Here is a 112,960-nt window from a genome sequence, read left to right as displayed (position 1 = left end):
GGCGTTGCAATCAGGCTACGATACTTTCCTACAGTGGTTGCGCGATGGCTTGTGCCCGTGGCAAAGCCTGCCGTCGGCGGCGCCGCCCGCCAACCACAACAACCATCACGCTTTGCCACTGGAGCAGCAGCGGGCCGGATACTGGCCGGTGCCCGCGGCGATGTGAAAATTCGGGAATTTTCCGTCGTTGCTTCAGGTAAAATTCCCTGTATGAGAATCCTTATCAGTAACGACGACGGCTACCTGGCGCCTGGCATCAATGCGCTGGCGGAAGCCCTGCAGCCTATCGCCGATATCGTGGTTGTGGCGCCTGACAGCAACCGCTCCGGCGCCTCCAATTCCCTGACGCTGGACCGGCCCCTGTCGGTGCATAAAGCGGCAAATGGTTTCTATTTTGTCAATGGCACGCCGACCGATTGCGTCCACGTGGCGCTGACCGGCCTGCTCGACGAGCTGCCCGACCTGGTGGTGTCCGGCATTAACAACGGGCCGAACATGGGCGACGACACGCTGTACTCCGGTACCGTGGCGGCGGCCACCGAGGGCTACCTGTTCGGCATCCCGGCTATTGCCTTCTCGCAAGGGGCCTACGGCTGGGCGCATGTCGATGATGCCGCCCGCGTGGCGCGCGACCTGGTGCAGCGCTATATGGAGCTGCTGGACCGCCCATACCTGCTGAACGTGAATATCCCCAATCTGCCGTATGAGCAGCTGGGCCCATTGACCCCGACCCGCCTGGGCCGCCGCCACCAGGCGGAACCCGTGGTCAAGGCGCTGGACCCGCGCGGGCGCGAAATTTACTGGATTGGCCCGCCAGGCGCCTGCAAGGACGCCGGGGAGGGCACCGATTTCCATGCACTCGCCAACGGGCGCGTGTCGCTGACGCCTTTGCAGATCGACCTGACGCACCGCCAACAACTCGATTCCCTGGCAAAGGCCCTTGCATGAGCGACAAGACCCGCACTTTCCCGCTGCCCCTGTCTTCCATTAACGACAAGAGCCCGGCAAAGAAGCCGGTCTACAACACGGTGGCCACGCCACAAACCGCGACCCAGAACGCGGCCCGCACGGCAGCCGCCAGCCCGGGCGGCTGGCGTCCGCCGCAGCCGGTGGCCTCGCCATCGCGCTCCCACACCTACGCCCAGGAACGCGCCCAGGTGCAGCTGGCGCCAGCCGCCGCGCCGCGCGCGCATGCGCTGGTGTCGGACGGGGTGCGCCGCGCCATGGTGCAGCGCGTGGCCAAACAGGGCGTCAGCGACCCGGTGGTGCTGGGCGCGCTGGACACCGTGCCGCGCCATATGTTCATGGATGAAGGCCTGGCGCCGCAGGCCTATATCGACGCCTCGCTGCCGATCGGCCACCACCAGACCATCTCCCAGCCTTACATCGTGGCGCGCATGATTGAGGTGATGCGCGCCGGCCAGGACCTGCACCGCGTGCTGGAAATCGGTACCGGCTGCGGCTACCAGGCGGCGGTGCTGGCCTGCGTGGCGCGCGAGGTCTATTCGATCGAGCGCATCAAGCCTTTGCACGAGCTGGCCAAGTCCAACCTGCGCCCGATGCGGGTGCCGAACCTCCGTTTGCACTACGGAGATGGTATGCTAGGCTTGCCGCAAGCGGCCCCCTTCGACGGCATCATCCTCGCCGCCGCAGGCCTGGAAGTGCCGCAGGCATTGCTGGAACAGCTGAATATCGGCGGCCGCCTGGTCGCCCCGGTCGGGGCCCGCACCCAGCACCTCGAACTGGTGACCCGTGTAAGCAAGAACGAGTGGGTGCGCCAGACGCTGGAAGACTGCCACTTTGTGCCGCTCCGCCCTGGCACCGTTTAACACTTTATTGAACAGAATGACGAAGAATTACTCCCTTTTCCTGATGGCGGCCGCGCTGGCCGTGCTGACCGCCTGCTCGACCCCGCCCAACAATGTGCCGGTCGAGGATCGTTCGGTGCCGCTGCCGGCCCCCACGCCAAAAGTGGCGCCGGTCGAGGAACCGAAAGACAAGGAGGGCTATCACACCGTCCGCAAGGGTGACACCCTGATCCGCATCGCCTTTGACCGCGGCCTGAATTACCGCGAGCTGGCGGCCTGGAACAACCTGTCCAACCCGGACGATATCAAGGTCGACCAGGTGCTGCGCCTGTCGCCGCCGGAAGGTGTGCAAATTACGGCGGTGCCGACGCCGCAGATCGAAAAGCCGGCGCCGGTGCCGCGCAAGACCGCGCCTAAAGGCGAAAAGCGCCCGTACTCGGAAACCGCGGTGGCGGAATTGCAGAAGCCTGAGGGCGACAAGCCTGAAAAGCCGGCCTTGGTGGCCAGTTTGGCGCCGGCGCCGGCCGCGCCGGCCGCCCCGCCGCCGGCGCCCGCCATGAGCGCCGAGGACCGCGAAGTGGCCTGGACCTGGCCGTCCGACGGCCGCGTGGTGGCCCAGTTCGACGAGGGCAAGAACAAGGGTATCGATATCGCCGGCCGCGCCGGACAACATGTGTTGGCCGCCAGCGCAGGAAAAGTGATGTATGCCGGTAGCGGCATCCGCGGATATGGTAATCTCGTCATTGTGAAGCACAATAACAGCCTGTTGTCGGCCTATGCCCACAACCGCTCCATCCTGGTCAAGGAGGGGCAGGACGTGAAGAGGGGCCAGGCAATTGCTGAAATGGGGGATTCCGATACCGACGCCGTCAAGCTGCACTTTGAGATAAGGCAGCAGGGCAAGCCGGTGGATCCGACAAAATTCCTGCCTAACCGCTAGATACCACCCATGACACGCTCGCCGAATGACCAGCTGGAAGACGACTCGATTCCGGAGGATTTTCCGGACGAGCCGATCGATGAAGGATCGATCGATTCCATGGAGTCGGACGGCGAGGTCGCGGTTGAAGGCGGCAGCGCCGTCCTCGAAACCGTCGACGAGCTGAAAAAGGTGCTGGCGGCGGAGCTCTCCACCGACACCACCCAGCACTACCTGAACCAGATCGGCACCCGTCCGCTGCTGACGGCGCCGCAGGAAGTCCACTTCGCCACCCTGGCCAAGCAGGGCGATTTCTCGGCGCGCCAGACCATGATCGAGCATAACCTGCGGCTCGTGGTCTCGATCGCCAAACACTACATCAACCGCGGCGTGGTCCTGCTCGACATGATCGAGGAGGGCAATATCGGCCTGATGCGCGCCATCGACAAGTTCGAGCCGGAGCGCGGCTTCCGCTTCTCGACCTACGCCACCTGGTGGATCCGCCAGAGCATTGAGCGCGCCATCATGAACCAGGCGCGCACGGTGCGCCTGCCGGTGCATATGGTGCGTGAACTGAACCAGATCCTGCGCGGCAAGTACCACCTGGAGGCGCAGCACCACAACGGCAAGGACGCCACGGCGGAGGATATCGCCGACCTGGTGGGGCGGCCGGTGGAGGAGGTGCAGGATATCCTGGCCTTGTCCGAACATGCCACCTCGCTCGACGCGCCGCTCGATAACGACCCCCAGTCTTCGCTGATGGATATGCTGCCCGGCGACTCCGAGGACTCGCCCGATGCGCGCGCCGAACACCACGAAATGACGGTGCTGGTGCGCGACTGGCTGACCAAGCTGCCGGACAAGCAGCGCATCGTGATCATGCGCCGTTTCGGGCTGGATAACGACGATCCGGCCACGCTGGAAACCCTGGCGGAAGAAATGGGCGTGACGCGCGAGCGGGTGCGCCAGATCCAGCAGGAAGCGCTGGTGAAGTTAAAGCGTGCCATGGCCGCACGCGGTGTGGTGCGCGACTCGCTGCTCTAGCGCTTCGCGGTCTGATATCATAGCGGGCTTTGGGCGCGCAACGCGCCGGCTGCAACCTTAATCGCTATGCAAGACACTATCGTTGAAATCAAATCCCTGGACATGGATGCCCGTGGCGTTGGCCACATCGAGAACGAAGACGGCTCGCCGGGCAAGGTAGTCTTCATCGAAGGCGCGCTGCCGGGTGAAAAAGTCAGCTTCGAGCTGCTGCGCAAGAAGAAGAACTGGGAGCAGGGCCGCATGACGGCGCTGCACAAGGAATCGTCCATGCGCGTGAAGCCGAAGTGCGAGCACTTCGAGATTTGCGGCGGCTGCTCCATGCAGCACCTGGAGGCTTCGGCCCAGGTGGCGATCAAGCAGCGCGTGCTGGAAGACAACCTGTGGCACCTGTCCAAGGTCAAGTCCGACACCATGATGCGCCCGATGTACGGCCCGACCTGGGGCTACCGCTACCGCGCGCGCCTGTCGTCGCGCTTTGTGGCCAAGAAGGGCACGGTGCTGGTCGGCTTCCACGAAAAGAAATCGGTGTTCGTGGCCGACATCCAGAGCTGCCAGATCCTGCCGAAGCACGTCTCCGACATGATGATGCCGCTGCGCGCCCTGATCCACTCGCTGACCATCTTCGACAAAGTGCCGCAGATCGAGCTGGCCGTGGGCGAAGACAATACCGTGCTGGTGATGCGCAATATGGTGCCGCTGGGCGAGGGCGACGAGGACAAGCTGAAGGCCTTCGCCGACCAGTACGGCATCCAGTGGTGGCTGCAGCCTAAGGGCCCGGACACCGCCTATCCTTTCTACCCGGCCGACAAGGAACTGTATTACACGCTGCCGGAATTCGGCATCAAGATGCCGTTCAAGCCGACCGACTTCACCCAGGTGAACCACCACATCAACCGCGTGCTGGTGCACAAGGCGTTGCGCCTGCTGGAAGTGCAGAAGGAAGACCGCGTGGCCGACCTGTTCTGCGGCCTGGGCAACTTCACCCTGCCGCTGGCAACCCAGGCGCGCGAAGTCGTGGGTATCGAAGGTTCGACCGCACTGACCGAGCGCGCGCTGGCCAATGCCAAGGTCAATGGCGTGGACGGCCACACCACTTTCCAGTGCCGCAACCTGTTCGAGATCACCAGGGACGACCTGATCGCCCTGGGCAAATTCGACCGCATGCTGATCGACCCGCCGCGCGATGGCGCCATGGCCCTGTCGCTGGCGCTGGCCGAACTGAAGGAATCGAATCCGGACTTGCTGCCGAAGCGCATCGTCTACGTTTCCTGCTCCCCGTCGACCCTGGCGCGCGACGCCGGCGTATTGGTGCACCGCGCCGGCTACCGCATGTCGCAGGCCGGCGTGATGAATATGTTCCCGCACACCTCCCACGTCGAATCGATGGCGGTGTTCGACCTCGTGTAAGTCGGGAGTAGCAACCACTTCGCAAATGACAACGCCGCCCAGAAGCTGGGCGGCGTTTGTCATTTACGGTCCCGCAATCAGTGCTGCTTGCGGCGTCGGATCAAGGCCAATGCGGCAAAGGCTACGCCGAACAGTGCCGGGCTGTAAGGCTCTGGCACCTCCGCGGCAGCTACGGCCGCGTTGGTTACGGTGAACTCGTAAGCAGCGTCCGCTGCCCACGAACTTTGATCGAGGTAGGACGTGACGCCTGCGAGAGTCGCCGTGCCACCCAGCCAGTAGCTGCCGTAATTGAAGCCGTCAGTGGTCGAATATGTATTGTCGTTGAGGGCGTTGACCAGGCTGCAGCAATAGGTGACCAGCAGCGAATAGTTGCCAGCGCCCAGGGTTTGGGTCAAGTGCGGGTTGAGGCTGTTCGAATCGTCATTGGTGATCAGGTGGCCGCCAGCGCTGTTGAACAGCGAAAACATCGCGTCGCCATAGCCACCGTTAAAGCTGAAATCGACGTCCGACGCTGCGTTGACGTGGAATTGGATGACATCGTAACCGTGCGCGTTAAAGTTGCCATTGATAACGGTGGCGCTGGCGCTACCAATGCTGACCGTTGCCAGGATGGCGAAGGCGGCGGCGATCTTTTTCAGGAAATACATGGACAAGCCTTTCAAGGTAAGTGAACGACTTGCTCATTAAGCAAAATGCGGGCCAGTTATCGCAAAGTGTTAAATGGGAAAATAAAACTTTTCAAAAATCAATAACTTGCAAATTCGAGAACTTTGATTTTCTCGCGGCATCATTGCCGCATGCTTAAGAGTTGTAATGTTTTCCGACATTGATCAATGGCAATAAAAAAGCCGGCGCATGCCGGCTTTTTTTGCTTGGAGCAGGGCGCTTATTCGCGGTCGCCGGCCAGGCCCAGCAGCGACAGCAGGCTGCTGAAGATGTTGTACACGTCCAGGTACAGGGCCAGGGTGGCGGTGACGTAGTTGGTTTCGCCGCCGTTCACGATCTGCTGCACGTCGTACAGGATGTAAGCGGAGAAAATGGCGATCACCAGTACCGAGATCACGATCGACAGCGCGCTCATGCCCAGGAAGATGTTGGCCACCGAGGCCAGCAGCAGCACGATCACGCCGGCGAACAGCCACTTGCCCATCATCGAGAAGTCGCGCTTGGTCACGGTGGCGTAGCTGGCCAGGGCCAGGAAGATGGTCGCCGTGCCGCCGAACGCGGTCATGATCAGGGTGCCGCCGTTGGCGAAGCCCAGGGTGCGGGTCAGCAGCGGGGTGAGCAGCAGGCCCATGAAGAAGGTGAAGCCCAGCAGCAGCGCGACGCCGACGCCGGAATTCTTGTTCTTCTCAATACCCCAGATGAAACCGAAAGCCACCGCCATGAACAGGATGAAGCCCATGAAGCCGCGCGGGATCGGCACGCCGAACATGACGCCAATGGCAGCGCCCAGCACCGTCGGGATCATCGACAGGGCCAGCAGCCAGTAAGTGTTGCGCAGTACGCGGTTGCGGATCTGCGCGTTGTCGGTTGCGACTGCACTACCGAAATGATGTACGTTTTGCATTTTTAAATGCCTCCTTTACTAAAAAGCATAGCATGTCGCCGACCGGGTGGGGACTTTCTCGCTTAGGAAATACTTAAAAACGCTTAGGGGAAGCCCTTAGTCGACCCAAGGGTAGGTTTGCTTGGGCATACAGGGTGAACTATGTTAAAATCGAAGGTTGATCGGGAATCTAAATTCTTGTTTTAAACCTTTCTTTTTATTGGAGTTTTTCATAATGGCAATCGAACGCACCCTGTCGATCATCAAACCAGACGCAGTAGCTAAGAACGTGATCGGCCAGATCTACAGCCGTTTCGAAGGCGCAGGCCTGAAAGTGATCGCTGCCCGCATGACCCAGCTGTCCCGCGCTGAAGCCGAAGGCTTCTACGCTGTGCACGCTGCACGTCCTTTCTTCAAGGACCTGGTTGACTTCATGATTTCCGGTCCTGTGATGATCCAGGTTCTGGAAGGCGAAGGCGCGATCCTGAAAAACCGCGACCTGATGGGCGCTACCGATCCGAAGAAGGCAGAAAAAGGCACCATCCGTGCTGACTTCGCTGACTCCATCGATGCTAACGCTGTGCACGGCTCCGACGCCGCTGAAACCGCTGCTGTGGAAATCGCCTACTTCTTCCCAGCACTGAACGTTTACTCCCGTTAATTTTTACTAACGGTAGTAGTGTAGTAGAGTAGTATTGCTTTTGCCTCGGGCCCCCGGTCCGGGGCAAAGCCGTTTTTGAAATTGAGTAAAAAAGCATGGAAACTTCCCTCACCAACCTGCTGGATTTCGATCCAGAGCAATTAGTCGCCTACTGCGCCGAGCTGGGGGAGAAGCCTTTCCGTGCCAAACAGCTGCAGCGCTGGATCCACCAGTTTGGTGCGTCCGACTTTGACAGCATGACCGACCTCGCCAAGTCCTTGCGCGAGAAGCTGAAGACGCGCGCCCACATCGTGGCGCCGGCCATCATCAGCGACAATACTTCCGCCGACGGCACCCGCAAATGGCTGGTGGACGTGGGTAATGGCAATGCCGTGGAAACCGTGTTCATCCCGGAAGAAAACCGCGGTACGCTGTGCATTTCGACCCAGGCCGGCTGCGCCGTGAACTGCCGTTTCTGCTCGACCGGCAAGCAGGGCTTCAACCGCAACCTGACCGTGGGCGAAATCATCGGTCAGCTGTGGATGGCTGAATTCGCGCTGCGCCAGACCAAGGGCATCGAGCCCGGCCCGAAAGGCGAACGCCAGATCACCAACGTGGTGATGATGGGCATGGGCGAGCCGCTGCTGAACTACGGCCCGACCGCCACCGCGCTCAAGCTGATGCTGGACGATAACGCCTACGGCCTGTCGCGCCGCCGCGTGACCCTGTCCACCTCGGGCGTGGTGCCGAATATCGACAAGCTGTCGCAAGACGTTCCGGTGGCGCTGGCGGTATCGCTGCACGCATCGAACGACAAGCTGCGCGACGAGTTGGTCCCGCTGAACAAGAAGTACCCGCTGCGGGAACTGCTGGCGGCGTGCAAGCGCTACCTGGAGTTCGCGCCGCGCGACTTCATCACCTTCGAGTACTGTATGCTCGATAACTACAACGACTCCGACGAGCACGCGCGCGAACTGATCGCGCTGGTGAACGATCCGGTGGTCGGTGTGAATTGCAAGTTCAACCTGATTCCTTTCAACCCCTTCCCGGAATCGGGCCTGCTGCGCTCCAAGAACCCGCGCATCAAGGCCTTCGCTGAAATTCTGATGAACGCGGGCATCGTAACCACCATCCGCAAGACGCGCGGCGATGATATCGACGCGGCTTGCGGCCAGTTGGCGGGCGAAGTGAAGGACCGCACCCGCGTGGCTGAACGGATGGAAAAGATGGCCGAGTACCAGAAGAAGTTCGGCGCCGATTTCGGCAAGATCGTGGAGATCCGTTCCTGATGATCGATTTCGCCCAGCGCCGCTTCAAGTGCCTGGCCGCGGTCGCGCTGGCCAGTATTTTGGCGGGCTGCGCGACGGGGCAAGCCCCCGGCGGCATGGAAGACCTGAAGACCGCGTCCGATATGACGGCAGCGCAAAAGCGCGCCGAAATCCGCTTGCAGCTGGCGGCCGGTTACTTCGAGCAGGGCAATTATCCGGTGGCGCTGGATGAAGTGAAGAAGGCGATTGCCGCCGACCCGCAAGGCGTCAGCGGCTACAGCCTGCGTGCCATCATCTACATGCGCATGAACGAGAAGGCGCTGGCGAACGACAGCTTCCTGCAGGCCCTGAAGCTGGCGCCGAACGATCCGGACCTGAACAATAATTACGGCTCCTTCCTGTGCCAGAACGAGCGCATCAAGGAATCGTTCAAGCATTTCGATGCCGCGCTGGGCAACCGCAATTACCAGTCGCCGGCCGGTGCTGCGAACAATGCCGGCAGCTGCGCGCTGAAGATCAAGGATTACGGGCTGGCCGAAAAGTACCTGCTGCGGGCTTTGGAGCTGGCGCCGGACGTGCCGGAAACGAACGTCGGCCTGGCCCGGGTGTACTATGCGCAGCGCAATTATCCGCGCGCGAGCATGTTCATCGCCCGTTTGGGCAGGGTGGCGAAACTAGACAACTTGCCGGCCGAGGTGCTGTGGCTGGCGATTAAGGTGCAGCACAAAATGGGCGACCAGGGTTCGGAGCAGGGCTTCGCGACCCAGTTGCGGCGTCATCACGCCGGGTCGCCGGAGTACGCTGCGTATCAACGTGGGGCGTTTGATGAGTGAGAACGGGGAACGAATGGATTCTGAGCAGGAACAGCCGACCAGCCAGCAGCATGCTTCTACGCCCGGGGCAGCACTGGCAGCGGCACGCGAGGCCATGGGCCTGAGCGTTGAACAGGTAGCAGACCAGCTGAAACTGGCGCCGCGCCAGGTGTTGGCGATTGAGCAGGGCAATTTCGACGCATTGCCGAACCGCGCGGTGACGCGTGGTTTCATCCGCGCTTACGCGAAGGCGATGCGGCTGGACCCGGCGCCGCTGGTGGCGATGGTGGAAGTGGAGGGGGCCGAGGGCCACGCCACGGCTACCGTGCGTCCGACCAAGGTGCAGGCGTCGTTCCAGGAGTCGCGCTTCCCGTCGCTGACGGAGCGTAATAACGGTAAGCCGATGGGCGCGATCGTGGCCGGTGTGGCTGTGGTGGCGCTGGTTGGCGTGGCGGCGGCCTGGCAGATGGGCGTGTTGGCGCCGCTGACCCTGGCGACCCGCGCCGGTGTTGACGCGCCGGCCGAAGCGCCTGCCACGGCGGAACCGTCGGCGTCGCTGACGGTGGCGCCGCCTGCCGCTGGCGCGCAGCCGGCCGAGGCGCCGCTGCAGACCCAGAATGTGCCGCTGATTTCGGTGCCGCCGCAGGCCGGCAGCAACCCTGCGCCGGCGACGGTGCCGGGTGCCGGTATCGCAGCCGACGCTGCTGCGGGCACTGCGCCGGCCAACCGTCCCGGTCTGACGACGGCGGCAGGCACGCAGCCAGCGGCCACCACGCAGGCTCCGGGCACCGCGCCGGCCAACCGTCCTGCGCCGACCACGGCAACCGGCACGCAGCCGGCAGCGACGACGCCAGCGGCGGGCGCCGCGCCAGCGAACCGTCCCGCGCCGACCATCGCGACAGGGGCGGCCGCCGCACCTGGTGCTGCGCAAGCGCCGGCCACCGCGCCAGGCCTGATCCCGGCCAAGCCGGCAGCAGGCGCGCCTGCTGCCGCCGCGACGCCAGCGGCAACGGGCAGCGATACACCTGCCGGCGCCCCATCGGTCGGCGCCGCAGGCGGCAAGCTGACCCTGACGGTGAAGGAAGACTCCTGGATCGAGATCCGCCGTCCAGGCCAGAGTGCATCGCTGATCGCCCGCCTGGTCAAGGCCGGCAGCACGGAAACGTTCAACGTGCGTGAGAAGGACTTGCTGATCGTCGGCAAGCCAGGCGGCGTCAGCGCCAACCTGGCCGGCGCCCAGCTGGATCTGCCGCAGGTCCCTGGCGGCACCATCTCCCGCGTAAATATCAAGTAAGAGTAGCCAAGCAATGTCTTCTTCGAACAACCCGATCCCTTCCGGACCACTGGCGCGCCGCGCCAGCCGCCGCGTGCTGATCCAGCACGGCGAGCGCAAGATCTGGGTCGGTGGCGACGCGCCGGTGGTAGTGCAGTCGATGACCAATACCGACACCGCCGACGCGGTGGCGACGGCGATCCAGATCAAGGAACTGGCGCGCGCCGGCTCCGAACTGGTACGCCTGACGGTGGACCGCCCTGAAGCGGCTGCCGCCGTGCCCTACATCCGCGACCAGCTGGACAAGATGGGTATCGACGTGCCGCTGGTGGGCGACTTCCACTACAACGGCCACACCCTGCTGACCGAGTACCCGGACTGCGCCGCCGCGCTGTCCAAGTACCGCATCAACCCCGGCAATGTGGGCAAGGGCGCCAAGCGCGACACGCAGTTCGCGCAAATGATCGAAGTCGCCGCCAAGCACGACAAGCCGGTGCGCATCGGCGTCAACTGGGGCTCGCTCGACCAGGCCCTGCTGGCCCGCATCATGGACGAAAACGCGGCCCGCGAAAATCCATGGACCGCGCAAGCCGTGATGTACGAGGCGCTGATCACCTCCGCCATCGAAAACGCGGTGCGCGCTGAAGAACTGGGCCTGGCCCGCGACAAGATCATCCTGTCCTGCAAAGTCTCCGGCGTGCAGGACCTGATCGCCGTCTACCGTGAACTGTCCAAGCGCTGCGACTACCCGCTGCACCTGGGCCTGACCGAAGCCGGCATGGGCAGCAAGGGCATTGTGGCGTCGACCGCCGCGCTGTCGGTGCTGCTGCAAGAGGGCATTGGCGACACCATCCGCATTTCGCTGACCCCGGAACCGGGCGGCGACCGCACCAAGGAAGTGGTGGTGGGCCAGGAAATCCTGCAGACCATGGGCCTGCGCAAATTCACCCCGATGGTGATTGCATGCCCGGGCTGCGGCCGCACCACGTCCACCGTGTTCCAGGAACTGGCGGACGACATCCAGACCTACCTGCGCGAGCAGATGCCGGAATGGAAAAAGACCTACCCGGGCGTAGAGGCGATGAACGTGGCCGTGATGGGCTGCATCGTCAACGGCCCGGGCGAATCGAAGCACGCCAATATCGGCATCAGCCTGCCGGGCACCGGTGAATCGCCGGCCGCTCCGGTCTTCGTCGACGGCCAGAAAGTAGCGACCCTGCGCGGCGATAACATCGTTGAAGAATTCCAGGCGATTGTGCTCGACTACGTTCAGAAAAATTACAGCAAAGCAGCTTAAAGAATCATGTCCAACAAAGCAGACAAAATCACAGCCATCAAGGGGATGAACGATCTCCTGCCGGCCGACGCCCACTTGTGGGAAATCTTCGAGAACACCGCGCAGTCCGTGGTGCAGAGCTACGGCTTCCAGCAGATCCGCACCCCGATCGTGGAAGAGACCCGCCTGTTCTCGCGCGCCATCGGCGCCGTGACCGATATCGTCGAGAAGGAAATGTATTCCTTCGAAGACTCCATGAACGGCGACAAGCTGACCCTGCGCCCGGAAGGCACCGCAGGCGTGGTGCGCGCCGTGCTGGAACACAACCTGGTGTACGAAGGCCCTAAGCGCCTGTGGTACAAGGGCCCGATGTTCCGCCACGAGCGTCCGCAGCGCGGCCGCTACCGCCAGTTCCACCAGTTCGGCGCGGAAGCCGTGGGCTTCACCGGCCCGGACGTGGACGCCGAAATGATCGCGATGTGCCGCCGCCTGTGGGATGACCTGGGCCTGGAAAACATCCGCCTCGAAATCAACTCCATCGGCGACGCCGAGGAGCGCGCACGCCACCGCGTCGACCTGATCGCCTACCTGGAGCAGCACCAGGAGCACCTGGACGCCGACGCCAAGCGCCGCCTGCACACCAACCCGCTGCGCATCCTGGACACCAAGAACCCGGACCTGCAAGCCATCGTCAACAGCGCACCGAAGCTGCTGGACTACCTGGGCGCGGAATCGCTGGCCCACTTCGAAGGCGTGAAGAAGATCCTGGACGCCAACGCGATCCAGTACACCGTCAACACCCGCCTGGTGCGCGGCATCGACTACTACAACCGCACCGTGTTCGAATGGGTCACCGACGAACTGGGCGCACAGGGCACCGTATGCGCCGGCGGCCGCTATGACCCGCTGATCGAAATGTTCGGCGGCAAGCCAACCCCGGCGGTCGGTTTCGCCATGGGCATCGAGCGCCTGATCGAACTGATGAAAGGCGCCGGCGACACCGCCGCGCCGCGCCAGTGCGACGTGTACCTGGTGCACCAGGGCGAAGCGGCCCAGATGCAAGCCTTCATCCTGGGCGAGCGCCTGCGCGATGCCGGCCTGGACGTGATCCTGCACTGCGCCGCGCTGACCGGCGCCGGCAGCTTCAAGTCGCAGATGAAAAAAGCCGACGGCTCCGGCGCAACCTTCGCAGTCATCATCGGCGAAGACGAAGTGGCCAATAACACTGCCGTCGTCAAGGCAATGCGCGCTGCGGAAGGCGAAGGCCAGCAGCAAACCGTTGCCTTCGAAGGCGTTGTCGATTACGTCGTGGACCAGATCACATGCGGAGACGATTGTGACCACGACCACGATCATCACCACCACCATTAATCAATAAAGATACAGGCAGACTGAAACATGGCATACGATCTCGAAGAACAAGAACAGCTTGCTACCCTCAAGGCGTGGTGGGCGAAGTACGGCAACGTTTCCACCTGGGTGGTGATCGCCGGCCTGGCCGCCTATTCGGGCTGGAACGGCTGGAACTACTACCAGCGCAACCAGGCGGCGCAAGCTTCCGTCCTGTTCGATGAACTGCAGACCGCCGTCACCGCCAAGGACAACACCAAGGTGCAGCGCGTAGCGGGCGACATCGAGAACAAATTCGGCAGTTCGTCCTACGCCGCGCTGGCAGGCCTGAGCGCCGCCAAGTCGGCCTTCGACGCCAACGACCTGAAGACCGCCAAGGCGCAGCTGGAATGGGTGGTTGCACACGGCAACGACGAGCAGAAGAACGTGGCCTCGATCCGCCTGGCAGGCGTGCTGCTGGACGAAAAAGCCTACGACGCTGCGCTGAAGGCGCTGGCCGGCGCAACCCTGCCGCAGTTCAAGAGCTCGGTGGAAGACCGCAAGGGCGACATCCTGGCCGCACAGAACAAGATGGAAGATGCGCGCAAAGCCTACCTGGCCGCGCTGGCAGCCGCCGACAAGAAGGCCCCAGGCCGCCAGCTGATCCAGCTGAAACTCGAATCCATCGGCGGCACCGCGCCGGAAGAGAAGGCATAAGCACATGCGAGCAACGCGTACCATCATTGCGCTGGGCGTACTGGCGCTGGCTGCTGGCTGCAGCACCATGAACAAGCTGAATCCGTTCGCCAAGGAAGACAAGTTCGCGCCAGCCAAGCTGGAAGAGATGAAGTCCGGCGTGCCGGCCCGCATCGTATGGAAGCACAGCACCGGCAAGGCCGGCGCCAATGTCTTCACCCCGGCACTGGCCGACAACAGCGTGTTCGTGGCCGACGCAGACGGCAATATCGAGCGCCTGGACGCCGCCAGCGGCAAGGTGCAGTGGCGCAGCAAGGTCAAGGGCGACCTGACCGCCGGCGTGGGCGTCAGCCCGGATGGCAAGCTGCTGGCTGTGGGCGGCGAGAAGGGCAAGCTGTTCGCCTTCGACGGCAGCGGCAAGGCGCTGTGGGAGGTGCAGGCTTCGAGCGAGATCCTGTCCGCTCCTGCGGTTGGCAACGACGTGGTCATCGTGCGCACCGGCGACAACAAGGTCACCGCCTATGACGCGGCCGACGGCAAGAAGCGCTGGTTCATCCAGCGCGTGACGCCGCCGCTGACGCTGCGCAATATGCCGGGCCTGGTGATCGCCAATGGCAATGTGTACTCCGCGCAGCCAGCCGGCCGCATCCTGGCCCTGGCGCTGAGCAACGGCGTGCCGCGCTTCGAAGTGCCGCTGTCCGAGCCGCGCGGCGCGACCGAGCTGGAACGCGTGTCCGATATCTCCGGCAGCCCGGTGGTGTTCGAGAGCGACCTGTGCGCCGTCAGCTTCCAGGGCAAGGTCGGCTGCATGGACCTGAACACCGGCGTTGCACGCTGGAGCAAGCCGACTTCGTCGGACGTGGGCGTGGGCGTCGACCAGCGCTTCGTGTTCGTGTCAGAAGAGAAGGGCGCTGTACAAGCCTTTGCCCGCGATGGCGGCGCATCGGTCTGGAAGAATGAGAAGCTGGCTTACCGCCGCTTGTCCACCCCGATTTCCTACGGCCGTTTTGTGGCGGTGGGCGATCTGGAGGGCTATGTGCACTTCCTGTCGCGGGAAGACGGCACGATTTTAGGTCGGATCGCCACCGACGGCAGCGCCATCAAGGCGGCGCCGGTGCTGGCGGGTTCGAATGTGATTTTCCAAACCCAGAATGGGACTGTGGCCGCTATCGCGGTCGAATAAAAATAATATGAAGCCGGTAATTGCACTTGTAGGTCGCCCGAACGTCGGGAAATCGACCTTATTCAATCGACTGACCCGCTCGCGCGATGCGCTGGTAGCGGACCTCCCTGGTTTGACGCGCGATCGTCACTATGGCGAGGGCCGCGTTGGCAATCGTCCGTTCCTGGTCATCGATACCGGCGGTTTTGAGCCGGTTGCCAAGGAAGGCATCATGTTCCAGATGGCGCTGCAGACCAAGCAGGCCGTGGCAGAAGCGGACGTGGTGGTGTTCCTGGTGGATGGCCGCCAGGGCATGACCCCGCACGACAAGACGATTACCGATTTCCTGCGCAAATCCGGCCGTCCGGTGCTGCTGGTGGTGAACAAGGCCGAAGGCATGCGCTATACCGCTGCCGTGTCGGACTTCTATGAGCTGGGCCTGGGCGATCCGTACGCGATCTCCGGCGCCCACGGCGACGGCGTGCACGACCTGGTGCAGGAAGCGCTGGACAAGGCCTTCGCTTCGCGTCCGGCCGACGAGGAAGAACTGCTGCCGCAGGACCGCGGCGTGAAGATCGCCCTGGTGGGCCGCCCGAACGTGGGCAAGTCGACCCTGATCAACACCCTGGTGGGCGAAGAGCGCGTGATCGCCTTCGACATGCCGGGCACCACCCGCGATTCGATCGAGATCCCGTTCGAGCGGGAGGGGCGCCAGTACACCCTGATCGACACCGCCGGCATCCGCCGCCGCGGCAAGGTGTTCGAAGCGATCGAGAAGTTCTCGGTGGTGAAGACGCTGCAGTCGATCTCGGAAGCCAACGTCGTGATCCTGATGCTCGATGCGCAGCAGGATATCTCCGAGCAGGACGCCCACATTGCGGGCTTCATCCTGGAATCGGGCCGCGCCCTGGTGGTGGCGGTCAACAAGTGGGACGGCCTGCAGTCGGACGACCGCGACCAGGTCAAGATGGATATGGACCGCAAGCTGGACTTCCTGTCCTTCGCCAATACCCACTTCATCTCGGCCCTGCGCGGCTCGGGCATCGGCCCGCTGATGAAGTCCGTGAACGGCGCCTATGCGGCGGCCACGGCCAACCTGCCGACGCCGAAGCTGACCCGCGCCCTGCAGGAAGCCATCGAGAAGCAGGAACCGAAGCGCAAGGGCGGCGTGCGTCCGAAGATGCGCTACGCCCACCAGGGCGGCCAGAACCCGCCGATCATCGTTATCCACGGCAATTCGCTGGATGCGGTGTCCGAACCGTATAAACGCTATCTGGAAAAGCATTTCCGTGATAGTTTCAAGCTTGTTGGCACTCCGCTGCGCATCGAGTTGCGTAACGGCAAGAACCCGTTTGACAAACGCGAAGGCTAAATAAGTCAAACTTAAGGTTTATCTCGCTGCAAGATTAAGAAAAACAAGGTACAGTAGCTTTGGAGCATCCCCAGCAGCACTTGAAAAGCAGGCGCAGCGTCTCCATTTCGTACACAACAACATAAAACGGAGCTGTTATGAGCAATAAAGGGCAATTGTTACAAGACCCATTCCTGAACGCGCTGCGCAAAGAGCACGTTCCAGTCTCGATCTACCTGGTAAACGGCATCAAGCTGCAGGGCCATATCGAGTCTTTCGACCAGTACGTGGTACTGCTGCGTAACACCGTGACCCAGATGGTGTACAAGCACGCTATTTCCACCGTGGTGCCTGCCCGCGCCGTCAACCTGAACATCGACAACTCCTCCGAGGCAGCGGAGTAAGCCCCTTCGTATGCGTGCAGCTTTAGTCGGGGTAGATTTCGGTCAGGGCGACTTTGCTGCCAGTATCGAGGAGTTGATGCTGCTGGCCCGCTCCGCGGGCGCAGATCCTGTCACCACCATCACCGGTAAGCGGTCGTCCCCGGATGCCGCGTATTTCGTCGGCAGCGGCAAGGCCGACGAAATCGGCCATGCGGTGCAGGACCACAAGCTCGAAATCGTCATCTTCAACCATGCGCTGTCCCCAGCCCAGCAGCGCAACCTGGAAAAACGCCTTCAATGCCGGGTGCTCGACCGCACCAGCCTGATTCTCGATATCTTTGCGCAGCGCGCGCAAAGCCACGAGGGTAAGGTGCAGGTCGAACTGGCCCAGTTGCAGCACCTGGCCACGCGCCTGGTGCGCGGCTGGACCCACCTTGAGCGCCAGAAGGGTGGTATCGGCCTGCGCGGCCCTGGTGAAACCCAGCTCGAAACCGACCGCCGACTGCTCGGCGAGCGCGTCAAGATGCTGCGCGCCAAACTGGCCAAGCTGCGCAAGCAGCATGAGACCCAGCGCCGTGCCCGTGGCCGCAGCCATACTTTCTCCGTGTCCCTGGTCGGCTATACCAACGCCGGCAAATCGACCCTGTTCAACACGCTTACCAAGGCCGGCGTCTACGTGGCGGACCAGTTGTTCGCCACGCTGGACACCACCTCGCGCCGCGTCTACATGGGCGAGGAGATCGGCAACATCGTGCTGTCTGACACGGTCGGCTTCGTGCGCGAACTGCCGCACCAGCTGGTGGCGGCATTCCGCGCCACGCTGGAAGAGACCATCCACGCCGATTTGCTGCTGCACGTGGTGGACGGCGCTTCGCCGACCCGTATGGAGCAGATCGAACAGGTCAACCTGGTGCTGCGCGAAATCGGCGCCGACCATATCCCCCAGATCCTGGTGTGGAACAAGATCGATGCGGCGGGCCTTGAGCCGGCGGTCGAACGTAATGAGTATGATAAGATTTCCCGCGTATTCATCAGCGCACGCACAGGCCAAGGTCTGGACCTGCTGCGCGATGCGATCTGTGAGGCAGCACGGGATGAGCAGGAAGCGCTGGCCAACCCCAAAGAGGAGCTGGCGGAAGACAGTATTCTCAACTTTACCCAAGTAGGATCTCACTAAGAAAAATATGCCTTTTTCCTCTCTCAAGAAAAGACTTGGCCTGAAGCTGTCCTTGAATGACCATAACTGGGGCAACGACAAGGACAACCGCAAGGCCCAGGAAGGCAAAAAGCCCGGCGAAGGACCGCCGGACCTCGATCAACTCTGGCGCGACTTCAACCAGCGCCTGAATGGCCTGTTCGGCGGCGGCAAGAACCGCGGTAGCGGCGGCAGCGGCGGTGGCGGCGGCGACATGAAGGGCGCCGGCATTACCTTCGGCGCGGTAGCTACGGTGGCGGCGCTGGTGTGGCTCGCTTCCGGCGCCTTCATCGTGCAGGAAGGCCAGACCGGTGTGGTGACCACGTTCGGCAAGTTCAGCCACGAGACGCCGGCCGGTTTCAACTGGCGCTGGCCGTACCCGTTCCAGAACAATGAAACCGTCAACGTCTCCACCGTGCGTACGGTCGAAGTGGGCTATCGCGGCAGCGCGAAGACCAAGATGGCTTCCGAAGCGCTGATGCTGACCGAGGACGAAAACATCATCGACATCCAGTTCGCCGTGCAGTACAAGGTGAAGAAGGCCTTCGACTGGCTGTATTCCAACCGCGACGCGGAGGATACGGTGCGCCAGGTCGCTGAAACGGCGATCCGCGAAGTGGTCGGCCGCAGCAAGATGGACTTCGTGCTGTATGAAGGGCGCGAGAAAGTGGCGAACGACACCCAGCAGCTGATGCAGGCGATCCTGGACCGCTACAAGTCCGGCGCCCAGGTCACCAATGTGACCATGCAGGGCGTGCAGCCGCCGGAGCAGGTGCAGGCCGCGTTTGACGACGCGGTGAAGGCCGGCCAGGACCGCGAACGCCAGAAGAACGAGGGCCAGGCTTATGCCAACGACATCGTGCCGAAAGCGCGCGGTGCGGCATTCCGCCTGATCCAGGAAGCCGAGGCCTACCGCGCCATGACGGTGCAGAATGCGACCGGTAACGCCGACCGCTTCAAGTCGGTGCTGGCCGAGTACCAGAAGGCCCCTGCCGTGACGCGCGACCGCATGTACCTGGACACCATGCAGCAGATCTTCTCCAACACCAGCAAGGTGATGGTGGATTCCAAGGCCGGCAGCAACCTGCTGTACCTGCCGCTGGATAAGCTGATCGCCCAGGTGGCTGCAACCGAGGCGCGCGCCGCCAGCGTGTCCGCACCGCCGCCGGCTGCCGTATTGCTGCCGGAACCGACTACTGAGCCGAACCGCCGTGATGGCCGTTCGCGTGATTCTTCCCGTGACCGGGAGAGCCGCTAATGAACCGCTTTGCAACTATCCTGATTACCGGCTTCATCGCCCTGATGCTGCTGTCCTCCACCGTGTTCGTGGTGGACCAGCGCAAGTACGCCATCGTGTTTGCGCTGGGTGAAGTGAAGCAGGTGATTTCCGAGCCTGGCCTGCACTTCAAGCTGCCGCCGCCGTTCCAGAACGTGGTGTACCTGGACAAGCGTATCCAGACCCTGGACCCGAAAGAGGCTGACCGCTTCATCACCGCCGAGAAGATGAACATCCTGGTGGATGCCTTCGTCAAATGGCGCGTGACCGAGCCGCGCCTGTATTTCGTGTCGTTCGGCGGCGACGAGAACCGCGCCGGCGACCGTATGCAGCAGATCGTGAAGGCGGCCCTGAACGATGAAATCACCAAGCGCACCGTGCGCGAAGTGATCTCCGGCCAGCGCGGCAAGGTGATGGAATCGATCCGCACCAAGGTGGTGGACGAGGCCAAGCAGATCGGCGTGGAAATCGTCGATGTGCGCCTGAAGCGCGTGGACTATGTTGAGCAGATCAACAACTCGGTCTACGAGCGTATGAAGGCCGAGCGCGTGCGCGTGGCCAACGAGGCGCGTTCCACCGGTTCCGCTGAATCGGAGCAGATCCGCGCCGACGCCGACAAGCAGCGCACCGTGATCCTGGCGGAAGCCTACCGCGAGGCGGAGAAGATCAAGGGTGAGGGCGATGCCAAGGCGTCCCAGATTTACGCCGAAGCGTTTGGCCGCAACCCGGAGTTCTACAAGTTCTACCGCTCGCTGGAAGCCTACCGCGCTTCCTTCAAGACCAAGGCTGATGTGATGCTGGTCGATCCGCAGTCGGACTTCTTCAAGTACTTCAAGAGCGCCGGTAGCGGGAAGTAAACGCTCCAGCAGGCAAAGCGCCGCATTGCGGCGCTTTTTTTTTAACTGCATTGCAGCAAATTCGCGTAAAATACGCGGTTTGGTTCTCCGGTTTTCGGGGCGCACCGTTGCGCCTGCATTGTTTATATTTCAATAGCACCAACCATGCCGAATTGGCTTTTGCCTGAATATATTGCCGACGTCTTGCCGTCCGAAGCACGCAAGATCGAGGAGTTGCGCCGCCTGATGCTGGATAATTTCCGGCTGTACGGCTACGAGCTGGTCATGCCGCCGATGCTGGAGTACGTGGAGTCGCTGATGACCGGCGCCGGCGCCGACACCGACCTGCGTACCTTCAAGCTAGTGGACCAGATTTCCGGCCGCATGCTGGGCCTGCGCGCCGATATGACCACCCAGGTGGCGCGTATCGACGCCCACCTGCTGAACCGCGCCACGGTGACGCGCCTGTGCTATGCCGGCTCGGTGCTGCATACGCGCCCGTCCGGCCTGCACGCCACGCGCGAGCCGTTCCAGATCGGCGCCGAGATTTACGGCCATGCCGGCTTGGAAGCGGACGCCGAGATCCAGGAGCTGGCGCTTGGTTCGCTGGCCCTGGCCGGTTTTACCGAGGTGCGCCTGGACCTGACGCATGTCGGCGTGCTGCACGCGATCCTGGAGCAGGATGCGGCGGCCAGGAAGGATTACGATGCCATCGTCGCGCTGCTGCGCGCGAAGGACGTGCCGGGCCTGCAGCAGCAGACCGCCAAGTACAATGAAACGACGCGCGCAGCGCTGCTGGCATTGCCAAGCCTGTACGGCGACGTGGAAGTATTGAAGCGCGCCCGCGAGGCGCTGCCGGCGCTGCCGGGCATCACCCACGCGCTGGCCGAACTGGCCGCGCTGGCGGCATCGGCCATCGGCCGCGCCGACGTGGCGATCGACCTGGCCGACCTGCGCGGCTACCAGTACGAGAGCGGCGCCATGTTCGCGCTGTACGTGCCGGGCCTGCCGAACGCGGTGGCGCGCGGCGGCCGCTACGACCACGTGGGCGAAGCATTCGGCCGCGCGCGTCCGGCCACCGGCTTCTCGCTGGACCTGCGCGAACTGGCGCGCCTGCTGCCGACCGCGGAGCGCAAGCATTCGATCCGCGCGCCGTGGGGCAATGCGCCGGAACTGAAAGAAAAAATCGCCGAGCTGCGCAAGTCCGGCGAAGTTGTGATCCAGTCGCTGCCGGGTCATAACGATGAACAGGACGAGTTCCAGTGCGACCGCGCGCTGGTGCTCGACGAAAGTGGTAGTAACTGGATTCTCAAAAACTTAGGTTAATTGTGATGTCAAACAAAACTGCAAAGAACGTTGTTGTTATCGGCACCCAGTGGGGCGATGAAGGCAAAGGCAAGATCGTCGACTGGCTGACCGAACACGCCCAGGGCGTGGTGCGCTTCCAGGGCGGCCACAACGCGGGCCACACCCTCGTGATCGGCGGCGTCAAGACCGCCCTGCAGCTGATCCCTTCGGGCATCATGCGCCCAGGCGTGGCCTGCTACATCGGCAACGGTGTGGTGCTGTCCGTGCCTGACGTGCTGCGCGAAATCGACAAGCTGGAAGCGGCCGGCGTGGAAGTGGCTTCCCGCCTGAAGATTTCCGAGGCTTGCCCGGTCATCCTGCCTTACCACACCGCTCTGGATGCAGCGCGTGAAGCAGCCCGCGGCGCCGCCAAGATCGGCACCACCGGCAAGGGCATCGGCCCTGCGTACGAAGACAAGGTTGCCCGCCGCGCGATCCGCGTAGCCGACCTACTGAACGCAGAGCGTTTCGCCGAGAAGCTGAAAGAGAACCTGGACTACCACAACTACGTCCTGGAAAACTACCTTAAAGCGCCGAAGATCGATTACCAGAAGACCCTGGACGATGCGCTGGCCTACGTGCCGCGCCTGCGCCCAATGGTGACCGACGTTTCCTCCGCCCTGTACGCGACGCATAAAGCTGGCGGCTCGCTGCTGTTCGAAGGCGCGCAAGGCTCGCTGCTGGACGTCGACCACGGCACCTACCCGTTCGTCACCTCGTCGAACTGCGTGGCTGGCAATGCCGCTGCAGGCGCCGGCGTCGGCCCTGGCATGCTGCACTACATCCTGGGCATCACCAAGGCCTACACCACCCGTGTTGGTTCCGGTCCGTTCCCATCGGAACTGCCGACCGATGCAGGCGTTGGCCACCACCTGTCGTCCGTGGGCCACGAGTTCGGTACCGTGACCGGCCGTGCCCGTCGTTGCGGCTGGTTCGACGCAGCGCTGCTGCGCCGCTCGGTACAGATCAACGGCGTGTCGGGCATGTGCCTGACCAAGCTGGACGTGCTGGACGGCCTGGAAACCCTGAAGATCTGCACCGGCTACACCATCAACGGCAAGCAGGTAGACATCTTCCCGGTCGGCGCTGAAGACGCGGCACTGTGCCAGCCGATCTACGAAGAAATGCCTGGCTGGACCGAGAGCACCGTCGGCGCCAAGTCGATGGAAGCGCTGCCGGCAGCGGCCCGCGCTTACATCAAGCGTATCGAAGAAGTGGTCGGCGTGCCGATCGACATGGTATCGACCGGTCCAGACCGCGAAGAGACCATCGTTCTGCGCCACCCGTTTGAATAATCAGAAAGAGTAAGAGCATGACCACTCCTGTATCCGACCAAAAGCACCTGTGGGTTAGCTGGGACGAGTACCACCGCCTGATCGAGCGCCTGGCGCTGAAGGTCCATGAATCGGGCTGGAAGTTCGACATGGTGCTGTGCCTGGCGCGCGGCGGCGTGCGTCCGGGCGACGTGTTCTCGCGCATCTTCGACGTGCCGCTGGCGATCCTGTCGACCAGCTCCTACCGCGAAGAAGCGGGCACCGTGCGCGGTGACCTGGACATCGCCAAGTACATGACCATGACCAAGGGCCCGCTGTCCGGCAAGATCCTGCTGGTCGACGACCTGGCTGATTCCGGTGTGACCCTGACCAAGGTGATGAAGCACCTGAAGGACAACTTCGAAGGCGTGACCGAAGTGAAATCGGCCGTGATCTGGACCAAGGGCTGCTCCGCATTCAAGCCTGACTACCAGATGGAAGAACTGCCGCACAACCCATGGATCCACCAGCCGTTCGAAGACTACGATGGCCTGCGCCCGCACCAGCTGGCGGCATGGATCAAGAAGGGCGAGACCGGCGCGTAATATCGCCAGGCCTCAAACAAAAAGCGGAAGGGTGCAAACCCTTCCGCTTTTTTTATTTCACGTCCAGCAGTTCGACGTCGAAGATCAGGTTGGAGTTCGGCGGAATCGGGCCGATGCCGCGGCTGCCATAGCCCAGCGCGGCCGGTACGATCAGGGTGCGCTTGCCGCCGACCTTCATGCCTTTCACGCCCTGGTCCCAGCCCGGAATGACTTGACCGGCGCCGAGCTCGAAGGTGAATGGGCTGCGGCCGACCGACGAATCGAACTGTGCGCCGCGCTGTTGCGCGGCATTGGGATCGTAAATCCAGCCGGCGTAGTTGACGACGACCTCGGCGCCATCGACGGCTTCTTTGCCGATGCCGGTGACGTTATCGATTTTTTGCAGCGGGAAGGCCGGCGCTTCGGTTGGCGCAGGCGCTTTGGCGCGCTCGCAGCCGGCAAGGGACAGGCTGAGGCTCGCGCCGATCAGGCAGCAGGAGAGCAGTCGCTTCATTGTTCTCTTTCCAATAAAAATGTGAATGATGCGCAGGGTAAGCGACTTGAGCTCCGCTAGCAATGGTGGAATGGCGACAAGGGGCCTACGCCTGGTGTACTGAATTCACCACAACTGAACAAAAAAATACCGATTAGTGAAAATCGGATACATTTCCGTGTGGAAACGACTATACAATTCTTGGCATCGTTTTGCTGTTGCAGGGATTGTCGATGTTTCCTTCGTTGTTGTTGCCATTGTTGTTAGCTTCTGGCGCCCAGGACCCGGGCGTGGCGGCGCCCAAGCCGCCGCTGCTACAGAAGCAGTGGGCTGAGAGGAAATTCGACGCCATCGACCGCAGCCTGCGTGAATGGTGCAGCGGCGACAGCGCAGGTTTCGAAGCGCAGTTCGACAGCTATTTCCGCACCGCCCAGGCGTGGGAGGCCGACCGCAATGCGCTGGCCCAATGGCGCCAGCAAACCCCCGATTCGCTGGCCGGCGCCATGGTGGAAGCGATCTACTGGCGCGCCTACGCATCGCAGCTGCGGCTGGGCGCCGTCGGCCAGCTGCCGAAGGAGGCGATGGACTTCTACCAGGAGCAGCTGGGACGCGGCAAAGCCAGCCTGCAGCAAGTCAAGGCGCAGGCCAATGCCTGCCCCTTGTGGCATAGCCTGAATATCAGCCTGCAGCTGGATGGCGCCAGCTCGCGCCATTCGGCGGCGCGCGCCTACCTCGATGCGGTGCTGGTGTTCCCGAACGACCCGCAGATCCACTACGCCATGTCGCGCGCCTACAGTCCGCGCCTGGGCGGCAGCGCCGTGCAGTTCGACCAGTTCGCGCGCCGCGCCGTGTTCTTCACCAAGTCGGTGGAAGGCGGCGCCATGTATGCGCGCCTGTACTGGCGCGAAGACGGCAATGGCAGCGAGGCGATCCAGTTCCGCGAGCAGCGCGGGCTGCCGGAATGGCGCATGGTCAAGGCGGGCTTTGAAGACCTGCTGCAGCGCCATCCGCAAGACCTGCGCGGCAAGAACAAGTTCGCCTCTTTTGCCTGCCGCGCCAACGACCGCGAGACCTACCTCAAGCTGCGCCAGGAGCTGGGCGAGCGCATCGTGCCTGAGATGTGGCCGGACGTGGCGGGCGTGGACGCCTGCGACCGCAAGCTGGGCAAGGGGAGTGCGGCAGCTTCTTCGCCGCCCCAGGCCGGTGGTGTAAACTTGCGCTCATGACCCAAGACTTCTTCCAAACCTTTATCCTGCTGATGCTGGTCACTGACCCATTTGGCAACGTTCCGATTTTTGCATCGGCCTTATCGACCGTTCCACCCAAGCGGCGTCCCAAGATCGTGGTGCGCGAATGCCTGATCGCGTTCGTGGTGCTGCTGGTGTTCATGTTCTTCGGCAGCCACTTCCTCAAGGCGCTTAGCCTGTCGGAAGCTTCGCTGCGTATTGCAGGCAGCGTGATCCTGCTGCTGATCGCGATCCGCATGGTGTTCCCTCACCCGGACGGCGTGCTGGGCAAGCAGGAGGGCGGCGAACCGTTCATCGTACCGCTGGCGATTCCGGCGCTGGCCGGTCCGTCCGCGCTGGCGACCGTGCTGCTGTTCTCGCGCGAGAGCGCGGGCGAGGTGATCGTGCACGTGGCCGCGCTGGCAGCCGTGGTGGTGGTTTGGCTGGCTGTTTTCCTGGGCGCCGAGCGCCTGCAAAAAGCGCTTGGTCCGCAAGTGATGATCGCCTTCGAACGCTTGATGGGTTTGATCCTGGCTGCGATGTCGATCGAAATGCTGTTGGGCGGTATCCGGGAGTTTATCAAGACACTATGAGGTGACCATGCATGTGCTGATCGTGTTGGGAATAGTAGTACTGCTGGTGGTGCTGTTCTACAAGGCGACCAACCAGTATGTGCAGCCGGTCGGTGCGGCGGCGCCGTCGCCTTCGATGGGCGGCAACGCGCCGCCGGTGCAGTTTGGCTGGGTGGTCAACGGCAAGCTGTTCGTGCAGGGCGCGTATGGCACCGTGCAGGAAATCACCAGCCCTTATGCGCAGCAGGCCATGGACCGCGCGGAGCGCAGCCTCGAAAAGAATGCCTGGAAAAAGGATACGGCCTTTGGCGTGGCGGCCTATGGCAATTACCGCGATTTCGAGCGCGGCGCCGATCCCATCCTGATTTCATCGGCGCGCTTTTGCGGCGCGGGCAAGTTGCTGTATTTTCAGTCCGACCAGGGCATGGGCGGGCTGTTTTCCTATGATGTGGCGAGCGGCCATGAGGAGCGCCTGCTGCACCGCCAGCAATTGCGCCTGGCGGACCTGAGCCTGTCGCCGTCGGGTGAAACCATCTACTGCACCGTGCAGGGGCGCGGAGGTGCGAGCCATATCGCCACCATGGGCGTAGCGGGCGACGGCTTGCGCGAACTGTCCGGCGGCGACACCATCGATTCGGCGCCGACGGCCGTGCCGGGCGAGGAGGGGCTGGTGATCTACCAGTCGGCCGGCATCGCGCGCGATCAGCAGGGCGGCTGGGCCGCTACCGGCCACGTCACCTTGCAGGAGTTGAATACCGCTACCGGGCGAGTGACGCCGGTGCTGGAAGACCCGCGCTACGATTTTCTTTCGCCGCGCGTGGCGGCTGATGGCGCCTTGTTCTTTATCCGCCGTCCCTACGAACCGCCGCAGTACAACGCGGGCAATGTGGTGCTGGATACGCTGCTGTTCCCATTCCGCTTGCTGCGCGCCGTTTTCCATTACTTGAATTTCTTCTCGCTGATGTACTCGCGCAAGCCGCTGACCGGCGCGGGCGGCGCGCCGATGCAGGCCGACCTCAAGAACATTGTCCTGCAGGGCAAGCGCATCGATGCCGAGCGTGCGCTGCGCAAGGAAGCCAGCATCGGCGGCATCCCATCGCTGGTGCCTTCGTCGTGGCAGCTGGTGCGGCGCACCCGCAGCGGCGCCGAAGCGGTGGTGGCCAGCAATGTGAGCTCCTTCGATATCACGCCGAACGGCACCATCGTCTACAGCAATGGCCGCGGCTTGTTCGCACTGGATGCGCAGGGCCGCTCAACGCTGGTATCGCAGGGCGACCTGGTCGGTACGGTGCTGGTGCACGATAAATGAATAAGCTAGTTCGAAAATAGCGCTTGGTTGGAAACATGTTGCCTTGATAATGGCGGCGTGGCACGATGTTAGTCCCACGACGCCAACTATTGAAGGAGCTGTTATGTCCCTGCGTATTAACGATACCGCACCAAATTTCAAAGCCCAGACCACCCAGGGCCCTATCGATTTCCACGAATGGATCGGCGACAAGTGGGCCGTGCTGTTCTCGCACCCGAAGGATTTCACCCCGGTCTGCACCACGGAGCTGGGCTATATGGCGAAGATCGAGCCGGAATTTACCAAGCGCAATACCAAAATCATCGGCCTGTCGATCGACCCGGTTGAGAACCACAGCAAGTGGGCCGCCGACATTGAGGAAACTCAAGGTGCTACGGTGAAATATCCGATGATCGGTGATACCGACCTGCAAGTCGCCAAGCTGTACAACATGCTGCCGGCGGAAGAGGCGGGCACTTCGGAAGGCCGCACCGCAGCCGCCAATGCCACCGTGCGTTCGGTGTTCGTCATCGGCCCGGACAAGAAGATCAAGCTGATGCTGACCTATCCGATGACCACCGGCCGTAACTTCGACGAAATCCTGCGCGTGCTGGATTCGATGCAGCTGACCGCCAAGCACCGCGTGGCGACGCCGGTCAACTGGAAGCATGGGGAAGACGTGATCATCGCCGGTTCGGTCAGCGATGAGGAAGCCAAGGGTATTTACCCGAACGGCTGGAAGGCGCCTAAGCCATACCTGCGTATCGTTAAGCAGCCTTCCTGATCAAGTCAGAGCGCGTCGGCCCCCGGCGCGCCAAACAGCTGTTCTTTGAGGTGGTGCAGTTGATCGCGCACCTGCGCCGCCTTCTCAAACTCCAGGTTCTTCGCGTGGTCAAGCATCAGCTTCTCGAGGCGCTTGATTTCCTTGCTGATCTGCTTCTCGCTCATTGCCTCATACTTCGCCGCTTCTTCCGCAACTTCCAGCTGCTCGCGTGCAGCCGCGCTGTAGACGCCATCGATCATGTCCTTGATGATTTTCTTCACCCCGCGCGGTACGATGCCCATCTTCTCGTTGTAGGCGATCTGCTTGGCCCGGCGGCGCTCGGTCTCGTCGATCGCACGCTTCATCGAATCGGTGATGTTGTCCGCATACAGGATCGCTACGCCGTTCAGGTTACGCGCCGCACGGCCGATGGTCTGGATCAGTGAGCGTTCCGAACGCAGGAAGCCTTCCTTGTCCGCATCCAGGATCGCCACCAGCGACACCTCAGGCAAGTCCAGGCCCTCGCGCAGCAGGTTGATCCCTACCAGCACGTCGAAGGTGCCGATACGCAGGTCGCGCAGGATCTCCACGCGCTCCACCGTATCCACGTCCGAGTGCAGGTAGCGCACCTTGATGCCATGGTCGCCCAGGTACTCGGTCAGCTGCTCCGCCATGCGCTTGGTCAGGGTGGTGACCAGCACGCGCTCGTTCTTCTCGATGCGGTCGTTGATTTCGCCCAACAGGTCGTCGACCTGGGTGCGGGCAGGGCGCACGATCACCTGCGGGTCGACCAGGCCGGTTGGACGCACCACCTGCTCGACCACCGCGCCGGCGTTCTTCTTCTCATACTCGGCCGGCGTGGCCGACACGAAGATGGTCTGCCGCATCTTGGACTCGAACTCCTCGAACTTCAGCGGCCGGTTATCCAGCGCCGACGGCAGGCGGAAACCGTAATCCACCAGGTTGGTCTTGCGCGAGCGGTCGCCGTTATACATGGCCGACAGCTGGCCCACCAGCACGTGCGACTCGTCGAGGAACATCAGCGCATCGCGCGGCAGGTAATCGACCAGCGTCGGCGGCGGTTCGCCGGGCTTGGCGCCGGACAGGTGGCGTGAATAGTTCTCGATGCCCTTGGTGAAGCCTACCTCGGACATCATCTCCAGGTCGAAGCGCGTGCGCTGTTCAAGGCGCTGCTCCTCAATCAGCTTGTTCTCGCGGCGGAAGAATTCCAGGCGCTCGCGCAGCTCCTCCTTGATGGTCTCGATCGCGCGCAGCACGGTGGCGCGCGGCGTCACATAGTGCGAGCCCGGATAGACGGTGAAGCGCGGGATCTTCTGTTTGACTTTGCCGGTCAGCGGGTCGAACAGCTGGATCGACTCCAGCTCATCGTCGAACATCTCCAGGCGCACCGCCAGGTCCGCGTGCTCCGCCGGGAAGATATCGATGGTATCGCCGCGCACGCGGAAGGTGCCGCGCCCAAAGTCCATCTCGTTGCGGGTGTACTGCATCTGGATCAGGCGCGCGATGATGTCGCGCTGCGAGACGCGGTCCTTGGCGCGCAAGGTCAGGATCATCTGGTGGTACTCGTTCGGGTTACCGATACCATAGATCGCCGACACGGTCGCCACGATCACCACATCGCGCCGCTCCATCAGCGACTTGGTGCAGGACAGGCGCATCTGCTCGATGTGCTCATTGATCGACGAGTCTTTTTCAATGAACAGGTCGCGCTGCGGCACGTACGCTTCCGGCTGGTAGTAATCGTAGTAGGACACGAAATACTCGACCGCATTCTCCGGGAAGAACTCACGGAATTCGGAATACAGCTGGGCCGCCAGAGTCTTGTTCGGCGCGAACACGATGGCCGGACGGCCCATGCGGGCGATCACATTGGCCATGGTGTAGGTCTTGCCCGAGCCGGTCACGCCCAGCAGGGTCTGGAACGACAAACCGTCCTCAATCCCCTCGCACAGGCCGTCGATCGCAGTAGGCTGGTCGCCGGCGGGAGGGAAGGGCTGGTGCAGGCGGTATGGCGAATCCGGGAAAGTAACGACAGTCGGTGCCGGAGCACCGGAATTTTGCGACTCAGACATGAATGCTGACCTTTGATAGAATATGCGATTGTCGGCGGCCCTGACCGGATTTTGTTCGGGTGCCGGCAAGAATCTGCATCGACCCGCTCCCAAACGTTACCAAATTAATCATGACGAACCCTTCCGTTTTCAGCGCCATCGAGATGGCCCCGCGCGACCCGATCCTCGGCATCACCGAAGCCTTTAATGCAGACACTAACCCAGCGAAGATTAACCTGGGCGTAGGCGTCTATTATGACGACAATGGCAAAGTGCCGCTGCTCAAGTGCGTGGAAAAGGCGGAAGCAATCCTGATTGAACAGCATGCCCCGCGTACCTACCTGCCGATCGAAGGCCTGGCAGCGTACGACAAGGCAGTACAAGAGCTGGTATTTGGTGCCGACAGCGCTGTAATTCAAGAGAAACGTGCGGTAACTGTGCAGGCACTGGGCGGTACCGGCGCGCTGAAGATCGGCGCCGACTTCCTGAAGCGTTTCGCTCCGGATTCCGAGGTCTACATCAGCAACCCTAGCTGGGAAAACCACCGCGCGCTGTTCGAAAGCGCCGGCTTCAAAGTCAACAACTACGCGTACTACGACGAAACCACCCATGGCGTGAACTTCCCAGCCATGCTGGCCGCCCTGAAGGCCATGCCGCGCGGCGCCATCGTCGTGCTGCACGCCTGCTGCCACAACCCGACCGGCGCTGACCTGACCCAGGCGCAGTGGGATGAAGTGATCGCCGCCGTTGTCGCGGGCGGCCTGGTGCCGTTCCTGGACATGGCTTACCAGGGCTTCGGCGCTGGCATCGCGGAAGATGGCGCCGTAGTACGCCGCTTCGCTGCCACCGGCGTGGCGCTGCTGGTGTCGAACTCCTTCTCCAAGTCGTTCTCGCTGTACGGCGAGCGCGTGGGCGCCCTGAGCGTGGTGGCTGCCTCCGCCGAAGAAGCATCGCGCCTGCTGTCGCAGCTGAAGCGCGTGGTCCGCACCAACTACTCCAACCCGCCAATCCACGGCGGTAAAGTCATTGCCACCGCGCTGTCCACCCCGGAACTGCGCCAGATGTGGGAAGACGAACTGGCCGGCATGCGCGTGCGTATCAAGGAAATGCGCGAAGCCTTCGTGCAGAAGCTGAAAGCCAAGGCCCCAGGCCACGACTTCGACTTCGTGCGTGAGCAGGTTGGCATGTTCTCGTACTCCGGACTGACCAAAGAGCAGGTGGCCAAGCTGCGCGAACAGTCCATCTACGCGGTGGACACCGGCCGTATCTGCGTGGCTGCACTGAACTCGAAGAATATCGATGTGGTAGTTGACGCCATCGCCAAGGTTCTGTAATATCTTGGTCTCTGATCGCAACGCGGTCAGAAATGATCCCTGATAGCTCAGTCGGTAGAGCGACGGACTGTTAATCCGCAGGTCCCTGGTTCGAGTCCAGGTCGGGGAGCCAGAACACAGAAAAGCCCAGCCTTGACCGGTTGGGCTTTTTGCTTTTGGGGCGCGCCAGCGGCAATAATTTGTGGTAACGTTCACCTTTTGGTGTGAAATCAAAACCATGAAAAATTCCTTGCTCCATTTGCTTTTGCTGGTTCCGATGACCGCCTTGGCTGCGCAACAGGCGCCTGAGGCCCGGGACGTGGTTGTCACGCAGCGGAATTTCATCGATTTCTCGTGGGCTGGCGCGTATAACGGCGAGCAGGGAATGGCACCGGTCGACACCACGATCTTCAACGTGGCTGACTATGGCGCCATTCCTGGCGATGCGCTGGACGATACGGATGCGATTCAGCGTGCCATCGACGCGGCCAGTGCGGCGCGCGGCGGTATCGTGCAGTTCGAGCCCGGCACATATTTGCTAAATAGCGGGCCGACGCCCAAGCGTTTGATCGTTTCGGCCAGCAAGGTGGTGCTGCGCGGCGCCTGGCGGGGGCAGACCCATTTCAAAATGGTTAATGCGCTTGCGCCGGCCGACCCAAAACAGTTGTGGGCTGCGCCGGCGCTTGTGACCTTCACGCCGGGCAAGGGGAAACCGGGTCCGTCGTCGGCACTGGCGGCGCCGGCGCGGATGGGCGATACTCGCCTGGTGCTGTCTTCCACTGCCGCCTTCCAGCCGGGTGATTTCGTCCGCATCGAGATGCAGAGCACGGCCGCAAACGCCTCTTATCTGGAAGGCAAAACCACGCGCCGTATCTGGAGCAAGATCAACACCCAGGGCGTCAAAGCATTGGAAACGCATGAAGTGGCCAGCGTCGACGGCGCCGTACTGCACCTCAAGACACCATTGACGACCGCCATTGACCTTCACTTCCCATGGACTGCGAGTAAAGTCGCGGTGCTGCGTAATGTTGGCTTCGAAAGTATCCGGGTTGAGGGGAGCTTTACCGAGCGCTTTGTTCATCACAAGAATGCTTATCACGACTCCGGCTTTTGCGGTGTCGAGCTAGACCAGACCGTGCATTCCTGGGTGCTGCGCAACCAGTTCGAGAACGTGACTCAGCCGGCTGTCATCCACGGCGGGGCGTCCAACACGATGATGCTGAACACCATTGCCGGCAATAGCGGTCACTTGAGCTTTGCCGCGACATTTTCCACATACAGCATGATCGGGCTGAATATTGACAACACGCCGGAAGGGCAGTGGCACGGTGTCGGCGCTTCACATCAATCGACCGGTTCCGTATTCTGGCGCAATGTGGCGCCGAATTCACGCGGCATCGATTCCCATGCCAACTTCCCGCGACACACGCTGTTTGATGCAATAGAGAGCCGTGGGATGTGGGGGCAGGGCGGAAACTATGCCGATTTACCCAACCATCTGTCTGGGCTGGTTATCTGGAATTTCCACCAAACCGGGCGGCTCGAACATCATGAGAGCCGTACGCTGGACTTATGGGAATTGCCTGAACCAGACACGAAGGAGTATGGCCCCTATACGGGGGTTAATCCGGTTTTGGTCGGCTATGTCGGGCCTTATTCTGAAGTGAACATGGCGAATATTGGACTGGTCGAAAGCATGGGCCGGCACGTTGCGCCCGAATCGCTCTACGAAGCGCAACTGGAGAAGCGGCTTGGCAAGGTGCCGGCCTGGCTGTTGACAGCCAAAAACGAATGGGCGGCTCTGCTCGAGGCCAGGCTGGGTCGGAGCAACCCGGCACTTGGGGGTGGTGGGCCGGCCATGTCACCGCGTGCACATTCCGATTGACGATGGATTCCGAAAAAGGAGTCCCGGGCATCGCTGAATTGCAGCTTTACCGGCCAGAGTGGATGATATCAATTGTAATTATGGCAATATTGAATTGAAATTCATGCGAATTCGCTAATATTCATCTTCCAAGTCTTGTATGAATGACTAAGAATACGGTCATTCGATTACTTCTTGGAAAGGTTTGTGATGAATTTTGGTGAAAGGCTCAAGCAGATCCGTGCGGGGCGCGGGCAGACTCAGCCCCAGTTCGCAGAGGTGCTGGGGATTGAGCAGTCTTATCTCTCAAAGCTGGAGAACGACAAATCGGTGCCTTCCGCCGAAATGTTCCTGACCATCGTGTCGGGCCTTGGCATGCAAGCGGCGGACTTTCTGAAGGAGATTGATAAGGAAGTCCTCGACACCACCCTTAACCACATTCCGGCGGTCAGCCAGTTCACGACCCAGACCGTGGCGGTGCAAGCCCATAACACCAAAGTCTGGATGTACGGATCCGGCGTGGCGTGGATTATCGGTTTTGCCCTGATGCTGGCGGCGAACGACGGCATTTTCTTCCCTAATAAGCTCTATAAATACGCCTCGCCCGGCGTAATACAGGCCGGGGAGCCCGAGAACATCTTCGAAACGCATGAAGACATCGTGGAGCTCCAGTGGCGGGCCAAGATCGTTTCGAGCGAAGAGGCCAATAAGCAGCGCGCGGAGTTCAAGGCTAAGCGCGAGCGCCCAGTAAAGGTGGAGACAACGGATAACCGCGGCGGTTCGTATGCGGAACCCGCAGACAACGGCCACCGCCGTTTTGAGCTGGTCAAGACCGAGCATATCAAGACTTCCGGCAACCGCATCCTGCAATTCCTCGGCGCCACCATTTTCGTGGCTGGCCTGGTCGGCGTGTTGACCGAATGGCGTCTGCGCCGCCTGAAAAACAAGCGCAACTAATCACCCCCTAAAAACCACAAAAGGAGATTCACATGTCCCAGATCCGTACCTTCCTGTCCGGCGCAACCACCATGGCCGCAGCCCTGGCCGCAGTTTTCGCACTGACTGCCGCCAAGACCGAACGCAAGGAAACCTTTGATGAAATTACCGTAGGACGGATCAACATCGTCGAGCCGGATGGCACCAAGCGCATCATCATTTCGAACAAGGCCCAGTTTCCGGGCGACTTCAAGGAGGGTAAGGAAGGCGCGCGCCCGGACCGCCGTGACTTCGCTGGCATGTTGTTCGTTAACGAGGAAGGCACCGAGAACGGTGGCCTGATCCAGAAGGGCAGCATGAACGCAGACGGCAAGATCTCGTCGGGCCTGTCGCTGACCTTCGACCGCTTCCGTCAGGACCAGGCGCTGCAGCTCCTCAGCACCGACAGCGCCACCCACCAGATGACGGCCATCAAGATCAACGACGTACCGCACTTCAAGGTCACGTCGATGGATGATGTGAGCCGTTTCGGCGAGGAGGCGCGCAAGCTTTCGGGCGCCGAGCGTGAGGCTTATTGGAAGAAGCTGTCCGAGGCGGGCCGACTGAGCGAGAACCGCATCTTCCTGGGTAATACGCGCGACAAGGGTTCGTCGCTGCAGTTGAAGGATGCCAAAGGCCGCGTGCGCATGATGCTGCTGGTTTCGGCCGAAGGCAAGGCTGAAATCCAGATGCTCGACGAGCAGGGCAAGGTCGTCAAGTCGATCGAGCCGACCGTGGCTAATTGATCTTTTGCAGCATGTCCCTGGCGTTGGCGTTGGAGGGATCCAGCTCCAGCGCGCGGCGGTAGGCGGCAGCGGCGCTGCCCTTATCGCCGGACAGCAGGAGCAGCTCGCCCAGCGAGTCGTACAAGTTGCCGTCCTGCGGGAACAGCGCGGTACTGCGTTTCAGGATGGCGATGCCGGTAGCAGCGCGGCCGGCGTCTGCGTACTGGTAGGCCAGGCGGTTCAGGCCATTGCCGTCCGCAGGCTTGCCGCTCTGCGCGAGCAGGGCATCAAAGCGGGCCAGGCCTGCCTGGTCGCCTGCATTGCGGATTTCAGTGGCCAGCAGATCGTGCAAGGCCGGCTTGGGCAGCGCTACGCGTTTGCCATACAGCGTATCGGTAAAGTCGCTGCGCATGCGGTAAATCTCGGGCCCCTTATTGCCATTGCCTTCGTTGAGGAAGATGACAACCAGCTTGCCTTCCTCCGGATAGCGCGTAACCAGGGTGCGGAAGCCATTGCCGTTGCCGCCGTGTTCGTGCACCAGGCGCGGTTTTCCCGCAATGGTGCGGGTGCCGATCAGCCAACCATAGCCGTATCCCAGGTCGCCCCAGACATCGTCGTTAATATAGGACGTAAACATCAGCTTCTTCGATTCCGGCTTGAGCAGGGCAGTGCCGGCCAGCGCGCGATCGAGCTTGAAGAAATCGCCGGTGGTGCTGACAACGCCGCCGCCCGCGCCGATATTCGGAATCCACAGCGGGGCGGCAGGCTGGTAGCCGCCCAGCGCCCGCACGTAGCCGGAAGCCTTGCGCGGAATGATGCGGTCCGGTGCGTCATATGCCGTTCGGTCCATGCCCCGCGGGCGCAGGACCATTTCGTCGAGCGCTGCACCGAATGGCTTGCCGGTCTGTTTTTCAATGACCCAGCCAAGCAGGGTGTAGTTGGAGCTGCTGTAGTGGCCCTGGCTGCCCGGTTCGAATTCCAGCGGGCGGTTCATGATGGCGAGGAAGTCTTCCTTGGGCACTTTCTCGCCCAGGCGCTTGGCCCAGAATCCCGGGAAGTTCGCGTAGTCCACAATGCCGGAAGTGTGGTTCAGCAGCTGGTGCAGTGTGACGCGCTTGCCGGTATCGGCGTTAAGCTCGGGCACGTACTTGCCAATCGGGTCGTCGAGCCGCAGCTTTCCTTGCTCCGCCAGCTGCATGATCATGGTGGCGGTGAACTGCTTGGTCAGCGAAGCGACGCGGAAGGCGGTATCGGTGCCGTGCGGGATGTTCCATTCGCGGTTGGCCAGGCCGAACGCGCGGTGGTAGACCACCTTGCCCTGGTCCGCCACCAGCACCGAGCCATCGAGCTGGCCGATCGCGTGGTAGGCCTTGGCGACGCGATCAAGGTCGGCAGCGCGGTCGGCTTTGGCAGGCAGGGCGCAGATCAGGAGGAGGGCGAAACCAATCTTCTTCATTATTAAAGGGCCTTGCGCAAGAGGGGCAGCGATGTTGTGGCGACAATAGCATATAGCCACTTTACATTTTTGCTTTTGCGACAGGATCAGTTATTCTGTGGATATTCCGGCTTTTTCGTAGCCTGGACGTTCATTTGCGGAGCAATTTTCATAATGATTACAAAAGAAGAGCGGGTTGTTTACGGTACTGAAGACCTGCTGACGACCTTGTGCACCTCGGTCACCCGCGTGCTGAATGTGGCATCGCAAAGCCGGATTACCTATTCGGCCATGGTCCAGCGCATCACCAAAGTGGGCCTGAAACCTGATATTGGCTGTTTCGTGCTGTTTGACGGCGGCTTTACCGGCCTGGTGGTGCTGAACTTCTCGGCTGAAGCGGCGATGGAGATTTACGAGCGCTACATGCTGAGCATGGGCATGCCGAAGTCGGAGCTGGCCAGTTCCTTCACCTCGGACGAGGTGGCGAACATCATGGGCGAGCTGATGAACCAGATCGTCGGCGATTTCACCGGCAAGGTGCGCGCCGAGCTGCACACCAATATCACCCAGAACCAGCCGAAGATGCTGGTGCTGAACAAGCAGGTCACGCTGAGTGTCGATACGCCGCTGGACCGTCCGGAAATGCGCCGCGTGTCCTTCTTCACCGAGCGTAACAATATCTTCTACCTCGAACTGGCGATCGACCGTACCGAGTTTATTAAATTGCACGATTTCGAGAAGTCGGAAGTTGTTGACGCCGATGCACTGCTGGAGCAGGAGCAAGCCTCCAAGCCGGCAGCCCAAGCCGAAGCCATTTCGTCGGATGACGCCGACGAGCTGCTGAAGTCGCTCGGCATGTAAGAAAAAGGGGTTTGCAAAAACCCGAGTGGCAGATATAATGTTGCCTCTTTTCCCTGATAGCTCAGTCGGTAGAGCGACGGACTGTTAATCCGCAGGTCCCTGGTTCGAGTCCAGGTCGGGGAGCCAGAACACAGAAGAGCCCAACCCTAACCGGTTGGGCTTTTTGCATTGCGAGGTGTGAAAATGGAAAACAACGAACAGCGTTACATGGTTCAGCAGAACAAAATCAATGAACCGGGCAAGCCGCCGGTGTTCGCGCGGGTCATGCGCAGTAAGGAGGGTGTCTTTGAAGGGGTCTCCTTCATCAAGAACAAGGACAAGGCTTCTGTCCTGACGATGGCGCAGGCGCAGGAAGCGGTGGCGTGGGCCGCCAAGAAAAAATCCGCCGCCCACGAATATGCCACTACGATCATCAGTCTTTGATAATGCCCTTCACGAGCAGGGTTTGAGCTGGTGTGGTGAGCTGGAGCAGGCGGTCGATGTTGGGATGGTTCCCAGGGTTGGCGCGGGCATCCTCGGTATGCTCGGCGTAGATTTTCAGGCCAAGTTCTGCCGCTTCCGGTGTAATGGCGCCGAAGGTCTCAGCTAGCCAGGAATAAACCCGTACAGACCCTGCCTGGCCAGGCCGATTCTCGATCCTGCCGACGGGAACTCCAGACTGGTCGATAAGTTCGATTGCTGCGATGGAGTCGGCAGCAGGGAGCATGGCCAGGTTGTTTGAAAATTCTTGGGCAAAGCTTGGTAATTGCATAAGTGCTCTTATAAGGCGTTGTCTAAAGACGTTATTATCGCCCAGTAAGGAGAAATATCATGGCGAAGAAGAAAGAGGAACTTGATCCGGAAACCCTGGAGTTAATCCAGTGGTGTATCGAAGTCGAGGGTTGGCTGGTCAAGGGTGGCGCTACCGTAAAAGAGGCCCAGGACCACATTGAAGAGCAGGTGGAATGGTTCACCGATTTGTTCTACGACGGGTTGACGCCGGAAGAGGCGGCGAAAGAAGCCTTGGCCTGAGCGCGTATTGTTACATTTGTGCCACGTGGTGATTTCACGTTGCGCAGCGGTCGTGTACGATCAGCGACTGTAGATTTCAAAAACAGTGCGCCATGGGAAGCAAAATATTGGCGATCGTCCTGCTCGCCATACTGCAGGCAATTGTCCCAGCCAACGCACAAAGCACCGTAACCGTTAAAGTGGCGCTGTCGGAAGCCTTGCCGCCAGCCAGCTACGCTGTGAATGGTGAGCCAAGTGGTTTGTTGAAGGATATGCTGGTGGAGCTGTTCCGCCATGTACCGGGCTATCGCCTGGAGTTCCGAACCTATCCCTGGGCGCGCGCGCAGCGTTTGGTGGAGTCGGGCCAGATGGACATGTTTGTCACATTCCCTTCCGCCAGCCGCAAGGCCTACGCGGCATTTTCACCGCACGCCATCTATACGCTGGACTATGGCAACCTGGTGTTCGACAGCCGTAGCAGCAAGGCTGCCAAGCTTGAGACGGCGCGCAGCTTTGAGGATTTGCGCGGGCTGACCTTTATCAGCCAGGAGGGTGTGTCCTGGGAAGATGAAAACGTTCCCGCCTATATCAAACGCTATATGGTGAACACGCCGCGCTCCATGTGGCATATGATTTTCCAGCGCAAGGCGGGCGACTTCTTCATCATGTCGGTGGAACATGCCATCTATATCGCCAACCGCTACGGCTATCGCGACCAGCTGCGTATGAAGAAAGTGGATTTCATCCCCAACAGCCTGGTCGAGTTCCATGTCGGCCTGCGCAAGAATCACCCGCAACAGGCAGCCTTGCTGCATGCGATCGATGCGGCGATGGTGCATCCCGAATTTGTGGCCAAAAGAAAAGCGATCGAGCGCAAGTATCGCGAGTTGGCCAAGGCAGTCCCCACAACTGACGCTTCCGGCTGAAAGGAATGACCATGCTGCTGTCACATGCTTTGATGCTGATGCTGGCTGCGGAAACTCCGCTTGCAGAGGACGCGCTCGAGCGCATCCAGGTGACAGGCAGCCGTATCAACCTGCGCCAGGAGCAGTTGGCGGGCGTGGGCCCGGTGAGCGTGATCGATGCGGACGCGATCCTGCGTTCCGGCGCCACTTCGCTGGAAACCTTACTGCAGCAGCTGCCTGCTTCGGCCGGTGCGGCAGGCAGCCAGGGTAATGCCTACTGGACGGTGAATGGATTCGGCACGGCGCAAGTCAACCTGCGCGGCTTGGGTATCAACCGTACGCTGGTGTTGTTGAATGGACGGCGCCTGGTGGCTGGCGGCACTGGCGCCAACAGCTCTGTGGATCTGAATATGATCCCGCTGGCGCTGGTCAAACGTGTCGAAGTACTGAAAGACGGCGCTTCCGCCGTGTATGGCGCCGATGCGCTGGCGGGCGTGGTCAACATCATCACGCACGATGCCAGCGCAGGCGGCGAGCTGGTGCTGCGCAGCGGCGCTACCACGCGCGGCGACGGCGACAGCAACGCGGTGGACGGCACCTATGGCTGGCGCAATGCCTCCGGCGCCTGGACCGTGGGCCTGCATTTTTCGCGGCAGGAAGCGGTGGCGATGGACTCGCGCGCACCTTGTTCGCTGGCGGCCATCGGCCAACAGCTGGTGTGCTCCGGCAGTTCGAATACGGCAGGCGGCCGTGCGCGGCTGGCCGATGGCCGGCGCATCAACTTCATCGAGGGCGGGCGTTACGAAACCTATGATGTGTTGAAGCACGGCTTCAATAGCAACACCATGCTGAACGCGGTCAATCCGATCCGCCGCATTGGCGCGAGCCTGTTCGGCCAGCAGCAACTGGCGTCGGGCCTCATCTGGTTCAATGAATTGCTGTATGTCGACCGCAGCTCGGCACAACTGGCGTCGCCCGGGACGCTGGGCATATTCCGGCCCATGACTATCGCGGCTTCGCATCCGACCAATCCGACAGGGCAGGATCTGGTGCTCGAGCGTCGCCGCGTAGTGGAGGCCGGGCCGCGCGACTTCTTCCAGCATACGAAGACGGCGCGCATTGTGAGCGGCTTGCGCGGACGCCTGGAAAATGGCTGGGAGTGGTCGGCTGCGTTGAACTGGGCGCGCAATACCGGCGTTGACGGCATGACCAATATCATCAACCTGGACCGGGTGGCGGCGACGCTGGATACGGCCACTTGCGGGCGCGCGGGTGCTGCCCCATGCGGCAATTATCTGGGCCTGAACTCTCTGACGCCGGCTGTGCTGGATTATTTGCACACCACGGTCCGCGACCATGGCGGCAATTCGCAGCGCAGCGCGCAGGCCAGCGTGAGCGGGGAGCTGCTGCAGCTGCCCGCTGGTGCGCTGGGCTTCGCTGCGGGAGTGGAAGTGCGGCGCGAGGAGGGCTGGCGCAATCCTGATCCGCTGATCGTGGCGCGTGCCGCCAATGTGAATGCGCAGGATCCGGTGGCGGGGAGCTACACAGCGCGCGAGGCATACGGCGAATTGTCGGTGCCGCTGTTTTCTGCGCTGCGGGCCAGTGCGGCCGGCCGCTATTCGCACTATGACCTGTTTGGTGCGCAGTGGACCTACAAGGGCGGCCTGGATTGGCAGGTATTCGCTCCGCTCAAGCTGCGCGCCAACCGTTCACGCGCGTTCCGCGTGCCTACCGTGCCGGAACTGTTCGGCGGTGTGACGACGGGCAACCTGACCACCACCGATCCATGCAGCGGGTGGGACAAGCTGCCGGCCGATTCGGTGGTGGCGCGCAATTGCCGCGCTGCCGGCGTGCCGGTGGGTTTCCGCCAGCTGGGGAATACGATCCTGACCACCTCTGGCGGCAACCTGGCGCTGAAGCCGGAACTGGCTCAGAACAGGACGGCGGGGCTGGTGTGGACGCCGGCGCGCAGCGTGACCTTGACGGCGGACTATTTCGATATCCGTATCGACAACGCGATCGAGTCGGTGCCGGGGTCGACCAAGCTGGCAAGCTGCTACAACACGCCTGAGCTGGCGCACGTCTTCTGCAGCCCATCCAGCTTTACGCGCGACCCGAAGACCGGCGAAATCAACTTCCTTTCTTCGCAACCGGAAAATGTGGCGCATCAGCGCATCAGCGGCGTGGACTTTGGCGCCTTGTTCGATTTCGCGCTGGCCGGCTGGCGCATGTCGCTGGCGGCCGATGCCACGCGGCTGGCGCGCTTTGACATAAAGCCCTATCCCGGCGGCGCGACGATTGCCTATGCCGGCAAGATCACCGGCGGCAGGGGCAGTTTCGCGCGCTGGCGTTCCAGCACCACGCTGAGCGCTGGCAGGGGCGCGTGGTCGGGCAGCTATGGCCTGCAGATGATCGGCAAGGCGGACGATATCAACGGCGTGAAAGCCAATGCCGGCGCGCGGGCGCCGAGCGTGGTGTACCACAACGCCAGCCTGCGCTACGCGGTCAGCCCGGCGCTGACGCTTTCGGCCAGCGTGGAGAACCTGACGGACCACGACGCGCCTTTCATCCAGAGCTGGATCGACGCCAATACCGATACTATGACCTATGACCTGATGGGCCGGCGCTGGCAATTGCGTCTGGCTTACCGCTTCTGAAAGGGCGTTTGGCGCCGTGCCAGGGCCTTTTCGTCGCATGCCTGTTGCCAGTGGGGCGCCCTTAGGGCGACAATCCCCGGCATGCAGATAATTTCCCGTTTCCCCCTCCGCCGCATCGCCACCGATGGCATGTACGTGGCCGCGTTCAACGTTTTGTGCGCCGTGCTGATCACCTTTGTGTTTGGTGGCGGGCGCCATTTCGGCGTCAATCTTGTCGTTTCGATGTGCATCGGAACCACTACCTGGCTGCTGATCGAGCTGGCCCGCCAGCTGTTCTGGGGCGGAGAGAAGAAAGTCCACTGGCTATCGTTCCTGCCGGTGCTGGCCGTGGGCGTTGTTGCCGGCGTCTTTATCGGCTCGCACGCGGCGGCATGGATGCTGGGGGCGAACACCAATATCATGCGGGCGATCAGCGGTGAGCGCGGCATCAGTGCTTTACTGTTCACCATTTTCGCCACCGGGCTGGTGACCGCCTTCTTCAATGGGCGCGACCGGCTGCTGCAGGCGCGTGCCGAGGCGGCGATGGAAAAGGCGCGCGCGGAGGCGGTCGAGCGCCAGGCTTTGCAGGCGCAGTTGCAGCTGCTGCAGGCGCAGATCGAGCCGCATATGCTGTTCAACACCCTGGCCAACCTGCAAGGGCTGATTGCGCTCGACCCGGTGCGCGCGCAGACCATGCTGGACCAGCTGATTACCTATCTGCGCGCAACCCTGAGCGCGGCGCGTGCCGAGCGCACTACGCTGGGTCAGGAGTTTGCGCTGCTCGATGCTTACCTTGGCCTGATGTCGGTGCGCATGGGCGCGCGCCTGAGCTACCGGCTGGAGTTGCCGGATGAGCTGCGCAGCACGGCGCTGCCGCCGATGCTGCTGCAACCGCTGGTGGAAAATGCGATTGCACACGGCGTGGAGCCAAACGTGGCCGGCGGCCATGTGCAGGTGACGGCGCGCGCATTGGACGGCGGCCTGGAATTGCTGGTGTCCGATACCGGGCGCGGACTCGATGCGGGACCGGGCAAGCCGGGCACGGGGCTTGGCCTGGCCAATACCCGCGAGCGCTTGGCTGGCCTGTATGGCGAGCGCGCCTCCCTTTACCTTGATGCTGCGCCACAGGGCGCTGTTGCACGAATCATTTTGCCTGCCTGACCATGACTACCGCACTGATTGCTGAAGACGAACCTATCCTGGCCGCCACGCTGGCGGCGGCTTTGCAGCGCCAATGGCCTGGCTTGTCGATTGTCGCGACCTGCGCGAACGGTATCGAGGCGCTGGCACAGGCTGCGGCCTTGCAGCCGGATGTGCTGTTCCTCGATATCAAAATGCCGGGCAAGTCGGGGCTGGAGGTGGCGGAGGAGCTGGCCGAAGGCTGGTCGGGCGCTGCGCCGTTCCCGCAGGTGGTGTTCGTGACGGCATACGATGAATTCGCGGTGCAAGCTTTTGAACGCGAGGCGGCGGATTATGTGCTGAAGCCTGTCAGCGATGAGCGCCTGGCGCGCACCGTGGCGCGTCTGCGGCAGCGCTTGCAGGCGCCTGCGCAGGGTGCGGCGCCGGGAGATGCCTCGCTGGAGGCGCTGGCGGCGCAGCTGCGTGCGCTCGGTGTGCCAATGGCGGCGCCGGCAGCGCAGCGGTTGACAGTCATCCGGGCTGCGGTGGGCAACCAGGTGCGCATGGTGCCGGTGGCCGATGTGGTGTATTTCGAGGCGGCTGACAAGTACGTCAACGTGGTAACGGCGGACAGCGAGGTACTGATCCGCATGAGCCTTAAGGAACTGCTGCCGCAGCTTGATGAACAGCTGTTCTGGCAGGTGCATCGCGGCACCATCGTCAATTCTTCCTCCATTCTGAGCGCTGTGCGCGAGGAGGGCGGCAAGATGTCGCTGGTCTTGCGCGGGCGCGCAGAGAAGCTGCGCGTATCGCCGCTGTACGCGCACCTGTTCCGTCAGATGTAATCTCAGAAGCCGCGCTGGATGCTGGCCAGGGCGGTGTCCTTCATGTAGCGCCCGGCCAGTCCGCCGTAGTGGCGGTAGCTGGCGGACAGTACCCAGGGGCCGGTTTTCCAGCTGGCTGACAGGGTGCCGATCCGGCTATCCGTTTGCGGTTGCCACAATACGTCGGCAGAAACTTCCACATCATTGTCGAGATACTGCGCTGCGCGCAGCATGCGGTTGCGCTGCTGGCCGGGCGCTGCGGTGCGGTCGGTCCACATTTCACCGATGATGGAGAGCTTGCTCTCCGTGGTCCAGGTGAAGCCGGCCAGCGCTTTGCCGCTATGCGTGGGGCGCTGCTGCCAGAGCAGGGAGGCGTGCAGTTCGAGGCCGTCGCCCGCTACCTGCGAGAAGGAGGCGCCGGCTTCGAGGCCGTTCCTTTGCGACATGCGTAATACGGTGTATTCGTCGCGCGCGCCACGCTGGCGGTAGTGGCGGATGGCGATGGCTTCGTCATCGCGCTGGTGGAGGGCGCGCCCCTGCGACGGGTTGGCCCAGACAATGGTGGTGGCGCTGTCGGCGTCGAAGCGTTCCCAGGCGAGCAGGGGGATGCCTTCCAGCGCCAGGGGATTGAGGGCGCGGCGGTCTTCGCGCTGCACCACGTCCAGCGGGCGGAAGGCGTAGCCGACATCCCAGCTCATGATTTTTTTGCCTGCGCTGAGGAAGCCGCCTGCGAATGGGCGGTCGTAAGTCAGTTCGTTGAGGCGAAGGCGGACATCGCCGCCATCGACGCGGGTTGCGGTTAGGACGCCGCGCAGCGGGCCTTCGGACCAGCGCAGCTCGCCGGCTTTCAGTGATTGGCTTCCGATCTGCGCGCGCACGTTGGCGACCAGGTCGCCCGCGTGGGCCGGCAGGGGGGCGGCGAGGGAAAGCGCCACCGCCAGGGTGGCGGTGGACCGGGACTTATGGTGCAGCATCGGATCGGCTCAGGAACATCGGGTTGAACAACTCGTCGCCGAACTGGCGCGGTTTGCTGGACAGGGTGGTGATGACGGTTTCGCGGCCAGTCTGGATTTCGTCCACCAGCACCATGCGGCCCTGGCTGAAGCGGGCTTGCTTGAGTCGTTTGCTGGAGCTGGCGTACAGGTCGGCATGCACCGGCCGGTAGTCGGCCTTGGCCACGTGCAGCACCAGGCGCTGGTAGCTCAGGGTCTTGCGGGTGGCGGCCAGGTCCAGTTCGAGGCACGGCACGCCGTCGATCTCGACTTCGCGCGTGATGCTGCCTTTGTAGTCGCCGGACCAGGTCATGTTGGCGATGTCGCCGGTCGAGGCGTCGCCCAGCAGCTTTTGCAGCGGCGTGATGCGGATCGGCCGTGCGCTGCCGGGCAGCAGCATCCAGAAGTCGTCGCCCGACATCAGGATTTTTTGCCCGCTCTCGCCGGGAGAGCGGAACAGTACCAGCGATTTGCCGCCAGGGCGCACCAGCACCTGGTAGCGCTTTTCCTTATCCAGCTTGCCGTCCTTGTAGGTTTGCACCTGCGTTTCCAGTTGCGAGGACCCTTCGCGCAGGCGATGGGAGTCGGCCTTGCGCAGGATGGTTTCGACATCCTGGGCGGCGGCGGTGCTGCAGGCGGCCATCAGCATGGCCGCAATGGTGGTCTTAAACATGGGCGAGTGCCTCCACGACGGATTGGTTGGCGGCTTTGCGGCTGACCAGCAGCGAGGCCAGGGCGGCTAACAGGGTGACGGCGCATGCGGCAGCGGCGTACATGGCCGGTGATACGGCGACAACCAGCGGGTAGCCGCTGGTGCGGCCGGGCGGTGGCGGCATCTGGATGCCGAACACCAGCAGGGACAGTGCCACGCCGCCAGCGACGGCCATACCGAGTGCCGCGCCGCCGCCGCCCAGTACCAGACCTTCCAGGGTGAACAGGCGGGTCACTTCGCCGGGTGTGGTACCCATGGCGCGCAGGGTGCCGATTTCGCGGATGCGTTCCAGCACGGCCATCGACAGGGTGTTGGAGATGGCGAACAGCACGATCACCAGCACGATCACGCCGAGGAAGCCGAAGATGCGGTCGTACAAGCTTTTTACGCTTTGGTAGAAGATGGCCTGGTCTAGCCAGGTGCGTACTTCCAGCCGGCCGGCGTAGCGGTCGCGCCAGGCGGCGCCGACGGCGTCGCTATGTTCGAGTTCGTCGAGGTAGACGCTCAGGTGGCTGACTTTATCGGTCACCAGCAGCTCCTGCGCGGTGCCCAGTTCCACCATGGCCAGCCGCTTGTCGATGTCGGCGATGCCGCTGCTGACGATGCCGGTGACGGTGACGTCGATCGCGTTCAGGCTACCGGCGGTGGTGGTCGACATCAGGGTGAGCGAGCTGCCGGGCTTGGCGTTCAGGATGCGGGCCAGGCCTTTGCCGAGGACGATGCCGGGGCCGGGGCCAGTGCCGGCGCCGTCTGCGTCGAGCAGCTTGCCGTCTTCGATTTTCATGAAGGGGCCCTTGACCAGGAATTCCTGGCGCGCGTCGACGCCGGTGCCGAGGAAGATTTCGCTCTTGTCGCCATTGCTGATCAGACCTGAGAACTGCAGGCGTGGCAGTACGCGCGTCACGCTCTGGTGCGCCATCAGTTCGCGCGTCAGCTCGGCGCGGCCCGGCAAGCCATGCTCCAGGGGCACATTGTCGTTGCCCTCGAACTGGCCGGGGGCGGCCAGCACCAGGTGGCCGGTGTCGCGCGCGCTGGCCTGGGCCAGCGATTCATAGGTATAGAGCGCGAAGCCGCCGCCCAGCAACGCCGCAGCGGTGCCGGTGGCGGCGATGGCCAGGGTCACCAGCGAGCGGCGGCGGTTGCGCATGGCGTTGCGGCAGGCCAGCGACAGCCATTTGAAATCAATGCGCATGGACGCCTCCCTTCAGCACGCCGTCGTCCAGCATGAGCGAGCGGTCGCAATGCGGCAGCATGCGGTCGTCGTGGGTGGCCACCAGGAAGGTGGTGCCGTCGTTGTGCGCCAGGGCGCGCATCAGGCCCACGATTTGGGAGGCGGTCTGTGCGTCCAGGTTGGCGGTCGGTTCGTCGGCGATGACCAGGCGCGGGCGCTTGACGATGGCGCGGGCAATCGCGACGCGCTGGCGCTGGCCGCCGGACAACTGGTCCGGCTTGTGGCCGCCCAGCCCTTGCAGGCCAACGCGCGCCAGGGCTTCCTGCACGCGCTGGCGGCGCTCGGCGGCAGGTATGCCCAGCAGGTAGAGCGGATAGTCGATGTTGTCGTGGGCGGTCATCACCGGCACCAGGTTGAAGCCCTGGAACACGAAGCCGATGGCCTGGCGCCGCAGGCCGGTGCGGCGCGGTTCGTCGCCGGCCGGCAGCGGCTCGCCGTCGAACAGCAGCTCGCCGCCATCGGCCTTGTCCAGCAGGCCGCACAGGTTGAGCAGGGTGCTCTTGCCGCTGCCGGAGGGGCCGGTGACGGCGGCGATCTCGCCGTGCACCAGGGCCAGGTCGACCGACTGCAGGGCGCGGATCACATTGCCGCCCAGGGCGTAGGACTTGCTGATGCCGCGCAGCGACAGCAGCGGTTCGGCGGCCTTCATTGGCCCAGCTCCTTCAGGCGCGATGCGGCCTTGGCGACGGCGGGAATGCCGGCCTGGGTGGCGACCACCTGGCGCAGGTAAGCGATTTCGTCGGCGCTGCGCTTTTCTTCGGCGGCGACGCGGGCAGCAGCGGCAAACACGTTGGCGCGGATCGGGGCGGGCGACTGCGCCAGCACCTGCGAATCCAGCGCGGCCTGCAGGGCGCGTTTGCCGCCGCTACGGCGGTTCATGAATTCGGGCAGGGCGAGCAGGGTGTTGGCGGCCACCATGCGGGTCTCGATGCTGGCCGGGGTGCCGTTCAGCAGCAGGCTGTCGTGCTCCGGCGCCAGCAGGGACAGCGCTTTCTCGATCATGTCCGCGCCTTTTTCGGTGTATTTCATCTTGTCCCACGGCATCATGGCGTCGCGCCCGCGCAGGGTGAAGCCGGCGCCCTGGTAGGCCAGGTAGACCGGGTTGCCGGGCTGGCTGGCATAGAGCTTTTCAAAGGCGTCGATGGAGGCGTCGCGGGCCGAGGCGTCGCCGCTGGTGCCGGCCATGAATTGCTGGCGGGCGGTGGCGAAGGCGTTACTGTCGGCGGCAGCCGGCGCGGTGAAGGCAGCGTTGCAGGCCAGGGCGATAGCGATAGAGAGGATGGTGTGTTTCATTTTTTGCTCCGTAGTGGTTGTTGATGCTGCAAGACTACGGAGCAGGCGCCGGCGGCGCCACCGCGATGCGACGAAACCCGGTTGCGGCGGCGCGAAACCGGGCCTGGGGGAGGCTTAAGCTACGTGGTAGACCATGGAAGCGCCGCCGACCGGGGTGCCCTGGGCGTTGAGCTGGGCCACGTTGATCTGGTATTGCGCTCCTTCCGCTGCGGCAGCCGGAATGCTGGTCTGCAGCGCCATCGGGTACATCATGGCGGGGTCTTTCTCCATGGTGACCCTGACCACCGCGTTGCGGATATCGACATAGCGCTTGCCGTTGCGCAGGACCACGTCGCCGCCTTCCACCGTGACGTTGCCCAGGGTGCGGCGCGGCAGGCAGTCGAAGTGCGAGCCTTTGGCCAGCGTCAGGATGCCGCAGCAACAGGCGAAGCGGGTCTTGACGCGGGTGTCTTCGAGGAAGATCAGGCCGCAATTCTTTTTCATGTCCTCCTCGCCGTGGCCGTGGCCCTGGTCGGGCGCCGGGTCGACCTGGTTTTCAAAATCGATGGCGGGGAAGGCGGCGCCGTCTTCGTCCAGCGACAGGGTAAGCGGCATGGCGGCCGGCAGGTGGCTGCGGTCGATCACCAGCGTCATGCGCGTTTCGCGGTTGAAGCGGCTGGCCGCCACGAAGGGGAAGGCGGAGCGTGCGCCGGCCAGCACGTCGATCACCGACAGGTTGCGCTGGGCCAGGTTGTTGCGGCGTGCGCTGATCGGGTCGCCCGTCAGCGGGGCGGTGGCGAAGGCGTAGTCGTTGTCGGAATTGACTACGGCCAGCAGGCAGGGGTGCCATGGATGGTTTTCCTGCCAGCCGTACAGCGATTCGGTTTGCGCTGCCTCGATGCGGAATTTGGCCATGACCGTGCCGCCGGCCGGCACGCTGGTGAAGCTGGTGGTGATGCCGGTGGGGCTGACGTGCATGGCGTCCACCGTGGTCCAGTCAGGCGGGTAGACGAACTGCAGGCCGACATAAGGCGTGATGCGGGTGCTGACGGTGACGTTGCGGGCGTCGCGCGCGCCGTTGTTGGTGACGCGGACGTAGATGTAGTTGGCCTGGCCGCGCTCCACGTTCTTCGATTGCAGCGGGTCGCTGGGGACGAACACATTGTCGTCGTTGATACGTACGACGATGTCGGAGAAGTCCCAGAAATTCCCGCCGGTGAAGGGCTCGTTGCCGCTGTCGGCCGGGGCGTCTTTGATCATCACGTCCGCTTCGTCCAGGGCGCGGAAGACGTTGATGCGGCCATAGCCCATTTCCTGGTTCCAGGTGCCGTTCGGGTGGCCGGCGGTGTCGGCATAGGCCACGGCGCCGACTTTCTGCGCGGTGCGTTCGATGTGGGCGCGCACCTGCATATTGTCCAGCATGGGGTAGACGCTGCGGATCAGGGCCGCCAGCCCGGCCACGTGCGGCGTGGCGGAGGAAGTGCCGTTGAACAGCAAGTCGTAGTCGCCCGCCACGTAGCCGCCACCGCCCTGGATGTCGGTGGTGGGGATGTGCACGCCGGGCGAGACCACGGAGATCTGCGGGCCGAAATTGGAGCCCCAGGCTTCGCCGTCGGGGCTCAATGGCGTTTTGCGGTTGTCGATTTCGTCCGACGCGCCGACGGCGATCACCAGCGGGTTGGTGGCTGGGTAGGTGATCGGGCCGTTGTAGTTGTGGGTGGCGACGCACATCACCAGGTCGTTGTTGAAGGCGTTCTGGATGGCCGGGTCGATGATGGCCGGGCTCCAGGCATTCCAGCCAAAGCTCATGCTGATCACACTGGCGCCGTTGGCCACCGCGTAGTTGATGCCGGCTGCCACCTCGACATCGGTCCAGGCATCGAAAGCTACCGGCAGGATGCGCGCATCGCCCGCTACGCCGGTGACGCCGGTGCCGTTGTTGTAGGTGGCGGCCACGATGCCGGCGCAGGCGGTGCCGTGGTTGCCGGTCGGCGAACCGTCGCCGCTCATGGTGCCGAGGTTGATGCCGGGCGCGGAAAAGCGCAGGTCGGGGTGGCTCAAGTCGCAGCCTTCATCGAGCACGCACACCACGGCGGTGGCGACACCGGTGGTGATGTCCCAGCCGGTGGTGCCGGGGCCGCCCGCTTCAATGCGCGTCATGTCCCACTGCTGCGGGAACAGGGTATCGTTGGGCGCGATCGAGGTGGGCGTGAGCAGCGGCATGGTCTCGAACTGGAAGTCGGCGATCGGTGCGTTGGGGATCTGGCGCAGGCGTTCGCGCAGCTGGTAGGCGTTGATCTCCTTGACGTTGGCGATCTGGAAGTAGCGGTGGCCGTTCAGGAAGCGCGATTTCTCCGTCACCTCTTGGATCATCGGTTCGGCGGCCCCTTTGCTGCCCAGGCCTTCCGGCAGCTTGAGCGCCGTGTCGCGCGACTGGCGCAGTTTGATCACCGCCACGTGGGGCAGGGGCGAGGCCAGGGCGCGGCGGCCGCGCTGGCCGGCCTGGCGGTAGACCGGGCCGATCCAGTCCAGGCCTAGTGGCGCGCCGGCTTCTTCGATCTTGGCCAGGTGGCCGTCGTCCAGCGGACGGCGCGATTGCACGAAGTAGCGCGTCTTCGTGTGGTTGACGCGCTCGCCTGGCACCATGCCTTCGTCGGCTTCGTCTTCCAGGAACAAATCCACGCTGTGCAGGAATTGTTCGATGGCGCTGCGCTCTTTGGGCTGCTTCAGCGCGAGCAGGAGGCGGGTCGGGTCGAGGGTCAGCGTGGCACCGGATGCATGGCTCATTTCTTGCGGAAAGTTCTTCATGATGTCTCCTGGCTGGTTTGGGGGATCCCCTTTTGTTGCGGGGATCTGGCCAGTCTAGGAGGCTTAATTGATCTGGTATTGACCTGCGTCTATCATGCGCCATGTACCAACAAGGAGACTTATGAAATCCCTCGCCATTACCCTTGCTGCGCTCGCTTACTTCGCAGCCCAGCCTGCTTTCGCACTGGACCAGTCCGCTACAGTCAAGGTCACCCCGCTGTTGAAATCCGCCACCAGCTGGAATGGCGCGCAGCTAAGCTGGCCGGCAGGGCAGGCCGAAGTCACCGCTTTGCAGATTGAAATTACGCCCGGCGCGGAAACCGGCTGGCATCTGCACCCGGTGCCTTCCTTCGCCTATGTGATGGAGGGCGAGCTGGAGGTGAGCCTGAAGGATGGCGCGGTCAAGCGCTTTACGGCTGGCCAGGCCCTGGCCGAAGTGGTCAGCACCATGCACAACGGGCGCAATGTGGGCAGCGGGCCGGTCAAGCTGGTGGTGTTTTATGTGGGCGCCACCGGTAGCACACTTACCGTCAAGCAATAGTGTTCAAATCTTATAGTGGGTATATAATGCGCGCTATTTTCGCGGCTACAGACCGCGGCCTGTGGGGGAAATAGGGGAGACGACATCACCTCACCCACAAGGAAAGAATATGATGAAGTTGTCCAAGATGCACGTGCTGGTCACCCTCGCCGTCGTGCAGATGGCCGCCCAGGCCCAGGAAGCCAACCAGGCCGCAGCCGGCCAGCTGGAAGTAGTGACCGTAACCGCACAGCGCCGCGCTGAGAATATCCGCGAAGTGCCGGTTTCCGTGTCCATGATCAACAATGAGAAGCTGGACATCCTGCTGTCCGGCGGCCAGGATATCCGTGTCCTGGCGGGCAAGACCCCATCGCTGAACGTCGAGTCGTCGACCGGCCGTGTATTCCCGCGTTTCTACATCCGCGGCTACGGTAACGCCGACTTCGCCGTGTTCGCATCGCAGCCAGTGTCCCTGATTTACGACGACGTGGTGCAGGAGAACCCGATCCTGAAGGGTTACCCGATGTACGACCTGGCCAACGTGGAAGTCCTGCGCGGCCCGCAGGGCACCCTGTTCGGCCGTAACACCCCGGCCGGCGTGGTCAAGTTCGAGTCGGCCAAGCCAAACCTGCGCGGCGTGGAAGGCTTCTACAACGTTTCCTACGCAAGCGACGCTACCGCCAATATCGAAGCAGCCGCCAACGTGCCGCTGTCGAAAGAGTGGGCCCTGCGCGTTTCGACCCTGCGCCAGCACCGCGACGACTTCGTCGACAACACCTTCACCGGCGAGAAGAACGCGCTGGAAGGCTACAACGAGCACGCAGAGCGCGTGCAGGTGCTGTACCAGCCGAACGGCGTATTCAACGCCTTGTTCAACGTGCACCGGCGCGCCACCACAGGCAGCTCGCGCCTGTTCCGCGCCAACATCATCAAGAAGGGCTCCAACACCTTCGTGGACGGCTTCGATCCGGAAAAGATCGCCATCAACGGCCGTGAAGACCAGGAACTGAAAACCCAGGGCGCCAACCTGCGTATGAGCTGGGACCTGGGCGCGCACAAGCTGTACTCGGTGACCGGCTACGAGACCGTGGCCAAGTACAACTCGGCCGGCGACATCGACGGCGGCAACCCGACCAACGCGCCAGCCGTGCCATTCCAGGTTGCCACCGCAGCCTTCGTACCGGACATCAAGCAGTACTCGCAAGAGTTCCGCGTCGAGTCCAAGTACACCGGCCCGCTGAACTGGCAGGCAGGCGCCTACTTCTTCGACGAGAAGGCAGTGGCAGGCCAGGACAACTTCAACGTTGCCGGCACCCGCACTTCGCGCGTGAAGTCGCAGCAGAAGAACGAAGCGTACGCGCTGTTCGGCTCCGTGAACTACGCCGTGAACGATGCGTTCACTGTGCGCGGCGGCCTGCGTTACACCGACGACAAGAAGGACTTCGAAGTTCTGGAACCCACCGGCACCGTGCTGGTCGGCCCGAAGACCGCCAACCTGTCCAAGGACAAGTTCAACTGGGACCTGAGCGGCACCTATAAGCTGAACAACGACGTCAGCGTGTACGCCCGCTACGCCACCGGCTTCCGCGCGCCATCGATCGCCGCTCCTTCGACCGCCGTGCCGATTACCGTGGCCGATGCTGAGACCATCACCTCGATCGAAGCCGGCGTGAAGGCCGACCTGTGGAACCGCCGCGCACGCGCTTCCCTGAGCGTGTACGACTACGACGTGAAGAACCAGCAGCTGACCGTGGTCGGCGGCAATTCCAACGTCACCAAGCTGATTAACGCTGCCAAGACCAAGGGCCGCGGCGTGGAAGGCGAGATCGAAGGCTTCGTCACCAACGACTTCAAGGTTTCCGCCAGCGCATCGTACAACTTCACCGAAATCCGCGATCCTGCGCTGTCGGTCAACAAGTGCGCGCAGTGCACCGTGCTGGACCCGATCAATGCGGCTGGCCGCGTGGTCATCAACGGCAACGACCTGCCACAGGCACCGAAGTGGATCATCAACCTGAACGCCCGCTACAACTACCCGCTGGCAGACGGCAACCTGTTCGTGCTGACCGACTGGTCGTACCGCTCGAAGGTGAACTTCTTCCTGTACGAAGCAGTTGAATTCACCGGCGCTCCGCTGACCGAAGGCGGCCTGCGCGTGGGCTACAACTGGGACGGCGGCAAGTATGAAGTGGCAGTGTTCGGCCGCAACGTCGCCGACCAGCGCCGCATCACCGGCGCGATCGACTTCAACAACCTGACTGGCTTCATCAACGAGCCACGTCAGTTTGGCGTGCAGTTCAAAGGTTCGTTCTAACTTTTTTGGGGCTGACTCTTGTCAGCCCCAAAATCGGTGGCTATAATACGGCCTCTTTTCCCTGATAGCTCAGTCGGTAGAGCGACGGACTGTTAATCCGCAGGTCCCTGGTTCGAGTCCAGGTCGGGGAGCCAGAATACTGAAAAGCCCAACCCTCACCGGTTGGGCTTTTTGCTTTTCTGACTAGCAAATTATTCCGTGGATGCTTTTGCCGGTTGCTGCATGAAGACCGGGTCCGGACCTATTTGGTTGAGCAGGTCTTTCGCGAGAATACCGGTAAACATCAGCGATAACTTTCGATCTTTCGCTGTGGGTGGCGCTCTATCGCCCAAACTTCCTCCATAGACGTAATAGTCGCCTTTTAGTGGGCGCGCCAGGAAGCACCCCTCGTCTTTGCGATCTGCGGCCTCGGCGCGCACGAACAACGCAAGGGAGCAGGTGAGGGCAACGTATGCCAGGTAACGCATCACGTCTGCTCCTTGATTTCGAGAGGGAGGCGATCATCATGGTGCTGCAAAGTAGACACGCGACTATAACGGGCCAAGTGGAATTACGGACGATCAAAGAATCAGATGCCTAAACCAGTTGCACACTCAAGCTGCGGCCCATTACTGTGGCGGCTTGCTCCACAAAATCGAGCTTGGAGGAATGCCGGAGGTCGAACAGCCGATCGATCTGTGGCTGATAGACGTTTAACATGCGTGCCAGGTCGGCTTTGCGCAGCCGCTGGTTCAGCATCTCATTCCATAAAAGGACTTTTGCAGTTTCCAGTGCGGGAAGCGTGACCGTGTGCTGCCCCTTCCGGGCCGTGGAAGGCATCGGTACAAGCCGGCGATCTTCCATGTACATTTCCACTGCCGTGATCAGGCCATCGACAGCTTCGCGCAGCGCGTCGTCAACTGTATCGCCGACAGAGTGCGCGTCCGGAAAGTCCGTAAATTCGACTAGAAGGCTTTCCTCATCTGGAATCAAAGTGACTGGGTAATTCAACATCTTGCTGCTCCTCTACTTGGATCGGCCTACTTGAGCCCGAGGTCCTTCTTGATTTTCTCGACCAATCCTTTCGGGATTTCCTTGGCTCCGTGGTCGGGAAAGGTTGAACGGCGGCCATTTAGGGTGATCTTGTAATGGCTTCCGCGGCCTTGTATGAACAGCGCCCCCTGTCGTTCCAACCACCTGCGGAACTCGCTGTATTTCATTTCCCGCTCACAGTTAATATACAACAAATTTGTTTAATTTGAGGCGAATTTGCCCTACAGCTCAGAAGCATCAATTTATAGCGTTGTACGCCTGGCTTTTTAATTTTCCGCAAGCGTGTCATCATTCCCGCCCATACTTTCCTTTCGATAGGGTGCCGAATGAACCGTTCCGTTCCGCTGCTTTTCTGTGCGCTGATGTGCGCTGCGTTGCCTGGCTGGGCCCAAAAGCTCAAAGCCACGCCGGAAAAGATGAACCAGATCTATGCCGAGTACTGGGAGGAGACCCTGCGCGGCAATCCGATTTCGGCGACGTTTAACGGTGACCATCGCTTCAATGACCGCTTCGGCCCGACCAGCGCCAAAGAGTCGCGCGCCCAGGCCAAAGCGCTGGCGGAGAAGTACCTGGCGCGTACGGCGGAATTCGATCCGGCGCCGCTGCCGTCCGAGGACCGTATCAGTTACGACCTGCTGCGCTACCGCCTGCAGCAAACCCTGGACAGCTTGCGCTTCCCGTCGCAACTGATGCCGGTGGACCAGTCCAACGGCCTGCATTTGCTGATGGCGCAACTGGGTTCGGGCCGTGTGGCGCAGCCGTTCGAGACGGTGAAGGACTACGAGAACTGGTTGTCGCGCGCGGCCGGCTATGCGCCGAGCGTGGAAGATATGATCGCCAATATGAAGGAGGGCATCGCCAAGGGTGTGGTGCTGCCAAAGCCGCTGGTGCGCCAAATCCTGCCGCAGCTGGAAAGCGTGGGCAGCGACGATTTGGCCAAGAGCGTTTTCATGGAGCCGGTGAAGAAATTCCCGGCCTCGTTCAGCGATGCCGACAAGGCGCGCCTGACCGAAGCCTACGGCAAACTGGTACGCGAGCAGCTGGCGCCTGCCAGCCGCCGCCTGCATACCTTCCTGAACGAGACCTACCTGCCGGCGGCACGTGATTCTGTCGGCCTTGGCGCGCTGCCAGGCGGGCAGGAATGGTACGCCTTCCGCGCCCGCAGTTCGACCACCACGGAAAAGAGCCCGGCCGAAATCCACGAGATAGGCCTGAGCGAAGTGGCCCGCATCCGCAAGCTGTTCGAGGAGGCGAAGGAGCGCGTCGGCTTCAAAGGCACGCTGAAGGAATTCTTCGACCACCTGAACACCGCGCCGGAACTGCGTTTCAAGACGCGTGAGGAAATCCTGGCCGCTTACGAGGCATTGCGCCCGCGCGTGGAAGCCAAGGCTGGCCAGCTGTTTGCCCGCCTGCCGAAAGCGCCGTTTGAAATCCGTCCGGTGGAGACTTTCCGCGAGGTGAGCGCGGCGCCGGCCTCCTACAGCCGTGGCACGGCGGACGGCAAGCGTCCTGGCATCTTCTATTTCAACGCCTACAAGCCTGAAACCCGCACCCGCTTTACCACCACGGCGTTCTTCCTGCACGAAGCGATTCCGGGCCACCACTTTGAAATCAGCCTGGCGCAGGAAACCACCGGCCTGCCTAGCTTCCGCCGCTTTGGCGGCACCACCGCCTTCTCCGAAGGCTGGGGCCTGTACAGCGAGATGCTCGGCCAGGAAATCGGCATGTACGACGATCCCTGGCAGTGGGTGGGCCGCCTGACTGCGGAAATCTGGCGCGGCGTGCGCCTGGTGGTCGATACCGGCATCCATTCCAAGGGCTGGACGCGCGAACAGGCCATTGCCTACTTCATCGACAACGTGCCGCAGGGCGAAACCGTGGCGATCCAGGAAGTGGAGCGCTACATCGCCAACCCTGGCCAGGCCTTGAGCTACAAGATTGGTGAACTGAAGCTGCGCGAACTGCGTGCGCGCGCCGAAAAAGCACTGGGCAAGGACTTCGACCTGCGCGCCTTCCACAACGAGGTGCTGGCGCACGGTTCCGTGCCGCTTGGGGTGCTGGAAGCTGCGGTTGACCGTTGGATCGCCGCACAGAGAAAAGGTTAAGAAGGGTGTAGACTTGGCGTCAAGGAGGAGGGCGCCATGAAAGCTTGGATTCTGGCCGTTCTGACGGCTACCACCCTGGCAGGATGCAGCACCCCGAAACACCAGCCACCCGGCGAAAACCACGTCTACGACAAGGGCCCGCAGCCGGGGCAGCAGCAGCCCTTCATCTGCCGCACCGAGGAATCGGGGCTGGGGCAGCCCCTGGTCGATAACCAGCAAGGTATCGGCCACCCGGTGCGGGATGCCGGCGGCGCCGTGATCGGCTACAGCAGCCAGTGCGCCATCCGGCCCCGCATCATGCACTTCTATTTCACCGGCACGGCCTTCCAGCCCTTCGATACTGAAAGCGGCTACAAGCTGCCGCCGGCGGACATGCAGATGATTGTGGTGAACGGCGCCACCATCCCCTTCGTGGTGCGGGTCGAAATCGGCACCATCAACCGCTTCATCTATTCGATTGCCATGCTGGAGCGCGGGCCCTGGAACCATAAGCTGGTGTACTGGATGCGCGGCGGTGTCGGCATCGGCCACCAGCAGGGCACGGCAATGTGGGCCAATGGCGGCTTGAACGGTTCGGAAAAGAAGCTGATGCCAAAGCTGCTCTCTGAGGGCTATGCGGTGGCCAGTTCGTCCGGCAACCAGACAGGGGTCCACTACAATATGCGGCTGGCCGAGGAAACAGCGGCCCAGACCAAGGCTTATTTCATCGCGACCTATGGAAAGCCGGTTTATACGGTTGCCATCGGTGGATCGGGCGGCGCGGTGCAGCAGTACCTGTTCGCCCAGAACCGGCCAGGACTTTTCGATGCCGGCATTCCGGTGCAGCCATATCCCGATATGGTGACGCAGTCGATCCCGATTTCCGACTGTCCTTTGCTGGGACAGTATTTCCGCGACGAGGTGGCGCGCGATCCGGCTTCGCGCTGGGCGACGTGGAGCGAGCAGTCGCTGGTGCAGGGCATGAATGCCAGCGATACAGCGCGCAATCCAATCACGGACAAGCCAGGCAGCACGGAGTGCATCAACGGCTGGCGCTTTGCCATGCCGACGGTGCTGAACCCGCGCTACCGCGACACCCGCTTCGACAAGGCGCTGGACTTCTACGGCTATAAGCCGGACGCCCTGGACAAGGTCAAGTGGACGCACTGGAATGACCTGGAGGATGTCTATGGAGTCGATGCGGACGGCTTTGCGCCTATTCCGATCGATAACGTCGGCGTGCAGTACGGCTTGTCGGCGCTGGTGGCGGGCAAAATCGACGCAGCTGAATTCCTGCGCCTGAACGCCTGCGTCGGGAGCTGGAAGGAGCAGCGCGACTTTGTGACGTGGAAAGCCGGCGGCGACCCGTTCGACTCTGCAAACATGCACCGCAGTGCGACTTGCCGCGATCCGGCGGGCGTGCCGGCGCGGCGTCGCGAGGGCGAGCAAAAGGCTATCCGCGCGGCCTTCGATTCGGGCCATGTGTTCACTGGCAAGCAGCTGGGCATCCCCGTGATCACGGTGCTGCCGTACCAGGAGGCGGAGCTGGACATGCACAACGCGCGCCAGCCGTTCTCGGTCCGTGCGCGCCTGCTGGCGGCCAATCCTGAAGAGGCGAAGCGCCAGGCGATCTGGTTCCTGCGCGCGGATACGGATTTGACGGGGCAGGTGATGAAGGCGCTGTGGGTGCTGGACAAATACCTCGCCAGCGGTTCTGCACCTGCGGAATTTACCGACCGCTGCGTGGATAGTGACGGCGCGGTGATCGGTTCCGGCCCCGATGCCTGGAGCGGCATCCTGAATGGCGGCAAGCCCGGCGCCTGCACGCAAGCCTTCCCGATCCACAGCAGCCCGCGCATGGTGGCGGGAGAATCGATCCGCGGGGATACCTTCAAATGCCGGCTGAAACCCCTGGCGACGGCCCTGGCGGATGGTACTTATGGGGCATTGGTGCGCTTCACGGATGCACAGAAAGCCTGGCTGGCGCGGATCTTCCCGCAAGGCGTGTGCGATTACAATAATGGTCTATGAAGATCCCACCACTGAAATACCTGGTCCCGGGCACCGTTGCCGGGCTGCTTCTGGCGTATTCCGGCATCGGCTTTCTCGCCGTGCCGGCGATTGTAAAGTCGCAAGCTGCGCAACTGTCGGCCGATCAACTGCACCGTCAGCTCAGCATCGAAGAAGTCACCTTCAACCCCTTTACGCTCAGCGTTTCGGTGCGGGGCCTGAAGATGCTGGAGCCCGATGGCGCAACCGTCTTCGCCAGCTTTGAGCGGCTGGGCGCGGACCTGTCGTGGCAGTCCCTGGCGCGCCTGGCGCCGGTGGTGCAGGAAGTGCGCCTGACCAAGCCCTATGTGCACCTGGCGCGCAACGAGGCGAACAAATACAACATCGACGATATCCTGCAGCTGATTGCGAGCCAGCCGCCGTCGCCTGAACCGTCGCGCTTCTCGGTCAATAATATCCAGCTGGAGGAGGGCAGCCTGTCCTTCGAGGACAAACCGGCTGGCGTGACGCACAAGGTGCAGGAGCTGAAACTGGGCCTGCCGTTCGTGTCTTCGCTGCCGGCCGATGTGACGATTTTCGTTGAGCCGCTGTTCAGCGCCAACATCAATGGCGCACCGCTGCTGCTGAAGGGGAAAGCGCGGCCTTTCGCGGAGCCCAAGGATTATGCGCTGGACCTCAAGCTCGATAAGGTCGACCTGACGACTTATCTGGGCTATCTGCCGTTCAAGCCGGGCTTCCGCCTGCCATCCGCCCATCTGGAAGCGCAGCTCAACCTCTCCGTGGTGCAGCCGGCCGACAAACCGGCTACGCTGACGCTGGGTGGTGCCGCAAGCCTGACCGGCGTGCAGCTGCAGCAGCTGGATGGCAAGCAGGTGGCGAAGCTGGACGCGCTGAAGGTCAAACTGGGCAAACTGGATTTGCTGGCGCAGCGTTATGAGATTGCGCAAGTGGCCGTCGACGGCCTGGCGCTGGACGTCAAGCGCAGCAAGGATGGGAAGCTGAACCTGGACCAGCTGGTGCCCGCAGCCCCGGCTGAAAAAGCGCCCGCTGGGCCTGCGGCCAGGGCGACCGGCCCGGTCGTGCTGCTGAAAGAATTGCGCCTGACCGGTGCGGCGCTGAACTACGCCGATGAAACGCCGCAGGCGGCCTTGCGCGCCAACCTCGCGAAGTTCGGCCTGCTGGTGAACGATATCGCCTTCGATGGCGCCAAGCGTACCCTCGATATCGCCGCAGTGACGTCCGACAGTGCGGACATCGATGTCCACCAGGGCAAGACCAGCGGCACGCCGGCTGCCAAAGCGCGCGCGGCGGCCAACGATGAAGCGCCGATGCAGATCAAGCTGGGCAAGCTGGCGATCAACGACTGGACTGCCAAGCTGCGCGAGGACTTCCGCGATGAACCGACAATCTTCAAACTGGCGCCGCTGTCGCTCACGGTGGAAGGCTATTCCAGCGCGCCTGGGGCCAGTGCTGAAGTTGCGCTGAACACCGGCATCAACAAGGGGCAGCTGGCGATCAAGGGGCAACTGGCGCCGTCGCCGTTCAAGGCCGACCTGGCGCTTGAGCTGAAGAACTTTGACCTGCTGCCGCTGCAGCCCTATGTCACGGATTATGTGAATCTGCGACTGGTGCAGGCGGCCGTAAGCAGCAAGGCCAGGCTGCGGCTGGATACGGGCAAGGACGGTGCGGTGAGCGGCGGCTTCAAGGGCGACGTCAGCGTGAACCGGCTGTCGACGGTGGACAAATCCAGTTCGAACGACTTCCTGAGCTGGAAGTCGCTGGCCTTCGACGGCCTGGACGTGAACTTCAAACCGCTCAAACTGGATATCGACCGGGTGGCGCTGGATGACTTCTTCGCCCGCGTCATCATCGACCCGAACGGCCGTATCAACGTGCAGGACGTGACGCGCAAGGAAGGCGAGGAGGGCAAGAGCCTGACCGAAGCAGGGACCCGCGCGCAGGCGGCGAAAGCTGCGAAAGCGCGGGGCAAGGAGGCTGCTGTGGCACAGGCGCCGCAAGCGCCGGCGCCTAAGGCCGCTGAACCGCTGCCGCCGATCCGCGTCGGGAAGCTGGTCCTGTCCGGCGGCCGCGTGCGGTTCACCGACAACTTCATCAAGCCTAACTACACTGCCAACCTGAAGGACCTGGGCGGCACCGTGAGCCGCCTGTCGTCCGATCCCGCGCATGACGCGACGGTGGACCTGCGCGGCAATGTCAGCGGGGCGCCGCTGCTGATCGCGGGCCGCGTGCACCCATTGAAGCAGGAGTTGTCGCTTGACCTGCGCGCCGATGTGCGCGGCATGGAGCTGTCGCAGCTTTCCGCCTATGCGGACAAGTATGTCGGCTACGGTATCGAGAAGGGCAAGCTGACCTTCGAAGTCGCTTACCAGATGGAGAACCGCCAGCTGAAGGCGGAAAACCGGCTAATTCTGGACCAGCTCACCTTTGGCAAGGAGAGTACCAATCCCGAGGCTACCAAGCTGCCGGTGCAGCTAGCGGTGGCCCTGCTCAGCGACCGCAATGGCGTGATCGACATCAATGTGCCGATTGGCGGTTCGCTGGATGACCCGCAGTTCTCGCTGGGCGGCATCATCCTCAAGGTGATCGGCAACGCCATCATGAAGACGGTGACTGCGCCGTTTGCGCTGATCGGTTCTTTGTTCGGTGGTGGCGAAGAGTTGTCGATGCTGGAATTCGACAAAGGCCGGGCCAACCTGCTGCCGGCATCGGAAGAGAAGCTGAAATCGCTGGCGCAGGCGCTGACCGAACGTCCGGGCTTGAAGCTTGACATCACCGGCCGCTTTGATGCGGATGCTGAATTGGATGCGCTGAAGCAGGCAGCACTGGAGCGCAAGCTGCGCCAGCTGAAAACGCGTGACCTGCAGGCGCGCAGCGCAGCCTTGCCGGAGGGCGGCGTAGTTGTCGCCAAAGAGGAACGCGCGGCCTTGCTGGCGCGGGCCTACAAGGATGAGACTTTCGACAAGCCGCGCAATGCGCTGGGCATGGTGAAGACACTCCCGCCGGAAGAGATGGAGAAACTGATGCTGGTCCATATCAAATTCGAGCAGGACGACTTCATCACGCTGGGCAACCGCCGTGCGCAAGCCGCCAAGGACTGGCTGGTGGGGCAGGGCCAGATTCCGGCGGAACGCGTCTTCCTCGTGGCGCCGAAGGCCGGCGCCGCTGGCCGAGTCGATTTCGCCCTGCGCTGAGGGAACGGCATGTACCTGGAGTTGGATGGCTTGCAGCTGCACTATGAACTCATCGGCGGCGACGCCGGTAAGCCGCTGCTGGTGTTCCTGCACGAAGGCCTGGGCTGCTGCGCGATGTGGAAGGACTTCCCGCAGCGCCTGTGCGCTGCAACCGGTTGCGCCGGCCTGGTTTATGACCGGCAGGGCTACGGGCTGTCTTCGCCCATGACAGCGCCGCGCAGCATCCACTACTTGCACCAATATGCGCTGGTCGAGCTGCCCGCCGTCCTGCGGCGCCTGGCGCCGGGCCGCGAGCACATTGTGGTCGGCCACTCGGATGGCGGCAGTATCGCCTTGATCTACGCGGCGGGCCAACCGGACGGATTGCGTGCCGCCGTCACGGCAGCAGCGCACGTATTTGTGGAAGACATCACGCTGGAAGGCATCCGCACCGCCGTTGACGCCCATGCAGCCGGCAAGCTGCGCGGGCTGGCACGCTATCACGGCGACAAAACTGCGCAAGTGTTCTCGGCGTGGGCGGACACGTGGCTGGCGCCGCCTTTCAAACACTGGAATATCGAATACCTGCTGCCGGCGATTGCCTGCCCCGTTCTGGCACTGCAGGGGGCAGGCGACCAGTACGGTTCCGGCGCGCAGCTGGACGCTATCGCACGCGGCACGCCGGGGGCGCGGCAACTTATCCTGCCCGAATGCGGCCATAGCCCGCACATCGAACAGGCGGAAGCTACCGTGCAGGCGATGGCGGCGTTCATCGCTCCCTCGGTTGTGGCGCAGCAGGCGTAGCTGCCGGCGCCGACCCCGCTGGTGCTGGCGTTGCCCCCTTGAGTGGCTTCGCATGCTTGAGCATCGCGGCGATCAGCGTCACATCCTCGTCGCTCTCCGCCGGCGCAGTGCCGCGCGACGTCCGCGCGGTGGGAGCCGCCGGGGCCAGACCCGGGCGCGCCGGCCTGGTGCGCACGACATGTCCCTCTGGCGCCACCTTCACCGGGGGCGCCGCAGTGGCGGCCAGCGCCTCCGGCTGGCTGACAATCAATGCGGCTTGCGGTTCGGGGGCTTCAACAGGCTGCCGCGCCGCTGGCGCTATAACCGCATGCCCCGCTTCGAGCGCCGGAGCAGGCAACACACGCTTGCCGCCAGCCCGTAGCCAACTCCACGCCAGTACCGCCAGCAGCAAAAGGCCAAAGACCGCCGCAGCCTTCGCAGGCTGCCGCCCTTTGAAACCCCATTGCCGCGCAGGCGCCGGCACGCTTCCACCATTCGCCAGGCGCGCCAGGATCCGAAAACTGTCATCCCTTTGCGCGGCGTCCGCAAACAAATCCGGTCGCATAAGTCCTCCCAAAGCTTGATTTCGCTCGAACCCGATCTGCGCGGGCCGGCATAGGATGCAAGTGTCGCGCGCTGCATGCGCTTTCGTATTGATGGAACGCACCATGTTGCTATTTACCGTAGCGATAGTCTTCGTTGCCACAGTCGCAGCCGGGTGGCTGCTGCTGTTTCCGCCCAGAAGAGCACCCAGCCCGCGCCAGCGCCGCCTCTTCCTGCTTGGAACTGGTGTCGTTGCACTGGCCGGCACGCCGGTAGTGCTGGTACGCTGGCTGCGTCCCAGCCAGATGATGCCCGCCTTTGACTCCGGCGCGCGGCCGATAGACCCGCAGATTGCAGCCCTGCTGCAAGGCGAGCATCTGATCCCGCCGCCACCGCTGCCGCCGGTTGCCTTCTCGTCGGCGGAAGTGGAGCTGCTGCGCCCAATGCTGTCCCAGGCTGACAGGGACTGGCAGCGTCTTGACCAGGAATTTGCGCGGCGGCTGCTATTGGTGTTCAACTTGATGCGCGAACGCCACGGTTACGAGATGGCGCTGCTGGAGGGATACCGCAGCCCCGAGCGGCAGGAGCGCCTGGCTGCTGCAGGCGCCCATGTCAGCAACGCACGTGCTTTCCAGAGCTTCCACCAGTATGGGCTGGCAGCCGATTGCGCCTTTGTGCGCGACGGCCGCCTGGTGATCAGCGAGCGCGATCCATGGGCCTTGCGCGGCTACCAGCTGTATGGCGAATTGGCGGAATCGGTCGGCATGGTGTGGGGTGGCCGCTGGGCCATGATGGATTTTGGCCACACAGAATTGCGTATGCGCGACACCAGGGCTTGAGGCGGCTCAAAGGGCCGGGAGCGGCTTGATGGCAACATCGGCCAACCTGCCTCCTTTTCCTGACCATCATGCTGCAACGAATCTGGTACCTGGTAACAGACCGGCGCACCCTGAACATTCTGGCCTTCGCATTATTGGCCGGATTGTTCTTCTTTGGCGCCGAACTTCTTCAACTGGCGCTGATCTGGGCAATCGCCGGCATCGCCGCCATAGCGCTGCTGGTCCTGGCCGTCTGGGGCGTGCGGCGCTACCGGGCGCACCGGCAGCAGGGGGAACCCGCGTTGCCGCCGGCCGAAACGCGCGCCCAGGCAGACCTGGATGCGGTGCGCAGCGCCATGCTGGAGGCGGTCGGCACGATCAAGAACTCGCGGCTTGGACGCGCCACCGGTGCACGCGCCTTGTACGAGCTGCCTTGGTATATGGTGATCGGCAACCCGGCGGCCGGCAAGAGCAGCGCCATTACGCAATCCGGCCTGCAGTTCCCCATCGCCGGCGCGAAAGCCATCCAGGGCGTGGGCGGTACCCGCCAATGCGACTGGTTCTTCACGGCGGAAGGCATCCTGCTCGATACCGCAGGCCGCTATGCGGTGGAAGCCGCTGACCGGGGCGAGTGGCACGGCTTCCTCGGCTTGTTGAAGAAGCAGCGCCCGCGCGCACCGGTCAACGGCATCATCATCGCCGTCAGCATTGCCGAATTGCGCGGTGACGATCCCGAAGCGGTGCTGAAGCTGGCGCGTAGCCTGCGCCAGCGCGTGCAGGATCTGATCGAAAAGCTGGAAGTATTCGCGCCGGTGTATGTGATGTTCACCAAGGCCGACCTGGTTGCCGGCTTTGCCGATTTCTTCGCCGACGCCGAACCGGCGGAGCGTGAGCGCGCGTGGGGAGCGACCATGCCGTTCAAGCACAAGTCGGGCAGCCGCGAGATGCTGGCCTTCCTCGAGCAAAGCTTCGGCGAATTGTGCGAGGGCTTGCATGAAATGGCTATCGCCACCATGACGCAGCGCCGCCGCGAGCTGGTGCCGGCCGGCGTGCAGACCTTCCCGCTGGAGTTTGCGGCGCTGAGGGCGCCGTTGCAAGCCTTTCTCGCTACGCTGTTCGAAGACAATCCCTTCCAGTTCCGGCCCGTGTTCCGCGGCTACTACTTTACCAGCGCGCTGCAGGAGGGCCAGCCGCTGTGCGCCCAGTCGCTGCACGTGGCGCAGCGTTTCGGGCTGGCGCGGCCCGCCGAGGCGCCTGCCAGCGCCGGCCAGGCCGGCTATTTCCTGCCCAAGCTGTTCCGCGAAGTGATCTTCGCCGACAAGGACCTGGTCTCGCGTTACGCAACGCGCAAGCAGCGCCTGATACGCAACGGCGGCTTCACTGCCGCCATTGCGCTGCTTGGCGCCGTTCTGGGCGGTTGGACCTGGTCGTATTCCGGCAACGCCCAGCTGGTGGCCAATACGGCGGCAGACCTGGACAAGGCGGTCAAGCTGCAGGTGCAGCGGCCGGACCTGCAGGCACGGCTCGAAGCCTTGCAGGTGCTGCAGGACCGCATCGAACAGCTGGACCGCGTCGATCGCGCGCGTCCATGGCTGCTCGGCATGGGGCTATACCAGGGCGATGCGCTTGGCCGCAAGCTGCGCAACGAATACTTCAAAGGCATGGCAGAAATCCTGCTCAATCCGGTCGCCGCCAGCCTGGAGTCGCAGCTGTATGCGTTGGGCCGGCGCGAGGCGGGCAAGGTCGAGGACTCCTATAATGCACTGAAGGCCTATCTGATGCTGGCCGACAAATCGCATGCGGAAACCGGCCACCTGGGCGACCAGATGACGCGCCACTGGCGCGGCTGGCTGGAGACCAATCGCGGCGCCATGCCGCGCGAGCAGCTGCTGCGCAGCGCCGAAGGCCTGCTCGCCTTCTACCTGTCGCAGGTGAACGACCCGGCCTGGCCGCGCATCGATCCAAAGCTGGCGCTGGTCGACGCCGCCCGCGACCAGTTGCGGCAAGTCGTGCGCGGCATGACGGCGCGCGAACGTGTGTATGCCGAGATCAAGGCGCGCGCCAGTACGCGCTATCCCGCGATGACGGTGGCGCGCATCGTCGGCGAACAGGATCGTGAGCTGGTGCAAGGCAGCCATGCAATCTCCGGAGCTTTTACACGCGAGGCATGGGAGGGCTATGTGAAGGGCGCCATCCGCGACGCCGCCAACAGTGCGCTGCAATCGAGCGACTGGGTGCTCAAGACGGCGGAGCGTAATGACCTGACGCTGGAAGGTAGCCCGGAACAGGTGCAGAAGGCGCTGACGGAAACGTACAAAGTGGAATACAGCAAGGAATGGCTGCGTTTCCTGCAAGGCGTGGCGGTGGCCGGCATGCCGGACTTCCCGCGCATGGTGGAGTCCATGAACCGTTTGGGCGACCCGGCCATGTCGCCTTTGCTGAAAGTATGGAGCACGGTCGCAGCGCAGACCGGCTGGGACAGTCCTGCCAGCATCGCCAGCGGCCTGCCGGAGGCCGATCCCGGCCTGGCGCAGTGGTTCAAGGCGCGGCTTTTCGAGCGTGCGCCGGCCGGGGCGGGGTCTGTCGCCAGCGCGGCGCTGGCGCAGGCGGCCGGTCAGTTGGGCCGCGATTTCGCATCCATCGCGGCCCTGGCCGGTACACGCGGCAAGGACGGATCGCCAATGCGCAGCTATTTCGAGAACCTGTCGCGCGTGCGCGCCCGCCTCGGCGCCATCCGCAACCAGGGCGACCCCGGACCCGGTGCGCGGCAGCTGGTGCAGCAAACCCTCGAAGGCAGCGGCTCGGAACTCGCGGATGCCCTGCGTTATGTGGATGAACAAATGATGGTCGGCCTGGCGGATACGCAGAAGCAGGCCGTCCGGCCCCTGCTGGTGCGGCCGCTGATACAGGTGTTTGCGGGCCTGGTCGGCCCGGCCGAGGCGGAGATCAACAAGACCTGGCTGGCGCAGGTTGTCGAACCTTTCAACCGCACGCTGGCAGGAAAGTTCCCCTTTGCCCAGGCGGGTAGCGCGGAGGCCAGCTCCGCCGAAATCGGCCAGGTATTCGGACCGGAAGGGGCGATAGCGAAGTTCGTCAGCGGCTCGCTGGGGGCGCTGGTCTTGCGGCGCGGCGATGTGCTGGCGCCGCGCACCTGGGCCGATATGGGCATCAGCATCGCACCGCAGACTTTGCAGCGCTTCCCGGCCTGGATGGCGCCGGTCGCGGCCGGCGGTGTGGCCGCCACCAGCCAGACCGTGTTCCAGCTGCTGCCGTACCCCGCCTCCGGACTGGCCGAGTATTCAGTGGAGATCGACGGCCAGGTGCTGCGCTTCCGCAATGGCGTGCAGCAGTGGACCAATATGGTCTACCCGGGGCCGCAGGGTACGACCGGTGTGCGGATCAGCGGCGTCGGCGCGGATGGCAAGGTGGTGGAACTGTTCGGCGAGGCTGGTCCAAATGGTTTGCGGCGAATGATCGATTCGGCGGCGCGCCGGCGCAAGGAGGAGGGCGTTCACGAGCTGCGCTGGACCAGCGGCGGCGCGGCGGTAACCGTGGACCTGCGCATCACCAGCGCGCCGGGCGCCCGGCAGGAGGACCGTGGCTTCCATGGCATGCGCTTGCCGGATGCCGTGGCGGGCAAAGGAGGCATGCCATGACGCACATCGCCTATTTCGGCAAACTGCCTGGCTGCGGCGACTTTGTGCGCTCGGCAGGCGACCAGGTGCTGGTCGAGCTGAGCGACCAGTGGCTTGCGACGGTCATGCAGCGGCTATCGGCGAACCCGCGCTGGCGCCAGCATTACGACGCGTGTGCGCCGCTGGACTTCGCGTTCGTGGGCACGCGTTCGCGGCAGCTGGTCAGCGGCCACCTGCTGGCCAGCCGCGACCAGTCGGAGCGGCGCTTCCCCTTTGTCTGCATGGCGGTGCATCAGGTCAAGGATGCGCGCGGCTTCCTGCCTTGCAGTCCGTTAGCGCTGGCGCCGGCATGGTCTGGGCTGGCGGCAGCCGCGCTGGCGGCGCAGCCCGGCGACTGCGCGCTACCCGGCCAGATTCCGGATCTTGCCGCGGCCCGCGCGGCGCTGGATGATTACCTGGCTGTGGCCTCGCTAGGATCGCTGCAAATGCAGCTGGGCGGTGCGCCGGTGCGACGGCTGATGCTCGCACTCGGACAGTTGCTGTCGCCGCTGCGCCAGCAGGCGCGTGTTCCATCGCACTGCCTGGCGTTGCCCCTGCCGCAAGAGGCCGCGCAGCGGCCGCACGTTGCCGCCTTCTGGATGACGCTCGCCGCTCCGATATTGCTGCGGCACGACCTGGAGCTCGCGATGTTCATCGCTGACGTGGCCGGGCGGCCGATGCTCGTGCTGGGACTGGACGGCGCCAATCCGGCCAGCCTGCAAGCCCTGATCGATCCCGATGCCGCGGCGGACGCCATGGTAATGCTCGACGATTGCGCCTGGGTCGAGCCCACCCTGCGCAACGAGCCATCGCTCCAGCGGCTGGGCGCCTGCCTGGAGCAGGAGCAGCTTGGCCTGCCCGCAGCCAGCCTGCTGTTTTTTGAAACCTTTTGCTGACAAGGAGCTGCATATGCGCCTGACCGCGTTGATCTTCTGCCTGGCCTGTTCGCAGGCAGGGGCCCAGGTGGCGCCGGTACTGGCATCCGGCACGGTACCCGACGAAGCGACCAAAGCCGCCATCCTGCAACGCCTGCGCGCGCTGTATGGCGTGGAGCGTGTTGTCGACCAGGTGGCAGTGGGCAGCGTGGCTGCGCCGCCAAACTGGAGCGGCCATATGCAAAAGCTGATCTCCGAGCCGCTGAAGCAGGTCAGCCATGGCCGGCTGACGGTGGAGGGCAACCGTGTCGGCATTCGCGGCGACGTCGCGAACGAAGCCATGCGCCAGCAGGTCGCCAGCGAGCTCGCCACCAGCCTTAATCCGACCTACACCGTCAGCAACGGCTTGCGCGTCAATGCTCCGGCCCAGAAGCTGCTGGATACGGCGCTCGGCAAGCGCATCATCGAATTCGAAAGCGGGCAGGCGGTGATCCGTCCGTCGGGCATGCAAATCCTGGACGAAATGGCCGCTGCCATGGCGCAGATCGGTGGCCGCAAGGTGGAGGTGATCGGCCATACGGACAATACCGGAGCGCGCGAAGCCAACCTGGCGCTTAGCCTGTTGCGCGCCGGCGCGGTGCGCAGCTACCTGGCCGGCAAGGGAATCGCGGCCGCCACCATCGCCGTCGCGGGTGCGGGGCCGGACCAGCCGGTCGCGGACAACGCCAGCGCCGAAGGGCGTGCCCGCAACCGGCGCATCGAGTTCCGCGTGCTGGATTAAGGCAGCGTTACCGTCAGGGTAGCCGGCCGCGCCGGCTGCCTGACCACATCCTGGTAGGCAGCCAGGCTGGTTTCAGTCGAACTATCCAGCGCGTAGCGCATGGCGCCAAAGGAGAGCAGCGCCGCCAGCGCAAATACGCCGCCGGCGATCCAGTACGGCGTATTGGATTGCAGCTTGTGGGCGATATTGTCCGGCCGCGCGGCACGCGGGGCGAAGCCTTTGCCCTTGCCGCGCAGGTGGGCGATTTCGTCGCCCAGCCGCGCCGCCAGGTAGGACAGGCGGTCGGGGCCCTCCAGCGCGTAGCGCCCGCGGAAACCAAGCAGCAGGCACATATGGAACACCTGCAAGGCTTGCAGCCGTTCGCTGCCTTTAAGGCGCAGCTGCTCCAGCTTGTCGAAGAAGTGTTCGCCGGCCAGCTGGTCGCCGAACAGCAGTAGCTGCAGCGGCCTGCGTTCCCACGCGTCGCGGAGTGGGAAGGACGAGGCCAGTATCGCTTCGTCCAGTGCGGCGCAAAAGGCGTACTTCGCATCTTCAATGTCGTCGACAGCGATACGCAAGGCGCGCGCTTCGCTGCTGAAGGCATCAAGGAACTTGCGGATTGCGGCGACGAATTCCGCCTCGCCCGGTGGAATACTGCCATGGCGCAGCAGGGACAGCATGTGGAAGCCTTCGTGCATCAGATCCACCAGGCTGGGAATGCGCTGCTGCGGAGGCGCGGCGCGCCGTTCGACGAATTGGCTCATGCTGTCACCACCAGGAGTTCGAGCCGCAGTTCCTTGATACCTGCGGGCACGTAGATGGAAATGGATTGCGCCTTGAGCATCTGCTCATACAGTACACCGCGGTTCTCCAGCGCGAAGTAGAAAGTGTCCGGCCGTACCGGTATGGCGGAGGGAACCTGGGCGGCGTGCAGCAGCTTTACGCCCGGCATGGCGGACAGCACACATTGCTCGACGTCGTCCGGCGCGCCGGCCTTGACGCGCAAGGGCACGGCATCCACCAGTTCCAGCGCGGGCATGGCGGCGGCAATGGCCAGATAGAGCGTGGCGCCGGCGCCGATCTTGCCGGAATCGAGCTTGCCGGTATGGTAGCCGGGTTTTTCCTCGTGCAGGGCAATGGAGAAGTAGCGCGCGGAGATGACGGTGTCGAGCAGGTCGCGGATCACGGCATCCAGCTGCAGGAAGGACGGTCCGGGCGCCGCATGGTCGTATGCGGGCAGGTTGCCGAGGTGGACTTGCCGCGAATAGGTCATCAGGCCGCCCGCCAGGCCGAGCATGGCCTGGTACAGGCGTTCCGGATGCAAGGCCGGCTGGCGCAGCAGGTGCAGCAAGGTTGCCGCGGCGGTCGACACGGTATGCAGCAGCCAGAAAGACGATACGTCGCCGCTGCGGAATTCGATCACGTTCCGGCTTGGCTCGCGCATATGGCCTTGCAGGGCATTGGCCTTGGCTTGCAGCGCGTCCATCAGCTGGTCAAGCAGGAGGCGCAGGCGCGGCGTGGCGTTGATGGACAGCGAGGGCGGCATGAACGCCGGGTCAGGTTCGAAACTCCCCGAAACGACGCGGCGCAGGCGCAGCAGGGGCAGGCTGTCGAAGGCGCCGCGCGGTTCGCGGTCGGAGACCAGACGAACCTGCCGGCGCAGGTAGGTCAGGCCGGCTGGCAAGGCATCGCTGAACAGGTCCGCCGTTTCGCGCTCGGTGTGGGCGAAACGGTCGGTTTCATGCGATGGCATGCCGGCGTAGAAAACGACTTCCTGCACCTCATTCGGCAGGGTGCTGAGGTCAACCGCTTCCGGCAGCGGGTCGCTGGCGGGGGCGTCAAACAGTTCGCCCTCGCGGAACAGCGCCCGCAGGGCCAGCAGGCGCAGCTTGCCGTTCGCCAGCGCCGAACTGTCCCACTCAATGGCCTGCACGCCCCACAGCATCGGATGGGCTGCGATGGCCGTAGCATGGATGCGCGCCTCATGGTAGCGGTCCTGCTGCTGGAAGTGCTGGGGGCGCAGGAACAGTCCTTCGCTCCAAAGTATTTTTGCAGGTAGGGTCATGCCGTCCTCCGTGTTTGCAGGCTTCCATTAAAGCTGGCGCGCGGCCGGCGGCGTTTGCGCGGGCGCAAACTGCGTTGAAGGTAATGCAGCAGGCTTTGAGACAACGCAATGGCGAATGCGCAGTTCGATCCAATAATGGCCTTCACTTTGCGGAAGGAGGGAATGATGCGCAAATCCATGGTAACGGTATTGATCGGCGCGGCCATGCTGGCCGGCTGCGCTACTGATTCGCCGCTGCATCGCGGCGAAAGGCTCAGCGTGCAAACGCTGGAGAGCATGCTGGCCGACGCCGACCGCGCCGCGGCGGTGGGCCAGCACGACAAATTCCAGGCCGTCCTGCAGGCGGCCGCGGCGAATTACCCGGCCGAAAAGGCGCCCTGGCTGCAGATGGCGCAGACGCGCTTTGACCGCGGCAGCTATAGCGACGCCATTGTGCAGGCGCAGGAAGCGCTGCAGCGCGACCCGGCGGACAAACAGGCCCTCAGCATCATTGCGGTCAGCGGCCTGCGCCTGTCGACGCGCGCCCTGGCGGATCTTAGCCAGCAGAGCAACCTTGGCGGATCGGTGCGCAGCGAGGCGCAGGAGCTGGCGCGCATGCTGCGCAATACCCTGGGCGAGGAAGTGCTGGTGCCGGTGGCCGGCGGCGCAAAGGTGCAGCGCAAGACGGGGCCGCTGATCAAGCTTCCACCCTCGCGCCCTGCGCAAAATCCCACTACCTCCGCCGATCCGTTCGGCGCACTCAAATAAGGAGCAGCCCAATGGCAAACCGTGACAGCGTGCAAAAGCGCCTGACCAAGGTGCGTCCACCGCGCGTACAAATGACTTATGACGTGGAAGTCGGCGACGCCATGGAGAACAAGGAGCTGCCTTTTGTCGTTGGCGTGATGGGCGACTTCGGCGGCAATCCACAGGTGCCGCAGAAGCGCCTGAAAGAGCGCAACTTCGTCAACATCGACAGCGCCAACTTCGACGAAGTGCTGGCCGGGGTCAATCCAGTGCTGCACTTCCAGGCGCCGAACCGGCTTGGCGGGGAGGGCGAGTTCCCGGTGGAGCTGCGCTTCCAGTCGATGCAGGACTTCCGTCCCGAAGCAATCGTGCGCCAGGTGGAACCGCTGGGCAAGCTGCTGGAAACGCGCAGCAAACTGGCGGACCTGCGCAACAAACTGGCCGGCAACGACAAGCTGGAAGACCTGCTGACCGATGTGCTGCAGAGCACCGAAAACCTGGCGGCGCTTGCGCCCAAGGAGGACTGATATGAGTGCGCAAATGATGGCTGCTGCGCCGGCCGCGGCGGAAGAGGGCGACCTGCTGGACCGGATCGTCGAAGAAAGCAAGGTGGCCAAGTCCAGCAGCGAGCATGAACGCGCCCGCGACATCATCGGCGAACTGGCGCGCCAGGTGATGCAGGGCACGGTGCAAATGTCGCACAACCTGTCGGCCACGATTGATGCCCGCGTGGCGGAGCTGGACCGCCTGATCTCCGACCAACTGAGCGCCATCATGCATACGCCGGCCTTCCAGAAGCTGGAGCAGAGCTGGACCGGGCTGCATTACCTGGTGTGCAGCACGGCGACCGGGCCGTCGCTGAAAGTCCGTCTGCTGAACGCCACCAAGCGCGAGCTGGTGCGCGACTTCCAGAGCGCGCTGGAGTTCGACCAGAGTACGATCTTCAAGAAGGTCTACGAGGAGGAATTCGGCACCTTCGGCGGTTCGCCCTACGCGGCGCTGCTGGGCGACTTCGAGATCTCCCGCCAGCCGGAGGATATCTACTTCATCGAGCAGATGTCGCACGTGGCGGCGGCCGCCCACGCGCCGTTCATCAGTGCGGCTTCTCCCGAGCTGTTTGGCCTGGAAAGCTACGGCGAGCTTGGCAAGCCGCGCGACCTGGCAAAAGTCTTCGATACCGTGGAATACGCCAAATGGAAGGCCTTCCGCGAGTCGGAAGATGCGCGCTATGTCGGGCTGACCTTGCCGCGCTTCCTGGGCCGCCTGCCGTTCAATCCCGTCGACGGCACCACGGTTGAAGGCTTCAACTTTGTCGAGGACGTGGATGGCCGCGACCACCACAAATACCTGTGGTGCAATGCCGCCTATGCCTTTGGCGCCCGCCTGACCAAGGCGCACGAGGAATTCGGATGGTGCGCCGCGATCCGGGGCGTGGAAGGCGGCGGCCTGGTGGACGACCTGCCGACGCACACCTTCAAGACCGACGAAGGCGAGGTGGCGCTGAAATGCCCGACCGAGGTGGCGATTACCGACCGCCGCGAGAAGGAGCTGAGCGATCTTGGCTTCATCTCGCTGGTGCACTGCAAGAACACTGCTTATGCAGCCTTCTTCGGCGCGCAATCGGCGCAGAAGGCGCGCCGCTACAGTTCGGAGGCGGCCAACGCCAATGCCGTGCTGTCCTCGCAGCTGCAATACATCTTCGCCGTTTCGCGCATCGCCCACTATATGAAGGCCATGATGCGCGACAAGATCGGCAGCTTTGCCGCCGCTTCGAACGTGGAAGACTTCCTGAACCGCTGGCTGATGAAGTACGTTCTGCTGGACGATAACGCCAGCCAGGTGCAGAAGGCGCAGTTCCCGCTGCGCGAAGCCTCGGTGCAGGTCAGCGAGGTTCCCGGCCGGCCCGGCGTGTTCCGCGCCGTCAGCTTCCTGCGCCCCCATTTCCAGCTAGACGAGCTGACCGTTTCCCTTCGCCTCGTGGCGGAACTGCCGCAAACCACCAACTACTGAAAAGGAGTATTGCGATGGCAATTGACGTATATCTGCATATCGACGGCATCAAGGGCGAGTCGGCCGATGACCGTCACAAAGACTGGATCGAATGCAAATCGGTCAGCTGGGGCGTGGAGCAGCCGCGGTCCGCCACTTCTTCCACCGGCGGCGGCCATACGGCCGAGCGTTGCGAGCACCGCGATATTGTGATCACCAAACTGGCCGACCTGGCCTCGCCTATCCTGCTGCAGACTTGCGCCGCAGGCCGCACCATCCCCAAGGCCAAGCTGGAGTTCATGCGCGCCGATGCGCAGGGCGAGCGGGTCAAGTACTTCGAGATCGAACTGGATAACGTCCTGATCGGCGCGGTGTCGCCGTCGGTGAATGAGGGCGACATCCTGACCGAAGAGGTGGGCTTCAAGTTCTCCAAGGTGCGCTGGAAATACACCCAGCAGCGCATTACCGGCGGCATCGGCGGCAATACGTCGGGCGGCTGGGATCTGGCGGCGAACCGGATCGTGTGATTTTGGAGGGAGTTGCGGCTGCGGCGTGCGAGCGTTGCAGCCGCTTTTTTCATTGGAGATGCGGAATGGACGGTTGCCGGCCTGGATTGCTTGACCGCCTGCTGGGGTGCCAGCCGCGCGGGCGTTTCCTGTCGCAGGAGCAGTTGAAGGAGAGCGTGGCGCGCGACCTGGAGGTGCTGCTCAACACGCGTACGGCGCTGCCGCAGGAAATGCTGCGCAATTATCCGGAATGCGCGCGTTCGGTCCTGAATTTCGGGCTGGCGGATTTTGCGGGGCTATCGCATAGCAGCAGCCAGGACCGCGCGCGTATCTGCGCCAGCGTGCGGCAGGCTGTGGAACGGCACGAGCCGCGCCTGCGCAATGTCCAGGTCTCGCTGGCGCAGCAGGCCGGCATCGTCAACCGCATCGACATCGTTATCGTCGGCGTGCTGCAGGCGCATGGCGCACAGGAAGCGGTCAGCTTCAGCGCGGCCCTGCAACCGTCATCGCTGCACTATTCCATCAAGCGCGGAGCCATCGCATGAGTATTCAATTGAAAACACTGATCGGAAAATTGAACGGCGCCTGTCGTAGCGCCGCCACCCGCGCTGCCAACATCGCCATCGGCATGGGCCATGGCGAAGTCGATGTGGAGCATCTGCTGCTTGCCTTGCTGGAGCAGCCGGACTGCGACGTGCTTGCCATTGCCCGGCGTTGCGATATCAGCCCGACGGCGCTGGAGGCGGACCTGCGGCGCGAGCTCGCCGGCATGGTGCCGGCCGCCGCGCGGGTGCCTGTGTTTGCGCGCCGCCTGCAACTGATGCTGGAGCATGCCTGGCTGATTGCCTCGCTGGCATTACCGCAGCCGGACCAGGTGCGCAGCGCCCACCTGCTCCTGGCAGTGCTCACTGAGTCGGAACTATCGCAACAGGCGGCGCGGATTTCCCGCCTGTTTGCGCGCTTCCCCGTGGATGGGCTGAAGCACCGCATGGAAAAATATGTGGCGGGATCGGCGGAAGACGCGCTCTGCGCCGGAGCTGCGCTGCCAGAAGCGGCGGCCACCATACCGGCGGCTTCCCCTGCGCTGGCGCAATACACCGTTAACCTGTGCCAGCTGGCGCGCGATGGCAAGCTCGATCCGGTCATCGGGCGCTCGGCGGAAGTGCGCCAGCTGATGGATATCCTGCTGCGGCGCCGCCAGAACAACCCGATCCTGACCGGCGAGGCGGGCGTCGGCAAGACCGCCGTGGTGGAGGGGCTGGCGCTGCGTATCGCCGCTGGCGACGTGCCGCCGCCGCTGGCCAATGTGGCGATCCATGCCCTGGACCTGGCGTTGCTGCAGGCCGGGGCCAGCGTGCGCGGAGAGTTCGAGGCGCGCCTGAAAAATGTGATCGATGAAGTGCGCCGCAGTCCGCACCCGATTGTGCTGTTCATCGACGAGGCCCACAGCATGATCGGTGCAGGCGGGACGGCAGGGCAGGGCGATGCCGCCAACCTGCTGAAGCCGGCCCTGGCGCGCGGCGAGCTGCGTACCATCGCCGCGACCACCTGGAGCGAGTACAAGCGCTACTTTGAGAAGGATGCCGCGCTGGCGCGCCGCTTCCAGGTGGTCAAGGTCGAAGAACCGGATGAGGAAACGGCGGCCGCCATGCTGCGCGCCATGGTGCCTTTGATGGAAACGCATTTCGGTGTGCATGTGCGCGATGACGCCGTGACAGCTGCGGTGCGCTTATCGCACCGCTACATCAACAGCCGCCAGTTGCCAGACAAAGCGGTCGGCGTGCTGGATACTGCCTGTGCGCGCGTGGCGCTGGGCCAGTGCGCAGCGCCCGCCATGCTGGAAGACGCAGCCTGCCAGATCGCGCGCCTGTCGTCGCGGATTGCCGCGCTAAAGCGCGATGCCGCCAATGGCGTGCAGAATGCATCGCCGCAGCTGTCGGCGCTGCGCGATGAACGCGGCAGCCTGCAGGCCTGGCATGCCGAACTGGCGGCACGCCACGAGCAGGAACGTGCGCTGTGCGGACGGGTCGCCGCGCTGCGCCAGCAGGGCGAATCCGGCGCCGCAGCCGCTTTGCAACAGGATCTGGCGGCCATCCAGCGCGAAGCGCCGATGGTGCCGCTAGAGGTGGACCAGCACGTCGTGGCCAGCGTGGTGGCGGCATGGACCGGCATCCCGGTCGGCCGCATGCTGCGCGATGAAATTCGTACGGTGCAGCAGCTCAAGCCCGCGCTGGAGTCGCGCGTGCTGGGGCAGCAGCAAGCGGTGGAAGCCATCGTGCAGCGCATGCGCACGGCCCGCGCCGGACTGGATGATCCACGCAAGCCCAAGGGCGTGTTCCTGCTGACTGGCCCGTCCGGCGTCGGCAAGACCGAGACTGCGCTGGCCTTGGCGGACCTGCTGTATGGTGGTGAGCGCAAGCTTGTGACCATCAATATGAGCGAGTACCAGGAACCGCACAGCGTGGCCGGACTGAAAGGCTCTCCGCCCGGCTACGTGGGCTACGGGGAAGGCGGGGTGCTGACCGAGGCCGTGCGGCGCTGCCCATACTGCGTGGTGCTGCTGGACGAAGCGGATAAAGCGCATCCGGACGTGCTGGAGCTGTTCTACCAGGTATTCGACCGTGGCACGCTGGAGGATTCCGAAGGCCAGCTGGTCGACTTCAGCAACACCGTCATCATCCTCACTTCCAACCTGGGTTCCGGCGCCATCATGCAGGCTTGCCTGGGCCGCGACAAGGGCATGCTGCCGGCGCCGGACGAACTGGATGCGCTATTGCGCCCCCAGCTCGTGCGCCACTTCAAGCCTGCGTTCCTGGGGCGCTTGCAGGTCGTGCCGTACTATCCGATTTCGGACGATGCGCTGGCGCAGGTCATTGCGCTGAAACTGGGACGCATCGGCCAGCGCATCAGCGAGAACCACCACGCCGAATTCTGCTGGGACGAGGCGCTGGTGCAGGCGGTGCTGGCGCGCTGCACCGAGACCGATTCCGGTGCACGCAATATCGACAATATCCTGCATGGCAGCCTGTTGCCCGGCGTGGCCGATGCGCTGCTGGCGCGCATGGCCGAAGGCGCGCCGGTCGTCAAGGTCAAGGCCGGTGTGACACGCCAGGGCCAGTTCCGGATTACCTTGAAATAGGAGGGCATATGTTCACCAATGAGGATTTGCTGGTGCCGGTCAGCGATAGCCAACCGTGCGGCGAGGATGTTTCGTTCGATGCGTGCATGGACGCCATCGCTGCGGCGCGGCGGCATGACGACCCGTCGCTGGTGCAGGGCGAGTGGGACACGCCGCTGCACAGTGCTGACTGGCCGCTGGTGGCGAACCGCTGCGCCGAGCTGCTGCGCGCGCGCAGCAAGGACCTGCGGCTGGCGGTCTGGCTGGCGGAGGCCCGGGCCCACATCCACCATCTGCGCGGGCTGGGCGAGGGGTTCATGCTGCTGGCGGGCCTGTGCGAGCGGTATTGGGAGCAGGTATATCCGTTGCCGGAGGATGGCGAATACGAACTCCGCACCGGCAATCTGGCGTGGTTGCTGGGCCGTACGGCGGCCTTGGTGGCTTCGATGCCGCCGGCCCCCATGCAGGATGCCCGGTTTTGCATGGAGGCTTTACAGGCCTTGCAGGCGGCGGTGGATGCGCGGCTGGGCGCCGATGGCCCTTCGTTCGGCGCGGCGCGTGACGCCGTGCAGCGGGCGGTGGAGACGGCCGTCGGCGACACGGACGGTGGTGCGGGTGCCGAGGTGGCCGACTGCGCGTGGCCGGGCGGTGACGCCGGCGGCGCCATGGCGGCGGTCCGGCCACAGCCGCCGCACTCGCGCGAGCAGGCCCTGGCCCAGCTTCGCCTGGTGGCCGAATTCTTCCGCCGCACCGAGCCGCACAGCCCTGTTGCCTATCTGGCCGACAAGGCCGCCAGCTGGGGCGAGCTGCCCTTGCACGAATGGCTGCGCGCCGTGGTGAAAGACCCCGCCCAGTTGGCGCAGCTGGACGAGCTGCTGGGCGCCCCCACGCAAGCTTGACCGCTGGTGTATGATCCGCGGCATGAACACCCTGCTGCGGCGCCCGATGTGCGCCACCTGCCTGCGCCCCGCCGCCACCTGCATCTGCCACTGGGTGGCGCCGGTAGCCAGCGCAGTCGACATCCTGATCCTGCAACACCCGATGGAAGTTGCCAATGCCAAGGGCAGTGCGCGCCTGCTGCATCTATGCCTGCCTGGCAGCCGGATCGAAAGCGGCGAGCAATTTGGAGAAGCGGCGCTGCGCACCATGCTGGGCCGCAATGGCCGCCAGCCCGTGCTGCTGTATCCGGACACGCCGGGCGACCGCTCGCTCGGCATCGCCCCGCCGCCGCAATGCGACCCAGGGCTGGCGCCGGAGAATGTACAGCTGGTGGTGCTGGACGCCACCTGGCGCAAGAGCCGCAAGATGCTCTACCTGAACCCGTTGCTGCAGGCCTTGCCGCGCCTGCCGCTGCGCGACACACCGCCCTCGCACTACCTGATCCGCAAAGCACATGCGCCCGACCAGCTATCGACGCTGGAGGCAAGCTGCTACGCGCTGGCGCAGCTGGAAGGGGATGAACATCGCTACGACCGCGTGATCGCGGCATTCGACGGCTTCGTGGCGCAGCAGCAGGCGCTGGCCACGCGCGGCGGCCAGCCTAGCTGAGAAGCTTCAGGCCCGGCGGCAAGGCCTCGCCCAGCATGCGCTGTTCGCTGGCCTGGTCCAGCTGCACCACGTCGCGCACCATGGCTGGCCAGCTTGGCGGGGCGCCGGCCGCTTCCAGACGGCGCACTACTTCTGCGCGCAAGTTGTCGTTGATGTCGCGCGAACGGTCGCCGGTCATGCGTGCCAGGTGGGCGGCGGCAAAGCCGGCCGGCTCCACCTTGCGCCAATCGAGCTGCATGACAGCCTGCAGCCACTGTTCGACCGTTCCGACCGGCGCCACATCATGCGCGCTGCCGTGGAACGGGCGGCGTGCGCCGACCCGGCCCAGCGCCCACAGGTAATTTTTTTGAGAAGCCTTGGGCAGTTCGCCCACCATCCAGTTGCCTATTTCGGCCTTGTAAGCAGAGGGGATGCGTTCCAGCGAGGCGCCCAGGCGCAGCATGTCTTCTTCGCTGCCGTTGACCAGGGTGACGGGACGGCGTCCGCGCTCGCTGGCATCGGCCTGCAGGTTGAAGGCGAAATCGTCCAGCAGGCGCAGTTGCGCCGCTGGCGGCAGTCCACCCGAAACGCGGCGCCACAGTGTCCACCATTCGGCGCAGACCTGGCTGTCCTTGTGGTTTTGGACGCCGGTTTCGAAGATTGCCCACAGCTGCTCGATGCGCCATTCGTCCAGCGTGTGGCCGAAGCCTGGGCGCAGGCAGTAGCCGGCGAGGTTCATCCAGGTGCGTTCGTGCTCGGGAGAGCGGCGGCGGCCTTTGGCGCGTTCCATCAGTGCGTCGAACAGGCGGCGCAGCAACGGGGTGGCCCAGCGTTCGCGGCTGCCCAGCAGGTGTTCGAGCTGGCTGCGCAGCTGGCGCACTTCCTTGACGTCGACTTGCTGGGCGCGGCTACCGAAGATACGGTCGATTTTCTCCAGCGCGTCGGGTAGACGGGCCGGAAGGGGCGCGTCGTCGCCCTCGGTGGCGCCTGCATCGGCGGCGTCGTCGCTGCCATGCTCGCGCAACTGGAATTCCAGCTGCCAGCGCTGGCCGTTGGCTTCGCAATGGACTTCCAATGTGCCTACTTCGGTCAGCGAGGCTGCCAGCTGCACGGTGATTTCCTTGCGCGCGCTGGCGTCGTTGCTGTCGCGCAGTACGGTGGCGATGGCGGGCAGCGGTGTGAGTTCGTCCGGCGCCAGGTCGGCCACTTCACCGGCTTGGGGCAGGGTGGCGTCGGCCAGCGTGGTGGCGATGTGGAAGCGTACCGGGCGGCCCAGGCGCAGTGCGAAGCTGCGTTCGGCCAGGCGCACTTCCTGTCCACTGGCGGTGCCGCGTGGCAGCAGGCAGACGGCGCGGCGCGATACGCCGGGGGCGCGTGCGCTGTCCAGCAGCAGCCAGTAGCTGCGCGGGGAGCCGCCGGCGATGGTGGGGGCCAGGCCTTGTTTTCCCAGGGCGCAAGCGACGCCGCCGCGTGCGACGGCGACGTCCGGGTCGTCGTTGTGCAGGACGCGTACCGGCTGGCCGCGCCAGGCCGACAGCGTTGCCTGCAGCCGTTCGGCCAGCTTGGCGGCGCGGAATACGCCGCCGTTCAGCAGCAGGGTGTCCGGCACGGGCAGGCTGCCATCGTCGGGCTGGCCCAGTGCTGCGCGCGCGGCAGCGGCGTGCTGGCGCAGGAAGCTGGCCAGGTGGCGTGTGATGGCCGGGTCGCTGGCGTAGGGCAGGCCGAATTCGACGATGCCGCCGCGTTTTGATTGCGCCGGCTGTTGCGATTCGTTGAGGGGGAAGAAGCCATCCAGCACGATGCGTTCGACGTCGGCGCGCGCCAGGGTCGCCGAACGGCTGCCGCCGATCAGGCGCGAACCAGCGCCTAGCAAGGTGACGCTGACTTGCTCGGGCGCGTCCTGCGCCAGCAAGGCCTCCTTCGCCGCCCGGCAGCGCTCCGTCAGCTGCGCCAGCCGCGCCGCCGACAGCCTGGCGGGCGCCGAGCCGCCAGCGCCAGTCGCGCCGGCCGCATCGCGCGTGCCGCCCTGGCTGCCGCCTGCGAGGCGCTGTTCGGCCAGGTGGGCCAGCGCCAGGTCCATATTGTCGCCGCCGAGGATCAGGTGGTTGCCGACGCCGATGCGGGTCAGCACCGGCTCGCCGTCTGCCAACTCCACTTTGACCAGCGTGAAGTCAGTCGTACCGCCACCGACGTCGGCGACCAGCACCAGGCGCGCGTCGGCCAGGTCCTGCGCCAATGATGCGCGATGCCGGTACAGCCAGTCGTACAAAGCCGCCTGCGGCTCTTCCAGCAGCCGCAGGGAAGGCAGTCCGGCCATGCGCGCCGCTTCCAGCGTGAGGGCGCGCGCGCCTTCGTCGAAGGATGCGGGAATGGTCAGTACCAGCTGTTGCTGTTCCAGCGGTGCCGAAGGGAAGCGCGTATTCCATGCAGAACGCAGGTGCGCCAGATAACTGGCGCTGGCTGCTACCGGGGAAATGCGCGCAACGTCGTCCGCCGCGCCCCAGGGCAGGATCGGCGCCAGCCGGTCAACACCGGTATGGGAAAGCCAGCTCTTGGCGCTGGAGACCAAGCGGCCCGGCACCTGCCCGCCAAGCTGGCGCGCCAGGCGCCCGACAACAGCACCTGCAGGCGCGTCGTCCACAACAGGCTCGGGCCACGGCAAAGCCAGGTCGCCCGCCGCGATTTCGCCTTCGGCGGGATGATAGCGGGAGGAGGGCAGCAGCTTGGCGCCGCCAACCTCTCCAGGCGCGGTAAGCTGCTCGACCTCGAACAACTCCACCGCCCCACCCGGCGCCGCATAAGCCAGCACCGAATTGGTGGTGCCCAGGTCGATGCTGACCAGGTACTGCGTCATTGGCCTTCGCCGGCGCCGCGCACGTCGAATTCGACCTTCCAGCGCTGGCCATCCTGCGCCACCGCCAGCAGTTCCAGCGTGCCCGACTCGCTGGCGTAAGCATGCAGGCGCACCTGCACCACTTCGCCGACGGAGCGGCCTTCCGGCGACAGCGTCGCCTGGATCTCGTTCAGCTCCACCAGCTCGTCCGGGCCCCAGAAATCAAGCACGGCGCCGATCTGGTCCTGACGGCGCACGGAAGAACCAAAGAAGCGGAAGTGCACCGGCTCACCCACCACCAGGCCGAATTCCTGGCCTGGCAATTCCAGCTCGCTGCCTTCCTCCATGCCGAACGGCGCCACGCACAGCGCCTGGATCGGCGGTTCCATGCCCGGGATGGCCGGCATCGACGATTCGACCGCAACGTAGTAGGAACGCGCCGTACCGCCGCGAATCCGCACGCCTGCGCCGCGCCGCACATAGCTGTAATAGGCCGCGCCACGGGCGACAGCCAGGTCCAGGTCCGCGCCGCCCAGCATACGCGCCGGTTCCGCGCCTTCCATATACAGCCAGTCGTTGATGGTTTCCATCACACGGTTGGCCAGCAGCTCCGACTTGAACACACCGCCGTTGAACAGCACCGCGCTCGGATGCAGGAAGCTGTGCTCCGCATTCACACGGCCGGCAAAGCCTTCCAGTTCCGCCGTCGCACCCACCTGGCGCGCCAGGAAGGCTGCCAGGTGCTTGGTGATTGCCGCATCCTGCGCGTATGGCAGGCCAAGCTGGGTCAGGCCGGCACGGGTACGCACGGCAGGACGGGCGCCTGCTTCCACTTTCGGGAAGAAGCCGTCGGTGATGAAGGTCGAGACTTCAGCGCGGGTCAGTTCGGTGCGGATCGAACCGCCGATCAGTTTCGAGCCACGGCTCGGTACCACGATCGGCCAGCTCTCAGCCTGCGCATTGGCCAGCAGGTTTTCCTTGGCCGCACGGCAGCCGTAGGTCAGCGCGCGCATCTGCCACGCGTCGAGCTGGGTGCCGTTGGCGGCCAGCTTGCGCGCCACCAGGTGGGCCAGCGCCAGGTCCATGTTGTCGCCGCCCAGCAGGATATGGTCGCCCACCGCCACGCGGTGCGGTTCCAGCACGCCGTCGCGCTCCAGGATGGCGATCAGCGAGAAGTCGCTGGTGCCGCCGCCCACGTCCACCACCAGGATGATGTCGCCCGGCTTCACTTCCTTGCGCCAGCGGCCGTCGCTGTTCTGGATCCAGCTGTAAAGCGCCGACTGCGGCTCTTCCAGCAGGGTGACGTTGTCGTAGCCCGCCGCGCGTGCCGCCTCGGCGGTCAGTTCGCGCGCGGCCGGATCGAACGAGGCCGGGATGGTGACCGTCACCGCCTGCTGGTTGAAGGGCGCCTCCGGATGGGCGTTGTCCCAGGCGGCGCGCAGGTGTTTCAGGTAGCGGGTCGAGGCTTCCAGCGGCGACACGCGGGTCACTTCTTCCGGCGCGTCATGCGGCAGGATGCCGGCGCGGCGGTCCACGCCAGGGTGGCACAGCCAGCTCTTGGCGCTCGACACCAGGCGGATCGGCGTGGTGGCGCCACGGTTGCGCGCCATTTCACCTGCGACGGCAGGCTGGCCTTCAGCCGTTGCCCAGGGCAGGGACAGTTCTCCCGCCGCCAGTTCATCCGGATGTGGCAGGTAGAGGAAGCTTGGCAGCAGCGGCAGTTCTTCCACCGTGCCCGGTGCGGTCAGCTGCGGGATGCCCAGCACGCCGTGTTTGGTCTTCTCGCCATCGCTGCCGGCCAGTTCAACGTAGGACAGCGCGCTGTGGGTAGTGCCAAGGTCGATGCCGATGGCGTAACGCGGGTCGCTCACAGTTCCACCTCGGCCGGTGCCAGCACCTTGGCGTCATGCGCTTCGGCCAGTTTCGGCAGGCTTACGCTGGAGGCGCGCCAGCCGCGGTGGCTCAGGGTGCCGGTGAACGGCGCCTTGCCGACCACGTTGCCGGTCAGGCGCACGGCGGCGGCGTCGAAGCCTTCCGGCAGGGTGACACGGCTGCCTTCGGCTTCGCTGCGGATGGCGTCGATGCTGAAGTGCTCGCGCAGCACTTTGGCGCAGCCTTCATGCACCACGCGGGCCGCGGCGCCGATATCGGCGTCCGAATAGCCGGACAGGTTTTCCTGCGTGAAGTCGATCAGGCGCGCTTCGCGCTGGAACAGCGACAGCAGCTGCAGCGCTGCGTCCGGGGTGGCTTCGCGCAGTGGCGCGGGGGCCGGGGCGGGTGCCGCAACTGGCGCCGGCGCCGGTGCGGCCACCGGGCCGATGCCGTCGTCGCGCACGCGCGCGGCGAATTCTGCATCGCCCAGGGTCTTGAAGAAGGCGCCAATGGCGAGGGAAATCCTGCTTCCGAAGGAAGGCAGATTGGTAGATTTGCTCATTTATTGCTCTTTGAGTGTCGGGGGTATCCCGGAGAAGTGCGCATGATACCAGCTTGGCTTGCAGGCGAGGCACAGCGGGTTTAGAATACTGTATAAATACACAGTATTATGGTATTGGGGCGCCTCATGCAGGACCATGACTCAGAGGGGCAGGTGATGCTGCCGCCGCAATCGCGCAAGGCTCAAAAAGGGCGCGGAGCGGTATCAAACATGCAAGGCAGGTATGAGATACAGGCGCGCGAAGCGTTCGATGACGGCTGGGCGCCCGATCCGGACGATGCCGATGCCGAAAAGCTGCCACCACGTACTATCGTCACCGAGGAAACCGCCAAGACCATCCTCACCCGCAACAAGTCGCCTGATATTCCGTTTAACGTCTCGCTGAATCCCTATCGCGGCTGCGAGCATGGCTGCATCTACTGCTTTGCCCGGCCATCGCACAGCTACCTCGGCCTGTCGCCGGGGCTGGATTTCGAGACCAAGCTGTTTGCCAAGGTCAATGCACCTGAGTTGCTGCGCGCCGAGCTGTCCAAATCCGGCTACGTGCCCGAGTCGCTGGCCCTGGGCGTGAATACAGACGCCTACCAGCCCTGCGAACGCGACTACCAGCTGACGCGCCGCGTGCTGCAGGTGCTGTCCGAGTGCAATCACCCGGTCGGGCTGATCACCAAATCGTCCCTGATCGAGCGCGACATCGACATTCTCGCGCCGATGGCCGAACGCAACCTGGCCGCCGCTTCGATCACCATCACCACACTGGACAGCAAGATCTCGCGCACGCTCGAGCCGCGTGCTGCCGCACCGGCACGCCGCCTGCGCACGATTGAAACGCTGGCCAAGGCCGGCATACCGGTCGGCGTCAGCATCGCCCCCATCATCCCCTTCGTCACCGAACCCGATATCGAAAAGGTCATGGCCGCCGCGCGCGACGCCGGCGCCATCATGGCGACTTTTGTGGTGCTGCGCCTGCCATGGGAAGTCAGCCCGCTATTCAAGGAATGGCTCGAAGCGCACTTCCCCGACCGCGCCGCGCGCGTGATGAACCGCGTACGCGATATGCGCGGCGGCAAGGAATACGAAGCCGAGTTCGGTTCGCGCATGCGCGGCGAAGGCGTGTGGGCCGACCTGATCCAGCAGCGCATCGACAAAGGCATCACCCGCTACGGCTTCCTCGGCCGCCACAGCAAGTTCCGCTCCCTCGACTGTACCCAGTTCAAGCGCCCCGAACACATCCCACCCTCCGGCGCCCGCGCCCGCGCCGCCGCCACAGCGGGGCAAATGGATCTGTTCTGACCCAGGAGGCCATCATGGGCTGGTTTCTCGTAAACATTGTCGTCCCTCTGCTGGCGCCGGTTTTTATTCTTTGTCTGCTTAGACCGTTACCGTTGCCAGCGCCGGCGCGAACGTCGTTGAAATGGATTACTCCGGTAAAGGATGGCCAGTTATGTTGGGTTGCGATTACATTTTGTGCTTCTGCGCTGCATGAATACGGTACCGCAGCTAGCCAGTTTGTCGCGCCTCCCGCAGCGCTCTTGCAAGTTTCAAACGGTCTTGCGAATGTTTGCTTGGTGATGAGCAGTATCGTCGCAGCCGGTGGCGCACTCTATCCAACTTCGGCCGAGAAGCAAATGGGTGTCAGTTGGGTGCGTCATTTCTCTTGCTTTTGTGTGTCGCTATTCTTTGCGCTTGCATCGGCATTTTTATATGCGATTATTCACTTCGGAATGTCGTAAAACATGGAGGTTTTATGTTTACAAGGTTTATCCATTACCACTTTCGAGACAATGATGCGGCAAGGAATTCAATGTTGGTTTTGGCATGTGCAGTAGGTGCGTTAGGTTCAGCGCTAGTGCTGATTCGGACGCTTTTTATGCATTGAAGTGTGTAGAAATGTATGCCTCGATCGCGTGGACGTGTTCGTCATGGTGGCCCATCTCGCGCAGCGCGGCGGCGAGGCTGAGCAGGTATTCGGCGTTGGGGCCGCTAGGCCCGGCGGCGGAGGCGATGTGGCGCGCGATTTCTTCGACGGACGCTTCGCCGAGCCAGGCGGCGTTGCCGGCCGCTGCGATGTAGATCAGGCCTTCCTCGACGCCGCCGGATTCGAAGTGGATGTCGATCGCCACGCGCAGGTAGCCGTTCTTTTCGCGGTGGTCGAGGTGGGCGAATTCTTCCGGCGTGACGAGGTAGGCCATGCCGTGGCAGACGGCGCCTTCCGCCGGCACCAGCGTGGCCACACGGCCCGGCGCCTCGGGCGTGCCGCGATGGTCGTGCGATCCCTGCCAGAAGCGGCGCGACCAGCCGAAAATATGCGCGGGACGGCGCTCGACGAAGGGGAAGTCCGCCTTGTAAATTAGCGAGCCGTAACCGAACAGCCACACCTGGTGGTGGCCGTCGAACTTGTCCATAGCCTGGTTGGCTTCAATCGTATTGTGCGACATGCCGCAAATTATAGGGAATACTCGGCGAGCACGCTGATGAAGCGTTCCGCCGCCGGCGAGGGCGTACGGGAAGTCTTGGTGTAGATGAAGAATTTGCGCTTGAGTTCAGGCTCGACCAGCGGCCGCATTTCCAGCCCGTACAAGCGCACCATCGGCTCGGCGTAGGGCAGGCAGGCGGTGATGCCCAGCCCCGCCGCCACCATGGCCAGCGCAGTGGTCATGAAAGTCACCTCGTTATACGGCGCCAGCGTGGTCATGTCGCGCAGCAGGCGCTCGGTGAACTGGCCTTGCAGGGCGATGAAGGAGTGCTGGTTGACTTCCGACCAGGCGACACGGCGCCGCGCAGACAGCGCGTGGCCGGGCGGGAACACCACCACGAACGGCATTTCGAACAGCAACTGCGCATCCACCTCGGCAGTCACGTCGCGCTCGGGCCCAATGCCGACATCGACCTCGCCACTCACCACGCGCGCTGCCACGTTGTCGACCGGGCAGTCAACCAGCTGCACCTGCACGTCAGGATACGAAGCGCGGAAGCTGCCGATCACCTGCGGCAGCAGGGTGCACGCCATCATCTGTGGCGCCGCCACCCGCACGATGCCTTTCTTCAGCGCCTTGCGGCTGGCGATATCCGCCATCGCCCCGTCCAGGTCCTGCAGCATTTTGTCGAACAGCGGATACAGCTCGCGTCCCACTTCGGACAGCTGCACGCGCCGCGTATTGCGCTCCACAACTTTCACGCCCAGCAGTTGTTCCAGTTCCTTGATCTGGCCGGAGAGGGCGGACTGGGTCACATGCAGCAGGTCGGCGGCGGAGGTAAAGCTGCCGGTGCGCGCCACGGCCACCAGGGCGCGCATTTGGCGTATGGTTGGATTCATCAGAAAAATTAATAAATCAACGTGAAAATATCGTTTGTATGATAGCTGAAACAGGGGTTTAATGGCGGAATAGCAAAGGAGCCCCGCCATGAAAATCAAGCAAATCCACCACGTTGCCTACCGCTGCAAGGATGCCAAGGAAACCGTCGAGTGGTACGTCAAGCACCTGAACATGAACTTCGTGCTGGCCATCGCCGAAGACGAAGTGCCATCGACCAAGGCGCCGGACCCGTATATGCACGTGTTCCTGGACGCCGGGCAGGGCAACATCCTGGCCTTCTTCGAGCTGCCAACCCAGAAGGAAATGGGCCGCGACGAAAACACCCCGGCCTGGGTACAGCACCTGGCGCTGGAAGTGGCATCGATGGATGAGCTGCTGGCCGCCAAGGAGCGCCTGGTCGCCGCCGGCATCGAAGTGCTGGGCCCGGTCAACCACACCATCTTCAAGTCGATCTACTTCTTCGATCCGAACGGCCACCGCCTGGAACTGGCGGCCAACACCGGCACGCCGGAAATGATGCAAAAGCTGGACGAAGTGAAGTGGGAAATGCTGGAAGAATGGTCTAAAACGAAAAAAGCGCCCAAGCACGCCGCCTGGATGCACGCGCCACAGAATTAAGAAAGAACAGAATGAAACTCGCCTCCCTGAAAGACGGCAGCCGTGACGGCCGCCTGGTCGTCGTCAGCCGCGACCTGAAATCCTGCCAGCCGGTCCCGAACATCGCCGCCACCATGCAGGATGCGCTGGACAACTGGGATACCGCTGCGCCGCAACTGAAACAGATCTACGCCCTGCTGAACCAGGGTAGCGCATCCGGCGCCAAGCCTTTCGACGAAAGCATGTGCCACTCGCCGCTGCCGCGCGCCTACCAATGGGCCGACGGTTCCGCCTACATCAACCACGTTGAGCTGGTGCGCAAGGCGCGCAATGCCGAAGTGCCAGAGTCCTTCTATACCGACCCGTTGATGTACCAGGGCGGTTCGGACAGCTTCGTCGGCCCGCGCGACGCCATTTTCGCGCTGGACGAAGCCTGGGGCATCGACCTGGAAGCGGAGGTCGCCGTCATCACCGGCGACGTGAAGATGGGCGCCAGCGACGAGGAAGCCGGCAAGGCGATCCGCCTGGTCATGCTGGTCAACGACGTTTCGCTGCGCAACCTGATCCCGAATGAACTGGCAAAGGGCTTCGGCTTCTTCAACTCCAAGCCGGCCAGCGCCTTCTCGCCGGTCGCCGTCACGCCGGATGAACTGGGCAAGGACTGGCAGGACAACAAGCTGCGCCTGCCGCTGCTGGTGCAGATCAACCGCCAGCCTTTCGGCAAGCCCAATGCCGGCGAAGACATGACCTTCAGTTTCGCCCAGCTAGTGGCGCACGCCGCCAAGACGCGCGAGCTGTGCGCCGGCACCATCATCGGTTCCGGCACTGTGTCGAACAAGCAGGGCAGCCTGCATGGCTCCAGCATCGCCAACGGCGGCGTAGGCTACTGCTGCCTGGCGGAAGTACGCATGTACGAAACCATCGAAAGCGGCAAGCCGCAGACCGGCTTCCTGCAGTTCGGCGACACCGTGCGCATCGAGATGCATGATGCGCAAGGCAGGACCATCTTCGGCGCCATCGACCAGACGGTGCGCAACTACGAGGAACGGGCATGAAGCTGTTTACCTACTTCCGCAGTTCGGCCGCCTACCGCGTCCGCATTGCGCTGAACCTGAAAGGCCTGGCGTACGACTCGGTGCCGGTGCACCTGCTGCGCGACGGCGGCGAGCAGCTGGCGCCCAAGTACCGCGACGTGAATCCGGCCGGCCTGGTGCCGGCGCTGGAGGACAACGGTATCGTGCTGACGCAGTCGCTGGCGATTATCGAGTACCTGGAAGAGGTGCACCCGCTGGTGCCGCTGCTGCCGCAGGACGCGGTGGGCCGCGCCCGCGTGCGCGCGCTGGCGCAAACCATCGCCTGCGACACCCATCCGATCATGAACCTGCGCGTGCTGAAGTACCTCAAAGGCCCGATGGGCCTGAGCGAAGAGCAGAAATCCGAGTGGTACCGCCACTGGATGGCGGAAGGCATGACGGCGCTGGAAGCGCATCTGGAGCGCGACGGCGACATGGGCCGCTTTAGCTACGGCGATACTCCAACCATCGCCGATTGCTGCCTGGTGCCGCAGGTATTCAATGCCCAGCGGTTCGAGATCGACCTGGCGCCGTACCCGAACGTGGCGCGCATTGCGGCCAATTGCACCGACCTGCCGGCTTTCAAGGCCGCGCATCCTTCCGTCCAGCCCGACACCGAGTAATCAGAACTGGACGACGCGGTTGCGTCCTTCCTTCTTGGCGCGGTACAGGGCTTTATCGGCCCGTACCAGCAGGGAGGAGGGCGTATCCGGCGTGCCATGCGGATCGGCCGCCGCCACGCCGATGCTGATGGTCAGTTCAACCTCCATGCCGCCCTCTGCGGGAATGCGCAGCTGGGCCGCTTGCGCACGCAGCCGCTCGGCCGCGTGCATGGCCACGGCGATGTGGGTCTCGGGCATCAGCAGCACGAACTCTTCGCCGCCGAAGCGCGACACCGCGTCGACCGCCCGCATATGGGCTGTCAGCAGCGTCGCCGTCTGGATGATGGCCTGGTCGCCCACTTCGTGGCCATAGGTGTCGTTGATGCGCTTGAAATGGTCGATGTCGACCATGAGCAGCGACAGCGGATGGTGGAAGCGCCGCGCGCGTTCCAGCTCCTGCGCGATCTGCTCCGTCATCTTGCGCCGGTTGGCGATGCCGGTCAGCGGGTCGGTGGTCGCCAGCTCTTCCAGCTTGCGGTTGGCCTGCAGCAGTTCCAGCGTGCGCTGCAGGATGCGGTCTTCCAGGCTGCTGCGTTCAAGCGCCAGCTCATTCATGGTGCGGCGGCGCGAGCGCAGCGACAGCACCAGCGCGGTAATCAGCAAGCCCTCGATCACGATCATGGCGCCGGCAGATACGATCTGCCAGCGATACAGCTCCCACACATTGTGCGGCCGGTTCAGCATCACCGCATCCTGCGGGATATTGCGCAGGCCGGCGCGGTGCGCGGTGGGGAAGTCGAAATAGTAGCCCTGCACCTGCGGAGTCATGGCCGGCTGGCCAAGCAGCAGGCGCGCCATCATGCGGCCCACGGCCTCGCCGCTCACCACATAGCCGCCCACCACGCCGGGCATCACCAGCGATTCGGAATGGGTGAAGATGGGCGCCCTGGTTGCGCTGGCGATCTGCAACGCCAGTTCGCGAGGCTGCACGCGCGTGGGGCCTTCACCGCGCAGCGATGCCAGCATGAAAATGGCGCTGTTGCGGTCCAGCTTTGAGGCGCGCTCGCGCAGTTCCTCCACGCTGCCGTCATCCCAGATCTCAAAGCGGATTTTTGGGAAGTGCGCCGTGGCGCTGCGCACGCGATCGAGCCACAGCTTGCCGCGAGAGGTGGTGTCGCCAACCACGGCGATGTGGCGTACGTTTGCCGCCACCATCGGGATCACGCCCAGAGCGCGCACGAAATCCGAAGTGACCTCGTAGCCGATGCCGTCGCGCGGCATCCATTGGTCGCGGCCATGGTTGACGTAGTGGCGCGGCACACCAGGAAACAGTTCGGGATGGCTGGCCAGGAAGCGCGAAGCGACGAAGTTTTCGGTGACGATGGCGTCGAACTTCACATCGGCGTATTTGGTTTCCAGATAGGGCGCCATGCCTTCCACGGATTTTTCCTCGCCCACGCGGTTGGCGTCGAAGCGCTCTTCGAAAATGGCCGGCGTGGCGCCCTGGCTGCTGCGTCCCAGTTCATCGTACAGGCCCTTGTGCACCAAGCGCTGCCAGGCCGAGGACGAATCCGCACCGAGCGAGTACAGCACCAGTACGCGCCGCTCTTCCGCTGCCGCATGGCCGCAAGCGCAGGCCAGCCAAAAGGCGGCAGCCAGGCGCATCAGGGTAAGGCGGGGGAAGTGGGAAGCCATCAGATTCCAAAAAAAGAGGTGCGAATTTTCCGCCCGGAAAGTTTAGCACGTTCGTTCATTGATGTATTTTCATAAAAGCAATCTTAGTGGCATTTTCGCAACGAAACTGGCAGGTTTTTACGCAGCGCGCAGGGCGTCGACGATCTGCAGCCGGGCGGCGCGGAAGGCTGGCAGGAAGCCGCCCACGAAGCCCATCGCCAGCGCAAACAGCATAGTTTTGACGGCGATGGCGGGACTGAGCTTGAAACCGAACGCCAGCTCCGAGAAGGACTGGAAGTTGGTAGTCGAGAAGGACAGGAACTGCATGAAGGAGGCGCAGCCCAAGCCCACCGCGCCGCCGACCAGGGCCAGCAGCATGGCTTCGGCCAGGAAGGCGGCCAGGATGGAGCGGCGCTGGAAGCCCAGCGCGCGCAGGGTGCCGATCTCGCCCACCCGGTTGGCGACCGAGGCGTACATGGTGATGGTGGCGCCAATGGTGGCGCCGAGCGAGAACACGATCGATAGCACCAGCCCCAGGTAGCTGATGAAGTTGGACAGCGCCTTCGACTGGTCGGCGTAGAACACCCGTTCGCGCTTGGCCTGCACGGTCAGGCGCTGGTCGGATTCCAGGTCGCGGCGCAGGGTGTCGAACTGCTTGCCGTCGGCCAGGCGCACGATCACGGAGGAGTAGGCCAGGCGGCGGAAGGCTTGCAGCAGCTGTTCGGAGTCGCCCCAGATTTCCGAATCGAAGCCGCTGTTGTCGGCGTCGTACAGGCCGACCACGGTCCATTCGCGCTGGCCGAAGCGCAGGGTTTCGCCGATGCCCGCGCCTTCAAAGCGGCGCGCGATGCTGGCGCCGGCAATCACTTCCGAGGCGCCGGGACGGAACATGCGGCCGGCGGTGAGTTTGACCTGCTGGCGCATGGCCAGGCCGGTCGGCGTGATGCCGCGGATGACAACGTTGGATGGCTTGGCCGAACCGCGCTTGTGCAGGGATATCAGCACCACGGTTTCTTTCGACACCAGCGGTTGGCCATCGCTGCCCATGGCAATCGCAGGATGGCTGGCAATGATGGCGGCCTGGCGCCGGTCGACGCCGCTCTGCACTTCGGTTTCGGCCGAGCGGCGGATCACCACCACATTATCCTGCTCCCCGGTCGCCACCAGCGTGGTGCGCAAGCCCTCGTCCAGCATCAGCACGGTGGCGAACACGAACACCACCAGGGCCAGGCCGGCGGCCGTCAGCGCGGTGGTCAGCCGGCGCGTCCACAGGTTGCGGAAGATGTAGGAGAAGGGGATCTTCATGCCATGCCGTTAGCCGATGCTGCGCAGCCCCTCCACGATATTGACGCGCGCTGCGCGCAGGGTCGGCGCAATAGCTGCCACCACGCCTACCGCCAGTGCGGCCAGCACCTGCTGCAGAACCGTCAGCGGCGCCACCTGGAACACCGGGAACATGGTGCCCATGGCTTGCGCGAAGCCGCTCGCCAGCGGGAACAGCAGCAATACGCCGAGCAGGCAGCCGACGCCCGCCAGCAGCAGCGATTCGCCAAAGATCAGCGCCGCCAGGAAACCGGGGCCGAAGCCCAGCACCTTCAGCGTGGCATATTCCGCCAGCCGCTCGCGCGCGCTCATGGCCATGGTGTTGGCCATCACCGCCATGATGATGAGGATGACCACGAAGGACACTATGCGTACCGCCACCACAATCGCCTCCGACATCGATACGAAGCCTAGCTGGAACGCTTTCTCGGTCTCCGTCAGCGTTTCCGCCAGCGAGTTGCGGAACTGGGCGTCGATCGCGCCCGAAATCGCGGCCGCATTCTCCGGCTGGCCGATCTGCACCACGTAGACGCCCACCTGGTTGGCGCGGCGCGGATAGATCTTCTTCAGGCCCTCGTTCACGTAGTCCCAATGGAAGAACATGGTGGCGGTATTAGTGGTCTCCTTGCGCCCGTCGTAGATGGCGCGCACCACGAACTCCCATTGGCCGGGATAGATGGTGCCTTTGATCGGGATCGTATCGCCGACCTTGAAGCCGTACTGGTTGGCCAGCTTGCGGCCGACGATGGCGCCTTTGCGGTCGCGCAGGAAGGCGGCGCGGTCGGCTTCCGGCATGATGTAGTCGGGGTAGATGTCCAGGTAGCTGGCGCCGGAGACGGCGAACTGCGCGAAGAAATTCTTCGGGTCCTGGTAGATGCCGCCAAACCAGTTGGCATAGCCGACCCTGTTCACGCCTTCCACCGCGCGGATGCGGGCCTGGTAGGACAAGGGCAGGGGAAACACCAGCGAGGTGGCGTTGCGCGTCACCAGGGTGGTGCTGGCGGCGCCTTCCGCGCCGGCATACCAGGCGTCCACCACCGTTTGCAGGAAGCCGAAGGAAATGGTGGCCACCATCAGCCCCAGCACCGTCAGGATGGAGCGCAGCTTGTGGCGCCAGGCGTTGCGGCTGATCAGGCGGAGCAAGTACATGGGCGCGCCTCGTGTCAGGCCGTCTCGCTGAGAAGCTCGCCTTTTTCCAGGTGCACCAGCTTGCGCGCCTGTCGTGCGGCGTGGGAGTCGTGGGTGACCATGATGATGGTCTTGCCCAGTTCCAGGTTCAACTGGTTCAGCAGGGCCAGCACGTCGGCGGCGGACTGCTTGTCCAGGTCCCCGGTCGGTTCGTCGGCCACGATCAGGCGCGGGTCGGTGACGATGGCGCGGGCGATCGCCACACGCTGCTGCTGGCCGCCCGACAGCTCGCTGGGCAGGTGGTCCATGCGGTCCGCCAGGCCAACCATGGACAAGGTCAGTTCAACGCGCTCGCGCCGCTCGCGGCGGCTGAGGGAGGTGAGCATCAGCGGCAGCTCCACGTTTTCGAAAGCGGTCAGCACCGGCATCAGGTTGTAGAACTGGAAGATGAAGCCGACGTTGCTGGCGCGCCAGTGCGCCAGCGACGCCTCCGACATGCCGGCGATATCGAGCCCGTCGACGCGCAGCACGCCGCTATCCGGCTTGTCGATGCCGGCGATCAGGTTGAGCAGGGTGCTTTTGCCGGAGCCGGATGGCCCCATCAGCGCCGTGAAGTCGCCCGCCTGGATGTCGAGCGTGATATCGGTCAGCACCGGCACTTGCTGGCCGCCGCGCCGATAGGATTTGCTCAGGTGCTCAATCTGGACCAGCGGCGTCATTTCTTCGCCGCCGCGACGGCAGCGCCGTCCTTCAACTTTTCGCTCGGCGCCAGCACGACCTTGTCGCCCGGCTTGACGCCGCTGACTTCCACCAGTTCGCCCACCTTGCGGCCGGTGCGCACCGGCCGCAACCTGGCCTGCTCGCCCGCCACCACGAATAGCGCCGGCTTGCCGTCGCGCTGCACGATCGCGGCCGGCTGCACGGCCGTTACCGGCTTGCGGTCAGGCTCCGGCACCGGCTTGGACAGGAACGCCACCTTGGCGCTCATATCCGGCAGCACCCGCGGGTCCCTGTCGTTGAAGCGCACCTTGACCAGCAGCGTGGCCTTGCTGCGGTCCAGCGTCGGCACCATGCGCGACACCACGCCCGCCAGCCGCAGTTCGGGGAAGGCGTCCAACTGGATCTCGACCGGCTGCTCGGCCGTGATCTTGGCCAGCGAGGATTCGGAGACATCGGCCTCCACTTCCAGCGTGTCCATGTCGGCGATGGTCACCACCGCGCCCTTGCTGTCCGCGGCGGAAGAGAAGGGCGTGATGTTGTCGCCCACGTTGGCATTCTTGGTCAGGATCACGCCGTCGAATGGCGCGCGGATCTCGGTCTGGTCCACCGCCACGCGCGCGGCGCGGGCGCTGGCTTCGGCGGCGGCGATGGCGGCGCGTTGCGCGGCCACGGCAGCCTTGGCCTTATTCAGCCGGGCCTGTGCCGCATCGAAGCTGGAGGCCGCGATGAATTTCTGCGCCAGCAGCTCCTGCGCACGGTTGAAGGCCTGCTGCGCGTCGGCCTGTTCCGCCAAACCCTGCTCCAGATTGGCGCGCGCCACCTTCACATTGGCTTCCACCTGGCCGAGGTTGGCCGAGACATCGCGGTTTTCAAGCCGGGCCACCACTTCGCCAGCCTTGACGCGCGAACCTTCCAGCACGCCCAGCCACTCCAGGCGGCCGGTCGCCTTGGACGACAGCGCAGCCTTGCGCTGCGCCACCACGTAGCCGGTTGCGTTCAAGAGGGTGTATTCCTGCGAGGGCCAGGCATGCGCCACGGTGACCGTCTCCACATCCACCTTGCCGGCGCCGCGGCCGGCAAATACGGCGATGATGCCTACAGCGACCGCCCCAAGGGCCAGCCACTTCCATGGTTTGGGACGGCGGAGCGGCGCCGTTGCGCCGCGTTCGATCTTCAGTTTGGAGATGTCGGGAGCAGTCATGCACCCATACTACACCAGGTGATCCGCCAGCAGAGAATAGAGCTGGGCCGGTGTAATCGGCTTGACCAGGTGCGCCGCAAAGCCTGCCGCGCGCGAACGCGCCCGGTCGGCCTGCTGGCCGTAGCCGGACAAGGCCACCAGCCGCGTGTTGCCGTAGCCGGGCTGGCGCCGCAATTCGCTGGCCAGTTCGTAGCCGTCCATGCCGGGCAGGCCGATATCGAGGATGGCCAGGTCGGGCACGAAGCTGGCGCTGGCGCGCAGTGCGCTGGCCGGATCGCCCACCGCTTGTACTTCGTGGCCGCGCACCTCGAGCAGTGCGCGCAGGCCTTGCAGCACGTCCTGGTTGTCATCCACCAGCAGCACACGCCTCGGCGCAACAGCCGCCGACTCCTCGGGCGCGGGCGCAGCAGCAGCCGGTTCAGCGTGTGCCTCCGCCAGGGGCACCCGAACAGTGAACACGCTGCCGGTACCAGTGCCTGAGCTGGACACCGCGATCTGGCCGCCATGCAGCTCCACAAGGCTGCGCGCAATTGACAGGCCCAGGCCAAGGCCGCCGCGCGAGCGGTCCAGCGATTGCGGCGCCTGCACAAATTTATCGAACAAATGCGGCAGCATGTCGGCGCCGATGCCGATGCCGGTGTCGCGCACCGTAATCAACACGCGTCCATGCTCGGCGCGCGCGCTGACTGTAATGCGGCCGCCGGGATTGGAATATTTGGCAGCATTGGTCAGCAGGTTGACCAGCACCTGCACAAAGCGCATGGGGTCCGCATCCAGCGCCAGGCCGTCGGCCGGCACATCCAGTTCCAGGGTCTGCTGCCGTTCCTCCAGCAGGCCGCTGACCGTTTCCAGCGCCTGTCCCAGCAGACGGGAAAATTCGGTACGCTCCAGGCGCAGCGTGATCTTGCCCTGCGCAATGCGCGCCACATCGAGCAGATCGTCCACCAGCCGCACCAGGTGGTGGGCCTGGCGTTCGATCGCAGCATGCTCGCGCGCCACGCCGCCCAGGCCTTTCAGGCGCATCAGCTCCAGTGCGATCAGGATCGGCGACAGCGGGTTGCGCAGCTCATGCCCCACCATGGCCAGGAAATCGTCCTTGGTGCGGTTGGCAAGTTCCGCATCGCGGCGCGCGCGTACCAGCTCCGTCACTTCAAACGCGACGATGGCAATGCGGTCCACCTCGCCGCGTGCGTTGCGTACCGGCTGGTGCACGTAATCGAAATAGCACTCCTGCAGCGCGCCGTCGCGCTTCAGCATGACACGCCGCGCCTTGCCGATCACCGGCTGGCCGCCGGTCAGCGCCTGCTCCAGTTCCTCCACCAGGCCCTGGCCCTCCAGCTCCGGGAAGGCCTGGCGCAGCGTGCGCCCGACCAGTTCGCGGTGCCAGCTTAGTTCTACAAAGCGCTCATTGGCCAGCTCGAACTGCAGCTGGCGGCCGCGCACGATGGCGATGGCGGCCGGCGCCTGCTGGAAGGTGTTGGCCATGCGCGCCATATGGGCGCGTTCGGCCTGGCGGATGCGCGCCCGCATCAGCTGCGAATCGACGCGCGTCACCAGTTCGCGGGCGGAGAAGGGCTTGACCAAATAGTCGTCGGCGCCGGCGTTCACGCCTTCGATGCGTGCTTCTTCGCCGGCACGGGCCGACAACAGCAGCACCGGCACATCGTGCAGGTGATCGTCGCCGCGCATGGCGGCAATCAGGCCGAAGCCGTCCAGCTCCGGCATCATCACGTCGGATACCACCAGATCAGGCGTCTTGTGTTCCATCAGGCGCAGGGCTTCGCGCCCATTGGCTGCTGTGCTGACGTGCCAGCGCAGGCGCAAGAGGCGCGCCAGGTAGTCGCGCATGTCGGCATTGTCATCCACCACCAGCACATGCGCGCCCACAGTCAGCACACCTTCGTCATCGGCCAGGTCCAGGAACGGTTCGCCCGCCTCGGCCTCGGGTAGCCAGCGCTGTGCCTCCATCAGGAAGGCGTCGCGAGCATGGCCGATGCCGCCGCCCGGCGTGTGGGTCAGCTGCTCGTCGCGCAAGTGCGCGCGCCCCAGGGGCAGCGTAATGGTGAAGGTGCTGCCGACGTCCGGCACGCTGCGCAGCACGATTTTGCCGTGCAATAGTTCGACCAGGTCGTGCACCAGGGCCAGTCCGATGCCAGAGCCCTCGTGGGTGCGCGAACGCGCGCCTTCGATACGGTGGAAGCGCTCGAAGATGTGCCGCTGGTGCTCGAGCGCGATACCGACGCCGCTATCGGACACCGCCAGCACGGCGTTCTGGCCATCCTGGCGCAAGGTCACGGTAATGCCGCCCTCGAAAGTGAATTTGAAAGCGTTGGACAGCAGGTTCAGGACGATCTTCTCGAACATCGCGACATCCACCCACGCGCTGTCGCCAAGGTCGGTGCAGGCCACGGTCAGTCGCAGGCCGGCGCTCTCGATGACCGACCGGAAGCCGCTGGCCAGGTCGCGCGTGAGCGCCGCCAGGTCGACTTTGGCGAAGCTGGCTTCCATGCGGCCCGCCTGCACGCGCGAAAAATCGAGCAGGGTATTGACCAGTTTTTGCAGGCGCAAGGCGTTGCGCTGCGCCAGCAGCAGCCGCTCATGGTGGACGATGGGCAGGCGTTGCGCGCTGTCGGCCAGGGCCTCTTCGATAGGGCCCAGCAACAGCGTCAGCGGCGTGCGGAATTCGTGGCTTACGTTGCTGAAGAAGGCGGTCTTGGCGCGGTCCAGTTCCGCCAGCGCCTCCGCACGCTGGCGCTGCTCGGCGGCCGCGCTGGCGTTCTGTATGGCTGCCGTCACCTGGCCGGCCACCAGCTCGCAGAATGTGCGGTACTCCGCATCGAGCAAGCGCGCCGGGCTGAGGCCCAGCACCAGCACACCGTCCATGAGGGGCAGCGCCATCGCTTCGCGCACTGCCTGGTCGGCCAGGCTGCGCGGCAGGCCGGGCAGGCCGCCGGTCGGCACCACCACCGGCTGGCCGCTGGCCAGGACTTGCTGCACCGGCCACAGCGCCAGATCGCAGGCCGCTTCCGCCACGTGGGCAGTCTGCTGCAGGCGAACCTTGTCGCCCACGCGCTTGAACAGCAGGGCGAAGGGGATATCGGCCGGGTTCTCGGCAATGGTGTGCATGGCCGTGGCGCAGGCGCTGGCCACGTCCTGCTCGCGCAGGGCCGACGCCGACAGCGCCGAGAGCGACGCCAGGCGGCGCGCATTCAGCCGCGAAGCGGTCGTGTCGGTGGAAGGGCAGAACAGGCCGCCCACTGCACCGGCCTCGTTGAAGATCGGGCTGTAGGAGAAGGAGTACCAGACTTCCTCCAGCCAGTCGCCCCGGCTCATGAAGAGCTGGACCGCCTCCACATAGCTTGGCTGCGCGCGTTCAAACACTTTGTCCGCCAGCGGGCCGCAGAAATGCCAGATCTCAGCCCATACATCGCGCGCTGGCCGGCCCAGGGCGCTGGGATGCTTGGCGGCGCCCAATACGTCGATATAGGCGTCGTTATAAAGGAAGGTCGCATCGGGCCCCCAGCCAATCCAGATCGGATGACTGGAGTTGAGCATCAGGTTGACGGTGGTGCGCAAGCTTTGCGGCCACGCGTCGAGCGGCCCGAGCGGGGTGGAAGACCAGTCAAATCCTGCGATTTGCTGGCCCAGGTCGCCTGGGGATGCGAGAAATTGCAGGCCTTCCGGTGCGTTAGTCACGAGTTTCTCAATAGGCAATTTTTATCAATTCTGCACTGTACGAAACTTGTGGGGCGCACACAAGTGCAACCAGAGGTAGAAGTTTGACAGCACGATGCAAGCAACGGATACTGGGGCGATGACGATGCCGCCGTTCCCGATCCGGAAAGAGTGTCCGCCAGGTGCTTGCGATTGCGACCGCGAGTTGCTGTTGGACGACCCGCAAGCCGACCTGCGCATCCTTCGCCTGACGAAGGAGGAAGAGAAGCGCCTGCTGGAGCGGATCGAAGCCATCGCCACCTATTCCGAGCTGATGCGGGTCGGCCAGCGCCTGCAGGAGCAGCTGGGCGTATCGATCCGCATCGCCCCCGGTCCGAACGAGGTGCGCACCGTGCGCGGTTTCCAGATCGAGCTGAGCCAGCGACCCGGCCTGTGCCGCAAAACCCGCCAGGCCGTGCCCGCCGCAGTGCGCCGCTGCCTGGAACGTCATCCGGAAATCGCTTTTGCCATCCTGAATGCCCATGATTTGTTTGCCGAGCAGTAAAATACTTTACTTTTCGTCACACTGAGGGCCCGCATGTTCCGCAATCTACCGCGCCGGCTTGGCGCGGCAATCCTGGCTGCTGTTCTGTCCCACGCGCCGGCCTGGGCGCAGGATGTGGCTGCTCAACATGGGCGGCTGGACCAGCTGCGCGAATTTTCCTACCTGGCCCCCAGCCATACCCTGGCCGAACTGCGCAAACTGAAGCCCCAGGTTGGGCAATGGCCGCAGCGCGACCAGGCGGCTTACTATTCCTTGCTCAGCAATGTACTGCGCGGCACCGACAGTGGCGCCGCGCTGCAGGCTGCCGAGACTGAAGAGCGCATCGGGCGCCAGCTGGGCGATGAGTCCATCGTCGCCAACAGCCTGCTGGACCGCGCCTACGTCAAGTCGGTGCAAGGCGAGGATGAGGCCGCGACCCTGGCGCTGGCCATGGCGCACCAGATGGCGCAGCAGACGAAGGACCTGGCGATGCAGGCCAAGACGACGATTACTTCGGGGCAGGACGCTATCCGGCAGGGCAATGGCCGTAAAGGGTTGGAGCACATGGACCGCGCCGTGACGCTGGCCAATGCCTCGAACCAGCCCGTGATCCAGTTCATGGCCCTGCGCGCACGCGCCCTTGCGCTGAGCGGATTGGCGGGCGAGGGCCAGCAGGCGCTGAAGGCAGTCGATGCGCTGAAAGCCAAGGCCGCAGCCATTCCGCTCGACGGGATTGCCATCCGGGCCAGCTATACGGAATGGCAGATCGCCGACGAGGCGGGGCAGCTGGCGCGGGCGCGCAGCGCATTGGCCGAGGTGGTAGCCTGGCTGCAAAAGCACCGGATGAACGAGATGGTGCCTCGCCTGCAAGTCTCGCTGGCCGACTTCAGCTTGCGCAGCCAGGACTACAAGGAGGCGCTGCGCCTAAGCCGGGAATCGAAGCAGGCCGGCCATGCGGCTGGCGATACGCTGGCCATCGAAACTTCACAATTCAACGAGGGGATCGCCCTGATCTACCTGGGCCAGCTGGAAGAAGGGCGCTCCATCGTCGAAGCGGCCAATTTCGACTATATCGATGCCGAAGCCTTGCTCGAATACGCCCGCGCGCTGGACTATGTGGGCCAAAAGGAGTTTGCGCTGAAGGTGTTCGCGCGCGCCTCGCGCAAGCTGCAGGACGACACCAGTGCCGAGGCCCAGTTGCAGAAGAAGAACCGTGAGAACGAGGAGCTGCTGCGCCAGAAAGACGACAAGGCGAAAGACCTGCGCAACGCGGAGAACGTGCAGCGCATCTGGTCGATGGTGGCCGCCGTGGGCGTGCTGGTCCTGCTGGTGCTCGCCTTCCTGTCGCGCAAGCTGTGGCTCGCCAACCTGAAGCTGAAGGGCGACCGGCCATAGACCGCGCGGGCTGGCGGAGATACAATTTCGCCTTTGCCCAACGCCGACAGCCCCATGACGATCCCCAGCCCTATCCAGCAAGCGCTTGAGCGCGCCCATCCGTCGTGGCGCCCGGTGCTGGAAAGCGGCCTGCGTGCCATGGCGGCGGCCAGCCCGACTTATCTGGCTGAGCTGGCGGTGGACAACTACCTGCCGACCGAGCTGCGCCTGTTTGCCGCCTTCGAGCAGCCACTGGAGCGCGTGCGGTACGTACTGGTAGGCGAGGGTCCATACCCGCGCGCCGAAAGCGCCACCGGCGTCTGCTTCATGGACGGCGCCGTTGGCAGCCTGTGGTCGGCAGAGGCGGGCGGCGGCCTGTCCAAGCCGGTCAACAAGGCGACCTCCCTGCGCAATTTCATGAAAATGCTGCTGGTGGCCGATGGCCAGCTGGAGGCGTCGAATAGCGCCGGCGAAGCGCTGGCTGCCTGTGCGGCCCGCGCCCGGAGCGGCGCCGCGATCCAGACCCTGGCTGAGATGCAGGAGCGCCTGCACAGCCACGGTTTCCTGCTGCTGAACGCGTCCCTGGTGTTCCGTCCGCACGTTGCTCCAGTGAAAGATGCTAAAGCCTGGCTGCCATTCTTCGACACGGTCATGCAGGCGCTGGCTGTCCAGCAGCCTAAATTGATTCTCTGGGGGAAGATTGCGGAGCAGCTCAACAAGCTGCCGAGCGTGCAGGCGCTGCCGCAGATCGTAGCGGAGCACCCGTACAACCTGTCGTTTATTGCCAATAAGGAAATGCAGGCCTTGTTCGGCCCAATGAATTTGCTGAAGCGCTAAGTTCGGCGCGCGTTACCCCTCGGGCGCCTGAAGGCGCGTCCGGCAAGGTCTGCGCAAGTCTGGTATACTTGACTAAATCGTTCAAGTAATCCGGCTAACAAATGCGCGACAGAACGATATTTTAACTGAGTTGAACCGAGGTTGTGATGCGTCTGACTACCAAAGGCCGTTTTGCTGTGACTGCGATGATTGACCTGGCTATGCGCCAGGGCAAGGGTCCGGTGACGCTGTCCGGGATCAGCCAGCGCCAGTCGATCTCCCTGTCTTATCTCGAACAACTGTTCGGCAAGCTGCGCCGCCACGAAATCGTGGAATCGATCCGCGGCCCTGGCGGCGGCTACAGCCTGGCCCGCAAGGCAGACAAGGTGACCGTCGCCGACATCATTATCGCTGTCGATGAACCGCTCGATGCAACCCAGTGCGGCGGCAAGGAAAACTGCCACGGCGCGGACCACGCGAATGGCACCCGCTGCATGACCCACGAACTGTGGGCCACCCTGAATGAAAAGATGGTCGATTACCTGGATTCCGTATCGCTGCAGGACCTGGTTGACCAGCAAAAAGCCAAGGCTGCGGCGGAACAGCCGGTAGTCGTACACCGCAACAGCAACCAAGCAGCGCTCGGTTAACCGATTTGGAGTAATTAGATGAACGCCCCTGAAAAGAACATCGCACCGGTAGAATTCAAGACCGCGCCGCATTTCCCGATCTACATGGACTACTCGGCCACCACGCCGATCGATCCACGCGTTGCGGACAAGATGATCCCTTACCTGCGCGAACAGTTCGGCAACCCGGCCTCCCGCAGCCATATGTACGGCTGGACCGCCGAAGCAGCGGTGGAAGAAGCGCGTGGCCACGTCGCCGCCCTGGTCAACGCCGACCCGCGCGAAATCATCTGGACCTCCGGCGCCACCGAGTCGAACAACCTCGCCCTGAAAGGCGCGGCCAACTTCTACAAGTCCAAGGGCAAGCACATCATCACGGTCAAGACCGAGCACAAATCCGTGCTGGACACCGTGCGTGAACTGGAGCGCCAGGGCTTCGACGCCACCTACCTGGACACCCAGGACAATGGCCTGATCACCATCGAACAGCTGGAAGCCGCCGTGCGTCCGGACACCATCCTGGTTTCGGTCATGCTGGTCAATAACGAAATCGGCGTGATCCAGCCGATCAAGGAAATCGCTGCCTTCTGCCGCAAGAAAGGCATCATCTTCCACTGCGACGCCGCGCAAGCGACCGGCAAGGTGGCGATCGACCTGCAAGACCTGAAAGTCGACCTGATGACCTTCACCGCGCACAAGACCTACGGCCCGAAAGGCGTGGGCGCCCTGTACGTGTGCCGCAAGCCGCGCGTGCGTATCGAAGCGCAGATGCACGGTGGCGGCCATGAGCGCGGCCTGCGCTCCGGCACCCTGCCTACCCACCAGATCGTGGCGATGGGCGAAGCCTTCCGCCTGGCGAAAGTGGAGATGGAATCCGAGATCGCCCGCATCCGCGCGCTGCGCGACCGCCTGGCGAAAGGCCTTCAGGAAATCGAAGAAACCTACGTCAACGGCGACATGGACCACCGCGTGCCGCACAACCTGAACGTGAGCTTCAACTACGTGGAAGGCGAGTCGCTGATCATGGCGGTCAAGGACCTGGCCGTTTCGTCCGGTTCCGCTTGTACTTCCGCTTCGCTGGAACCATCTTACGTCCTGCGCGCCCTGGGCCGCAGCGACGAACTGGCGCACAGCTCGATCCGTTTCACCATCGGCCGCTTCACCACCGAACAAGACGTCGACTTCGCCGTCGACCTGCTGAAAGGCAAAGTGGGCAAGCTGCGCGAACTGTCCCCACTGTGGGAAATGTACAAGGATGGCGTGGACCTCTCCACCATCCAGTGGGCAGCGCACTAATTACAGAATCTAAGGGAGCATCAAAATGGCATACTCGGAAAAAGTCCTCGACCACTACGAAAACCCGCGCAACGTCGGTTCCTTTGAAAAGGGCGACGAGACCGTCGGTACCGGCATGGTGGGCGCACCTGCGTGCGGCGACGTGATGAAGCTGCAAATCAAGGTTGGCGCGGACGGCAAGATCGAAGACGCGAAATTCAAGACCTACGGCTGCGGTTCGGCAATCGCCTCCAGCTCGCTGGTCACCGAATGGGTGAAGGGCAAATCGCTGGATGAAGCGCTGGCCATCAAGAACACCCAGATCGCGGAAGAGCTGGCACTGCCGCCAGTGAAAATCCACTGCTCCATCCTGGCGGAAGACGCCATCAAGGCAGCTGTGAGCGACTACAAGGCCAAGCACGGCGCATAAGCGAGGACGTTATGGCAGTCACCCTGACCGAAAAAGCAGCCAAGCATATCAACCGCTACATCGAGCGTCGCGGCAAGGGCATTGGCCTGCGTTTTGGCGTACGCACGACCGGCTGCTCCGGTCTGGCTTACAAGCTGGAATACGTGGACGAAGTGGCGGAAGAGGATTCCGTCTTCGAGTCGCACGGCGTGAAGGTCTTTGTCGACCCGAAAAGCCTGCCGTACATTGACGGCACCGAACTGGACTTCGCGCGCGAAGGCCTGAACGAGGGCTTCAAGTTCAACAACCCGAACGAGAAGGACGCTTGCGGCTGCGGCGAAAGCTTCCGCATTTAATATCGTGCAAAACCACTTCGAACTCTTCCAGCTTCCCCAGCAGTTCTCCGTAGATACGGCTGCGTTGGACGCAGCCTATCGCGAAGTCCAGAGCCGCGTCCATCCCGACAAGTTCGTCAACGCCACCGATGCCGAGAAGCGCGTCGCCATGCAATGGTCGACCCGCTCCAACGAGGCCTACCAGACCCTGAAGAATCCGCAGAAGCGCGCGCAATACCTGTGCGAGCTGAATGGCGTCGATTTGAAGATGGAATCCAATACGGCCATGCCGATGGAATTCCTGATGCAGCAGATGGAATGGCGCGAAGAGCTGGCCGAAGCACGCGCCGGCAAGGACGCCGACCTGCTGGACAAGCTGGATGGCCAGCTGCGCGCCGCGCGCAAGGCCCAGCTGGCGGAGATCGAGCAGCATTGCAATAGCGCTGACTATCACGCCGTCGCGCAAGGTGTGCGCGCGCTGATGTTCATCGAAAAATTCGGCGAAGAAGTGCGCTTCGCTTACGACGCCATCGAGGCGTAAAAGAACAATACAGGTTTCACCATGGCTCTTTTGCAGATTTCCGAACCGGGCATGTCGACCGCCCCGCACCAGCACCGCCTGGCAGTGGGTATCGACCTCGGCACCACCAATTCGCTGGTAGCGACCGTCCGTAGCAGCATTCCAGAAGTGCTGAACGACGAGGACGGCCATCCGCTGCTGCCTTCCGTGGTGCGTTATCTGCCGAATGGCCATGCCAATATCGGCCTGAAGGCGCAAGCCCACCAGACCACCGACCCGAAGAACACCATCGTGTCGGTCAAGCGCTTCATGGGCCGCGGCCTGAAGGACATCGCCTACGCCGAGAACCTGCCGTACGACTTCGTCGATGCGCCGGGCATGGTGCAGTTGAAGACCGTGGCCGGCGTGAAGTCGCCGGTCGAAGTGTCCGCGCAAATCCTGGCCACCCTGCGCCAGCGCGCCGAGGACTCGCTGGGCGACGACCTGGTCGGCGCCGTGATCACCGTGCCGGCTTATTTCGACGAAGCGCAACGCCAGGCGACCAAGGACGCCGCGCAACTGGCCGGCATCAACGTGCTGCGCCTGCTGTCCGAACCGACTGCGGCGGCCATTGCCTACGGCCTGGATAACGGCTCGGAAGGCATCTTCGCCGTGTACGACCTGGGCGGCGGCACCTTCGATATCTCGATCCTGAAGCTGTCCAAAGGCGTGTTTGAAGTGCTGGCCACCGGCGGCGACTCCGCGCTGGGCGGCGACGACTTCGACCACCGCCTGTTCTGCTGGGTGCATGAGCAGGAAAAGCTGGCGCCGTTGTCCGACGAAGACACCGCCACCCTGATGGTGAAAGCGCGCGAAGCCAAGGAACTGCTGTCGACCAAGGCGGAAGTGACCATCGACGCCATGCTGCGTTCGGGTGAAGAAGTCCACCAGCGCATCACCCCTGAAATCTTCGCCGACATCACCAAGCACCTGGTCGCCAAGACCATGAACGCGGTGAAGAAGGCCCTGCGCGACGCCAATGTCGATGCCGACGATATCGACGGCGTGGTCATGGTCGGCGGCGCGACCCGCATGCCGCACGTGCAGCGCGCAGTGGGCGAGTACTTCCACACCATCCCGCACGCCAATATCGACCCGGACAAGGTGGTAGCGCTGGGCGCCGCCATCCAGGCCAACCTGCTGGCCGGTAACCGCGCCGCAGGCGACGACTGGCTGCTGCTGGATGTGATCCCGCTGTCGCTGGGTATTGAAACCATGGGCGGCCTGGTTGAGAAGATCATCCCGCGCAACTCCACCATCCCATGCGCCCGTGCGCAGGAGTTCACCACCTTCAAGGATGGCCAGACCGCGCTGGCGGTGCACGTGCTGCAAGGCGAGCGTGAACTGGTGAGCGACTGCCGCTCGCTGGCGCGCTTTGAACTGCGCGGCATCCCGCCGATGGCGGCTGGCGCGGCGCGTATCCGCATCACCTACCAGGTGGACGCCGACGGCCTGCTGTCGGTTTCCGCGCGCGAACTGCGCTCCAATGTGGAAGCCTCGATCACCGTCAAGCCATCGTATGGCCTGGGCGACGACGACGTGGCGCGCATGCTGTCCGAATCGCATACCGAAGCGGAAGCCGACATGAAAGCGCGCGCCCTGCGCGAAGAACAGGTGGAAGCCGAGCGCATCATGCTGGCGACCCAGTCCGCGCTGGATGAAGATGCAGCGCTGCTGTCCGACGACGAGCGCGCCGCCATCCAGGCCCTGATGGCCGCCACCATGGACGTGCTGGTGAAATCCGGCAGCGGTGAAGCCGACCACTATGCGGTGAAGGCCGCCTACGAAGCCCTGGCCCAGGGCACCGAAGAATTCGCATCGCGCCGCATGGACCGCAGCGTGCGCAGCGCACTGGCCGGCAAGTCGCTGGACCAGGTTGTTTAATTGACTGAGGAATAGAAGTGCCACAAATCGTCATCCTGCCGCATGCCAAGCTGTGCCCTGAGGGCGCCGTGATCGAAACCGAAGCTGGGAAGTCCGTGTGCGACGTCCTGCTGGAGAACGACATCCATATCGAGCACGCTTGCGAGAAATCCTGCGCCTGCACCACTTGCCACGTGCTGGTGCGTGAAGGCTTCGACTCGCTGAACGAAGCGACCGAAACCGAGGAAGACCTGCTGGACAAGGCCTGGGGCCTGGAGGCGTGCTCGCGCCTGTCCTGCCAGTCGATCGTGGCGGAAGCAGACCTGGTCATCGAAATTCCGAAGTACACGATCAACCACGCCAGCGAAGGCGGCCACTGAGCCGAGGTGCACCATGCTGAAATGGAGTGATGTCACGGCGATTGCCGAAGCCCTGTACGACAAGTTCCCGGATGTCGATCCGACGACCGTGCGCTTTGTCGACCTGCACAACTGGATCGTCGACCTGGAAGAGTTCGACGACGACCATAAGCGCGGCGGTGAAAAAGTGCTGGAAGCGATCCAGCAGGCGTGGATCGATGAAGCAAATTAAGTCACCCGGCACTGCTACGCGCGTGCGGCTGCCTACGACCGTCACCGACATCCCTGAAGTCAAGCCCGGCCAGTCGGTTGCGCTGCTGCAGGAGCTGCACATCCTCACCCGCGACGGCAAGCTGAATCAGGATTCGCGCCGCAAGCTGAAGCAGGTCTACCACCTGTACCAGTTCATCGAACCGCTGCTGAACGATGTGCGTGCGGCCAAGGGTTCGGTATCGCTGGTTGACCACGGGGCAGGGAAGTCCTACCTCGGCTTCATCATCTACGACTTGTTCTTCAAGGCGCTGGGCGACGACTCGCACATCTACGGCATCGAAACCCGCGAAGAACTGGTCGCTCGCTCGGAAGAACTGGCGCGCAAGTTCGATTTCCCGGGCATGAGCTTCCTGCCGCTATCGGTGGCCGAATCAACCACCTCCGACAAGCTGCCGGAGCAGATCGACATCGTCACCGCACTGCATGCCTGCAATACCGCCACCGACGATGCCATCGACTTCGCGTTGAAGAAGAAGGCCAAGCATATCGTCCTGGTGCCGTGCTGCCAGGCCGAAGTCGCGTCGGTTTTGCGCAAGAACAAAGGCTCGGCGCTGGGCAAGAATGTGCTCACCGAATTGTGGCGCCACCCGATCCACACCCGCGAGTTCGGCAGCCAGATCACCAACGTGCTACGCTGCCTGCAACTGGAGTCGCACGGCTACCAGGTTACCGTCACCGAACTTGTCGGCTGGGAGCACTCGATGAAGAATGAGCTGATCGTCGCCACGTACAAAAACCTCCCGCGCCGCCGCCCCGCCGAGCGCCTGAAGGAAGTCCTCAGCACGATCGGCCTCGACGAAATGGGCAACCGCTTCTACACCGGCGCGCCTGCCACTACGCCAGCCGACGCGGCCGACGCCGAGGTGGCGCCGTGAGCGCCGGCTATCCGGCCGGCAGCGCCGCCACCACGCACGCTGCGGCCGACGGCGAGCGCTGGGTCGACCTGCGCAGCGACACCGTCACGCATCCAAGCCTCGCCATGCGCGAGGCAATGTTTGCCGCCCCAGTGGGCGACGATGTGTACGGCGACGACCCAACAGTCAACGTCCTGCAAGCCTACGCCGCCGAGCTATTCGGCTACGAAGCCGCCCTGTTCGCGCCAAGCGGCACGCAGACCAACCTGATTGCCCTGCTGGCCCACTGCGGCCGTGGCGATGAATACCTGGTCGGCCAGGACGCCCACACTTATAAATACGAAGGCGGCGGTGCAGCGGTATTGGGCAGCATCCAGCCGCAGCCAATCTTGAACCAGGCGGACGGCAGCATCGCCTTGCAGGACATTGAAGCCGCCATCAAGCCGCAAGACTTCCACTTCGCCCGCACACGCCTGCTGGCGCTGGAAAACACCATCGGCGGCAAGGTCCTGCCGCAGCAATACGTACAGCAAGCAACCGCGCTTGCCCATGCACGCGGCCTGGCAACCCACCTGGACGGCGCCCGCATCTGCAACGCCGCCGTCAAACAAGGCATCACGCTGCAGCAGGCAGTGCAAGGCTTCGACAGCGTCTCCGTCTGCCTCAGCAAAGGCCTCGGCGCCCCGGTCGGCTCCGTCCTGTGCGGCAGCAAGGAACTGATCGAGCAGGGCAAACGCTGGCGAAAAATGCTCGGCGGCGGCATGCGCCAGGCCGGCGTGATCGCAGCCGCAGGCCTGTACGCCCTGCAGAACAACGTCCAGCGCCTGGCCGAAGACCACGCCAACGCAGCCTGGCTCGGAGCCGAGCTGGCAAAAACCGGCGTGCTGCAAGTCAGCCAGCCGCAAACGAACATCCTGTTCGTCACCATGCCGCGCGAAGCCTGCGAAGGCCTGAATGCCGCGCTGGCAGCAGAACGCATCCGCGTCTCGATGGCCCCGACCATGCGCCTAGTGACCCACCTGGACGTGAGCCGCGCCGACCTTGAAAAGGTCGCCGGCGTCATCGCCCACTACTTCAAGCAATAATGAACAACGAAGACAACACCATCCGCCTCGCCAAGCGCGTGGCGGAAATGGTTCCATGCTCGCGCCGCGAAGCGGAAATCTACATCGAAGGCGCCTACGTCACGGTTGACGGCGAGGTAGTCGAAGAGCCGGGCGCCCGCGTTGCCCCGCACCAGCACGTGGTGCTGGCGCCCGACGCCACGCTGCTCGAAATCGCCCCCGTCACGATCTTGCTGAACAAACCGGCCGGCGCCGACCCGCTGGCCTGCTTGTCGCCCGACGCCCGCAGCGCCGACGCCAAGCGCACCCGCTTCCTGTCGCGCCACGTGCGCAACCTGACGGCCTGCCTGCCGCTGGAAAACGAAGCATCGGGCCTGTTCGTCTTCACGCAAGACTTCCGCGTCGCCCGCAAGCTGGTCGACGAAGGCGCCCTGGTCGAACAGGAACTGATCGTCGATGTAGACGGCGCCATCGCCGACAACGGCCTCGCGCAACTGAACCAGGGCAACGGAAAAGTCAGCTGGCAGAACGAGCGCCGCCTGCGCTTTGCCGTGCGCCCGCCCAAGCCATCCCTGATCTCCAAGCTGTGCGCCGACGTGGGCCTGAAAGCCACCGCCATCAAGCGCCAGCGCATCGGCCGCATCTCCATGGCCGGCCTGCAGCCGGGCGAATGGCGCTACCTGCAGGGCTACGAACGCTTCTGAACAAGAGTGCGTCCCTCTGCTGTCGGGCTGGATATGATTGAGCCAGGACAGTAGAGGAGGCCCTGATGAGCTACCCCAAGCTCAGCCAGATACAGATGGACAGCGCGCCTCAGCTGGACTTGACCACCTACGGCCTGGCCGGCTATGAAAGCGTCGCCCTGTATTTTGCCGAATTCCCGATCGGCGCCGCTGAAGCGATCTTCAGCTGGCAAGCCATGGCTGGCGCGGTCTACACCCTGCAATCGAGCAGCTACAATGACCCCGGCGTGCTGCTGGTGTACGACCAGGCGGGCAACGCCATCTTCGAAGATGACGGCACCGGCATTCCAGGCTCCGACCATGCCACCTTCTTCGCCCCCTACAGCGGCACTTTCTACGTCTTCCCCGCCTGGCGCCAGGGAAGCGGGGAAGGGCAGCATGGCGTCACCCTGAGCGTGTATGAAGACGTCACCCCCGCCGCCGCACCGGTAATCAGCGGCAGCGCGCTTGGGGAAGTCCTGAACGGCACAGCCGGCGCTGAAAACATCCTGGGCGCGGCCGGCAACGACAGCCTGCGCGGACGTGGCGGCGACGACTACCTCGATGGCGGGCCAGGCCTCGACATGGCCTTCTTCGCGAGTCCCCGTGCGGCGTATGAGGTGCGCGCCTACGGTGACCGCTTCCTGATGACCGACTTTTCCGGCAACGATGGGCGCGACCTGCTGTCCAATGTCGAGAGGCTGGTGTTCCCGGACATGTCGCTCGCAATCGACGTGGATGGCGGCGGCGGCAAAGCCTTCCGCATTTACCAGGCCGCCTTTGACCGTACCCCAGACATGGTGGGACTCGGCTTCTGGATCTACCAGATCGACCATGGCCTCAGCCTGGAAGCCATCGCCGGCGGCTTCATCGACTCCGCCGAGTTCCGCAGCATTTACGGCAACTCCCCCAGCAATTTCGACGTGGTGTACCGCTTCTACCAGAACGTCCTGCACCGCGAGCCCGATGCCGGCGGACTGGAATTCTGGGTGCACGTGCTGGATGCCGGCCTGGCAACCCGTGCGCAGGTGCTGATTGGTTTCAGCGAGAGCCCGGAGAACTATCTGCAGCTGATCGGCAGCATGAGCGACGGCGTTCCCTACACGCCCTGGGGCTGAAGCTGTAATCTGCGAAACAAATTGTAATTCTTGCCTTTCGCCCGGGCGCTCATGGCTAAGATTAAAACCAGGATAAACTTGGAGACTGCCATGAGCTACACCACCATTCCGTACTACACCAAACTCACCCAGTACGAAATGAACAACGCACCGCGCCTGCCGCTGACTGCATACACCGCCCACAATTACGAGAACGCGGTGCAGTACACGGCCAATTACGCCGGCGCAGCGGGAGCGGCAGTGTTCAGTTTTAACGCCATTGAAGGCGCCATGTACTCGCTCAGCTCCACCAGCTACAAGGACCCGGACGTGCTGCTGGTGTTCGACGACCGCGGCAACGCTATCGCCGAGGATGACCTGACCGGCGGCTGGGGCTACGACCACGTGACTTTTGTCGCGCCGTACACCGGCACCTACTATGTGGATGCGTCCTGGTGGCAGGGCGCCGGCTCCGGCCAGCAAGCCGTCACGCTCAGCATCTATGAAGACCTGGGCACCCTGAGCGGCAACAACATTGACGGAACCATCAAGGGCGAAGATATCAACGGTACCGCCAGCGACGACAATATCTTCGGTTACGAAGGGCGCGATTCCCTGTTCGGCGGACGTGGCAGCGACTACCTCGATGGCGGCACTGGCCTCGACGAAGCCTACTACCAGGGCAACCGCTCCGAATACTCGGTGCGTATTGACGGCGACCGCGTGATCGTCACCGACCTGGTTGGCAATGAGGGCAAGGACCTGCTGTCGAATATTGAACGGCTGGATTTCAAGGATGTCGACATTGCCTTCGACGTGAATGGCAACGCCGGCGAAGCGTACCGCCTGTACCAGGCTGCCTTCAACCGCGTCCCGGACAAAGGGGGCCTTGGCTTCTGGATCGCCCGCCTCGACGAAGGTGTCTCGCTCAACTCGATTGCCAACGGCTTTGTCAGCTCGCAGGAATTCCGCAGCATCTACGGCAGCCAGCCGAGCAACTACGACATCGTCTACAAGTTCTACCAGAACGTGCTGCACCGCGCGCCCGACCAGGGCGGCCTGGACTTCTATGTGGACGTCCTGAACAAGCACCAGGCCACCGTGGCCGAAGTCCTGGCCGACTTCAGCGAAAGCCAGGAAAACTACGCCGCCCTGATCGGCACCATGGAGAACGGCATCGAATACTACGCCTCCGCCTAAATCAACAGCCCA

General features: G+C 63.6%; 104 protein-coding genes and 3 tRNA genes (1 of these 107 cut by a window edge). 79 read left to right on the top strand and 28 right to left on the bottom strand.

Going from position 1 to position 112,960, the window contains the following annotated elements:
• The 6 genes from AAHE99_RS14805 to rlmD all read left to right on the top strand — a co-directional run.
• Positions 1–166, top strand: the 3' portion of a protein-coding gene (locus AAHE99_RS14805; protein ID WP_342118116.1) for a KGGVGR-motif variant AAA ATPase. It extends 881 nt beyond the left edge of the window; the window shows 166 of its 1,047 coding nt (coding positions 882–1,047); its start codon lies beyond the left edge, outside the window; the stop codon is at positions 164–166.
• 44 nt (positions 167–210) lie between these two features.
• Positions 211–948: a 5'/3'-nucleotidase SurE gene (surE, locus tag AAHE99_RS14800; RefSeq protein ID WP_342118115.1), complete on the top strand. Its 738-nt coding sequence runs from the start codon at positions 211–213 to the stop codon at positions 946–948.
• The gene (locus AAHE99_RS14795; protein ID WP_342118114.1) at positions 945–1,829 is read left to right on the top strand and encodes a protein-L-isoaspartate(D-aspartate) O-methyltransferase; all 885 of its coding nucleotides are present in this window, start codon (positions 945–947) and stop codon (positions 1,827–1,829) included. The genes surE and AAHE99_RS14795 overlap by 4 nt, the downstream gene beginning before the upstream one ends.
• A gap of 16 nt (positions 1,830–1,845) precedes the next feature.
• Positions 1,846–2,748 carry a peptidoglycan DD-metalloendopeptidase family protein gene (locus AAHE99_RS14790; RefSeq protein WP_342118113.1) on the top strand — a complete coding sequence of 301 codons (903 nt, stop codon included), beginning with the start codon at positions 1,846–1,848 and terminating at the stop codon, positions 2,746–2,748.
• Positions 2,749–2,757: 9 nt separating this feature from the next.
• A complete protein-coding gene (gene rpoS, locus AAHE99_RS14785) occupies positions 2,758–3,771 on the top strand; it encodes an RNA polymerase sigma factor RpoS (RefSeq protein WP_342118112.1) in 1,014 nt (337 codons plus the stop codon).
• A 66-nt stretch (positions 3,772–3,837) separates the two neighbouring features.
• Entirely contained in the window at positions 3,838–5,178 is a 1,341-nt protein-coding gene (rlmD, locus tag AAHE99_RS14780; RefSeq protein WP_342118111.1) for a 23S rRNA (uracil(1939)-C(5))-methyltransferase RlmD, read from the top strand.
• Between the two features lie 77 nt (positions 5,179–5,255).
• Here rlmD and AAHE99_RS14775 read toward each other — a convergent pair whose 3' ends face one another.
• Both AAHE99_RS14775 and AAHE99_RS14770 read right to left on the bottom strand, forming a co-directional pair.
• Positions 5,256–5,825, bottom strand: a complete 570-nt coding sequence (locus AAHE99_RS14775; RefSeq protein ID WP_342118110.1) for a DVUA0089 family protein — start codon at positions 5,823–5,825, stop codon at positions 5,256–5,258.
• 239 nt (positions 5,826–6,064) lie between these two features.
• Positions 6,065–6,748: a Bax inhibitor-1/YccA family protein gene (locus AAHE99_RS14770; RefSeq protein ID WP_342118109.1), complete on the bottom strand. Its 684-nt coding sequence runs from the start codon at positions 6,746–6,748 to the stop codon at positions 6,065–6,067.
• 214 nt (positions 6,749–6,962) lie between these two features.
• Here AAHE99_RS14770 and ndk point away from each other — a divergent pair, with 214 nt between their 5' ends.
• The 16 genes from ndk to AAHE99_RS14690 all read left to right on the top strand — a co-directional run bounded on the left by ndk (position 6,963) and on the right by AAHE99_RS14690 (position 23,429).
• Positions 6,963–7,388, top strand: coding sequence for a nucleoside-diphosphate kinase (gene ndk, locus AAHE99_RS14765; RefSeq protein ID WP_155457472.1), 426 nt, complete (start codon positions 6,963–6,965; stop codon positions 7,386–7,388).
• A gap of 95 nt (positions 7,389–7,483) precedes the next feature.
• The gene (gene rlmN, locus AAHE99_RS14760) at positions 7,484–8,656 is read left to right on the top strand and encodes a 23S rRNA (adenine(2503)-C(2))-methyltransferase RlmN (protein ID WP_342118108.1); all 1,173 of its coding nucleotides are present in this window, start codon (positions 7,484–7,486) and stop codon (positions 8,654–8,656) included.
• Entirely contained in the window at positions 8,656–9,468 is an 813-nt protein-coding gene (pilW, locus tag AAHE99_RS14755) for a type IV pilus biogenesis/stability protein PilW (RefSeq protein ID WP_342118107.1), read from the top strand. The genes rlmN and pilW overlap by 1 nt, the downstream gene beginning before the upstream one ends.
• Before the next feature lie 13 nt (positions 9,469–9,481).
• Entirely contained in the window at positions 9,482–10,741 is a 1,260-nt protein-coding gene (locus AAHE99_RS14750) for a helix-turn-helix domain-containing protein (protein ID WP_342118106.1), read from the top strand.
• Positions 10,742–10,754: 13 nt separating this feature from the next.
• The gene (gene ispG / locus AAHE99_RS14745) at positions 10,755–12,017 is read left to right on the top strand and encodes a flavodoxin-dependent (E)-4-hydroxy-3-methylbut-2-enyl-diphosphate synthase (protein ID WP_342118105.1); all 1,263 of its coding nucleotides are present in this window, start codon (positions 10,755–10,757) and stop codon (positions 12,015–12,017) included.
• Positions 12,018–12,023: 6 nt separating this feature from the next.
• The gene (gene hisS / locus AAHE99_RS14740; RefSeq protein ID WP_342118104.1) at positions 12,024–13,367 is read left to right on the top strand and encodes a histidine--tRNA ligase; all 1,344 of its coding nucleotides are present in this window, start codon (positions 12,024–12,026) and stop codon (positions 13,365–13,367) included.
• Positions 13,368–13,394: 27 nt separating this feature from the next.
• Positions 13,395–14,042, top strand: coding sequence for a YfgM family protein (locus AAHE99_RS14735; RefSeq protein WP_342118103.1), 648 nt, complete (start codon positions 13,395–13,397; stop codon positions 14,040–14,042).
• Between the two features lie 4 nt (positions 14,043–14,046).
• Positions 14,047–15,204 (top strand): outer membrane protein assembly factor BamB, encoded by a 1,158-nt coding sequence (gene bamB / locus AAHE99_RS14730; protein ID WP_342118102.1) that lies wholly within the window; start codon positions 14,047–14,049, stop codon positions 15,202–15,204.
• Between the two features lie 7 nt (positions 15,205–15,211).
• Positions 15,212–16,555: a ribosome biogenesis GTPase Der gene (der, locus tag AAHE99_RS14725; protein WP_342118101.1), complete on the top strand. Its 1,344-nt coding sequence runs from the start codon at positions 15,212–15,214 to the stop codon at positions 16,553–16,555.
• Positions 16,556–16,692: 137 nt separating this feature from the next.
• Positions 16,693–16,938 carry an RNA chaperone Hfq gene (gene hfq / locus AAHE99_RS14720; RefSeq protein WP_161027385.1) on the top strand — a complete coding sequence of 82 codons (246 nt, stop codon included), beginning with the start codon at positions 16,693–16,695 and terminating at the stop codon, positions 16,936–16,938.
• Between the two features lie 10 nt (positions 16,939–16,948).
• The gene (gene hflX / locus AAHE99_RS14715) at positions 16,949–18,094 is read left to right on the top strand and encodes a GTPase HflX (protein ID WP_342118100.1); all 1,146 of its coding nucleotides are present in this window, start codon (positions 16,949–16,951) and stop codon (positions 18,092–18,094) included.
• Between the two features lie 7 nt (positions 18,095–18,101).
• Entirely contained in the window at positions 18,102–19,370 is a 1,269-nt protein-coding gene (hflK, locus tag AAHE99_RS14710; RefSeq protein WP_342118099.1) for an FtsH protease activity modulator HflK, read from the top strand.
• Positions 19,370–20,245, top strand: a complete 876-nt coding sequence (gene hflC, locus AAHE99_RS14705; RefSeq protein ID WP_342118098.1) for a protease modulator HflC — start codon at positions 19,370–19,372, stop codon at positions 20,243–20,245. Before hflK ends, hflC begins: the two co-directional genes overlap by 1 nt.
• A 144-nt stretch (positions 20,246–20,389) precedes the next feature.
• The gene (locus AAHE99_RS14700; RefSeq protein ID WP_342118097.1) at positions 20,390–21,550 is read left to right on the top strand and encodes an ATP phosphoribosyltransferase regulatory subunit; all 1,161 of its coding nucleotides are present in this window, start codon (positions 20,390–20,392) and stop codon (positions 21,548–21,550) included.
• A gap of 5 nt (positions 21,551–21,555) precedes the next feature.
• Positions 21,556–22,866, top strand: a complete 1,311-nt coding sequence (locus tag AAHE99_RS14695) for an adenylosuccinate synthase (RefSeq protein WP_342118096.1) — start codon at positions 21,556–21,558, stop codon at positions 22,864–22,866.
• A 17-nt stretch (positions 22,867–22,883) separates the two neighbouring features.
• Positions 22,884–23,429: a phosphoribosyltransferase gene (locus AAHE99_RS14690; protein WP_028104425.1), complete on the top strand. Its 546-nt coding sequence runs from the start codon at positions 22,884–22,886 to the stop codon at positions 23,427–23,429.
• A 52-nt stretch (positions 23,430–23,481) separates the two neighbouring features.
• On the opposite strand, the gene AAHE99_RS14685 is transcribed toward AAHE99_RS14690, so the two are convergent.
• Complete coding sequence (locus tag AAHE99_RS14685; protein ID WP_342118095.1) at positions 23,482–23,922, bottom strand: FKBP-type peptidyl-prolyl cis-trans isomerase; 441 nt, start codon at positions 23,920–23,922, stop codon at positions 23,482–23,484.
• A gap of 212 nt (positions 23,923–24,134) precedes the next feature.
• Between AAHE99_RS14685 and AAHE99_RS14680 the strand changes: the two genes are divergently transcribed.
• The 4 genes from AAHE99_RS14680 to AAHE99_RS14665 all read left to right on the top strand — a co-directional run bounded on the left by AAHE99_RS14680 (position 24,135) and on the right by AAHE99_RS14665 (position 27,771).
• A complete protein-coding gene (locus tag AAHE99_RS14680; RefSeq protein ID WP_342118094.1) occupies positions 24,135–25,127 on the top strand; it encodes a hypothetical protein in 993 nt (330 codons plus the stop codon).
• Positions 25,124–25,720, top strand: coding sequence for a MarC family protein (locus tag AAHE99_RS14675; RefSeq protein ID WP_342118093.1), 597 nt, complete (start codon positions 25,124–25,126; stop codon positions 25,718–25,720). The genes AAHE99_RS14680 and AAHE99_RS14675 overlap by 4 nt, the downstream gene beginning before the upstream one ends.
• 7 nt (positions 25,721–25,727) lie before the next feature.
• The gene (locus AAHE99_RS14670; protein ID WP_342118092.1) at positions 25,728–27,008 is read left to right on the top strand and encodes a hypothetical protein; all 1,281 of its coding nucleotides are present in this window, start codon (positions 25,728–25,730) and stop codon (positions 27,006–27,008) included.
• Between the two features lie 103 nt (positions 27,009–27,111).
• Positions 27,112–27,771 (top strand): peroxiredoxin, encoded by a 660-nt coding sequence (locus AAHE99_RS14665; protein WP_342118091.1) that lies wholly within the window; start codon positions 27,112–27,114, stop codon positions 27,769–27,771.
• 5 nt (positions 27,772–27,776) lie between these two features.
• Here AAHE99_RS14665 and uvrB read toward each other — a convergent pair whose 3' ends face one another.
• Positions 27,777–29,843, bottom strand: coding sequence for an excinuclease ABC subunit UvrB (uvrB, locus tag AAHE99_RS14660; protein WP_342118090.1), 2,067 nt, complete (start codon positions 29,841–29,843; stop codon positions 27,777–27,779).
• A gap of 110 nt (positions 29,844–29,953) precedes the next feature.
• On the opposite strand from uvrB, the gene AAHE99_RS14655 reads away from it, so the two are divergent.
• The 5 genes from AAHE99_RS14655 (at position 29,954) to AAHE99_RS14635 (ending at position 34,720) form a co-directional block, all read left to right on the top strand.
• Positions 29,954–31,156 carry an amino acid aminotransferase gene (locus AAHE99_RS14655; protein WP_342118089.1) on the top strand — a complete coding sequence of 401 codons (1,203 nt, stop codon included), beginning with the start codon at positions 29,954–29,956 and terminating at the stop codon, positions 31,154–31,156.
• Positions 31,157–31,192: 36 nt separating this feature from the next.
• Positions 31,193–31,268: transfer RNA gene (locus AAHE99_RS14650), tRNA-Asn, on the top strand.
• Between the two features lie 105 nt (positions 31,269–31,373).
• Positions 31,374–33,020 carry a DUF4955 domain-containing protein gene (locus AAHE99_RS14645; protein WP_342118088.1) on the top strand — a complete coding sequence of 549 codons (1,647 nt, stop codon included), beginning with the start codon at positions 31,374–31,376 and terminating at the stop codon, positions 33,018–33,020.
• A 189-nt stretch (positions 33,021–33,209) separates the two neighbouring features.
• Positions 33,210–33,956: a helix-turn-helix domain-containing protein gene (locus AAHE99_RS14640; RefSeq protein WP_342118087.1), complete on the top strand. Its 747-nt coding sequence runs from the start codon at positions 33,210–33,212 to the stop codon at positions 33,954–33,956.
• A gap of 32 nt (positions 33,957–33,988) precedes the next feature.
• Positions 33,989–34,720 (top strand): hypothetical protein, encoded by a 732-nt coding sequence (locus AAHE99_RS14635; protein WP_342118086.1) that lies wholly within the window; start codon positions 33,989–33,991, stop codon positions 34,718–34,720.
• Here AAHE99_RS14635 and AAHE99_RS14630 read toward each other — a convergent pair.
• Complete coding sequence (locus AAHE99_RS14630) at positions 34,713–36,155, bottom strand: serine hydrolase domain-containing protein (protein WP_342118085.1); 1,443 nt, start codon at positions 36,153–36,155, stop codon at positions 34,713–34,715. The two genes, AAHE99_RS14635 and AAHE99_RS14630, sit on opposite strands and share 8 nt — an antisense overlap.
• A 153-nt stretch (positions 36,156–36,308) precedes the next feature.
• On the opposite strand from AAHE99_RS14630, the gene AAHE99_RS14625 reads away from it, so the two are divergent.
• The 3 genes from AAHE99_RS14625 to AAHE99_RS14615 all read left to right on the top strand — a co-directional run bounded on the left by AAHE99_RS14625 (position 36,309) and on the right by AAHE99_RS14615 (position 37,418).
• On the top strand, positions 36,309–36,995 hold the full coding sequence (locus AAHE99_RS14625) for a DUF3334 family protein (protein ID WP_342118084.1): 687 nt from the start codon (positions 36,309–36,311) through the stop codon (positions 36,993–36,995).
• A gap of 50 nt (positions 36,996–37,045) precedes the next feature.
• Positions 37,046–37,121 (top strand) — tRNA-Asn (locus tag AAHE99_RS14620).
• Between the two features lie 57 nt (positions 37,122–37,178).
• The gene (locus tag AAHE99_RS14615) at positions 37,179–37,418 is read left to right on the top strand and encodes a hypothetical protein (RefSeq protein ID WP_342118083.1); all 240 of its coding nucleotides are present in this window, start codon (positions 37,179–37,181) and stop codon (positions 37,416–37,418) included.
• On the opposite strand, the gene AAHE99_RS14610 is transcribed toward AAHE99_RS14615, so the two are convergent.
• Positions 37,408–37,746, bottom strand: a complete 339-nt coding sequence (locus tag AAHE99_RS14610) for a DUF2322 family protein (protein WP_342118082.1) — start codon at positions 37,744–37,746, stop codon at positions 37,408–37,410. The genes AAHE99_RS14615 and AAHE99_RS14610 overlap by 11 nt on opposite strands.
• Positions 37,747–37,805: 59 nt before the next feature.
• Between AAHE99_RS14610 and AAHE99_RS14605 the strand changes: the two genes are divergently transcribed.
• The 5 genes from AAHE99_RS14605 to AAHE99_RS14585 all read left to right on the top strand — a co-directional run bounded on the left by AAHE99_RS14605 (position 37,806) and on the right by AAHE99_RS14585 (position 43,490).
• Entirely contained in the window at positions 37,806–38,006 is a 201-nt protein-coding gene (locus tag AAHE99_RS14605) for a hypothetical protein (protein ID WP_342118081.1), read from the top strand.
• Between the two features lie 92 nt (positions 38,007–38,098).
• Entirely contained in the window at positions 38,099–38,911 is an 813-nt protein-coding gene (locus AAHE99_RS14600; RefSeq protein WP_342118080.1) for a substrate-binding periplasmic protein, read from the top strand.
• Between the two features lie 11 nt (positions 38,912–38,922).
• Positions 38,923–41,547 (top strand): TonB-dependent receptor, encoded by a 2,625-nt coding sequence (locus tag AAHE99_RS14595; RefSeq protein ID WP_342118079.1) that lies wholly within the window; start codon positions 38,923–38,925, stop codon positions 41,545–41,547.
• A gap of 81 nt (positions 41,548–41,628) precedes the next feature.
• The gene (locus AAHE99_RS14590) at positions 41,629–42,687 is read left to right on the top strand and encodes a sensor histidine kinase (protein WP_342118078.1); all 1,059 of its coding nucleotides are present in this window, start codon (positions 41,629–41,631) and stop codon (positions 42,685–42,687) included.
• Between the two features lie 2 nt (positions 42,688–42,689).
• Positions 42,690–43,490, top strand: a complete 801-nt coding sequence (locus AAHE99_RS14585) for a LytR/AlgR family response regulator transcription factor (protein WP_342118077.1) — start codon at positions 42,690–42,692, stop codon at positions 43,488–43,490.
• A 2-nt stretch (positions 43,491–43,492) separates the two neighbouring features.
• On the opposite strand, the gene AAHE99_RS14580 is transcribed toward AAHE99_RS14585, so the two are convergent.
• The 6 genes from AAHE99_RS14580 to AAHE99_RS14555 form a co-directional block, all read right to left on the bottom strand.
• Positions 43,493–44,443, bottom strand: coding sequence for a hypothetical protein (locus AAHE99_RS14580; protein ID WP_342118076.1), 951 nt, complete (start codon positions 44,441–44,443; stop codon positions 43,493–43,495).
• A complete protein-coding gene (locus tag AAHE99_RS14575; protein ID WP_342118075.1) occupies positions 44,430–45,134 on the bottom strand; it encodes an outer membrane lipoprotein-sorting protein in 705 nt (234 codons plus the stop codon). Before AAHE99_RS14575 ends, AAHE99_RS14580 begins: the two co-directional genes overlap by 14 nt.
• The gene (locus AAHE99_RS14570; RefSeq protein WP_342118074.1) at positions 45,127–46,365 is read right to left on the bottom strand and encodes an ABC transporter permease; all 1,239 of its coding nucleotides are present in this window, start codon (positions 46,363–46,365) and stop codon (positions 45,127–45,129) included. Before AAHE99_RS14570 ends, AAHE99_RS14575 begins: the two co-directional genes overlap by 8 nt.
• Entirely contained in the window at positions 46,355–47,053 is a 699-nt protein-coding gene (locus AAHE99_RS14565) for an ABC transporter ATP-binding protein (RefSeq protein WP_342118073.1), read from the bottom strand. The genes AAHE99_RS14570 and AAHE99_RS14565 overlap by 11 nt, the downstream gene beginning before the upstream one ends.
• Positions 47,050–47,697, bottom strand: coding sequence for a hypothetical protein (locus tag AAHE99_RS14560; protein WP_342118072.1), 648 nt, complete (start codon positions 47,695–47,697; stop codon positions 47,050–47,052). Before AAHE99_RS14560 ends, AAHE99_RS14565 begins: the two co-directional genes overlap by 4 nt.
• Positions 47,698–47,811: 114 nt before the next feature.
• Positions 47,812–50,484, bottom strand: a complete 2,673-nt coding sequence (locus AAHE99_RS14555) for a S8 family serine peptidase (protein WP_342118071.1) — start codon at positions 50,482–50,484, stop codon at positions 47,812–47,814.
• A 121-nt stretch (positions 50,485–50,605) separates the two neighbouring features.
• Between AAHE99_RS14555 and AAHE99_RS14550 the strand changes: the two genes are divergently transcribed.
• The 3 genes from AAHE99_RS14550 (at position 50,606) to AAHE99_RS14540 (ending at position 53,452) form a co-directional block, all read left to right on the top strand.
• On the top strand, positions 50,606–51,025 hold the full coding sequence (locus AAHE99_RS14550) for a cupin domain-containing protein (protein ID WP_342118070.1): 420 nt from the start codon (positions 50,606–50,608) through the stop codon (positions 51,023–51,025).
• A gap of 109 nt (positions 51,026–51,134) precedes the next feature.
• Positions 51,135–53,318: a TonB-dependent receptor gene (locus AAHE99_RS14545; protein WP_342118069.1), complete on the top strand. Its 2,184-nt coding sequence runs from the start codon at positions 51,135–51,137 to the stop codon at positions 53,316–53,318.
• Between the two features lie 58 nt (positions 53,319–53,376).
• A tRNA-Asn gene (locus AAHE99_RS14540) sits at positions 53,377–53,452 on the top strand.
• Between the two features lie 57 nt (positions 53,453–53,509).
• Here AAHE99_RS14540 and AAHE99_RS14535 read toward each other — a convergent pair.
• From AAHE99_RS14535 to AAHE99_RS14525, 3 genes are all read right to left on the bottom strand, one after another.
• A complete protein-coding gene (locus tag AAHE99_RS14535) occupies positions 53,510–53,785 on the bottom strand; it encodes a hypothetical protein (protein ID WP_342118068.1) in 276 nt (91 codons plus the stop codon).
• 109 nt (positions 53,786–53,894) lie between these two features.
• Positions 53,895–54,311 (bottom strand): type II toxin-antitoxin system HicB family antitoxin, encoded by a 417-nt coding sequence (locus tag AAHE99_RS14530; RefSeq protein WP_342118067.1) that lies wholly within the window; start codon positions 54,309–54,311, stop codon positions 53,895–53,897.
• Between the two features lie 26 nt (positions 54,312–54,337).
• Positions 54,338–54,517, bottom strand: coding sequence for a type II toxin-antitoxin system HicA family toxin (locus AAHE99_RS14525; RefSeq protein WP_342118066.1), 180 nt, complete (start codon positions 54,515–54,517; stop codon positions 54,338–54,340).
• A gap of 159 nt (positions 54,518–54,676) precedes the next feature.
• Here AAHE99_RS14525 and AAHE99_RS14520 point away from each other — a divergent pair, with 159 nt between their 5' ends.
• The 8 genes from AAHE99_RS14520 (at position 54,677) to AAHE99_RS14485 (ending at position 69,109) form a co-directional block, all read left to right on the top strand.
• Positions 54,677–56,455 carry a DUF885 domain-containing protein gene (locus tag AAHE99_RS14520; RefSeq protein WP_342118065.1) on the top strand — a complete coding sequence of 593 codons (1,779 nt, stop codon included), beginning with the start codon at positions 54,677–54,679 and terminating at the stop codon, positions 56,453–56,455.
• Between the two features lie 36 nt (positions 56,456–56,491).
• Positions 56,492–58,465: a DUF6351 family protein gene (locus AAHE99_RS14515; protein ID WP_342118064.1), complete on the top strand. Its 1,974-nt coding sequence runs from the start codon at positions 56,492–56,494 to the stop codon at positions 58,463–58,465.
• A complete protein-coding gene (locus AAHE99_RS14510; protein ID WP_342118063.1) occupies positions 58,462–61,656 on the top strand; it encodes a DUF748 domain-containing protein in 3,195 nt (1,064 codons plus the stop codon). Before AAHE99_RS14515 ends, AAHE99_RS14510 begins: the two co-directional genes overlap by 4 nt.
• Before the next feature lie 9 nt (positions 61,657–61,665).
• Entirely contained in the window at positions 61,666–62,439 is a 774-nt protein-coding gene (locus AAHE99_RS14505) for an alpha/beta fold hydrolase (RefSeq protein ID WP_342118062.1), read from the top strand.
• Between the two features lie 647 nt (positions 62,440–63,086).
• A complete protein-coding gene (locus tag AAHE99_RS14500) occupies positions 63,087–63,800 on the top strand; it encodes a M15 family metallopeptidase (protein ID WP_342118061.1) in 714 nt (237 codons plus the stop codon).
• 68 nt (positions 63,801–63,868) lie between these two features.
• On the top strand, positions 63,869–67,435 hold the full coding sequence (gene tssM, locus AAHE99_RS14495; protein WP_342118060.1) for a type VI secretion system membrane subunit TssM: 3,567 nt from the start codon (positions 63,869–63,871) through the stop codon (positions 67,433–67,435).
• Positions 67,432–68,349, top strand: a complete 918-nt coding sequence (gene tagF / locus AAHE99_RS14490; protein WP_342118059.1) for a type VI secretion system-associated protein TagF — start codon at positions 67,432–67,434, stop codon at positions 68,347–68,349. Before tssM ends, tagF begins: the two co-directional genes overlap by 4 nt.
• A 13-nt stretch (positions 68,350–68,362) precedes the next feature.
• Entirely contained in the window at positions 68,363–69,109 is a 747-nt protein-coding gene (locus AAHE99_RS14485) for an OmpA family protein (RefSeq protein ID WP_342118058.1), read from the top strand.
• Here AAHE99_RS14485 and icmH read toward each other — a convergent pair.
• Entirely contained in the window at positions 69,106–69,852 is a 747-nt protein-coding gene (icmH, locus tag AAHE99_RS14480; protein ID WP_342118057.1) for a type IVB secretion system protein IcmH/DotU, read from the bottom strand. The genes AAHE99_RS14485 and icmH overlap by 4 nt on opposite strands.
• Entirely contained in the window at positions 69,849–71,153 is a 1,305-nt protein-coding gene (tssK, locus tag AAHE99_RS14475) for a type VI secretion system baseplate subunit TssK (RefSeq protein ID WP_342118056.1), read from the bottom strand. Before tssK ends, icmH begins: the two co-directional genes overlap by 4 nt.
• Before the next feature lie 162 nt (positions 71,154–71,315).
• Here tssK and AAHE99_RS14470 point away from each other — a divergent pair, with 162 nt between their 5' ends.
• From AAHE99_RS14470 to AAHE99_RS14435, 8 genes are all read left to right on the top strand, one after another.
• Positions 71,316–71,900, top strand: coding sequence for a tetratricopeptide repeat protein (locus AAHE99_RS14470; protein ID WP_342118055.1), 585 nt, complete (start codon positions 71,316–71,318; stop codon positions 71,898–71,900).
• Positions 71,901–71,911: 11 nt separating this feature from the next.
• Positions 71,912–72,406: a type VI secretion system contractile sheath small subunit gene (gene tssB / locus AAHE99_RS14465; protein WP_342118054.1), complete on the top strand. Its 495-nt coding sequence runs from the start codon at positions 71,912–71,914 to the stop codon at positions 72,404–72,406.
• 1 nt (position 72,407) lies between these two features.
• Positions 72,408–73,889 (top strand): type VI secretion system contractile sheath large subunit, encoded by a 1,482-nt coding sequence (gene tssC, locus AAHE99_RS14460; protein ID WP_342118053.1) that lies wholly within the window; start codon positions 72,408–72,410, stop codon positions 73,887–73,889.
• Positions 73,890–73,903: 14 nt separating this feature from the next.
• Positions 73,904–74,395, top strand: coding sequence for an Hcp family type VI secretion system effector (locus AAHE99_RS14455; protein ID WP_342118052.1), 492 nt, complete (start codon positions 73,904–73,906; stop codon positions 74,393–74,395).
• 65 nt (positions 74,396–74,460) lie between these two features.
• Positions 74,461–74,919, top strand: coding sequence for a type VI secretion system baseplate subunit TssE (gene tssE / locus AAHE99_RS14450; RefSeq protein ID WP_342118051.1), 459 nt, complete (start codon positions 74,461–74,463; stop codon positions 74,917–74,919).
• A complete protein-coding gene (gene tssH / locus AAHE99_RS14445; RefSeq protein WP_342118050.1) occupies positions 74,916–77,513 on the top strand; it encodes a type VI secretion system ATPase TssH in 2,598 nt (865 codons plus the stop codon). Before tssE ends, tssH begins: the two co-directional genes overlap by 4 nt.
• Positions 77,514–77,521: 8 nt before the next feature.
• Positions 77,522–78,391 (top strand): type VI secretion system protein TssA, encoded by an 870-nt coding sequence (gene tssA, locus AAHE99_RS14440; protein ID WP_342118049.1) that lies wholly within the window; start codon positions 77,522–77,524, stop codon positions 78,389–78,391.
• A gap of 22 nt (positions 78,392–78,413) precedes the next feature.
• A complete protein-coding gene (locus tag AAHE99_RS14435; protein WP_342118048.1) occupies positions 78,414–79,040 on the top strand; it encodes a tRNA-uridine aminocarboxypropyltransferase in 627 nt (208 codons plus the stop codon).
• Here AAHE99_RS14435 and AAHE99_RS14430 read toward each other — a convergent pair.
• Genes AAHE99_RS14430 through AAHE99_RS14420 form a run of 3 tightly spaced genes read right to left on the bottom strand, consistent with a single transcriptional unit; the run spans position 79,033 to position 84,286 of the window.
• On the bottom strand, positions 79,033–81,873 hold the full coding sequence (locus AAHE99_RS14430; protein WP_342118047.1) for an Hsp70 family protein: 2,841 nt from the start codon (positions 81,871–81,873) through the stop codon (positions 79,033–79,035). The two genes, AAHE99_RS14435 and AAHE99_RS14430, sit on opposite strands and share 8 nt — an antisense overlap.
• The gene (locus AAHE99_RS14425; protein ID WP_342118046.1) at positions 81,870–83,723 is read right to left on the bottom strand and encodes an Hsp70 family protein; all 1,854 of its coding nucleotides are present in this window, start codon (positions 83,721–83,723) and stop codon (positions 81,870–81,872) included. Before AAHE99_RS14425 ends, AAHE99_RS14430 begins: the two co-directional genes overlap by 4 nt.
• On the bottom strand, positions 83,720–84,286 hold the full coding sequence (locus AAHE99_RS14420; protein ID WP_342118045.1) for a DUF2760 domain-containing protein: 567 nt from the start codon (positions 84,284–84,286) through the stop codon (positions 83,720–83,722). The genes AAHE99_RS14425 and AAHE99_RS14420 overlap by 4 nt, the downstream gene beginning before the upstream one ends.
• A gap of 126 nt (positions 84,287–84,412) precedes the next feature.
• Between AAHE99_RS14420 and AAHE99_RS14415 the strand changes: the two genes are divergently transcribed.
• Positions 84,413–85,579, top strand: a complete 1,167-nt coding sequence (locus AAHE99_RS14415; protein WP_446728928.1) for a PA0069 family radical SAM protein — start codon at positions 84,413–84,415, stop codon at positions 85,577–85,579.
• A gap of 14 nt (positions 85,580–85,593) precedes the next feature.
• The gene (locus tag AAHE99_RS14410) at positions 85,594–86,019 is read left to right on the top strand and encodes a hypothetical protein (RefSeq protein ID WP_342118044.1); all 426 of its coding nucleotides are present in this window, start codon (positions 85,594–85,596) and stop codon (positions 86,017–86,019) included.
• A gap of 135 nt (positions 86,020–86,154) precedes the next feature.
• Here AAHE99_RS14410 and AAHE99_RS14405 read toward each other — a convergent pair whose 3' ends face one another.
• Both AAHE99_RS14405 and AAHE99_RS14400 read right to left on the bottom strand, forming a co-directional pair.
• Positions 86,155–86,724: a gamma-glutamylcyclotransferase gene (locus AAHE99_RS14405; protein ID WP_342118043.1), complete on the bottom strand. Its 570-nt coding sequence runs from the start codon at positions 86,722–86,724 to the stop codon at positions 86,155–86,157.
• Positions 86,725–86,732: 8 nt separating this feature from the next.
• Positions 86,733–87,602 (bottom strand): LysR family transcriptional regulator, encoded by an 870-nt coding sequence (locus AAHE99_RS14400; protein WP_342118042.1) that lies wholly within the window; start codon positions 87,600–87,602, stop codon positions 86,733–86,735.
• Between the two features lie 88 nt (positions 87,603–87,690).
• Between AAHE99_RS14400 and AAHE99_RS14395 the strand changes: the two genes are divergently transcribed.
• The 3 genes from AAHE99_RS14395 to maiA are packed head-to-tail and all read left to right on the top strand — an operon-like array spanning position 87,691 to position 89,896.
• A complete protein-coding gene (locus tag AAHE99_RS14395) occupies positions 87,691–88,221 on the top strand; it encodes a VOC family protein (protein WP_342118041.1) in 531 nt (176 codons plus the stop codon).
• Between the two features lie 11 nt (positions 88,222–88,232).
• Complete coding sequence (locus AAHE99_RS14390) at positions 88,233–89,255, top strand: fumarylacetoacetate hydrolase family protein (protein WP_342118040.1); 1,023 nt, start codon at positions 88,233–88,235, stop codon at positions 89,253–89,255.
• A complete protein-coding gene (maiA, locus tag AAHE99_RS14385) occupies positions 89,252–89,896 on the top strand; it encodes a maleylacetoacetate isomerase (RefSeq protein ID WP_342118039.1) in 645 nt (214 codons plus the stop codon). Before AAHE99_RS14390 ends, maiA begins: the two co-directional genes overlap by 4 nt.
• Here maiA and AAHE99_RS14380 read toward each other — a convergent pair whose 3' ends face one another.
• The 6 genes from AAHE99_RS14380 to AAHE99_RS14355 all read right to left on the bottom strand — a co-directional run bounded on the left by AAHE99_RS14380 (position 89,897) and on the right by AAHE99_RS14355 (position 99,617).
• Complete coding sequence (locus tag AAHE99_RS14380) at positions 89,897–91,570, bottom strand: GGDEF domain-containing protein (RefSeq protein WP_342118038.1); 1,674 nt, start codon at positions 91,568–91,570, stop codon at positions 89,897–89,899.
• Between the two features lie 117 nt (positions 91,571–91,687).
• Complete coding sequence (locus tag AAHE99_RS14375; RefSeq protein ID WP_342118037.1) at positions 91,688–92,854, bottom strand: ABC transporter permease; 1,167 nt, start codon at positions 92,852–92,854, stop codon at positions 91,688–91,690.
• Between the two features lie 9 nt (positions 92,855–92,863).
• Complete coding sequence (locus AAHE99_RS14370; RefSeq protein WP_342118036.1) at positions 92,864–94,021, bottom strand: ABC transporter permease; 1,158 nt, start codon at positions 94,019–94,021, stop codon at positions 92,864–92,866.
• Positions 94,022–94,035: 14 nt separating this feature from the next.
• Complete coding sequence (locus AAHE99_RS14365; protein WP_342118035.1) at positions 94,036–94,719, bottom strand: ABC transporter ATP-binding protein; 684 nt, start codon at positions 94,717–94,719, stop codon at positions 94,036–94,038.
• Positions 94,716–95,921 (bottom strand): efflux RND transporter periplasmic adaptor subunit, encoded by a 1,206-nt coding sequence (locus AAHE99_RS14360; RefSeq protein WP_342118034.1) that lies wholly within the window; start codon positions 95,919–95,921, stop codon positions 94,716–94,718. Before AAHE99_RS14360 ends, AAHE99_RS14365 begins: the two co-directional genes overlap by 4 nt.
• Before the next feature lie 9 nt (positions 95,922–95,930).
• A complete protein-coding gene (locus AAHE99_RS14355) occupies positions 95,931–99,617 on the bottom strand; it encodes an ATP-binding protein (protein ID WP_342118033.1) in 3,687 nt (1,228 codons plus the stop codon).
• A gap of 94 nt (positions 99,618–99,711) precedes the next feature.
• Here AAHE99_RS14355 and AAHE99_RS14350 point away from each other — a divergent pair, with 94 nt between their 5' ends.
• From AAHE99_RS14350 to AAHE99_RS14275, 16 genes are all read left to right on the top strand, one after another.
• Positions 99,712–100,140 carry a hypothetical protein gene (locus AAHE99_RS14350; RefSeq protein ID WP_446728927.1) on the top strand — a complete coding sequence of 143 codons (429 nt, stop codon included), beginning with the start codon at positions 99,712–99,714 and terminating at the stop codon, positions 100,138–100,140.
• Positions 100,141–100,173: 33 nt separating this feature from the next.
• The gene (locus AAHE99_RS14345; protein ID WP_342118032.1) at positions 100,174–101,514 is read left to right on the top strand and encodes a hypothetical protein; all 1,341 of its coding nucleotides are present in this window, start codon (positions 100,174–100,176) and stop codon (positions 101,512–101,514) included.
• 54 nt (positions 101,515–101,568) lie between these two features.
• Complete coding sequence (locus tag AAHE99_RS14340) at positions 101,569–102,330, top strand: uracil-DNA glycosylase (protein WP_342118031.1); 762 nt, start codon at positions 101,569–101,571, stop codon at positions 102,328–102,330.
• 146 nt (positions 102,331–102,476) lie between these two features.
• On the top strand, positions 102,477–102,959 hold the full coding sequence (gene iscR, locus AAHE99_RS14335; RefSeq protein ID WP_342118030.1) for a Fe-S cluster assembly transcriptional regulator IscR: 483 nt from the start codon (positions 102,477–102,479) through the stop codon (positions 102,957–102,959).
• An 18-nt stretch (positions 102,960–102,977) separates the two neighbouring features.
• Complete coding sequence (locus AAHE99_RS14330) at positions 102,978–104,234, top strand: IscS subfamily cysteine desulfurase (protein ID WP_342118029.1); 1,257 nt, start codon at positions 102,978–102,980, stop codon at positions 104,232–104,234.
• A gap of 25 nt (positions 104,235–104,259) precedes the next feature.
• Positions 104,260–104,643: a Fe-S cluster assembly scaffold IscU gene (iscU, locus tag AAHE99_RS14325; RefSeq protein WP_342118028.1), complete on the top strand. Its 384-nt coding sequence runs from the start codon at positions 104,260–104,262 to the stop codon at positions 104,641–104,643.
• Between the two features lie 11 nt (positions 104,644–104,654).
• The gene (iscA, locus tag AAHE99_RS14320) at positions 104,655–104,978 is read left to right on the top strand and encodes an iron-sulfur cluster assembly protein IscA (RefSeq protein WP_342118027.1); all 324 of its coding nucleotides are present in this window, start codon (positions 104,655–104,657) and stop codon (positions 104,976–104,978) included.
• Between the two features lie 4 nt (positions 104,979–104,982).
• Positions 104,983–105,498: a Fe-S protein assembly co-chaperone HscB gene (hscB, locus tag AAHE99_RS14315; RefSeq protein ID WP_342118026.1), complete on the top strand. Its 516-nt coding sequence runs from the start codon at positions 104,983–104,985 to the stop codon at positions 105,496–105,498.
• A 21-nt stretch (positions 105,499–105,519) separates the two neighbouring features.
• Positions 105,520–107,400 (top strand): Fe-S protein assembly chaperone HscA, encoded by a 1,881-nt coding sequence (hscA, locus tag AAHE99_RS14310; protein WP_342118025.1) that lies wholly within the window; start codon positions 105,520–105,522, stop codon positions 107,398–107,400.
• A gap of 17 nt (positions 107,401–107,417) precedes the next feature.
• Positions 107,418–107,759 (top strand): ISC system 2Fe-2S type ferredoxin, encoded by a 342-nt coding sequence (gene fdx, locus AAHE99_RS14305; protein WP_342118024.1) that lies wholly within the window; start codon positions 107,418–107,420, stop codon positions 107,757–107,759.
• A gap of 16 nt (positions 107,760–107,775) precedes the next feature.
• Positions 107,776–107,970: a Fe-S cluster assembly protein IscX gene (gene iscX, locus AAHE99_RS14300; protein WP_342118135.1), complete on the top strand. Its 195-nt coding sequence runs from the start codon at positions 107,776–107,778 to the stop codon at positions 107,968–107,970.
• Complete coding sequence (locus AAHE99_RS14295; RefSeq protein WP_342118023.1) at positions 107,957–108,886, top strand: class I SAM-dependent methyltransferase; 930 nt, start codon at positions 107,957–107,959, stop codon at positions 108,884–108,886. The genes iscX and AAHE99_RS14295 overlap by 14 nt, the downstream gene beginning before the upstream one ends.
• Positions 108,887–108,990: 104 nt before the next feature.
• Entirely contained in the window at positions 108,991–109,950 is a 960-nt protein-coding gene (ltaE, locus tag AAHE99_RS14290; RefSeq protein WP_446728931.1) for a low-specificity L-threonine aldolase, read from the top strand.
• Positions 109,950–110,633 carry an RNA pseudouridine synthase gene (locus AAHE99_RS14285; protein ID WP_342118021.1) on the top strand — a complete coding sequence of 228 codons (684 nt, stop codon included), beginning with the start codon at positions 109,950–109,952 and terminating at the stop codon, positions 110,631–110,633. The genes ltaE and AAHE99_RS14285 overlap by 1 nt, the downstream gene beginning before the upstream one ends.
• A 65-nt stretch (positions 110,634–110,698) precedes the next feature.
• Entirely contained in the window at positions 110,699–111,769 is a 1,071-nt protein-coding gene (locus AAHE99_RS14280; protein ID WP_342118020.1) for a DUF4214 domain-containing protein, read from the top strand.
• A gap of 90 nt (positions 111,770–111,859) precedes the next feature.
• On the top strand, positions 111,860–112,948 hold the full coding sequence (locus tag AAHE99_RS14275; protein WP_342118019.1) for a DUF4214 domain-containing protein: 1,089 nt from the start codon (positions 111,860–111,862) through the stop codon (positions 112,946–112,948).
• Positions 112,949–112,960: the final 12 nt, after the last annotated feature.

The sequence above is a fragment of the Pseudoduganella sp. OTU4001 genome (assembly GCF_038440195.1).
Lineage (GTDB): Bacteria > Pseudomonadota > Gammaproteobacteria > Burkholderiales > Burkholderiaceae_D > Rugamonas.
This window is presented reverse-complemented; position numbering and strand designations above follow the sequence as displayed.

Excerpts from the sequence above, each read along its gene's own strand:
- AAHE99_RS14795 (WP_342118114.1), top strand. The coding sequence starts at position 945 with ATGAGCGACAAGACCCGCACTTTCCCGCTGCCCCTGTCTTCCATTAAC.
- tssE (WP_342118051.1), top strand. The coding sequence starts at position 74,461 with ATGGACGGTTGCCGGCCTGGATTGCTTGACCGCCTGCTGGGGTGCCAG.
- surE (WP_342118115.1), top strand. The coding sequence starts at position 211 with ATGAGAATCCTTATCAGTAACGACGACGGCTACCTGGCGCCTGGCATC.
- hflC (WP_342118098.1), top strand. The coding sequence starts at position 19,370 with ATGAACCGCTTTGCAACTATCCTGATTACCGGCTTCATCGCCCTGATG.
- AAHE99_RS14595 (WP_342118079.1), top strand. The coding sequence starts at position 38,923 with ATGCTGCTGTCACATGCTTTGATGCTGATGCTGGCTGCGGAAACTCCG.
- hisS (WP_342118104.1), top strand. The coding sequence starts at position 12,024 with ATGTCCAACAAAGCAGACAAAATCACAGCCATCAAGGGGATGAACGAT.
- iscR (WP_342118030.1), top strand. The coding sequence starts at position 102,477 with ATGCGTCTGACTACCAAAGGCCGTTTTGCTGTGACTGCGATGATTGAC.
- ndk (WP_155457472.1), top strand. The coding sequence starts at position 6,963 with ATGGCAATCGAACGCACCCTGTCGATCATCAAACCAGACGCAGTAGCT.
- hscA (WP_342118025.1), top strand. The coding sequence starts at position 105,520 with ATGGCTCTTTTGCAGATTTCCGAACCGGGCATGTCGACCGCCCCGCAC.
- AAHE99_RS14330 (WP_342118029.1), top strand. The coding sequence starts at position 102,978 with ATGAACGCCCCTGAAAAGAACATCGCACCGGTAGAATTCAAGACCGCG.
- AAHE99_RS14555 (WP_342118071.1), bottom strand. The coding sequence starts at position 50,484 with ATGAAGAACTTTCCGCAAGAAATGAGCCATGCATCCGGTGCCACGCTG.
- tssA (WP_342118049.1), top strand. The coding sequence starts at position 77,522 with ATGTTCACCAATGAGGATTTGCTGGTGCCGGTCAGCGATAGCCAACCG.
- AAHE99_RS14585 (WP_342118077.1), top strand. The coding sequence starts at position 42,690 with ATGACTACCGCACTGATTGCTGAAGACGAACCTATCCTGGCCGCCACG.
- AAHE99_RS14685 (WP_342118095.1), bottom strand. The coding sequence starts at position 23,922 with ATGAAGCGACTGCTCTCCTGCTGCCTGATCGGCGCGAGCCTCAGCCTG.
- AAHE99_RS14770 (WP_342118109.1), bottom strand. The coding sequence starts at position 6,748 with ATGCAAAACGTACATCATTTCGGTAGTGCAGTCGCAACCGACAACGCG.
- AAHE99_RS14690 (WP_028104425.1), top strand. The coding sequence starts at position 22,884 with ATGACCACTCCTGTATCCGACCAAAAGCACCTGTGGGTTAGCTGGGAC.
- AAHE99_RS14560 (WP_342118072.1), bottom strand. The coding sequence starts at position 47,697 with ATGAAACACACCATCCTCTCTATCGCTATCGCCCTGGCCTGCAACGCT.
- pilW (WP_342118107.1), top strand. The coding sequence starts at position 8,656 with ATGATCGATTTCGCCCAGCGCCGCTTCAAGTGCCTGGCCGCGGTCGCG.
- AAHE99_RS14520 (WP_342118065.1), top strand. The coding sequence starts at position 54,677 with ATGAACCGTTCCGTTCCGCTGCTTTTCTGTGCGCTGATGTGCGCTGCG.
- AAHE99_RS14510 (WP_342118063.1), top strand. The coding sequence starts at position 58,462 with ATGAAGATCCCACCACTGAAATACCTGGTCCCGGGCACCGTTGCCGGG.
- AAHE99_RS14655 (WP_342118089.1), top strand. The coding sequence starts at position 29,954 with ATGACGAACCCTTCCGTTTTCAGCGCCATCGAGATGGCCCCGCGCGAC.
- AAHE99_RS14470 (WP_342118055.1), top strand. The coding sequence starts at position 71,316 with ATGATGCGCAAATCCATGGTAACGGTATTGATCGGCGCGGCCATGCTG.
- tssK (WP_342118056.1), bottom strand. The coding sequence starts at position 71,153 with ATGACCCTACCTGCAAAAATACTTTGGAGCGAAGGACTGTTCCTGCGC.
- AAHE99_RS14575 (WP_342118075.1), bottom strand. The coding sequence starts at position 45,134 with ATGTTTAAGACCACCATTGCGGCCATGCTGATGGCCGCCTGCAGCACC.
- AAHE99_RS14280 (WP_342118020.1), top strand. The coding sequence starts at position 110,699 with ATGAGCTACCCCAAGCTCAGCCAGATACAGATGGACAGCGCGCCTCAG.
- uvrB (WP_342118090.1), bottom strand. The coding sequence starts at position 29,843 with ATGTCTGAGTCGCAAAATTCCGGTGCTCCGGCACCGACTGTCGTTACT.
- tssM (WP_342118060.1), top strand. The coding sequence starts at position 63,869 with ATGCTGCAACGAATCTGGTACCTGGTAACAGACCGGCGCACCCTGAAC.
- AAHE99_RS14295 (WP_342118023.1), top strand. The coding sequence starts at position 107,957 with ATGAAGCAAATTAAGTCACCCGGCACTGCTACGCGCGTGCGGCTGCCT.
- AAHE99_RS14600 (WP_342118080.1), top strand. The coding sequence starts at position 38,099 with ATGGGAAGCAAAATATTGGCGATCGTCCTGCTCGCCATACTGCAGGCA.
- AAHE99_RS14625 (WP_342118084.1), top strand. The coding sequence starts at position 36,309 with ATGATTACAAAAGAAGAGCGGGTTGTTTACGGTACTGAAGACCTGCTG.
- iscU (WP_342118028.1), top strand. The coding sequence starts at position 104,260 with ATGGCATACTCGGAAAAAGTCCTCGACCACTACGAAAACCCGCGCAAC.
- AAHE99_RS14405 (WP_342118043.1), bottom strand. The coding sequence starts at position 86,724 with ATGTCGCACAATACGATTGAAGCCAACCAGGCTATGGACAAGTTCGAC.
- hflX (WP_342118100.1), top strand. The coding sequence starts at position 16,949 with ATGCGTGCAGCTTTAGTCGGGGTAGATTTCGGTCAGGGCGACTTTGCT.
- ispG (WP_342118105.1), top strand. The coding sequence starts at position 10,755 with ATGTCTTCTTCGAACAACCCGATCCCTTCCGGACCACTGGCGCGCCGC.
- AAHE99_RS14750 (WP_342118106.1), top strand. The coding sequence starts at position 9,482 with ATGGATTCTGAGCAGGAACAGCCGACCAGCCAGCAGCATGCTTCTACG.
- AAHE99_RS14430 (WP_342118047.1), bottom strand. The coding sequence starts at position 81,873 with ATGACGCAGTACCTGGTCAGCATCGACCTGGGCACCACCAATTCGGTG.
- AAHE99_RS14485 (WP_342118058.1), top strand. The coding sequence starts at position 68,363 with ATGCGCCTGACCGCGTTGATCTTCTGCCTGGCCTGTTCGCAGGCAGGG.
- tssC (WP_342118053.1), top strand. The coding sequence starts at position 72,408 with ATGAGTGCGCAAATGATGGCTGCTGCGCCGGCCGCGGCGGAAGAGGGC.
- AAHE99_RS14610 (WP_342118082.1), bottom strand. The coding sequence starts at position 37,746 with ATGCAATTACCAAGCTTTGCCCAAGAATTTTCAAACAACCTGGCCATG.
- AAHE99_RS14435 (WP_342118048.1), top strand. The coding sequence starts at position 78,414 with ATGAACACCCTGCTGCGGCGCCCGATGTGCGCCACCTGCCTGCGCCCC.
- AAHE99_RS14665 (WP_342118091.1), top strand. The coding sequence starts at position 27,112 with ATGTCCCTGCGTATTAACGATACCGCACCAAATTTCAAAGCCCAGACC.
- hflK (WP_342118099.1), top strand. The coding sequence starts at position 18,102 with ATGCCTTTTTCCTCTCTCAAGAAAAGACTTGGCCTGAAGCTGTCCTTG.
- AAHE99_RS14375 (WP_342118037.1), bottom strand. The coding sequence starts at position 92,854 with ATGAAGATCCCCTTCTCCTACATCTTCCGCAACCTGTGGACGCGCCGG.
- rlmN (WP_342118108.1), top strand. The coding sequence starts at position 7,484 with ATGGAAACTTCCCTCACCAACCTGCTGGATTTCGATCCAGAGCAATTA.
- AAHE99_RS14345 (WP_342118032.1), top strand. The coding sequence starts at position 100,174 with ATGTTCCGCAATCTACCGCGCCGGCTTGGCGCGGCAATCCTGGCTGCT.
- AAHE99_RS14535 (WP_342118068.1), bottom strand. The coding sequence starts at position 53,785 with ATGCGTTACCTGGCATACGTTGCCCTCACCTGCTCCCTTGCGTTGTTC.
- AAHE99_RS14775 (WP_342118110.1), bottom strand. The coding sequence starts at position 5,825 with ATGTATTTCCTGAAAAAGATCGCCGCCGCCTTCGCCATCCTGGCAACG.
- AAHE99_RS14390 (WP_342118040.1), top strand. The coding sequence starts at position 88,233 with ATGAAACTCGCCTCCCTGAAAGACGGCAGCCGTGACGGCCGCCTGGTC.
- AAHE99_RS14410 (WP_342118044.1), top strand. The coding sequence starts at position 85,594 with ATGGGCTGGTTTCTCGTAAACATTGTCGTCCCTCTGCTGGCGCCGGTT.
- AAHE99_RS14530 (WP_342118067.1), bottom strand. The coding sequence starts at position 54,311 with ATGTTGAATTACCCAGTCACTTTGATTCCAGATGAGGAAAGCCTTCTA.
- AAHE99_RS14360 (WP_342118034.1), bottom strand. The coding sequence starts at position 95,921 with ATGACTGCTCCCGACATCTCCAAACTGAAGATCGAACGCGGCGCAACG.
- AAHE99_RS14365 (WP_342118035.1), bottom strand. The coding sequence starts at position 94,719 with ATGACGCCGCTGGTCCAGATTGAGCACCTGAGCAAATCCTATCGGCGC.
- AAHE99_RS14630 (WP_342118085.1), bottom strand. The coding sequence starts at position 36,155 with ATGAAGAAGATTGGTTTCGCCCTCCTCCTGATCTGCGCCCTGCCTGCC.
- ltaE (WP_446728931.1), top strand. The coding sequence starts at position 108,991 with ATGCGCGAGGCAATGTTTGCCGCCCCAGTGGGCGACGATGTGTACGGC.
- AAHE99_RS14675 (WP_342118093.1), top strand. The coding sequence starts at position 25,124 with ATGACCCAAGACTTCTTCCAAACCTTTATCCTGCTGATGCTGGTCACT.
- AAHE99_RS14635 (WP_342118086.1), top strand. The coding sequence starts at position 33,989 with ATGTCCCAGATCCGTACCTTCCTGTCCGGCGCAACCACCATGGCCGCA.
- AAHE99_RS14545 (WP_342118069.1), top strand. The coding sequence starts at position 51,135 with ATGATGAAGTTGTCCAAGATGCACGTGCTGGTCACCCTCGCCGTCGTG.
- tssH (WP_342118050.1), top strand. The coding sequence starts at position 74,916 with ATGAGTATTCAATTGAAAACACTGATCGGAAAATTGAACGGCGCCTGT.
- AAHE99_RS14455 (WP_342118052.1), top strand. The coding sequence starts at position 73,904 with ATGGCAATTGACGTATATCTGCATATCGACGGCATCAAGGGCGAGTCG.
- bamB (WP_342118102.1), top strand. The coding sequence starts at position 14,047 with ATGCGAGCAACGCGTACCATCATTGCGCTGGGCGTACTGGCGCTGGCT.
- AAHE99_RS14790 (WP_342118113.1), top strand. The coding sequence starts at position 1,846 with ATGACGAAGAATTACTCCCTTTTCCTGATGGCGGCCGCGCTGGCCGTG.
- tagF (WP_342118059.1), top strand. The coding sequence starts at position 67,432 with ATGACGCACATCGCCTATTTCGGCAAACTGCCTGGCTGCGGCGACTTT.
- AAHE99_RS14275 (WP_342118019.1), top strand. The coding sequence starts at position 111,860 with ATGAGCTACACCACCATTCCGTACTACACCAAACTCACCCAGTACGAA.
- AAHE99_RS14350 (WP_446728927.1), top strand. The coding sequence starts at position 99,712 with ATGCAAGCAACGGATACTGGGGCGATGACGATGCCGCCGTTCCCGATC.
- AAHE99_RS14590 (WP_342118078.1), top strand. The coding sequence starts at position 41,629 with ATGCAGATAATTTCCCGTTTCCCCCTCCGCCGCATCGCCACCGATGGC.
- tssB (WP_342118054.1), top strand. The coding sequence starts at position 71,912 with ATGGCAAACCGTGACAGCGTGCAAAAGCGCCTGACCAAGGTGCGTCCA.
- AAHE99_RS14645 (WP_342118088.1), top strand. The coding sequence starts at position 31,374 with ATGAAAAATTCCTTGCTCCATTTGCTTTTGCTGGTTCCGATGACCGCC.
- AAHE99_RS14570 (WP_342118074.1), bottom strand. The coding sequence starts at position 46,365 with ATGCGCATTGATTTCAAATGGCTGTCGCTGGCCTGCCGCAACGCCATG.
- AAHE99_RS14340 (WP_342118031.1), top strand. The coding sequence starts at position 101,569 with ATGACGATCCCCAGCCCTATCCAGCAAGCGCTTGAGCGCGCCCATCCG.
- AAHE99_RS14500 (WP_342118061.1), top strand. The coding sequence starts at position 63,087 with ATGTTGCTATTTACCGTAGCGATAGTCTTCGTTGCCACAGTCGCAGCC.
- rlmD (WP_342118111.1), top strand. The coding sequence starts at position 3,838 with ATGCAAGACACTATCGTTGAAATCAAATCCCTGGACATGGATGCCCGT.
- hfq (WP_161027385.1), top strand. The coding sequence starts at position 16,693 with ATGAGCAATAAAGGGCAATTGTTACAAGACCCATTCCTGAACGCGCTG.
- AAHE99_RS14615 (WP_342118083.1), top strand. The coding sequence starts at position 37,179 with ATGGAAAACAACGAACAGCGTTACATGGTTCAGCAGAACAAAATCAAT.
- AAHE99_RS14505 (WP_342118062.1), top strand. The coding sequence starts at position 61,666 with ATGTACCTGGAGTTGGATGGCTTGCAGCTGCACTATGAACTCATCGGC.
- AAHE99_RS14285 (WP_342118021.1), top strand. The coding sequence starts at position 109,950 with ATGAACAACGAAGACAACACCATCCGCCTCGCCAAGCGCGTGGCGGAA.
- AAHE99_RS14550 (WP_342118070.1), top strand. The coding sequence starts at position 50,606 with ATGAAATCCCTCGCCATTACCCTTGCTGCGCTCGCTTACTTCGCAGCC.
- AAHE99_RS14680 (WP_342118094.1), top strand. The coding sequence starts at position 24,135 with ATGTTTCCTTCGTTGTTGTTGCCATTGTTGTTAGCTTCTGGCGCCCAG.
- AAHE99_RS14565 (WP_342118073.1), bottom strand. The coding sequence starts at position 47,053 with ATGAAGGCCGCCGAACCGCTGCTGTCGCTGCGCGGCATCAGCAAGTCC.
- AAHE99_RS14700 (WP_342118097.1), top strand. The coding sequence starts at position 20,390 with ATGCCGAATTGGCTTTTGCCTGAATATATTGCCGACGTCTTGCCGTCC.
- AAHE99_RS14605 (WP_342118081.1), top strand. The coding sequence starts at position 37,806 with ATGGCGAAGAAGAAAGAGGAACTTGATCCGGAAACCCTGGAGTTAATC.
- AAHE99_RS14735 (WP_342118103.1), top strand. The coding sequence starts at position 13,395 with ATGGCATACGATCTCGAAGAACAAGAACAGCTTGCTACCCTCAAGGCG.
- AAHE99_RS14395 (WP_342118041.1), top strand. The coding sequence starts at position 87,691 with ATGAAAATCAAGCAAATCCACCACGTTGCCTACCGCTGCAAGGATGCC.
- AAHE99_RS14670 (WP_342118092.1), top strand. The coding sequence starts at position 25,728 with ATGCATGTGCTGATCGTGTTGGGAATAGTAGTACTGCTGGTGGTGCTG.
- AAHE99_RS14400 (WP_342118042.1), bottom strand. The coding sequence starts at position 87,602 with ATGAATCCAACCATACGCCAAATGCGCGCCCTGGTGGCCGTGGCGCGC.
- iscA (WP_342118027.1), top strand. The coding sequence starts at position 104,655 with ATGGCAGTCACCCTGACCGAAAAAGCAGCCAAGCATATCAACCGCTAC.
- AAHE99_RS14525 (WP_342118066.1), bottom strand. The coding sequence starts at position 54,517 with ATGAAATACAGCGAGTTCCGCAGGTGGTTGGAACGACAGGGGGCGCTG.
- AAHE99_RS14515 (WP_342118064.1), top strand. The coding sequence starts at position 56,492 with ATGAAAGCTTGGATTCTGGCCGTTCTGACGGCTACCACCCTGGCAGGA.
- AAHE99_RS14695 (WP_342118096.1), top strand. The coding sequence starts at position 21,556 with ATGTCAAACAAAACTGCAAAGAACGTTGTTGTTATCGGCACCCAGTGG.
- AAHE99_RS14640 (WP_342118087.1), top strand. The coding sequence starts at position 33,210 with ATGAATTTTGGTGAAAGGCTCAAGCAGATCCGTGCGGGGCGCGGGCAG.
- rpoS (WP_342118112.1), top strand. The coding sequence starts at position 2,758 with ATGACACGCTCGCCGAATGACCAGCTGGAAGACGACTCGATTCCGGAG.
- der (WP_342118101.1), top strand. The coding sequence starts at position 15,212 with ATGAAGCCGGTAATTGCACTTGTAGGTCGCCCGAACGTCGGGAAATCG.
- AAHE99_RS14420 (WP_342118045.1), bottom strand. The coding sequence starts at position 84,286 with ATGAGCAAATCTACCAATCTGCCTTCCTTCGGAAGCAGGATTTCCCTC.
- maiA (WP_342118039.1), top strand. The coding sequence starts at position 89,252 with ATGAAGCTGTTTACCTACTTCCGCAGTTCGGCCGCCTACCGCGTCCGC.
- icmH (WP_342118057.1), bottom strand. The coding sequence starts at position 69,852 with ATGAGCCAATTCGTCGAACGGCGCGCCGCGCCTCCGCAGCAGCGCATT.
- AAHE99_RS14370 (WP_342118036.1), bottom strand. The coding sequence starts at position 94,021 with ATGTACTTGCTCCGCCTGATCAGCCGCAACGCCTGGCGCCACAAGCTG.
- AAHE99_RS14415 (WP_446728928.1), top strand. The coding sequence starts at position 84,413 with ATGCAGGACCATGACTCAGAGGGGCAGGTGATGCTGCCGCCGCAATCG.
- AAHE99_RS14380 (WP_342118038.1), bottom strand. The coding sequence starts at position 91,570 with ATGGCTTCCCACTTCCCCCGCCTTACCCTGATGCGCCTGGCTGCCGCC.
- AAHE99_RS14580 (WP_342118076.1), bottom strand. The coding sequence starts at position 44,443 with ATGCTGCACCATAAGTCCCGGTCCACCGCCACCCTGGCGGTGGCGCTT.